We start from the raw sequence: 115,343 nt of genomic DNA, 5'->3' as shown, positions 1-115,343 counted from the left end.
GCCAAGAGATCACCCGCCTGTTCGGCAAGCATGCTGACCACCGAGCGCACAGGCCCCACCGTGTAGCCGAAAGTGATTCCACCGACAAACGCGGCGATGAACACGCTGCCGCCCAGTTGGAACGCGATGGCGTACGACAGCAACGCTGAAACCAACGCAAGAATCTGACGCCAATCGGCGGCGATCCAACCCTGACGATCGCCGAGGCGAAAGAGCAAGCCACCGAAGATGCCAGCGGCCAGCCCTGCCGCCACGCCCCAGCCGATCTGCAAGGCCATGTTCGTGAACACGGCAGTGGTGAAGCCGGTCTCGAGCTCTGCGTTGGCGATCGCAAGTGCCACCAGGAAGAACGGCACACCCAGCCCATCGTTGAGCCCGCTCTCGACATCGAGCGCCTGGCGCACGCGTGGCGGAACCGAGGTGTCTGAGATAACTTTCTGGCCAAGCGCGGCATCGGTCGGGGCAAGCATCGTCGCAAGCAGAAACGCCGAAGCAACGGCTATGCCCGGGAATACGACGAGTCCGACGCCGAATCCAACCAGAATCGACAGCGGCAGGCCGATCAACAGCAGTCGAGTCGGCCAGCTCAGTTGGCTACGCAGGGCACGCAGGTTCAATCGGGTGGCATCGCTGAACAACAACAGCGCAAGGCCCACCTCGGCGATGCGTTCGGCTGCGAGAGCTTCGAGCCGAATGTCGAGCACTTGCGGGAGCAGCAGGGCAACGAGGAGCCCAACCACCACAAAGAAGAGCGCCGAGGTGATCCCACGGCGATCCAGCGGGGATGACACCGCGCTCCACACAATGATGATGACCAGCACTGTTGTCACCGCGACCATACTGACTCCGCCCCTGGGCCTGTTCCCTGGGTTCAGTATTGCGTAGCGCGAGCACGAGATGCGCCGACCCGCTCCGCGACGCTACGATCGAACCAGAGAGAGGGTAGAGGTCGCAATGTTCGTTCTTTACATCGTTTTGTTCCTCGCGGGGTTCTATCTGTTCGGTGCCGCGTTTACCGCGGAGTATTGGCAGGGACCGATTTTCATCGCGGGAATCTTGTCGATCTCACTGGCGGTAGGAATCCTCTTCCATTGGCGCAAGTCCTAGCGAACCGCAAGCCCTCAGGTGTTCCAGCGGATCACCGCTGCTGATTCCTTCTCGTACCCCAAGATCGAGACGCTGGCGACCTCGAGGGGAAAGCTCTGCCCGAACACCAGTGGAAAGTCCAACCACGTGAGCGCCAGTACGCGAAGCGCATGGCCATGGGCGAAGCAGATTGCCTTGTCGACACCCGACTCGCGAACGCGAGTCATCACCCTCGTGAGCCGGGCTCGCACCTGGTCCTGAGATTCGCCGCCCTGGCAGCCGTTAAACCAAATTCGCCAGCCGTGATGGAGCTCGCGTATCTGATTGCTCGTCATGCCTTCGAAGTCGCCGTAGAACCACTCAGCCAGATCGTCATCGATCTGAGGATCGGCGAACCCCGCCAGTTCGGCGGTGCGACGCGCGCGCAAGCGTGGGCTGGACAACACCAGCCCAAACTCGTCGGGATTCAGGCGCGAACGCAATGAGCGCGCCTGCTCGACGCCTCGATCGGTGAGATCGAGATCGGTCACCGACGTGTGCCTGCCCGATTTGCTCCACTCCGTCTCTCCGTGGCGGACCAAATAGAGCTGTGTCATGCGGGTACTCCCTCGTTCGGCAAGATCGCGTGCAGCTACGCTAGCGCGTCCACGGCTGCCAGAATATCGGCCGGCGCTAGGCCGCACCCACGGAACTGCGCTTGGCGAGCCGGAGCCACGTTTCCACGACGGTGTCGGGGTTGAGCGACATCGATTCGATGCCCTGGTCTACCAGCCATTCGGCGAGGTCGGGGTGATCGCTCGGACCCTGTCCGCAGATGCCGACGTACTTCTCGGCCCGGCGGCATGCCTCGATAGCCATCGACAGCAGCTTGAGCACAGCAGGGTTGCGTTCATCGAACGTCTGAGCCACCAACGCGGAATCACGATCGAGGCCGAGCGTCAGCTGCGTCATGTCGTTGGAGCCAATAGAGAATCCGTCGAAGTGCTCAAGGAACTCATCGGCGAGCAGCGCGTTCGAGGGTAGCTCGCACATCATGATGACTCGCAGACCGTTGTCGCCGCGCCGCAGACCATTCTGGCCCAGCAGCTCAATAACCGACTGCGCTTCAGTCACGGTGCGCACAAACGGCACCATGATCTCGACGTTGGTCAGACCCATCTCGTCCCGCACGTACTTCAGAGCTTCGCACTCGAGGTCGAAGCACTCTCTGAAGTCTTCCGAGATGTAGCGCGAGGCTCCTCGATAACCGAGCATCGGGTTCTCTTCGTGCGGCTCATATAGTTCGCCGCCGATCAGGTTGGCGTATTCGTTCGATTTGAAGTCCGACAGACGCACGATCACCGGTTCGGGTGCGAACGCTGCCGCGAGCATCGATACCCCTTCGGCGACCCGCCTGACGAAATACTCGCGCGGTGACTCGTACGCGGCGATGCGTTCGGTGATCTCGGCCCGCAACTCAGGCTCGAGCGTGTCGTACTCCAGAAGCGCCCGTGGGTGAATGCCGATCTGTCGGTTGATCACAAACTCGAGGCGAGCAAGACCCACGCCCTTGTTCGGGAGCTTTGAGAATGCGAACGCCTGGTCGGGTGTGCCCACGTTGAGCATGATCTTGGTCGGGCTCACCGGCATGTCGTCAAGCTTGGTGATGATCTCTTCGAAGTTCAGAATGCCTTCATAGACGAAACCTGCATCGCCCTCCGCGCACGAGACCGTCACTTCGCGGCCATCCTGAAGCATGGTGGTGGCATCTCCCGTGCCCACCACCGCAGGAATGCCGAGTTCACGGGCGATGATCGCCGCGTGGCAGGTGCGCCCACCGCGGTTGGTCACGATCGCCGACGCGAGCTTCATGATCGGCTCCCAATCAGGATCGGTCATATCGGCGACAAGCACCTCGCCCTTTTTGAACGTGTCCATCTGGTCGAGTGAACTCATGACGCGCACGGCGCCAGCGCCAATCTTCTGGCCGATTGCGCGGCCGGTCGTCACAACCGGCCCGTGTTCGTGCAACGCGAAGCGTCTGGTGACGTTGCCGTCCGCCCGAGAGACGACGGTTTCAGGGCGCGCCTGCAGAACGTAGAGCTTGCCGTCAATGCCGTCTCTGCCCCATTCGATGTCCATCGGGCGCCCGTAGTGCTTTTCGATTACGAGCGCTTGGCGACCAAGCTCTTCCACTTCGGCGTCGCTAATGCTGAAGTGCGCGCGCTCCGCGACGGGCACGTCTGTGAAGACTGTGCTGCCGCCCGCGTGGCTACCATCGGCGTAGATCATCTTGATCGCCTTCTCTCCCACCGAGCGCTTCAGCACTGCGGGGCGACCTGCCTCGAGAGCTGGCTTGTAGAGGTAGAACTCATCTGGATTGACCGCGCCCTGAACGACCGCTTCGCCCAGTCCGAATGAGCTGGTGACAAAGACAGCACGGTCGAACCCTGATTCGGTATCGACGGTGAACAGCACTCCCGATGACCCGACATCTGAGCGCACCATCCGCTGCACACCTGCCGACAACGCGACGTCATGGTGGTCGAAACCGTGGTGCACGCGGTAGGCGATAGCCCGGTCGTTGTACAGCGAAGCGAACACCGAGCGAATAGCGGCCAAGACATTTTCGATACCGCTGATGTTGAGAAAAGTCTCTTGCTGACCTGCGAATGATGCGTCGGGAAGATCCTCCGCCGTCGCGCTCGAGCGCACCGCCCATGACACCGACTCAGGTTCGGGATCGTTGCTCACGAGTTGCTCGTACGCTGAGCGAATGTCTGCTTCGATCTGAGCAGGCAACGGCTGCTGTTCAATCCATTCGCGCACGGTCGCACCGACGCGAGCAAGATCGGCCACGTTGCTCACGTCCAGCGCTTCGACTGTGGTGCGAATGCGGTCGTACAAGCCATCCGCTGCGAGAAATTCGCGATAGGCGTCTGCGGTGGTGGCGAAGCCTCCAGGCACGCTGACCCCAGCATCCGAGAGATTTGAAACCATCTCGCCAAGAGACGCGTTCTTGCCTCCCACGCGGTTGACGTCTGCCATGCCGATTTCTTGGAACCAAAGGATGTTCGTCATATGAGTCTCCAAAGTGGTGTGCGTTGTGCGCGTTGGTTGAGAGAAAGGAAAGGTCAGCTACGTAGGCGCATCGACTGCATGATCACGGCCGACATCTCTTCGACTGACTTTGTGGAGGAGTTGAGGAACGGCACGCGGTTGCGTCGATACAGGTCTTCGGCTCGACGCAACTCCAAAGTGCACTGGGCAAGACTGGAGTACGTCGAATCAGGGCGACGCTCATGACGCACCTGGCTGAGTCTCAGGGGCGTCGTGGTCAGGCCGAAGCACTTTTCGACGTACCGAGCGACCGTGCTCGGCAACCCGTCAGACGGAAAGTCGTCGTCGGTCAGCGGGTAGTTGGCCACGAGTAGCCCGTATTGCAACGCGAGGTACATGGTCGTCGGGGTCTTTCCGCAACGCGAGGGAGCGATGATGATGATGTCAGCGATATCGAGCGCCCGCATGCTCTGGCCGTCGTCGTGTTCTATGGCGTATTCCACAGCTCGCATTCGCGCAAAGTAGCGTCCGATGTCTCCGACGCCGTGGTACTGCCCCAGTTGTTCAGAGGCTGTCGTGCCCAAAGATGCTTCAAGCTCGCGCAGGTGGCCGCCCAGCAGGTCGATAACTACGGCTCCCGAGCTATTGAGCTCTCGAAGAATCTCGGCCGACTTCACGGTCGCAAAGACGATGGGCTCGTTGCCCTCGCTCGCGGCTCGTTGAATCTCGCCGATCACGCGCTGTGCGCCAGCGGCCGTGTCTACGAAAGGGATGGTGTGACGCCGAAAGTTCACGCTGGGAAAATTGGCGAGCAGCGCGCTGCCGAGAGTCTCGGCGGTAATGCCAGTACTGTCAGAAACGAAGTACGCCGCGCGAGTACGCAGATCGGTTCGGCTGGTTGGTTCCGCAAGATTAGGGATATCCACTCATCCAGGCTACGAAGAATCAAACATTCATTCAGCACATCGAGCGGTTAAGAACTTGACAATTTAACAAGAGAGTAATCGGGAGCACCCGCTTGACGCCGGCCAGCTGATTGACGCGGCGCCCGGTCGTCCGATAGCTTCAGCCCCAGAAACGAGGGAGTCAACCCATGCTTGAGTCCGCACCGTGGCTGACGTTGCTTCCCCCCGTGGTCGCGATCGTCCTGGCCATCATCACGAAGAAAGTCCTGCTGAGTCTGGGCGCGGGAATCCTCGCCGCAGCACTGCTGATCGCGGAGTTCAATCTGCTTGAGACCGCGCAATTGATTTGGCAGTCTTTCGCAGTCTTGTTCTGGGATGACGGAGCACTGAACACCTGGTACATCTACATTCTGCTGTTCATCGTCTTGCTCGGCGTCATCGCCGCATTCATCATGATGTCTGGCGGCACAAAAGCGTTCGCCGACTGGGCGGTAGCGCGAATCAAAACTCGCCGCGGTGGGCAGTTTCTGCCGGCAGTCCTCGGCATCGTCATCTTCATCGACGACTACTTCAATGCCCTTGCTGTCGGCCAGATCAGTCGGCCGGTGACTGACCAGCACCACACCTCGCGCGCGAAGCTGGCCTATATCGTCGATTCCACCTCGGCTCCCGTCGCGGTGCTGGCGCCGTTTTCGAGCTGGGGCGCCTACATCATCGGCATCCTTGCGCCAATCGTGGCCGCGTCAACGCTCACAGTGAGCAGCATTGAAGCCTTCCTCGGCGCAGCCGCGTCGAACTACTACGCGATAGCCGCGGTGATGTTGGTGTGGCTCGTCATTCTCTTTCGCGCCGATCTCGGTGCGATGCGCCGCGAAGAGCGCCGCGCCATCGTCGAGGGACGCCCCTATGCCGACGGTGAGGTCGTTCCCGGTCAGCTGAGTGACGATCTGCCGGTGCACGAGCCCGGCGCCAAACGCGCGATCATCGTTCCATTCGTCGCACTGGTCATTGGCGTGTTGATCGGCATCATGTGGACTGGCTACCAGGCCACGGGCTCGTGGGATGCCGTCGAGATTCTCGCCGCCACCGACCCGAGCAGCGCCCTGATATTCGGCGGGCTGCTCGGTCTCATCTGCGCGATCTACTACTACGTTCGCTACACCAGCGAAAACCCCAAGTTCGGGTGGCACACCTTCGGCCAGGGTTGGATTGGCGGTGTAAAGGCCATGTCGCCGGCAATCGGCATCTTGGTCTTTGCTTGGATGCTCGGGGGCCTGATCGACAGCCTTGGCACCGGCGTCTTCCTGGGAGATTTGGTGGAGTCGTCGAGCCTGCCCGCGGCATGGCTCATTCCGATTGTCTTCGTGATCGCCGCTGCCATGGCATTCGCCACGGGCACTTCGTGGGGGTCGTTCGGACTGCTGCTGCCCATCGCGGGTGGCATCGTGAACTCCGTCGATGCGCCTGAACTGCTGCTGCCCATGCTTGGCGCCGTGCTCGCGGGTGCTGTTGCGGGTGATCACGCGTCACCGATCTCAGACACCACGATTCTCTCGGCGACAGGTGCGGGCTGCAACGTGATCACTCACGTGATCACCCAGCTGCCGTTCGTCGCCGTAGCCGGACTCTCGGCCGTCGCTGGCTACTCGATGCTGGCAGCCACGGGCGTCATCTGGCTCGGCTTGGTGACGACCCTCGTACTGGTGATCGCCACCGTGCTCGTCAGCAGGGTGTTTCTCAGACCGGTCGAGGTGGAATCCGCAGAGCCTGCCGTCGGCTAGGCCGCCTTCGCGGGACGGGCACCGCCCACGCTGGGTTCTGTCAGCGTCTTCGTCGACCCAGCCGAGTGCGTACCGCCAAACCTGCGCACGCGATGACCGTGATGCCGCCGAGCACGGTAGGCCAGCTGAGCTGTTCTTGAAGCAGCATCGCCGCCCACGCGATGCTCATCACCGGCTGCACGAGTTGCACCTGACTGACCTGCGCCATCGGACCAAGCGCCAGCCCTCGATACCAGGCGAAGAAGCCGAGAAACATGCTCACGACAGCAAGATAGGCAAATGCCAGCCACTGCACCGGCGTGGCGGAGAAAGCTTGTTGTGGCACCGAAGTCAGAGTCAAGACGATCATCAGCGGTGAGGCGAGCACGAGCGCCCACGACACCGTCTGCCAAGAGCCGAGCTCACGGGCCAGCAAGCCACCCTCGGCATAGCCCACCGCCGCTGCGATAACCGCGCCGAACAGCAGAAGGTCTGACCAGGTCAACCGCGGCACTCCCCCGCTCTGCAGCGCGGCGAACCCGACGGCAGCTAGGGCACCGAGGCCCGCGAACAACCAAAAGGAGCGCGTTGGGCGCTCCTTGGTGCGCAGTACAGCGGCGACGGCGGTGGCGGCCGGCAGCAGTGCGATGACGACCGCCGCGTGACTCGCCGAAGTAGTGGTGAGTGCAAACGACGTGAACATCGGAAAGCCAACCACGACGCCGGCAGCAACGACCGCCAGTCGAGCCCATTGGGCACGAGTGGGCGCCCGTTGGCGCGTGAGAAGCAGCGCGATCGTCGCCAGCAGGGCCGCAACGACCGCTCGGCCCGAGCCGATGAAGAGGGCTGGCAGGCTTTCGCCCGCGACCCTTGTGAATGGCAGGGTGAATGAGAACGCAGTGACGCCCAGCAGACCCCACCACAGCCCAGCCCGACCGGATAACAGTGGCGCGCTTTGGGCGGTAACGCTACTCTTGTCTGACATGTCTAACGATAGCACCGAGCGGATCCTCGCCGCACTGCGTGAGCGCATCGCGATAGCGTCGCCGGGTGCGCGTCTGCCGTCAAACCGTGAACTCACCGCGGAATACAGCGCGAGCCCAGTAACCGTGCAAAAAGCGATGCGCACACTGGCGACGCTCGGATTGATAGAGAGCAGACCCGGAGTCGGCACCTTCGTTCGCGCCGTGCGGAGCGCAAGCCCCGTCGACTACAGCTGGCAGACGGCAGCTCTCGGGGCGCCTCACGCTCGAATGCCAGCCCTATCGACCACCCAGCGCGGCACAGCACCCGACGCGATCGGATTGCACTCCGGCTACCCCGACAGGGATTTACTCCCCGAGCGACTCGTGCGAACCGCACTCGCACGAGCCGCACGCACCAGCGCGGCGATCACTCGTTCACCATCTGCCGGTGACGTCGATCTGCGGTCATGGTTTGCCGCGGAGCTCGCGCAGACCGCACCGGTTGAAATCACCGCCCCCTCAGCGCGCGACGTCATCATCGTTCCGGGCACGCAGAGCGGTTTGAGTTCGATCTTCCGCGCCGTAGTCGGCCCCGGCCAGCCCTTGCTGATCGAATCGCCTACGTATTGGGGTGCCATCATCGCTGCGACTCAGGCCGAAGTGGCGCTTGTGCCCGTTCCCTCCGGTCCGGACGGACCTGACCCAGAAGCGATCCAGCGGGCCTTCGAACAGAGCGGAGCGCGTGCGTTCTATGCGCAGCCGACCTACGCAAACCCGACGGGAGCGCAGTGGTCGCCTGATCAGCGCCGTGACATTCTCGAGATCACTCGCACTCAGGGGGCATTCCTGATCGAAGATGATTGGGCGCACGATTTCGCGATCGATACCAACCCCCACCCCGTGGCGGCGCACGATGACTCCGGGCATGTGATCTATTTGCGCTCGCTCACGAAGAGCACGTCACCCGCCCTGCGAGTGGGGGCGGTGATTGCCCGTGGACCCGTGCGCGAACGCATTCTCGCCGACCACGTCGCCGAGTCGATGTATGTGAGCGGGATGCTGCAGGCTGCCGCCGTCGACGTCATCACACAACCGTCGTGGAGCACGCATCTGAGGGGTCTTCGACAGCAACTCAAGGCTCGGCGTGACCTGCTCGCAGACAGCATCGAGACTCATGTGCCAGAAGCGCATATTTCCCGTCGCCCCGCGGGCGGCCTGAATCTCTGGCTCCGGCTGCCAGACGGCACCGATCTCGAGCGTCTCGTTCGCGAGTGCGAGTCGCGCGGCGTCATCATCGCCCCCGGCAGCGAGTGGTTTCCGGCCGAAGCGTCCGGTCCTCACATTCGGTTGAACTATTCAGGACCGAATCCCGAGCGCTTCCCCGAGGCGTCCGAGATCATCGGCTCTGTGTTGCGCAAGTACGGTGTGGTTTGACCAGTTCGCCGCATAACGACATCGGCTAGTCGCGCGATCTCATTCATGTGTGACGGCTCACACAGTTGCGAAACGAGGGCGTTCGAGTAGCACCGCGACGGCAACCTTTCTCGAAGAACTATGGCCGGGCCGCGTTTCGCGACCCGGCCATAGTTCACCTCAGGTGTTAGTAGCTGCCGAGGTCTTGCCAGACGCTCGCGCCGGGGGTCGCGTTGCGGGTCCACCACTTCGCTTTCCAGACGTGACCGTTGTGAGCAACAACCTCACCACCGGTGTACACCCACGACGCGGTCCACTCACGAACACCCGTGCCTGCTGCCGGCACCAGGTCACCCTGTTGCATCCACGAACCCGTCGTTGACGTACCCGGCTCACTGTTGCGCGTCCACCACTGCGCCACATACGTTGCCCCGTTATACGTGACTTCGTCACCGGTGTTGTAGACCACGCTCGCATCCCACACCGGCGCTGCCGGAGCAGGCTCCACCAGAGTGAACATCAACTCGGTGGTGTTGCCCGCCACATCGAACACGACCACAGTGTTCTCACCCAACACCGCACCAAACGTGCCCGGAACAATACCGTTCACATCCGACCACTTCGCGTTGGTGAGATCCTTCACCGTCCCATTGATCTCCACCCGATCAACCAGACCCGCATCAAACAACTTCAGGCTCAACTTCTCATACCCCGAAGCCGCATCACCGATCGTGAACTCATCACCAGACTTCACCGTCACCGTCGGCACCGTGGCATCAATCGTGAACGACACCACACCCGTCGACGAGATGTTCCCCGCCACATCCGACGCGTTGTACTTCATCGAATACGAACCATCCGGCAAAGACACCGTCGCCGAGTGCGAGAACTCCGTCGCCCCATCCGCCACAGACTGCGTGCTCTTCACCAACACACCATCCTTATAGATGTTCGCCACCACACGATGCAGCCCCGCGTTATCTGTCGCATCCACCTTCACCGACAACTCCTGGAACGGACCAGCCGTCGAAGGCGACACCAACACCACCACCGGACGCTCAGTATCAACAGGTGTCGTGTCGACGGTTGCGACCTCGACACTTACTGACGCCGAGATCCCAGCGACTGTGGCGGTCAGCATATGGGTACCGGCATCGGTGAACGAAACGGTCAGCCCATCGATGGCATCGGTCGCGACATCACTGCTCACCGTGACATCCTCGCCATCAACCAATACTGCATTGCCGTGTTCATCAGAGCCCGAAACGGTGAGGCTGACAGACTCGCCCTGATCGACACTCGCAGACGACGCCTCGACACTCAGCGACGCCAGGTCAGCTGCTACGACCTCCACGTCGACCGTTTCGCTCACGCCGTTCACTGTCGCGGTGAACGTGTGAGTTCCAGCCTCGGTGACCGTTGCGGTCGTTCCCGTTATCACGTCGCTGCCGACGTTGCTCGACACGACGACATCCTCGCCATCAACAGCCATCGCATTGCCGTAGTTGTCTTCGCCTGACACTGCGAACTCAACGGCATCACCCGCGACGACAGATGAGGGTGACGCGACGACCTCGAGTGACTGCAGCACTCCAGCCGGTACATCTGGAGTGATGCTGAAGTTGGTGAAGTCGGCACGGCCGTAGACGCTGACGTCGTGCGAGACGTGGACGAGCCCCGCGTCTTGCTTGGCATCAGCGGTCGTGAGGGTCTCCGACCCGATTGCGGTCCACGTCGCTCCGTCATCCTTCGAGTACTTTGCCTGTACGACATCTCCGTTGCGAACCAATTGAAGACTGACAGGCGCGGTCACGCCACCAACAGTGGTGTTGCGATCAAGCAACCCGTTGTTGTCACGGTCGACGCTGAAGATCACTCCCTTAGCCGGAGTGACCACCAGAATCGCGTAGCCACCAGCCGAACGAGCCTGAGAAACGTCGTTGCGAATGACGAGGCCGCTCTTCGTCCAATCATTGACACGGTCGTGGCTCGTGACCTTGGCAGTCATGGTCGTGCCGTCGCCGAAGGAGTCCTCGGCATAGATTGCCGCGAAGTCGTCGTCGCTCTGGTTGACGCCCCACATGTCTGCGCCAGCCTCCCAGAGAGCGAACTCGTCACCCTTCTGGCCCGCGAGATAGGCGCCGTTTCCGGTCGAGAGGAATGGCGCGCGAATGGTGCCACCAACGCTGACCGTCGCGATCTCAGATGCGGCGACCGAATCCGAGTTCACTTGCACTTCGATGTCAGCGGTATCGATCGCGTCAGTCAGCTCGGCTGGCGTCGCAATCGACCATCGCTGGACGGCCGCGGTTCCGACAGGCAGCGTGGCGGGCACATCGTCGAGCGACGTGGCCGACCAGCCGCTTGGCGCAGTCGCGGAGAGGGTAAGACCGGTGTGATCAGCCGCAAGGTCTTCGAATGACGCTGTGACAATTGTCTGGCCAGAGACGACCTCCGAAGAGGTGTCGAGGCAGGCACTGCCGGGACGTGATGCGTCACCCGAGGGGCGCAACTCTGCGGAGACACCAGCGTTGTAACGAATGTTCGTGATCTCACACGAGACCACGTCGGACGGAGTGAAGGTCGTCGCCTCGACCAACGTGTTGCGATTGGCGCGAACGATCGTGTTGCCCTCTGAGATCCAGTTGCCCGAGCCCGAGAGGTTTGCCGTATTCGGCGCACGGAAGTTCGCTCCCCACCAGTCACCGCTGATTGCCACGTTGTTGTTGAAGGTCAAGTCTCGCGAGCCCTCGTCGGGATAAAACGCTCGGTTGCGAGGCTCAACGATGTAGTTCTCCGACCACTCGCTGCCAGGGTTTGCCGACAGGTTGTAGAAACCGCCAAGGTCGGTGTGCTTCAGGCCGTAGCGCGCGGTGTAGTTCGCGGTGATCAAGTTATTCTTGGCCACGGTAGGCGTGGTGAAGATGGGCTGGTAGTCATACAACCCGCGTTCGGCGTAGTCCGAGCTGCCGCCGACGTCGTTCGCTCCCCAGCCATAGCCTGTATTGATCGCACCGTAGGGCATATCAGTGACATCGTTGTGTTCGATTATCGAGTCTGCGGTGTAGGTCATCAAGATGCCCGCCGCACTGGTGTAAGTGTCTGCACTGTCCCAGATGCGGTTCTGCGAGACGGTGATCTCTGACACGGTCATCCGCTCAACCGTTGCGTCGCTCACTGCGGGGTCGCGCGTTCCATCTTCGAGTGTGCCCGGGTGGTGCGCCTGCTGCTCAATGCCACCAATGGTGAGAGCGTTCGAGCCGATCTCGGTGAACGTCGAAGCTGTTACAGAGATGCGCTGAGTGGCGAGCCCGACTCCCGAATCGTTCGCGGTGGCGTCGTTGCCAATGCCCAGCCCGCTGGCCCCTAGTCCAACGAAATGAGAACCATCGATTGAGATATCAGTGGCGGCAGAGATCTGCACAGCTGAAGGGACTTGCTTCCAATCCGGACGAGTTGATTCAAAACCACCGGGATAGTCATCTTCGGGGTAGTCGTCACCGACAGAAAGGTAACCGCCCGTCTGCTGATCGACATACCCGCCGGTCTCGGTCGGTGTGTTCCAGGTGGCCCCGGAGAAGGTCACACCGGTGATGCTGATGTCATGAGCCTGGCTGTCGGCAGAACTGCCGCTGATCGAGACGAGTGTCTCGAGTCGGGGCAACTCAACGTCGGCAACTGACATGTCAACTGAGGCTGCAGGCTTGTAGTACAGAAGGTCAGCTTCGGTGTCGAGGAACCATTCGTCGCTGGCATCGAGGAACGCCAGTGCATTCTCGGCGTAGAAGCCACCTTCATGGAAGGGCGTCTTGAGGGTGTCCCAACCCCAGGTGTTGTTCTTCCATGCGGGATTCACCATGAGGAGCGTGGCTCCGTCATCGCTCAGCGAGTCGACCCTGCTATAGCGATCGGTGAACGAGTTGACTCCGCGAATCTCGACATGCGCGAGCTCTGCAGGAGTGAGGGCGGAGAGGAAGCCCATGTTGCTCGTCATCTGCAAGCCCTCGGCGACGAATGCGGATTGCGCGGGCCGAGTGAACTTTGTTTGCGCCCGCACCGCACTAGTGCCGTTGACATAGAGGTTCCTTGATTCTGCGTCCGCGGCAACGGGTGCCGAGTAGATGCCAGTCGCGGCGTCCAGCGTCCAGTCGGTGACCGCGTCAGAACCGGAGAGCACCGGTGAAGCGCCAGCGGCGGCGGTCCAGCTAACCTGAAATCCGTTGGTTCCCGAGTCTTCTTCGGTGAGCTCGAGCGTCTCCGCGAGGCGGTACGTGCCGTCAGCGAGAATGACCTGAATGTCGGCGGTCATGGTCTCATTGCTCGCACGCACGAGGTCTCGAGCGCGCGTGATGGATGCTGGGTCACTTGCGGTGCCAGCTGCGGAGTCACCGCCATTCGGCGCTGCATAGATCAGCAAATCCGCTTCTTCTGCGGATGCCGCAGAGAAGGGCACGGCCGCGGCGGCAAGAGTAAGGGCTGCGGTCGCGATGCAACTCACGACTGTGCGCCCTCTCATTTTTCGCTGGGACTGGTCGACGTCACGTAACACTGCATCTCCTTCGATCCGGTGGGCATGCCGGCAACAATGCCGGAACACACTGACGGTATCAGACGTATGATGACTGACGCCATACTTAATTGCCGATTGCGTTGTCTCAATATGATGAGAACGTGACATCTTCTTCGCCGGACGCTCCGCGCCAACGCGGCAACTATGCGAAGGGTGTTGCTCGACGGCAAGAGATTCTCGACCGAGCAATCGAAGTGTTTGCGCAACGCGGGGCACAACGAACGAGCCTGCGAGCGATCGCACAAGAGGTGGGTGTCACGCATGCCGCGCTCACCCACTATTTCGGGTCACTCGAGGAACTTCTGGTCGCTGTCTATACCGAATCGCAACGACGCAGCGACGATGAGAAGCAGGAGTCGCCCGACGCGACCCCCGCCGAAGCAATGCGCGTATCGGCGAAGCGCAACCGGGAGATTCCCGGCATGGTGCAGCTCTACTCAATGTTGGTAGCCACCGCACTCGAAGAGAATCATCCTGCCGCCCAAGAGTTCGCGACCGAGCGATTCGCGCGCCTGCGCGCTGACCTGACCGAGCGCGTGACGAACCTGCAGGCCGCGGGTCGGTTGCGCGCAGATGTTGACGCATCTCTGGTTGCGGCACTCGTGATTGCGGCATCCGATGGCCTGCAAACCCAGTGGCTACTCGAGCCTTCCCTCGATCACGAGGCAGCTCTGGCCATGCTCGACCTGCTGCTGACAGGCCCGGTGGCGTCCGATTCCTCGGACACCACCGACCACTGAATCAGACTGTCGTCGCGAAGGGATCGAACTCTTCTGGCAACAACGGCACGGGTGCCACGGTGCTTTCGACCGTGACGGTCTGGCCACTCGCCGCAGACTCTTCAGCCGACAGCAACACGTCGAGCACGTGGAAGCCGAGCTCGCCCGAGGCGACATGCGGCCGGTCTTCGGCGATTGCGCGAACCATATCGAGCACGCCCAATCCGCGCCCGACCGCGAGGTCTTGATGCTCGATGTCGATCCACGTCTGCTCACGCGAACCTCCGTCACGCAGCACCCCGAGCGGTTCGACATAGGCGATACGACCAACGAATTGGTTCGGGTCGGGCAGAATGATCGTGCCCTCGGTGCCGTGGATCTCTACGATCCCGTGCCGCTCAAGCGCGGAGTCAAAGCTGAGCAGAGACTGCGCCTGAGCGCCCGATTCGAACGCTGTGATGACCTGCATGGTGGAGGGCACTTCAACACTGAACGAAGAACCCTCGTTCGGTCCGGTGTGAATGAGTCGCTCTTCGCGCGATTTACTGCCGACCGCGGCCACCCGGTCTACGGCGCCAAACAGGGTGACGAGCGCAGTGAAGTAGTAGGGCCCCATGTCGAGCAGCGGCCCTGCCCCCTGCGCGAACAAGAATCCAGGGTTAGGGTGCCACAGGTCAGGGCCCTGTGTCTGGAAGACCGTCTGCGCGAAGAGCGGCCGCCCGATGCGGCCGTCTTCTATCGCGCGTCGCGCTGTCTGGAATCCCGGGCCGAGAAGGGTGTCGGGCGCCGAACCGATGCGCACACCGGCAGCACCCGCTTCCGACAGCAACTGAGCGACTCCGGCACGGTCGAGTCCGAGGGGCTTCTCAGACCACACGTGCTTGCCTGCGGCCACCGCTGCCCGTGAGACCTCGATATGCGCGGCAGGAATCGTCAGGTTTACGACGATGTCGACATCCGGGTGGGCGAGCACGTCGGCCATGGTGCCAAAAGCACCAACGCCGTACTGCTCAGCCTTTGCGCGGGCACGTTCAACATCGAGGTCGCCGAGAATGCGCACCTCGACATCAGGAAACGATGAGAGGTTCTGCAGGTAAGTGTCACTGATGACTCCTACGCCGACGATGCCGACACCGACCGCGCTCATCGAACGAACCCACCGTCACGCAGAAAGGCGAAGCTCGCGGCAATGTCGGTAAAGACCTCTCCGGGCGGATTGTCATACTCGATCACTGCGTATTCGACGGCGGATGCTGCCTTGAGCGATTCGACGAGGGGCACATCACCCTCGCCTGCATGACGCTGGTCGAGGCTCGTCGAGCTGAACTCCGGCGCACCCGGCGCGAACGGGTTCGAAGCGGGTGCGATTCCATCTTTGACGTGGATCGCGGCAAGCCTGTCGCCGAGGCGTTCAACCAAAGCGGCCACATCTTGCCCACCCGCGCGTGCCCAGAACAGATCGAGCTCGATCGCAACACGAGAGTCGGTCAGCGAGACGAAGCGTTCGAAAGCTGACTCGCCGTCAAAGCTCGCGACGAACTCCTGAGCGTGGTTGTGGTAGCCGACGCTCAGCCCAAACCCCGCAGCGGTGTCTACCAGTGCGTTCATTCGGTCTGCGATGTCGGTGACGCTGTCGAGGGTGCTCCAGCGCTCAGGTGTGACGAACGGGTCGATGACTGTCTTCATACCGATTTTGGCGGCCGCTTCGAACACCACCTCGGGGGCGGGGGTGGGAATGGAGCCGTCTGGGGTCCACAGCGTGTCAGTCAGCAGAGGTGCGTGACCAGTGGGCGAGGCCAGACCTGCAGCATCCAGCGCGGTGCGCATCTCGTCAGGACGACGCACGAAGTCGAATGCCTCAACATTGCGAAGGCCGATCGCCGCGAGCTTATCGAGTGAGCCCCCCATATCGGCAGAGAATTCGGCGGCGAGTGTATAGAGCTGGATGGAAGCTACTGGTAGGGCCACGGTGACCTTCCTTTCACGCAAGTAGGCGGACACCGCACGGTGCCCGCCTACAAGAATACCTCCACTTGGAGGTTTTGGGAAGTGTGTTAGTGGTGGAAGTGTGATCCGCTGCTTGCTTCGAGGGGCAGCGGGGCTTTCAGGGAGTCGAGGAACTCGACTTCACCGCGAATATCGGCCAGGAGCGCGGAAGCGAGGTCGTGGCTGAGGCCGACCTTCACCACGATGCGCTGCAACACCATGTCTGACATGTCATCAGCCATCGGGTATGCCGGCACCAACCAGCCCTTCATCCGCAACCGGTCGGCAAGGTCATACAGACTCCAGTTCTGCGTGTGTCCATCTTTCAGAACCCATGCGAATACCGGAATGGTGTCGCCCTTGCTGATCAACTCAAATGCACCGATCTTCGCGATCTCGGAAGACAGGTACTGCGCCACATCCAACGAGTTCTGCTGCACCGCACGGTAACCCTCACGACCCAAACGAAGGAACTGGTAGTACTGCAACAGCACCTGCGCGCCCGGACGAGAGAAGTTGATCGCCAAGGTAGGCATGTCACCACCGAGGTAGCTGACGTGGAAGATCATGCTCTCCGGCAACACTGCCGTGTTACGCCACACCACCCAACCCACACCCGGATACACCAAACCGTACTTATGACCCGAGGTGCTGATCGAGTTCACCCGATCAATCTGGAAGTCCCACACCAAATCCGGCTGGCAGAACGGCGCAACCATCGCACCCGACGCCCCATCCACATGGATCTTCACATCAAGACCCGTGTTCGCCTGAATCTCATCAAGCTTCTTCGCGATCGCATCCACCGGCTCGTACGCACCCGTGAACGTCTGACCCAAAATCGCGACAACACCAATGGTGTTCTCATCGACATACTTCTCCAGCTCAAACCCGTCCAACACCATGTGATCCGGGGTGACCGGAACGAAACGTGCTTCCACTTCCCAGTAGTTGCAGAACTTCTCCCACACCACCTGCACCGCCGCAGACATGATCAGGTTGGGCTTGTCAATCGACTTGCCCTCAGCCTTACGCTTCTCCTGCCACAGCCGCTTCAACGCCAAACCACCGAGCATGCACGCCTCAGACGAACCAATCGTCGACGTACCGATTGTGTCGTCGACATTCGGAACATTCCACAAATCAGCAAGCATCCGCCAACAACGCTCTTCGATCGCTGCCGTCGCCGGGTACTCGTCCTTATCGATCATGTTCTTATCGGCCGCTTCGGCATACAACTTCTTCGCCTCATCGTCCATCCACGTCGTAACAAACGTGGCCAAATTCAAACGACTGTTGCCATCCAAAATCGCCTCATCATGCACGATCTGGTACGCCGTCTCAGGCAAACTCGGCTGATCAGGCATCACGAACTTGTCAAACTCTGTCGCCTCACCCGGCCGAACAAAAACCGGATTAACGCTCAACGTGGAATCGATGTTGGTGCTCTGACGAGCCCTGCTGGTATTAGAAGTCATGCTTGCTCCTGCTGTCTCGTAGGTTTGCTCGCGCAGCGGCGGGTAGCGATTGCATGCAATGACGGTGTGGGTCGCCATCGCGGGGGTTGGCTACAAGTGAACCGTATCGGTCGAGCCACACTCGGCGCCTCACCCGATCACGATGATCCCGGGCGACGCGATAGGACTTCCTGCCCTAATGACGCTGAGCTGCATCAGGCAGACTGATACCAGGTGACCGGCAGCTCAGCCCACCGTGTAGTCAAGGAGGACGCAATGCAAGAGAAGGTAATCGTCGGCGTCACGAATGCTGATGGCGCCCACCGCGCGGTGGATTGGGCAATCGACCGGGCAGCGCGCCGAGGCGAACGACTTGAGCTTGTTGCTGTTGTCGGAGGGGCAGTTGGCGTCGTCGGGGAGGGGCAGGTCATTGACGACGCCCTTCGCGAGACGCAGCGCATGCTCGAAGCGCAAGCTGAGCGGGTTCGCGCACGCGGCGTCGCCGTGGAAACTCGGGTGGGGCGCGGCAAACCGGTCGATGAGCTCATCGAAGCGTCGAACGATGCGGCTCTGCTCGTCATTGGCAGCGACTATCGCGGGCCCGGGTCTGGTCCTGCGCGCGGCGCACACGGAATCCGCGTCACTGCCGGAGCGCATTGCCCTGTTGCCGTGGTGCCTGACCTCGACCTGACCGGCCGCTCCGGCGTGGTGGTGGGTGTCGACGGCTCCGAGATCTCCGAGGCCGCGATCGCCTTCGCTGCTGCTGAAGCTGACGCGCGCGGCGAGGTGCTTACCGCCGTCTGCACGTGGTCGCCGTTTGCAATTCCGCTCGAGGTGCGTTCCTTCCCCGATGACTATCTCGAGAACATGCAGAGCCTCACCGAAGAGACGCTTTCGATTTCGCTCGCGGGTCTCCGTGAGCAGTATCCCGACCTCGTCGTGCATCGCGTCGTCGAGAGCGGTATCGCGCAAACGGTGATCAACCGACTTGCTGCTGACGCGCGGCTCTCAGTCGTAGGCACCCATGGGCGAGGCGCGATTGCACGGTTCTTGCTCGGCTCGACCAGCCAAGAGGTACTTGCGCGCCTGGCGACGACGACGGTCGTCGTTCGCTGAGTTCCAGGAGCTCAGGGCCAAATGTATCTGCCTCGGTCGGCTAACCACCCAGACGGATACCTGCTGAGGCGAGCGCGCGCGTAGCCACCGAGAGCACGGCTTGACTGTGATCAAGCCGCACGTCGCGCTCTGCAAAGTCAAGAGTTTCGATCATTCGTTGGAACGCCATGAATTCTGGCACCATCCGATGCGCAGGAGCGCTCGGATCAATGTGGTCGGTGTCTCCGCCGCGAAGTTGCACGTCTACCGATTCCATGACATTGGGCGCACCGTCGATGACGAACGACCCGTGTGTTCCCTGCAGCTTTGTGCGGATCGGGCCGTCTGAATCCTTCGCACAGACACACACCGCTGTGCACGTCTCGTAGTCCAGCACGAGGACGCCTGACGTGTCGATTCCCCGCTCGATGTTCGCCGTATATGAGACGGATCGCGGCTCACCCAGCAAGCCCACGACGAAGTGAATGGTGTAGATGCCGATATCCATCAGCGCCCCGCCACCTTTTGTAGCGTCGAATGCTGGCAGCACGTTTCCCGCTTGAAACGCATCGAAGCGAGACGAGTACTGCGAGTAGTCGCATTGGATGAGACGCAGGTCGCCGAGGTCACCAATGTGTTCCCGGAGCCACCGGTAGTTTGCGAGATCGAGGGTTGAGATTGCTTCAACGAGAATCACGCTCTTGGCAGTCGCGATTCGACGCAACTCCGCCAAATCCGACTCACTCAGCACGAATGGCTTCTCACAGATGACGTGCTTTTCAGCCAAGAGCGCTCTGCGCGCAAACTCCATATGAAGAGAGTTCGGAACAGCGATCCACACCGTATCGACCCGCGCATCGGCGAGCATCTCGTCATAGTCGACGTAGACGCTTTCTATCCCGAACTGCGCCTGCAACTGCTCAAGGTGTTCACGCCTGGCCGGGCGACCGTAGATCGCAGCAAGTGACAGACCGTCGACCGCGTACGCGTGCGGAAGAAACTCCTCGACGATCTTGCCCGCGCCGACGACCGCCAGCTTCACCTTTCGCCCTCAATCATTGTCACGACGAACGGCCAGACCAGCTTCGATTGCGTTGCGCTCATGCAGACAGCGTATGTGGCACCGACCGCCGAGACTTCTAGACTGGTCCCGCCCTCAGCGCCGCTGCCGCACTCGTCTTCACGACGCCGGCTCAACACTTGGAGCATTTCATGGCCTCGCCCCGTATCGCCTTCCTCGACGTAGACGGCACAATCCTTGACCATGGCAAGACGATCGCTCGCTCAACGATCGACGCAGTGCGCAGTGCGCGTGCCGCGGGGCACTACGTCTACCTGAGCACCGGCCGCGCTGCAGGCGACATTCACCCAGATGTGCTCGACATCGGATTCGATGGGGCGATCTCGAACGGAGGTGCGTACGCGACAGTCGGCGATCTCAGCGTGGTCGCCAACCCGATGCCGCGAGCCGCGGTGGATGAGCTGATCACCTACATGGACGCCGCCGGCATCTTGTATCTGTTGCAGACGAATGCTGCGGTATACGCGTCGCCGCACGTGCAGAAGATGTTGGATGACCTGACGCGCAGCTGGATGGCCTCGCATGGCGATGAAGACACGCCCCAGACGGCTCCGCAAGAAGTGCCACGTTTCCGCGACGCCGCCGACATCGATCTGACGCAGGTGGCGAAAGCGGTGTTCTTGAGCGAAAGGACCGACGCCGTCGAACGCGCACAGGCCGACCTCAAAGATCAGTTTCATGTCGTCGCAGGAAGCATGCCTCTCCCCGGCGGCTCGAACGGCGAAATCGGCATGCGCGGCACTACGAAGGGTTCCGCAATTCTGTCGGTGCTGACGCATCTCGCCATCGACCCGTCAGCGGCGATCAGCATTGGCGACAGCTGGAACGACGTCGAGATGTTCGAGGTGTGCGGCGTCGGTATCGCGATGGGCAATGCCCCAGCTGCCTTGCAGAAACTCGCCGACGAAGTGACCACCAGCGTGCGCGATGACGGAATTTGGAATGCGTTCCGCAAACACGGCCTGATCTAACGCCGCCACGACGCGACTGATCGTTCGTGTGGATAGCAATAACCGCGATATAGCCGCGCTTGTTGACTCTGGGTCCTTGCAAGACTGAACACTTGTTCAGTACGGTGTTGGAGTGACCAGCCCTAACGCGACCTCACGAGAGCGAATACTCGCCAACGCACTCTCGTTGTTCGCCGCGCGCGGCGCAGATGCCGTCTCGGTGCGCGACATCGCCGCGGCCGCGGGAGTCTCCCCCGCGTTGATCCTTCATCACTTCGGATCGCGAGAGCGGCTGCGCCAAGAGGTCGATGAGTCGGTCATTGCGACCTTTGACTACCTACTCGACGCCGAAGCCACGACCGCGTCCGTGACAACCGCAAGCGTTGTCGAGCTGATGACCGCTGGGCTACCGCCAGGGTCGCCCCTTCCTGCATACGTGCGCCAACTGGTGATAACGAACTCCCCCGCAGGAAGCAAGCTCTTCAAGCGCTGGTATGAACTCACGGTGAACGTCACGGCGCAAATGGATGCTGCTGGGCAGACAAACCCCACCGACGACCCCGCGATGCGCGCAGCGTTCTTGCTCGCCAACGACCTCGCGCTCCTGCTGTTGCAGAGGCACATCGAAGACGCCACCGGCGTTGATCCTCTCTCGACTGCTGGCCTACAACGGTGGGCAACGATTGCTCTTGGCGCCTACACCGACGGTGTTTTTGTGCCACCTCACCCGGAATGACCTGCCGCCTCACCCCCACCTTTGCCTGCTGGAGAACACATGTCTGAGCCACACGTCATTGAGCTGAACGGCCTCATCAAACGTTTCGGTAAACTCACCGCGCTTGACGGGCTAGATCTGACACTCAGGAAGGGCGAGGTGCTCGGGTTTCTCGGGCCCAACGGAGCGGGGAAATCCACCACCATCCGTATTTTGCTTGGACTCGTTCGCCGCTCGGAGGGGCACGCAACGCTGTTCGGTCAAGACCCGTGGCGATACGCGGTAGCTCTGCACCGGCGGCTGGCCTACGTGCCCGGCGACGTTGCGCTCTGGCCGCAGCTTACCGGCGGTCAGTGCATCGATTTGCTCGGATCGTCCGGTGCCAAGCTCGACGAGCGCCGCCGAGCGGAGTTGATCGAGCGGTTTGAGATGGACCCGTCTAAACGCATTCGAGACCTCTCCAAGGGGAACAAGCAGAAAGTCGCGCTCGTTGCCGCGTTCGCTACCCGCGCAGACCTATTGATCCTTGACGAGCCCACTTCCGGCCTCGACCCGCTCATGGAAGAAGTGTTTCGACAGTGCGTGTCCGAGCGTGCGGCCGAGGGAACGTCGGTGCTGCTGTCGAGCCATATCCTCAGTGAGGTCGATGCTCTCTGCGAGAACGTGACAATCATCCGTCACGGACGAGTCGTACAGTCGGGCAGTGTTTCCGAGCTTCGCAGGCTTTCTCGAACTGCCGTGCATGTCATCACCCGTAGCGCCGTCGAGCAGATGCTCGACCCCGCCGTCGCGGACCTGCATATCTCTGCGGCACCCGGTGGCGGCACCGAACTGGAGTTCGCCGTGGATCCTGAAGCACTCGACCGCGTTCTTCTGCCATTGCTCGCGGCTGGAGTAACAGCATTGACCGTGCGCCCACCGAGCCTGGACGAACTCTTTCTTGACGCTTATGAGACGGACAGATGAGCACCTCCGCGCACAGCAACGGTTTCGTCGCAGTTCTTCGCGTGCAACTGCGCACCGGATGGCTGTCGGCCACCGTCTGGACGCTGGCCGTCGCCGGAGCGTACGTGGCTACTGCTTCCGCCGTGAATGGGCTGTTTGGCGAACCGGACGAGCTGGCCGCGTACGACGCGACGGTCTCGGAGAATCCAGCGATGGCCGCCATCAACGGCACCCCGTACGGTGCCGACACGCTGGGTGGTGTGGTGTCGAACGAGTTCGGTTTCATCTCTGCCATCGCGATCCCGTTGATGGGCCTGATGCTCATCACACGCCAGACGAGAGCGCAAGAAGAGAAGGGGATGCTGGAACTCCTCCGATCGCGCAGCGTCGGTGTACGGGTGCCTTGGCTCGCGGCGTTGCTAAGTACCACGGTCGCGCTGATTCTCGTTGGTACGACTATGGCAATCACGTTGGTTGCGTACGGCGAGGACGCCGTTGCTGCTCTCACCTACGGGGCGTCAATGGCAGCGCTGGGTCTGGTGTTCGCCGGGGTCGCCGTGCTCGCTGGCCAACTCTTCCGGCGGGCTGCCGGCGTGACGACAATTGGTCTGCTCATCCTCGGTTTTTCCTATCTGGCGCGTGCGTTCGGCGATGTCAGAGACAACGGGTGGAAGTGGCTATCGCCGCTCGCCTGGCAACAAGAGACCAGGCCGTTCACTGACGATTTGCGCCTGTGGCCGCTACTGCTTTCCCTCGGCGTCGCTGTCGCTCTCGTCAGCGCAGGAATCGTGCTCGTGAGCCACCGTGACCTCGGCTCCGCGCTCTTCGCTTCTCGCCCCGGGCCCTCACGGGCAAGCGGGCTTTTGCGCACCACCCTCGGCACCGCTGCGCGCGTGAGTGCGCCTTCTGCAACGGGCTGGGTCGCTGGCGTCTTCGTAGTTGCGTTCGTTTTCGCCTCTTTCACCGACGACGTTTCCGAGATCTTGTCGTCGAACCCTGAATTGGAAGTGATCGGGCTTGATCCCGCTAACGTCAACGACACCTTTATCGGGTTCACCTTGTTCATATTCACTCTGATGATTGCGGCGATGATCGGGCAAAGCCTGAGCCGTGTGCGGGCCGAGGAAGCCGATGGTTTTCTCGAACCGGTTCTCGCGCGTTCAATTTCGCGTGCGGGGTGGGCTGGTGCGAATTTCCTCGTCGCTGCGCTTGCAGCGATACTCGCCCTGACTGCCGGCGGCGTCGGACTTCAGCTTGCCGCGGGCCACATCGTGGATGGCATCCCCGAAGCGGTGGTTTCCTACGTTCCGGCGGTGCTTGCGATCGTAGGTGTGACCGTGGCGCTGTTCGGGGCAGTACCCCGAGGAACCTGGGTGATCTGGCTCGTTGTCGGCTACATGGCCGTCGTTGGATTTCTCGGTGAGACTCTCGAAATACCGGATTGGGCGATGCAACTTTCCCCACTCCATGCTGCCGAGGATGCCCTGACTGCTGGCGTGCCGGTCGAGACGCAATGGGCACTCATCGGCATCACGGCGGCACTGACCGCGCTCGGAATGGTTGCTCTACGCTGGCGGGACATTCCGCGCTGATCTCCAACTACCGGGAGGATGCTTCAGCTCAGCTCGCAAACACGTTCGTCTCGCGCAGGTGCCGGTATGCGCCTTTGAAGAAGAGCAGCGGCTCAGATCGATGCCACTCCGGCGGGCTGAGTTCGCGCACACGGCCGATGATCACTAGATGATCCCCCGCCTCGTGCTCTGCCCAGATCTCGCAGTCGAGCCACATGAGCGTGTCATGAATAACGGGGTTTCCCGCGGCCGAGTGATGCCAGTCGACGCCAGCCCATTTGTCTGTTCCCCTTTGCGCGAACTGACTTGAGAGGTCGTGCTGGTGGTGGGCGAGAACATTGACCGCGAAGCTGCCGGTTTCACGAATTCGGGGATACGTGGTTGATGACGTCATGACGCTGAATGACACCAACGGTGGGTCCATTGACACGCTGTAGAAGGACTGACAGGTGAATCCGATCGGCCCGTCGGCGTCGTGACCCGAGATCACCGTGACGCCTGAAGCGTAGTGTCCGAGGGTGTCGCGCAAGGCCCGGGCATCAATCGCGGGGTGCGGTTCTGAAGACATGGGGCTCTCCAATCGTGACGAGACGGCGATCATTGCGTGCTTCGCAAGAGGTCAGCTGCCTTCTCGGCGATCGCCACAGTCGGTGCGTGAGTGTTCGAGGTAGGGATGCTGGGCATGACCGATGCATCGGCGATCCATAGTCCTTCAAGTCCGCGTACTTTGAGCGCGGGATCGACGACCGCGTACTCATCGTTGCCGATGCGCGCGGTGCCCGAGCAGTGAAAGAACGATCCGATGTTCTGGCGCACGAAGCGCAGCTTCGCCTCGTGGTCAAGTCCGCGCGGCGGGGTTATGGGCCCCTCAGCCAGATCAGCGAACGCTGCCGAAGCAGCGAGATCATGCACCGCGTCAACCGCCTCAACCATCGCTGCCAGGTCGGTCTGGTCAGCGAGGTAGTTCGGTTGCAGTTCGGCGGCGGCTGCGGGGTCCGCGGAACGGACTCGCACCCACCCCACGCTGCGTGAGCGGTACAGCCCAGGCACGAACGCGAACACGCGATTTCCAGCGAGATCGTGATTGGCGTGCAAGACTTCATCGCCGCGGGAACCATGAGCGATCACCGCGTGCAGGTCGGGGCCCGCTTCAGCGTAAGAGCTACGCCAGTTGAGCATCGAGCCGCCGCCGTTGCCGACAACAGGGCCGAGGTCGTCGCGTGCACGAAAGTTCATGCCGAGAATCAGCGGATGATCTTGAAGGTTCTCCCCCACTCCCGCAAGCGAATGTACGGGAGCAATCCCCGCCTCGGCAAGACGCGCAGGGTCGCCGATTCCCGAGAGTTGCAGCAGGCGCGGGGTGTCGAGGGCGCCTGCGGCAAGCACGATGCGCGGTGCGGCCGTTTCGATCAACACGCCATCCACGACGTGGCGAACTGCGGTGACAGTTCCTCCCGCGAGGGTCAGTCTGTGCACCGCACTGCCCACGAGCACGTCGAGATTCCCGCGCTGCATGGCTGGCTCAAGGTATCCGCGCGCCGTGCTCCAGCGTTCGAAGTCGCCGGCTTCTGTCACAATCGCGTTGTAGTCGGCATAGACCGCACCCTCGTTCGACGCGGCGTTCGCGTCGTCGAGTACCGGAAGTCCGCGATCAGCCGCGGCGCCGATCAGAGCGTCGGCGATGGGGTGCACCTCGGCAAGAGGCGCCACTTTCATCGGGCCGTCGAGCCCGCGGTAGGCGGGGTCGCCGCCTGCTCGAGACTCTGACCGTTTGAAGTACGGCAACAGATCGTGGTAACCCCACCCTGTCGCCCCAGCTGCCGCCCACGCGTCGTAGTCCGCACGGTTGCCTCGATACCAGAGCATCGCGTTCGTGCTTGAGCTGCCCCCGAGCACACGCCCGCGAGGCATCGCAAGCGCTCGGCCCAGTACATGGTCGGTGGGGGTGGAGCGGTACCCATAGTCATAGGTTCCGCCGATCATCGCGTCCCAGCGGGCAGCATCCAGAATCTCAGAAACGCCACTGTGGTCGGGGCCGGCTTCGAGCAAAAGCACGCGTCGCTCAGGGTCTTCGCTAAGCCGCGCCGCCAGCACACAACCGGCTGCGCCACCGCCCACGACGATGAGGTCGTATCCGCTGGCGGGCTCGGTGACAAACGGCATCAGTTGTGCTCGCTCGGGCCCATGATGCTCACGTTCTCGGTCTGCTCGACGTGGCGCACGAAGATGTACTTGTCTTCGCGGCCGTCCGAGTGCTTGCGCTTGATGCCCGGCTCCAAAATCCCGTCGGTCTTCGCCACGACGATGTATGGCTCGGATGCTGACAGGCCCGCCGCGCAGTGCGCGTCGAACTCTTCGAGCGTCAGAGCTGTATGCGCTTGCTCAACACCGGCACCGCGGGCGATCGCAGCGAGGTCAACCCGGCCCTTTGCCGTGTGCGTCGCAGGGCCTCCGATGGACTGATACTGCTCGTTGTCCCACACCACGATGAAGAGGTTTTCTGGCTGCTCGTTGCCGAGGGTGGCCAGAATGCCCAGGTTGAACAGCAAGCCGCCATCGGTGTCGAGCGAGACAATGCGACGGTGGGGCAGCCCGACGGCGACACCGAACGCTTCGGGAGTGACGCAACCGAGCTGTTGCTGAAAGAGACTTGCTTCACGCATATGCGGCGCGGCGTTGTACCACTCGTCAACCGCGCCGCCGAGCGACAAGATGACAAGCTCATCGGCAAGGCGCGCACCGAGCAACTTCATTGCTTCGAATCGTGAGTAACTCATCGGACCAGTCCCCCTCCGAGAACAATCGCTGCGTGGTAGTACGAGGCGTAGGCGGTTTCATAGGCGTTCACGACGGCCTGTTCGATCTCATCGACCTCGTGCACGATCGCGTATGGCGTGCGAAGCGTCTTCAATAGGGGCTCCATCGTGATGCCGTGCGGCACGGCCCACCAGTTGTTCTCGCCCATCTCGCCGCGATAGCTCATGATCATGACAACCGGAATGCCCGCTCCCAGCCCCATACGGGCCAGATGCTCGGTTGCTGCGCGCAGCCCCGAGTTCTCCATCACAAGCACGGCGCGTTTGCCCGACAAGAAGACACCACCGGCAATGGCAGCACCCTCACCCTCGTTCGTCACAGGAATCGTGCGAATGTCAGGATCAGCATCCAAAGCCGGATACAGCTCTTTCAACAGGGAGTCCGGAAGGTACGTCGCGACGCTCACCCCAGCCCGCTTCAGACCGCGGATCACCGCTTCAACGGCATCAGCTCTCATCGGTTTCTGCTCCAATCGAATGGTGGTCATCGGCGGCACGCGCCGTTAGCGTGCGTGCACGATGCGACTGCCCAAGCCGCGGTGCGCCGGTGAATCGCTCACGCAGGGTGACCTCGCCCTGAAGATCTTCGGTACGCCCTCGCTCCGCGAGGATGGGCAGTACAAGTTCAATGAATGCGCGATACGCAGCGGTGCCGCCGAACGTGGGCTCGAGCATGATGCCGTCGATGCCTGAGCCGTCGACGATGCGCTCGATCTCGTCGGCAACTTCGACGGGCGAGCCGGTCACCTGAAAACCACGGATGGCCTTGGTGCGGAACTGATCGAGGATCTGTCCGACCCGCATGTCGGGATCTTGCTTGGCATACCGCTGCACCAAGGTTTGCCCCAGATCGGTCTTGAGGTCGACCACTCGCCACGCGGGGTCAATGCCCGTGAGATCGAGGCCGGTGATGCCGGCGAACATTACGGCAGCATCGTCGAGGCCGAGCAGGCGCTCGTACTCTTCGCGCAGCATCCATGCCTCGGCCGAGGTTTCCGCCACGGTGACCGTCATACCGGTGACGACGGAAACATCTTCTGCCGACCGACCGTTGCGCACCGCCTGCTCGCGAATATCGCCAACATGAACGGCGGCACTCTCGATGGTCTGCCCCTGAATAAAGACCGCCTCGGCATTGCGGGCGGCATAGGCGCGGCCGCGGTCTGAAGTGCCTGCCTGGAAGAGCACCGGTGTGCGCTGCGGCGTGGGCGGCACCGCAAAGATGCCGCGCGAACGTTGAAAACGGCCTGCTACCTCGACCGCATGCAGCTTTTCGGGATCGACATAGGTACCGCTCTCGCGGTCACGCACTTCGGCATCGTCTTGCCAGCTGTGCTCCCAGTAGCGCAAGCAGGTGTCAAGGAACTCGTCGGCAGCGTCATAGCGCTCATCGTGCGAGAGCACTTCGGTCACACCGAAGAGCTGGTCTGTCGTTGCCTGCGAGCTGCCAGTAACGATGTTCCACCCGATACGCCCTGCGGTAAACCGGTCGAGAGTCGCGAAGCGTCGAGCCATCGCGTAGGGGCGCTCGACCGTCGTAGGTGAGGTGACGACGAATCCCAGGTTCTCGGTTTCGCGGGCAAGCGTCGCGATAGCGAGCATCGGGTCAAGAGCAGGGAACTGAATTCCGTGTGCGGCCACCTCATTCGGCATGCTGCCTTCGAGCGTGGCGTAGCCGTAGGTGTCGGCGAAGAAGAGAAAGTCGAAACCGGCATCGTCAAGTTCACGCGCAAGCGTCACCCAGTACTCGAGGTTGTCCCATTCGTCGCCTCGACCGCGCGGGTCAGTCCAGGTGGGCATTCCGTTGTTCGGATTCATCATCTCGAACACTCCGAGCTTGATACGTTTCGTCATATCACCATCACCACCGTTTTCGTTTCCAGATAGTTCTCTAAGCCTTGGGCGCCGTTCTCGTAGCCCCAGCCCGATTCTTTGTGCCCACCCTTGGGCAGTTCTGGCCCGAGGAATGAGTGGCAGTTCACCCACACGGTGCCCGCCTGCAGTTGCGCGGCCACGCGATGGGCGTCGCTAAGACCTTCGGTCCATACGCTTGCGGCAAGGCCATAGGGCGAGTCGTTCGACCAGCCGATCACCTCATCGAGATCGTCAAAGGGCGTGACCACCGCCACCGGGCCGAAGATCTCTTCGCGCATGAGTCGCATATCGGCACGCACATCGGTGATCACGGTGGGTGCATAGAAGGTGCCCTGCGGTCCGCCGCGCTCGCCGCCTGTAACGACGGTTGCGCCCGCCGCGCGACCCTCATCGACCAGATCGGCAACCCGCCCCGCCTGGGCAACGCTCACAAGCGGTCCCAGGTCGGCGGCAGAGTCGAGGCCGTGGCCGAGTCGAAGCGCTTCTCCTGCCGCCGCCATGCCGTCTACAACGTCTTGGTACACGTCGCGGTGCGCATAAACGCGCGAACTCGCCACGCACACCTGCCCGCTGTTGTCGAAAATGCCACGCGAGATTCCGCTGATCGCATTCGCCAGGTCGGCGTCAGGCAGCACAAGCGCCGGCGACTTGCCCCCGAGTTCCAGGGTCAAGCGCGTGAGGTTGCCGGCCGCGTTGGCCACGAGGTGCTTACCCACCGCGGTTGAGCCAGTGAAGGCCACTTTCGCGACTCCCGGGTGCTCGGCCAGCGCTTGTCCGGCTTCGCCGCCAAACCCGGTCACGATGTTCACTACCCCGTCGGGAACTCCCGCGCGCTGCAATAGCCGACCGAGGTAGAGCGCCGTGAGCGGCGTGTTCTCTGCGGGTTTGAGCACGATCGTGCACCCTGCGGCGAGCGCCGGGGCGAGTTTCATCGCGGTCATGATCAGCGGCGAGTTCCACGGCACGATTGCGGCGACAACGCCCACCGGTTCACGGCGCGTGTAGGCGAAGACCTCTTTGCCGGGCGGCGTGCGACTCAGTGACGTCGGGATCGTCTCACCGAGAATCTTCGTCGGCCAGCCCCCGTAGTAGCGAAACTGGTTGATCGCAGCGGGCACTTCACCGAAACGAGAGGTGCGCACGCTCTTGCCCTGGTCAAGAGTTTCAAGTTCGGCCAGGTCGTCAAGGTCTGCCTGCATGAGGTCGGCGATGCGCCAGAGCAATGCACCGCGGTCAGCCGGGGTCATTTTCGCCCAGCGGGCAGATTTCAATGCTCGGGATGCTGCGCCCACCGCAGCATCGACGTCAGCCGCCCGGCCACGGGCAACGACGGCGAGCGTTTCACCAGTGGCTGGATCGAGCGTAGGAAATCTCTCACCAGAGGCCGCGTTCATCCAGCGACCATCGACAAGAAGTCGGCCCGGGTCGTCGGCGAGGAACGCTGCCACGGTGTCGCGCAACGGGCCGCGACTAGTCTCGATCGTCATGCTCCGATGCTACGGAGCAATCATTGATTGCAAATAGCTATCACGTTACGATCGCGTTTCCGCGATCTATGTGTTCGCTTCCACTAGCCCGTGACCGCGTAAACCAGCAGCACGGTGGCCGGTTCGGGGCCGAGCACAGCCCAGCGGTTTCGCAGCGCGCCGGGATGCGCCAGCGAATCGCCTGCGCGCAGCACCCATTCACCGCGACCATCGATTGACACCGTGACTTCACCTTCGGTGACGTAGACCACGATCTCGCCGTCCGACTCGAACCAGTCGCCGATGTAGGGCCCGCCCGCAATGCGATACTCCTGCACGGTGGCGGCGCGAGCCGTGCCCGACGACAGTACGCGCGAGGTTGCGCCGTCATCGCTCTCGGCGACGCGCACGTGCTTTCCATCCTCGCGACGGGTCAGCAGTATTGGTTCAGGTTCGGGCACAGCCGGGAAGAGCACCGACGGCGACAAGCCGAGCGCTTTCGCGATCCTGAAGAGGGTTACGACCGAGGGCATGGTGTTGCCGCTCTCGATCTGGCTCAAGAAGGGCTGGCTGATGTCGGCGGCGGACGCCAGCGCCCGCATCGAAAGCTTCTGCTCTGTGCGTGCCGCACGGATCGTGCGGCCGAGTGCGACCCCGATGAGTGCGTCATCAACCGCGCCAGAGCTGTTGGGCCCATCGAGCGCAGAAGTGTCAGACACGCGTCTACTCTACGAGCGCTCGCGGCGAGGCTGCGAAAACCGGCGTTCTTGGACCCGCAACGCACAACTGTTCGCTAGCGCGAATCAGAGCCGTCGAAGCTCCTCGAATGCCTCTTCCACAGCGATCGCGAGGTTCTCAATCCCTGGCACCGCTAGTGGATCGGTGCAGAACCCCACGCCAATCGTGCCGCCATGCGAGATCGCTGCGATACGTAGGGCGTGGTGCGCGCCTGGTTCCGACGCCGAATAGAGGGCGCTGACTCGGCGGCCCGAAACCGACGTGACCGAACGCGGCCCCGGAACGTTCGAGATGGCGAGGCTGAACTCACGCGAGCTTGCCGCGGCACGGTCGAGCAGCTTACCCAGAACCGGCACAGCGCCGAGCGCGTGAAATAGCTCGTACATGGTGGTCGCGTCACCTGTCTGCTTCGCTGTTCGCGTCTGCGCGCTGATGCGGTCAAGCCGCAAGAGCGGGTCTGGCTCGCTCAATTCGAGATCCACGTTCAGAAACGAATCGTGGTTGCCTATCGCAACGCCGCCGTCACGGTGGTGCAAGCTGACCGGCACCTGGGCTCGCAGATCCAACGGCGTGCCAGCAGACCGCAACCAGCCCCGCAGGCCACCGGCGACCGCGGCGAGCAACACGTCATTCACAGTTGCATGGATCGGGCGGCTCGCGCCGATCGCTTTGAGCTCACTCAGCGCGACCGTCGCGAACGCGAGGTCACGTTCGCCGGTCAGAGGAAGATCGAAAGGCGAACGCGACCCTCGATGCCCCCACTCTCTCGAAATCGTCGCGGGTACTCGACGCCATTCACCCGTCGTCTTCGCGGTGGGCGCGGCATCCGTTGTGGCTACCGGCTCGTCAGAAGCTGGTCGCGCGTCGACAACCGCGGCTTCGAGAAAATGCATGGCGGCGATGCCGTCGGCCATCGCGTGGTGAATCCGAGCGGCAATCACCTCGCGGCCATCAGCAAGCGGACCGATCAGATCCAGTGACCAGAGCGGCCGAGCATGGTCAAGATGCTCTGCCATGAGCACGCCAAGCTCGCGGCGCAGATCGTCGGTCGTTTCGCAATCGACGGAGCGGCGTCGAACATGGTTCGCAATGCGGAAGTCCTCGGCACAAATCCAGCGCGGTTGCGCACCGGCGACACCGACGCTGACCTGTTCCAGGGCGTGAGGCACCGTGTCGAGTCGAGCGTTCACGCGCTCGCGGAACGCATCGAGATTCAGCGGCGGGCCCGGCTCGAGCACCAGAAGTTTGAGGGTGTGGCCGGTGAGGACCACCGACTCGAGTGCCAGAATTCGCGCATCGTCTTCGGAAAGAACAGCGCCGTGATCCGTCATGCGCGCCAGCCTAGCAACGGGCATCTGTCGGGCATGAGCTGTCGCTCAGCGGCGTCTGAATCCCCCGCCATGCAGGTGCGTTCTCGATTCGCAGCGCCGTGGTGTTACCTCACATTGCAGAGCGGCCCTCGAAGCAGGGACCCGCTGTTAGCGTTTTGGGATGACAACCACCACCGCACTCTTCGCCCTCGGAGTTCTCATAGTGGGCAGCGTTGTCATCGGGCTCGTCATGAAGGCGCGAGAAGGTCACGCCCGCCAGGTGTCGTCGCACGCCGGCGAAGACCCCGACACAGTCGGCGCAACGCAGTGGGGTGAGCACGCAACGCTGTTGCAGTTCAGCACTGAGTTCTGCACCCGGTGCCCCGGTGTGAGTCGCACACTCGCCGCGATCGCTGATCGCGAGCCGGGAGTCGTGCACATCGATGTGGATCTGACCCACCGCGCCGATCTCGCCAAGCACTTCCAGATCCTGCAGACTCCAACCACCCTCATTCTCGACAGCGACGGTGTCGTTCGCACCCGACTCGGTGGCACAGTCGCTCGCGCGAGTGTTGAGCGCGAGCTTCAGCAAGTTGCAGGGGCACAGCATGTCTACATCTGAGAGCCGCCCAGCGGCGAGACCGCAAGGTATCGACCCTCGCGGCCCACGGTTTGCTGCCGCAATTACGAGCACACTTCTGCTGATCGCAACCTTTCTGTCAGCAATAGGAATCTCGACCGCTCAGGATGCTGCGGGCTGGGCCATCACCGACGCATCGCTCATCCAGCGTGCCGCAGACCCAGGCTTCATCCTTCTTTCGGTTATTGCCTTGCTGTTTGTATGGTCGCTTGCATCGCCGCGCACTCAGCCGTACGGGGTGTTCTTCCGCCGCTTCATTGCACCGCGGCTCGCTCCCCCCGTCGACCTGGAAGACCCGCGTCCGCCACAGTTCGCGCAGGCTGTCGGGCTCTTCGTGGTCGGCCTCGGGCTCGCGCTTCAACTTTTCGGTGTGCCCTGGGCGCTGCCAATAGCAAGCGCCGCGGCGTTCGTTGCAGCGTTTCTGAACGCCGCTTTCGGGCTCTGCCTCGGCTGCCAGCTCTATCTGCTGCTGGCCCGCGCTGGGCTGGTGGGACGACGCCCGGCAGCCGCCTGACTCTCGAATCGCCCCGCGAAACGAACAGCTACTGCGGAGCGGCGACGAGCGCAGGAATTGCCTGGCTCGCGTGCGGCGCATCGCCAAGACGCGCTTGTTCGTGCCACATCGCTGCCTCAAGCGTTGAACGAACTGTTGCGTATAGCGGATCGTTGGCGACATTGCGTAATTCATCTGGATCAGCCTCCAGGTCGTACATCTCCCACTCCGGCGGGTACACGAATGGACCGGTTCCCGGCAAGCCAAGCCCGTCGTTGTAGTAGTAGATCAGCTTGTAGCGGTCGGTGCGGTAGCCATAGTGCGCTGGCGCGTGATGGAAGGTGTCATCGTGTTCCCAGTATCGGTAGTACACTCCCGCATGCCCCTCCCGTTCTTCAGCCCCGGTGAGGTCAGCCCAGAAACTGCGACCCTGCATGCGTGGATGAGCGGGCACACCTGCTGCTTCGAGAATCGACTGCGCGAAATCAACGTTAGTGACGAGGCGGTCGTGCACTTCGCCTCCAGGGATGGCGTTCGGATAGCTCAGCACCAGCGGCATACGCAACGAGTCTTCATACATAAACCTCTTGTCGAACCAGCCGTGCTCGCCGAGAAAGAAGCCCTGGTCTGATGCATACATCATGAGGGTGTCATCGAAATCTCCGCGCGCACGTAGCCAATCGATGACGCGACCGACGTTCTCATCGACGCTGTGCACGCACGCGAGGTAGTCCTCCATGAAGCGCTGGTACTTCCACAATGCCATCTCTTCATAGCTGAGCCCCTCGGGCACCTCGATCTTGAGGTCTTCAACATTGAGGCTGTCCGCGACGCGCAGCAAAGAGCGCCGCACGGAACTCGACCGCGTCGCGTAATCGTCCCAGAATGTGTCGGGTACGGGAATACTGTCGCGGTAAAGGACCGAGTGCTCGGGCTTGGGCTCCCATGGGCGGTGCGGTGCCTTGTGATAAATCAGCACGCACCAGGGATCGTCACCCTCAAGCGAGTCCACCCAGTTCAAGGCAAGATCGGTCGTGACATCTGTGGCATAGCCTTCGACGTTGCGCACGCCGTTTTCCGAGAGGAACGTGGGGTTCCAGTACTCACCCTGACCATCAGCGCCGACGAGCACATCCCAATAGTCGAAGTTCTCGGGATTATGCCCCTCACCGTGACCCATATGCCACTTGCCGATCATCGCGGTGCGATAGCCCGCTTCTCGCAACTGCGAGACAAAAGTCGGTTGGCTCGCGTCAATCGGGGTCACGAGGGTAGTCACGCCATTGATGTGGCTGTGTGTGCCTGTGAGGATCGATGCGCGGCTCGGCGAACACAACGCGTTGGTCACCATACAGTTATCGAACCGCCACCCGAGGTCGGCAATCTCGTCAATGCGGGGTGTCGCGTTCACGGCAGACCCATATGCGCCGATCGTGCGGGATGCGTGATCATCGGTGAGGATCATCACGATGTTCGGGCGGCGGGCCGCACTCATGAGACCGTCACCTCTACTTCGATGGTCTCGACGGTGTCGCTCGCGCTCGTGGCCAACGCAAGTTCGTAGGTGCCGGCGGGAATCGACCATTCACCTCCCTGGTACACGGCGAGGTCTGCCCACGCTACCGAAAGGTCGACTTCACTCTGCTGCCCTGCGCTTACAGCTACCGATGCGAATGATTTCAGGTGTGCGATTGCAGCACCCGGTGCACGCACGTAGAGCTGTGGCACGACGAAGCCGTCACGCTCTCCCGAGTTTGTGACCGAGACAGAGACGGGGATGCTCCCGGTGCGGGTCGCGCGCAAAGCGGCCGCCGCTGGAACCTCCGTTGATGCCGGAGCGTTCAGCGCGCCAAACGCAAAGGTGGTGTACGAGAGCCCAAACCCGAATGGATATGCCGCGACTGGCGCGCCATTGTGCCCAAAGTAGCGGTAGCCGGTCTCGGCCTCATCGACCGTAACAACCTTGTCAACGCCTGGGAATCGCTCAGACGCGAAGGTGGGCAAGTCTTCGTCACGCTCGGGAAAGCTGACCGGAAGGCGCCCGGCCGGCTCCGCAAGACCGGCGAGAACGTCGACAATCGCAGCGTTGCCGCGGCTACCGCCGTACCAGCCCTGAACGAGAGCGCCGACGGAATCGCGCCAAGGGGTGAGCACAGCGCTGGCCGTCTCTAGCACGACAATCGTGCGCGGGTTCGCCGCAGACACCGCGCGGATGAGCGCCTCCTGCTGCCCCGGCAGTCGCAGCGTGGAGCGATCGGATCCTTCGCTGGCGAGGTCACGCACGACGACGATGGCAATGTCCGCTGCCGATGCCCGGTCAACTGCTGTTTGCAGCGATGGTGCGATCGCGCCCTTGGGAGCACGGAGCCCCACCTTGAGCGGTGACGAGGAGGCGTCGACGAACGCACGCTGGGTCTCATCCGGCGCGACGTACTCGGCGAGAATCCGGTGAGCGCCTGCCGTGACAGCGATCTGCGCAGTCGTGCGTGCCGTGCGCCTGGAGCCACCTCGGTGCGACAAGACTTCTTCGCCGTCGATCGATATCGTGACATCGCCACCCGTCACGACGTCCCACTCGTGGTCGCCCTCTGCTGCGAGCCAGGAACCTGTCCACGTCACGCGAGCCGTCCCCGCGGGGGGAGCGACATCGGGGTCGCCGCCGAAGGCCCAGTCGGTGGTCTGGATCGAGAGGTTGGTCGCATCGCGCGTGGCAAGTACCTCGCCGGCCTCGTCATAGAAAGTGGCGGTCAGGCCCACGCCCACGCCCACGCCGGCCGAAAGGGCGCTTTGTGACACCTGGTCGAAACCGGGGAGCATGTCGGTCAGGGCGATCGCATCGATGCCCGCTATGTAGTCGATCTGTGCAGCTGGCAGCTTCTCGCGCAACGCGTCGAGGAAGGTATCCCGATCTGCGATCGCGCGAGTCGGCCCACCGGCAATGGCTGCGTCAACTGCGGCAGGCCCGCAAACGGTGATCCGTGGGGAGGACACAGGAGAAAGCGGAAGAAGCTTGTCACGGTTCTCAAGTAGGACGACACCACGGGTAGCACTGTCGTGCGCAGCGCGCATCTCGCCTTCCAACGGTCCCTGCCACTGCACTGGTACCGGCGGGTTGTCGAATAGCCCCACATCGATCATCATCGACAAGATGCGCCCGACTGCGGCATCGAGCACGGATGGATCGATGCGGCCCTCTTCGATCGCTTCGAGCAAGACCGAACCGAAGAACTCTTCGTCGCGGAACTCTTGATCGAGACCGAGCTCGAGCGACTCAAGCGAGTGCGCTGCCATCGCGTCGTTGCGAGCGACACCGTTAAAGCCCCACTCTTCGCGGAGCAGGTCGAAGTACGCCGGCACGTCGTTGACGTGCGAACCATTGATCTTCGCGTACGCCGTCATGATCATCGCGATCGGCATGTTCTGGATCACGGATCTGAACGGTGCGAGATAGTGACCAATGACGCGATCGTCATTGACAACGTAGTTCGTCGACAGCCTGTCGGTCTCGACAGCGTTCATGCCTACATGCTTGAGGTCGGCGACTACTTTCTCGTCTTGGATGCCGCGGGCATAGGCCTCGCCGATGATCGAGACGAGGTGCACGTCCTCACCGAAGTTCTCGTGCACGCGCCCGTGACGGTAGTCACGAGCGACGTCGAGCGTGGGGGCGTGCCACACGCCATAGCCGAGACGATGAGTCTGTGCCGCGAGCGCGCGGGCTGCTGTGCGCGCGCTGTCGGGGGCGAAGCTCGCTCCGAGTGAGTGCTCGGAGGGGATCTGAGTGACATTCGGGGGGCCAACCAGTACCGCGGCGGGACTATCACCCTGCGTGACATCTGGAATGCCGACGCGATCGTTCCCCTTGATCCAGGCTTGCCAGAATGCCCCCTCCGGTGAAACCTTCAGCCCGCGCCCATAAAGAAGATCGGACTTCTCTTCGGCCGTCAGCTCTTGTAGCAGAGCGTCGACGCGTGCTTGGGTCGAACGGCTCGTGTCTGCCCAGGCGGCACCATCGGGCATGGCCGGCGGTTGCGCCGAACGCTTTTCGATCGTGTTGAACAGAGCCATCAGTGCATCAGTCATGGTGCATTCCTTCGAGATGAGGGGTGGAGAGAGTGCGGAGAATGTGCGAGGTGTCAGTCGCTAGCAGTGTCGTCGGAGTGCTCGGCAGCTCGGGTATGCAGGACTGCGACGTTGGATGCGACTCGGGTGCGATCCAGCGGGTACCAGAAGTGCATCACGACGGCGAACAGCCCGAAGAGGATCCCTGGCCCCAGGGTTGTGACGGTGTAGATGCCGTAGTTCGTCTCGGGAGCCTGAGTCGGCTCACCCGCCTGGAAGCCAACCAACGCCAGCGCGAGACCGCTTGCCCCGCCGACAATGGCAAGTCCGAGTTTGCGTGCCCACGTGTTGATCGAGTAGATCGTTCCATCTTCACGGCTCTTGGTTCGCACGTCGACGTCATCGATGACGTCGGTGATAAACGCCCACACGAGCATCATGAACAACACCAGACCCAACGTCGACACTAGCGCGAGCGCGAGATAGACCCATGGATTCTCGATGCGCAGCAGCCAGATGACGACTTGGAGAACCGCAGCGACGCTCGCAGCAACAACCGCAATCTCCTTCTTCCCGAAGCGACGCCCGAGACGCGAGGCGAATGGTGCAATCGCAAACATAGGCACGATCATTGCGAGGGCCCCGAGCGACGACAGTTGACCGTTGTTGAACCAGTTGAGCCATAGATAGGGCGACATTGTCTGAGTCAGGAACTGGCCGACCATCATGAGCAGGTTTGCGACGAGCAGCGCGAGCAGCGCGCGGTTCTGCCCGAGCGCCTTCAAGACAGTTCGGAACGGGACCGGAGCCGCCGTACGTGGCGCGACGACACGTTCTGTCGTGAGCAAATAGAACAGCGCGTAGCACCCGAGCGAGAGAACGGCGAACACAGCGGCGGTGACCAGCAGCGCGCTCGGCACAACCTGCGAAACACCATCTACGGTCGCGTAGATGAACAGCGGTGGCACGACACCGACGAAGAGCCCGGCGAGCGCCGCTCCGGTTGTACGGAACACCGAGAGGGAGGATCTGTCGCCGGGATCGGCACTCATGACCGAAGCCATCGAGCCGTACGAGATGTTTACCATCGTGTAGAACACGGATCCCCACAAGAGATACGACACTGCCGCATAGGTGAGCTTGGCTGCGTACGCCCAATCGCCGATCATGGGCACGTAGAGCAAGATACTCATCGCCGCCAGCGGGAGCGCCATCCGAGCCACCCACACCCGGAAGCGGCCGGCAGCAGACGGCTTGTGCACGTCCAGGAAGCGGCCCCACCCCACGTCGGTGAAGGCATCGAGAAGGCGTGCCCCGAGAAAGATCAGCCCTACGTGCGCGGGGTTGAGCCCAGCGACGTTGGTGTAGAAAACCATCAAGAACGACGAAGCGAAGATGAAAACGAAGTCGTTGCCAAAGTCGCCGAATAGATATCCGACCTTGTCACGCCACCCGAATGGCCTGAGTTGCGTCTTCTTTGTCGCGACTGCCTGTGACACTTGATCCCCTGACGTCTTCGTCGTTGCAGTGAAAGCTTGAGTGCAACGCCGAAATCACGCCGCATACGGAGAGTACGTGGGGCCGATTATTTTTGTCAACCTTTAGGAATAAATGGTCGGCACGACTAGGTCGCCTCCCGCTGCGGCCAATCCGAGGACTACACCGCCTTGTGCCGAGCCCCTCCTACCGAGAACGGCGGGGCGAACGTCAACATCAACGGCGACGTGGTCTGGCGACAGTATCCGAACCAATTCTTCGACTCGAGGTGCGATGCCATTTGCCCGCCCGAGCGTGCCGCCGAGCACCACTCGCCTCACGTCAAGTGTCGTCAGCAGGCCCGCCACCACGCGAGACAAAACGCCTAAGCGGCCATCGATATGCTCAACCAAGCCTGGGTGAGCAAGCATCTCACTTGCGGAAGATCCGATGTACGCCGCCAGTTCTGGCAGTGCGAGATAGCGCTCAAGGCAGCCAATACCGCCACACCAACACGGTGGCCCATCAACGTCGACGCTGATATGCCCAAGTTCCCCAGCTCGCCCATGCCGCCCGTCGACTATCCGTCGATCTAGCACGACTCCTCCGCCGACACCCTCATCAAGATGCAGATAGATAAGGTCATCCACGTCTGCGCCCGCCCCGAAGCGCATTTCAGCTAGCGCGACAAGTCGCGCGTTGTTTGCGAAGACGGGAGCGACCCCATAGCGCGCGAGCATACGAGCACCGACGTCTTCTCGCACCCGATCAGCCGCCTGTGCCCCTGTGCCAAAAGAGAGCGGAGTGCCCACGACTATCGCATCGAGACGAGCTGAGGTGAGTCCCGCGTCGCGGAGCGCTTCGTCAATCGCGTCGATTGCGGCTGCGCCGATTTCGCCAGCATTTCGACCTACGGGAGCAGACCGATCACTGCCAGCGACTATCTCGTGGCGCAGGTTAGCGACGGTTACCCCAATGTGACTTCGCCCCAGCTCAACGCCGATGACTTGCGCAGCGGCCGGATCGAGTGACAGAACTGATGCAGGACGACCTCGCCGCTGACTGGCCTGCACCCGCGACTCGACGATCACGCCGTCTGCGGTCAACGCGTTGACGATCGAGTAGAGCGTAGTCCGCGACAGACCTGTCACGTCCTGCAGCTCCTGCCGGGTCAGCGGCCCGCGCGAGCGCAGAGCGCGCTCAATGTCTTGCTCGTGCGCATGACGAAAACGGCGCAACGGACTGCTCGAAACATGCACTTCGTCAGTCATCCAAAGAATCACTCCGTATTGCCGAGGGCGTTTGGCAGCATGCGTGGAATAGACGCAAGAGCACCAGATCTGCTTATCCCTACCATTCAGTCGGTCTAGCAGATAGACTGGTAACAATGAGCTCTCATTCTAGAGAGTGCCCCATGGCCACGACAGAGGAGTCGCAATTCCATGAGCGTGCAGTCCCGAAGCGAAAACGCGATGCAATGAACGAGTCTGCCGTGGTGCAACGTCGACGCAGCCCCAAGGGCGAGCAGCGCAGGCGGGAGATTCTCGTTGCAGCTGGTGACGTCTTCGCTCAAGGCGGTTTTGACTCGGCGAGCCTCGCGGAGATCGCTCAGAAGGCAGGCATCACTCAGGCGGGGCTCCTTCACCATTATCCGTCGAAGAACGCGCTCCTGTTCGCAGTGCTCGACAACCGAGAAGTCGTCGAAGATGACTCGGCAGCAGGCGGTGACGCCGACACCAGTGCAACCGAGGAAGCCCACGGCGTGGGATTCCTCATTGCCTTCCTCACAGCGTTGCGTCGCCACGAAAAAGACCCGTCGGAGACCGCCTTTTTCTCGATTCTCTCAACCGAGAGCGTGACGCCGACTCATCCAGCACACGCGTACTTCTTGAACCGCTACAAGTCGGTACCGCGCGACATGAACCTTGAGCTGGAACGAGTTTTCGACGCTGCGAAGTTGCCCCCCAAAACCTCCATCTTCGATCTGTCTCGCACTTTGATTGCCATCGCAGACGGGATGCGCATCCAATGGCTGTTCGAACCAGATGCTGTTGTGCGCTCCGAGCTGGTCGCGCGACACCTGGAATTGCTCGAGCCATACATGCGCGACGGCGTGCGCGATGAGTTTCGCAGCGCTCTCGCGCGTTGGCGGATGCCTGCAGACGCGACCAACTGAATCTCCCACACGTCGACCCCTAGTAAGAAGGACTCTTTTATGAAGGCCATCATGGTCATGTTCGACAGCCTCAACCGCCGCTACCTGCCGCAGTACGGTGCGGATTGGGCAGAGTTGCCCAATTTCGCCCGACTGCAACAGCGCTCTGCGACGTTTGACACCTGTTATGCCGGCTCCATGCCGTGCATGCCCGCGCGCCGAGAACTGCACACGGGGCGCTACAACTTCTTGCACCGTTCGTGGGGCCCGTTGGAGCCATTTGACGACTCGATCCCAGAGATCCTCAAGAAGAACGGTGTTTACACACATCTGGTTACTGATCACGCGCATTACTGGGAAGACGGTGGTTCGACCTACCACAACCGCTACTCCACCTACGAGTTCTTCCGCGGGCAGGAGGGCGATCTGTGGAAGGGGCATGTCGCTGATCCCGAGATTCCAGAAACAATTACGTGGCGGTCGGGCGACGCGTGGCGACAAGACTGGATCAACCGCCAGTACATGCAGACGACTGAAGAACACTCGCAGTTCAAGACTGTCGAGGCTGGTGTCGGTTTTATCGAGACCAACAAGAGCGAAGACAACTGGTTCGTGCAGATCGAGTGCTTCGATCCACACGAACCCTTCTTTAGCTACGACGAGCACAAAGCGCGTCGTCCGCACGCCTACGACGGCCCACACTTCGACTGGCCTGACTACCGCCGTGTTGTCGAGGACGAGCAGACCGTGGATCACGTGCGCGAGGAGTACAACGCGCTCGTGACCTTCTGCGATGACTCTCTCGGTCGCGTGCTCGACAAGATGGACGAGCACAATATGTGGGAAGACACGATGTTGATCGTGTGCACAGACCACGGTCTGATGATCGGCGAGCGCGGCTGGTACGGAAAGAACATTCAGCCTTGGTACGACGAGTCCATCCACACTCCACTGTTCATCTACGACCCCCGCAGCGAGCAGGCTGGCGCGCGCCGCGAAAGCCTTGTGCAGACAGTTGACTTTGGTCCGACGCTGTTGGGCTTCTTCGGCGTCGCGCGCACTGAAGACATGCAGGGCAAAGACCTCGAACCCGTCATCGCTCGCGACGAGCCGGTGCGCGAGTCTGGCTTGTTCGGTGTCTTCGGCGGCCACGTGTGCGTCACGGACGGGCACGTGGTCTACATGCGGGCATCAGCGGATCCGCAGAATCAGCCACTCGTCAACTACACGTTGATGCCGATGCACATGAACCAAATGTTCTCGGTGGAAGAGCTCTCGAATGCAGAACTCGTCGAGCCGCTCTCATTCAGCAAGGACGTTCCTGTGCTCAAGTTGCCGGCCGGAGCGTGGGGCAGCCCCACCGCGTTCGGGACGCTCTTGTACAACCTCGATACCGATCCTGATGAGCTTGACCCACTGAAAGATCCTGGGCTGGAGCTCACAATGATCCGACTCATGGTGAAGGCCATGGGCGAAGCGGATGCCCCAGCGGAGCAATACGCACGCCTTGGGCTGCCGAGCCTGGTGGATGAAGTATCAGAGGAGCACCTTCTGATCGAAAAGCAGTGGGCCCAGGTTCAGCAGGGACTCTCATCGCCCGTCCCGGCCGAGGACTTCCCCAGCGACCGCATCGGCGTGCACACTCCGCTATCGGTGCTCATGGAAAACCCGATGGCAAAAGAGATGCTCACGAAGGTTCTCCCGTTCCCGCCAGCGGTGCTGTCGCGCCTGGGAGGCTCGACATCACTGTGGAAGCTCTCCGTTATGAACCCCGCGATGGGCGCTGATGCGCTCCGAGGGCTCGATGGCATGTTGGCCTCCGTGGCCGCTGCAACCCCGGCTCCCACGAACACGTAGCGTCGCCCCCACGCGCAGCGCAAAGCGGCGTTGCCCCACCATTTTGGGGCAACGCCGCTTTGCGCATTCATTGGTGCATACGCAACAGTTCGTCTAGTTGCGCGCACCAAAAGACGCCGTCACCGAGGTAGGTGAAACGGCGCCTTTTGACAACGAGCAAACACAACTAGGCGGCTGCACCGTGAGTTTCCGCGGCTTTCTGTTGCGCCATCAACTCAGCGCGCGCCTGACGACGCGTCGCTTGTTCAGCAGGATTCGGTACGGGTGCCGCCATGAGCAGGCGTTGCGTGTATGGATGCTCGGGGTTGCGCGTGACTGCATCCCCATCTCCTGTTTCAACGATCTTGCCGTGGTACATCACAGCGACACGATGACTGATGTGCCGAACGACGCTCAAATCGTGTGACACGAATAGATAGGCCACTCCTGTGCGCCGCTGGATTTCAATGAAGATGTCGAGCACGCGGGCCTGTGTTGAGAGGTCAAGCGCGCTCACGGGCTCGTCACACACGATGAGCTTCGGTTCCAAAGCCAGCGCCCGCGCAATAGCAATGCGTTGACGCTGCCCACCGGAGAACTCGTGCGGAAATCGATCAATGGCGTCCAACGGCAATCGCACCTGGTCCAGCAGTTCGCGAATGCGACCCTTGGCTTCCGCCTTCGATACACCCGCGATACGCAGCGGCTCGGCGAGGATGTCACCAACCAGCATCGTCGGGTTCATCGACGAGTACGGGTCTTGGAACACGACCTGCACGTGCGAGCTCATGGCGCGGCGCTCGCGAGTCTTCAGGTGAGAAATATCCCGCCCGTCGAACGTGATGGTCCCCTCCGTCACCGGAGCAAGCCCGAGAACGGCGCGGCCGAGGGTCGTTTTTCCCGATCCCGACTCCCCCACAAGACCGACAGTCTCGCCTGGGTTGACCGATAACGACACGTCATCGAGCGCGCGGAACGGCTTCTTGCGCCATCCCTTGATTGGGTACTCAACAACGAGGTTCTTCACGTCGAGAAGGGGAGCGCTCATGACTGCGACCTGCTTTCTTCCTGCTCGGCGCGGCTCGGGCCACCCTCGAGAGTCGATCCCAACAGCATCTGTGTGTAGGGGTTCTGTGGGTTGGTGAAGATTTCGGCGGCATCACCTTGCTCCACAATTCGCCCGTGTTGCATCACGGCAACGCGATCACAGATGTCGGCGACGACTCCGAAGTTGTGCGTCACCATGATGACGCCCATGTCATAGTCGGTCTGCAGAGAACGCAACAGGTCGAGCACTTCAGCCTGCACCGTGACGTCTAGCGCTGTGGTCGGCTCATCTGCGATCAACAGCGCCGGATTGCAACTGATAGCACCAGCAATCAAGATGCGCTGAGCCATCCCACCTGACACTTCATGCGGGTAGGCGTCAAACGTGCGCGGCGGGTCAACAATGCCCACGCGGTCCAGTAGTTCCAGCACCCGCGCCTTGGCCGCCTCTTTGCTGAGACCCATGTGCTTGCGAATCGGCTCGACGAGCTGATATCCGAGCGTGAAGCTCGGGTCAAGGTTCGACATCGGCTCCTGCGGAATGTAGCCGATACGTGCGCCACGCAGACTCGCGACCCGTGTGGGGTTCGCAGTCAGTGATTCACCATCGATAGCAATCGACCCGGATAGCACGCGCCCACCAGCAGGAAGCAATCCGAGGACGCTGAAAGCTGTCTGGCTCTTTCCGGACCCAGACTCGCCGACAAGCCCCAGCACCTCGCCCTTCTTGACGTGGAGGTTCACGCTGTCAACAACGACCTTCGTCGCGCCACCGGCCTGAGGGTAGCCGACACGCAGATTCTTCACTGAGAGCAACACGTCTGCTGGGGGAACGTCTTCTGAAGCGCTCGGCGAAAGTTCCACCTCGGGCGGAAGAATCTCTCTCTTCATCCGCTCTTCCTCTGCTTCCTGCTCTTTGCCGGTCTTCACACGAGCAGCCTTGGGGCCGTCACCGTGCGAGACAGTGTCGCGCAGAGCAGTGCCGAGGAATGCAAATGCGACAACCGTGAGGCCGATGGCAAGACCTGGCCAAAGCAACTGGATCGGCTGACTGTAGATCACGATGAATCCGTCGTTGAGCATCGCGCCCCAGTTGGGGACAGACGCATCGCCGATGCCGATGAAGGCCAGCCCGGCCTGCAGAACGATTCCGATACCGATCATCATCGATCCCATAATGATGAGCGGCGCGCGTACGTTGCTGAGCACGTGGCGGAAGATGATTCGCGCGTCGCTTAGGCCAGAGACTTTTGCCGCATCCACATAGAGCTCCTTGCGCGCGGAGAGCACGCCAGTGCGGGTCAAGCGGAAGACACCTGGAGAGATCAATATTCCGAACACACCCATGGTGACTTCGACGCTCTCGCCGAGGACCGCGGTCACGGCCAGAACGATGACGATGCCGGGCATCGACATGAACATGTTTGCGAACCACGTAGCTACCGTGTCGAACCAACCCTGGTAGTAACCCGCGATCAATCCTGAGGGAACGCCCACGAGGATAGCGACACCTACCGCGATCGCCGCACCCACAAGGCTTGTGCGAGCGCCGTAGAGCAGGCGGGAAAGGATATCGCGACCCGATTGATCTGCTCCAAGCAGGTGCTCAGGGCTGAACGGTGGAGCGAACGAGTCATTAACGTTGGCGAAGTTCGGGTCATAGGGCGCTAGCCAGGGAGCGAATACTGCAACGAAGACCGCAATCGCAACGATGAAGAGGCCTACAGCGGCGAGAGGGTTCTTAATGAGCCGCACGAAAGTGCTTTGCCGCTTCGGGATGACCGGCAACACTTGCGTGTACGGGCCAACGACGGAGCTTGTGGAGTCGGTCATGCGAGACGCGCCTTCGGGTTGAGCCATCCGGTGGCAAGGTCGATGAGTAGGTTGACCACAACAACGAGGGCCACCATCACCAACACAAATCCGAGGATGACGGGAATGTCTTGCTGCTGGGTTGAATCGACAGCGAGGCGGCCGATTCCTGGAAGAGCGAAGATTCGCTCGATGATTACGGCGCCGCCCAAGAGCCCGACGACCTGCAGTGCGAGAACAGTCAGCGCGGGTGGCGCAGCGTTGCGCAACACGTGCTTGAAGAGAACCGAACGCGACGACAGACCACGCGAACGAAGGGTGCGCACGTAGTCCTGGCGAAGAACGTCGATAACGGCACCGCGTACTTGTTGCGCAGTGCCCGGAATTGTTCCGAACAGCAAAGCGATGACCGGTAGCGTGATGCCGCGCGCCCACTGGGTGGGATCCTCCGAAATCGGGGTGAACCCTGTCGCGGGTAGCCACTGCAGCGTGACGGCGAAGATCCAGACGAGCAACACCGCCACAAAAAAGTTGGGCAGAGCGTGGCCGAACATCGCCCCCACGGTGAGTGACTTGTCGATCCATCCGCGGTTGACGGCGGCAACGATGCCGAGCACGGCGCTAATGACTGCCGTGCACAGCACTGCCACGATCACCACCGAGAAGGTTACGGGGAATCGCGAAGCAAGCATGTCTGTGACCTGCTGGCTACTGAACCACGACGTGCCTAGGTCGCCCTGAGCGACACCACCCAGCCAGTCCAGGTATCGAGTAAACACCGGTTGGTCGAGACCAAGTTCTTGCTCTTTGGCAAGTACCTGCGCTTCGGTCGCGTTCTGCCCCAGCAGATTTCGAGCGATGGTGTCAGACCCAATGCTCATCAGGAAGAACGTAACCGTGGCCACTACAAACATGAGCGCGATGCCCGAGAGTAGTCGCTTGAGTGAAAACGAAATCATAGAAAGGTCAGCCTTTCGTGTACCGGTGTTCGCGGCGGGGCTGAAGTCGTCAACAGCCCTACCGCGAACGGCTGGTCACTCGCTACGCAGCGGGGGCGTAGTCGTAGATAGACGGAACGGGCTGCTGGTAGGGAGCCGTCACGTCGACATCAGTCGATGCGCCGTAGAGGTTGTCCGAGAAGTACATAGGAGCAAACCAGGCGTTATCAACGAGCCACTCGTTGATCTCTCGATAGGTAGCGGTGCGCTCTTCGTCTGAGGTCGCGTACTGAGCTTTCTCAATCATTGCGTCGAGCTCAGGGTTCGACTGGTGGGAGGTGTTCCATGTCGCCTCCGGCGAGATGAAGAACTGAATGGCCTGCCACGGGTCCGTCGACTGCAGCTGGAACAGGAACATCGGGTACTTGCCCGAGAGAATCTGCGGGAAGACCTCCTGCGAAGCGAGGGTCTCCCAGTTGATCGTGATCCCGACATCCGCAAAAGCCTGCGTCAGGATGTCCGCCTCAGGGAAGGCAAGTAGCGGCATGTCGATGGAGAAACCATCCGGGTACCCTGCATCGACGATCATCTGCTTCGCAGTCACGGGGTCGTACCCGTAGGTGTCGTTGATTGATTCATCCCACACGTCGCCTTGCGCGTTGAACACCTGTTCGGTGGTCAACCCGTAGCCGCCGCGAAGGTTGGCAAGCATCGTGGCGCGGTCAAAAGCCATGTTGATCGCCTGACGCACTTCAACATCAGCCAGCGCCGGCACCATCGTGCCATCGTGATCGGTGATGAAGAATCCGAACACACCTGAGGCTGGGTACTGCACAACCTGCTTGCCAGACCCTTCGACCTGAGCAACTGTCGTCTGATCAATCGGTGCGCCATCGACCTCGCCTGCGAGCAAGGCGTTAACGCGCGCAGCTGCCTCAGTGAGAGGCGTCAGAGTGATGGTGTCGTACGGGAGGTCAAGCGTGTCTGCATCCCAGTAGTCGTCGCGCTTCGTGAACACGTATTCCGCGCCGATGTTGCTTGCGGCCTGGTCATACACATACGGACCCGTGCCGTCTGGAACGGTGACCATCTCATCGGTACCAATCTTCGTCGGGTTTCCGATCGATCCACCCGGCGAGCTGAGATTCCACAGAAGCGCGGGGTCGGGTGCAACCAGATTCAGCACAACGGTTGTCTCGTCGACTGCCTCAACTGACTCAACCGATGCGAGCTGTGCGCTCATGATGCCGGTGCCATCTCGAGACGCCTCGAGGTTCGCCTTCACCGCTTCAGCGTCGAGCGGAGTGCCGTCATCGAACTCGATACCTTCTTCAAGCGTCAGAGTGAGTGCGGTTTGGTCTTCGTCGTAGCTCCACTCCTGCGCGAGCATCGGCACATACTCACCGTCAGCAGTGTGCCGGATCAGCGTGTCGTAGGGAAGCTGGTAGTAGGGAATCGCATATCCGTCGGCAGCTTCTTGCGGTGAGAAAGATGTCACATCGAGCGTCATGCCGATATTGAGTTCCTGTGTCTCGGTGGAGCCTTCGGGGGCACCCTCGGACCCTCCGCCGGAGCATCCCGCTAGCGCCAAGACCGACACGAGCGCGACACCAGCAATAGTGCGTCTGTTCATTGGGACGTTCACTCTCCTTCGAGTTTTCATCTGAACGAACTCACCTGCGAGCCCGCAGATGCCACACTACTGACCACTTAGTTGGTTTAGCAATAGTCTTTTTCATCACGTTTTGATGACAGAAACGCCGTTTTTTCAAGGATTCGAGACTGCGCCAAGAAACTTGGCATTGCAAAACTAACTAAACACTCTTTAAGTTTGATCCCAGCGACGCACGCTCAATGTCGAGGAGGCGAGCCCTGTGCCCACCGAGCAGTTACGCAGTAATCCAGGGGTTTCACCACGCCCTCGCGGCGAAGAACGACGCCTTAGCATCCTGAGGATCGCAGTAGAGCTCTTCTCTGCCGGTGGGTACAACACCGTGAGCCTTGCCGACATTGCCCGCCACGTGGGCATCAGTCAGGCGGGAATCCTTCACTACTACCCTACGAAAGCAGCCCTGCTTCTTGCAGTGCTCCAGCAGCGCGACGACGAGAACGGCCTGCTGCTCGCCGCACAGGAGAAGGCGGGAATCGCTGGGCTTGAGGCGTATATCGGGATGCTGGCAGAGAACGACCTTCGACCTGAGCTGGTGCGACTTTTCGTCGTTCTTCGCGCCGAGAGCACTGCGGTAGAACATCCCGCGCACAGCTGGTTTATGCAGCGCAACGGTAAGACGATGCCGATAGTCACTCAAGACGTGCGTGACATCGTCGATGAATCGAAGCTCCCCCCAGGAGTGACCGCCGAAGTGATTTCTCGATGGCTTCTCGCGCTAGCTCACGGGCTCGGGGCGCAGTGGGTAACAGACCCATCATCCTTCGACCGGGCCGGCCACGTTCGGCTGTTCATCGACTTGCTTGGGCCCTACCTCAAAGAGCCGGCCTCCCAGAGCTCAACCACCACCCACACCACCCCTCGACGCTGAGAGCAGGACCCCGTGGCATCCCCAAACATCATCTTCATCATGTCCGACGACCACGCGGCGCACGCGATCTCGGCATATGGAAGCCGTGTGAACGCGACACCGAATCTTGACCGTATCGCTGAAGAAGGCGTCCGAATGGATGCCGTTTACTGCACGAACTCGATCTGCAGCCCTTCGCGCGCAAGCATCCTCACAGGCACATACAGCCATATAAACGGCGTGTCATCGATCTGGACCGAGATGGACTACCGGGTGCCGACATTCGTCGACGTTCTGCACGACAGCGGTTACAAGACGGGGATGTTTGGCAAGTGGCACCTTGGTGAGCAGGGCGCATCTCTCCCTCGCGGATTCGACGCCTGGAAGATCTTCCCCGGCCAGGGGGACTACATCAATCCAGAAATGATCGACGCGAGTGGCTCGGCCACGATGCCTGGGTATGCGACAGACATCGTTACCGATATGTCGATCGACTGGATTGACAGCCTCGACGCTGACCAGCCGTTCGCGATGATGGTGCACCACAAGGCCCCTCATCGGCCCTGGGTTCCGGATGAGAAGCACAAGCATCTATATGCAGACGGCACCATCCCCGAGCCTGAGACATTCTTTGACGACAGCGCGACACGCAGCAAAGCCGTCCAAGCCGTGCACATGACGATCGCTGATGACATGGGCGCCGACGATCTGAAGACCGAAGTACCAGAGCATCTCCGCGGTCCCGAAAACCGCAAAGCACGCATGAGCTGGAAGTACCAGATCTACATGCGCGACTATCTGCAGTGCGTTCAGTCGATCGATGACAACGTCGGACGACTGCTCGATCATCTCGAAGATCGCGGCCTTGCCGAAAACACCCTGATCGTCTACACATCCGACCAAGGCTTCTTTCTCGGCGACCACGGCTGGTTCGACAAGCGACTGATGTTCGACCAGTCGTTGCAGATGCCGATGCTGATCAAATGGCCTGCCCAAATCCCGGCGACGAGCCGATGCGACGCCATCATCACCAACGTCGATTTCGCAGCGACCTTTCTGGAAGCGTGTGGAATCGACGCCGACAGCGCTCTTCCGACCTCGCAGGGGCGTAGCTTCTTGCCGTTGTTGCGTGGCGAGCACATCGATGACTGGGCGGATGCTGCGTACTACCGCTACTGGGAGCACGACGACCCAATCCACGCGGCTCCCGCGCACTATGGCATCCGCACGGTCGACTATAAACTCATCTGCTACTACGGCGCTGGACTAGGCGTGCCTGGAGCATCCAGTCAGGTATACGACTCCGAGTGGGAAATGTACGACTTGAAGTCGGACCCGAGCGAACTGCGCAACGTCGCCGATGACCCCGCCTATGGCGACATCCGCGTCGAGCTTGAACAAAAGCTTGCGGACTACCAGCGCCGCTATAGCGACGAACCCTATGCCGGCCCCGACACACCCCACCCCCACGTGGGGGCCTCACAACGAGCAGCTACTCGCATACGTCGAGGCCTATGTGGCGCAGATCCGCGCCAGTAGCTGACCGGTCCGCTCGCGCCGCGCTTCCGGTCGCTCCGACTCCGGCGGCGCAAGTTCCAGCCGTGCACCGAAACAACCGGATCGAACTAGCTGTTGTTCGACGACTTGTCAGGCAGGTACGGCTCGATCGCGGCAGCGAGCTTGGCCGGAGTCATGGACTGCAGCCATACGTGACCAGGGCCGTTCAGTTGCGCCAGAAAGAGGGAATCACCGAAGAACTTGTTCTTCACGCCCTTGATCGTCGTGAACTCGAGGTTCATCTCCGCACGATAGAGCGCAAGGTGGCCGGGGTGAATCAGCAGAGACTCCCCCTCTTTGAGGTCGTACTCGACGATCTCGCCGGCGAGCTGCACCCATGCGCTTCCGTTGCCCGCCAGCTTCTGGAAGACGACACCAGCGCCACCGAATATTCCGACGCCAAGCTTCTTCTGCAACCCCACAGACACCTCGACATCCGAAGTGCTGGCCATGAACGACCCTGACTGCACCATGTAGTTGTCGGAAGGGTCGATCGTGAGCTCGCGGATGGTCCCGGGGAATCGTGCGCCGAAGGCGATGAAGCACCCAGGTTTCGAAGCGGTGTACTGCGACAAGAAGAGCTGGCCGCCACCGACCATGCGCTTCAGCCCGCTCATGAATCCACCTTTGCCACGGGAGCCGAACCCCGTTGAGGTCTCGATATCGAACCCCAACGTGAGCCATGACACATCGCCGCCTTCGGCGATGATCTGCTCACCCGTGTCGAGCGTGAGTTCAAGCACGGGCATGGTCGTTCCCTCAATGCGTGTCTTCATACCGCTCACCGTAGCGGGCGGTCGCCCTTCGCCGGTCTGAGAACCGTAGCGATGGCATAAGCTTTTCCATCTCGCACCAAGGTCAAAGCGCTATATATCTGCCCGGAGGACACCCATGCCCACACTCGCTATCGTCGGAGCCGGACCCGGCCTCGGTGCTGCTGTAGCTCGCCGATTCGGCCGTGAAGGTTTCGCTATCGCGCTCATCGCGCGAACCCAGGCGAAGCTCGACGACGTCGTGAACGAACTCGCCGCCGAAGGCTTGACTGCGCGGGCCTACACCGCCGACGTGTTGGTGCCAGCTGAACTGCAGCAGGCGTTGGCCCAGGCCGCGAACGAACTGGGCCCCATCGCCGCGCTGCAGTACAGCCCTCTCCCCTCCCGCGACTACCTCAAGCCGGTGCTGGATCTGACACCCGAACTGGCCTCTGAGGCAATGAGTTTCTCCGCACTGGGGCTGATCCACGCTGCACGCGCGGTCTTGCCGGCGATGCGCGAAGCCGGTGACGGCAGCATCATTTTGATCAACGGCGGAACCTCGGTGAAGTCACGCCCCGACTTCGCGGGAACGTCGATCGCTTTTCCGGCAGAGAGCGCCTACGGCGAAATGCTCCATGATGCTCTCAAGAGCGAGGGCATTCGCGTCGTGCAGCTCGTCATTCCCGGCGGCATCCCAAAACTGCAACTGCCAAACGGCATTGACGATGTCGCGGATCGCGTCTGGGATCTGCACCGCTCGGAGGGCCCTTTTCGCACCATGCTTATCCCTCTTGAAGACGGGCGGGAGTGAGCTGACATGCCCGCCGCCCACCGTCCTGGTCTCAGGGTAGACTCTCGGGTCACGATTCCTGAGTCTGAGCTGACCTGGCGGTTCTCGCGCTCCTCTGGCCCGGGAGGGCAAGGTGTGAACACCACTGATTCGCGCGTCGAGCTCGTGTGGGACGCAGCAAGTTCGGCTGCGCTCTCACCGCTATTGCGAGAGCGTCTCTTCGGTCGCCTCAGCGGTCGGCTCGTCGGCGGAGTGCTGACAATCGCTGCTTCCGAGCATCGCGCTCAGAAGCAGAATCGGGATGCTGCGCGTGCCCGCCTGGCAAAAGTCGTCGCTGAGGCGCTGGCCCCACCCTCCGCGCCTCGTCGGCCTACGAAACCGAGCCGGGGCTCAAAGGAACGTCGACTGACAGCCAAGAAACAACGCACCGACGTCAAACGATTGCGTCGGCGCCCTCTCGACTGACTCCGGCGGCTGCTAGCGAAGAGTCGGCCAGATCATCATCTCGCGATGGTGAACTCCGCCGAGAGAAGATCCGTGGGCCGGGAACTGCGGCCCACGAGGAGTTCGAAACGCCCCGGCTCGACGACTCGCTGCCCGTCGGAGGTGACGATAGAACACGATGCAGCTGGCACCTCGACCGTCACGGTCTCAGTCTGACCGGCCTCCACCTGCACCTGGCGCCACGCTTTGAGTTCCTTCTCAGCCCATGTAGCGGTGGTCACGAGATCGTTGACGTAAGCCTGCACAGTCTCGATCGCCGGGCGAGCCCCGGTGTTGGTGAGCGTCACCTGACAGCGAATCACACCGTCAGACGCCACCTCATCGATGGGAATATGAAGGTTCGAGTACTCCACACTCGTATACGACAGCCCCTCGCCAAAGACGAACTGCGGCTCTTGGGTCAAGTCGGCATATCGCTCACCGTGCTGGCCGCGCACCTGGTTGTAATAGACAGGCTGTTGCCCGACGTGCCGCGGCACCGAGATCGGCAGACGACCGCTAGGTTCGATCAAGCCCAGAATGAGTTCGGCGACAGCCTGCCCACCGCGCATGCCGGGATTGAACGCCTCGATGATGGCTGCGGTCTGCATTGCTGAGGCAGGCAGAGTTGCCGGTTTTCCATGCACGAGCACCAGGATGACCGGGGTGTCCGTCGCCACGAGAGCATCTAGAAGCCCTATTTGCGCGCCCTGCAACTCGAGCGTAGCCGTCGAGCGCGTCTCCCCGGTCAATGCGATCGTGTCGCCGAGCACCGCCACGACATAGTCAGCCGACTCCGCCGCAGCCACCGCATCGGCGAGCATTGCTGGATCAACCTTCGCTGGAGAAAAGACGGGCACCCGGGGGCCACCATCGTGCCACTTCTCACCCCCAGGATCAGGGATGAGAACCTCAATATCGGCGCCGCGAGTGTGAGTCACGCTCCAGTCCTCGGGAGCAACAGCGCGCATCCCGTCCAGCACGGTCTGCACCAACTCACGAGGGTGACCATCGGGCATCCAGGCGACCTGGCCCGATGAACCAGCCCAGTCCCCCAGCGTGACATGAGGGTCGTCGGCGTTGGGCCCCACCACCGCAATCGTCCGCGGGGATTGCTCGACGCTCGTCGCATCAATCAGTGGCAGGGTGCCGTCATTGCGCAACAACACCAGCGAGCGCCTGGCCATCTCAAGATTCAACTGCGAATGCTCTGCGCTGCCAACAACCTGAGCTTGCAGCGCCACATCGGGCGCACGAGGGTCCTCAAACAGACCCAGCTCGAACTTCAGTCGAAGTATTCTGCGGACGGCTTCGTCGAGATCGGCTTCTGCGAGTCTTCCACTGGCGACAGCAAGTTGAGCACCCTCAAAGAACTCCGGCGTCGTCATCACAAGGTCGTTGCCAGCCTCCACGGCGACGGCAGCAGCCTCGGTATCGTCGGGGCACACTCGCTGCTCGCGGACCATGCGCCCGACGTTGTCCCAGTCGGTGATGAGGGTTCCGGTGAAGCCCCACTCACCCTTTAGAACATCCGAAAGCAGCCACTTGTTCGCGGTGATCGGCACGCCGTCGATCGACTGGTAGCCCAGCATGAACGTGCGGCATCCCTCATCGACCGCCCGTTGGAACGGAGGGAGGAACCACGAGCGCAGCTTGCGTCGGCTGACATCGGCTTCACTGGCATCACGGCCACCCTGCGTCTCGGAGTACCCTGCGAAATGCTTGGCGCAGGCGAGAACCGCCGTGGGGTCATCCAGCCCCTCACCCTGATACCCACGAATCATGGCAGCGCCGAGTTCACCGATGAGAATCGGATCTTCACCAAAGGTCTCGTCCACTCGCCCCCAGCGCAGGTCGCGAGAGATGCAGAGGACGGGAGAAAACGTCCAGTGAATACCGGTCGCTGAGATCTCCACCGCAGCCGCACGTGCAACCCGTTCCAGGAGCTTTGGATCCCAGGAGCAAGCCATCGAGAGCTGTGTACCGAAAATCGTCGCGCCGGAAAAGAACGAGTGACCGTGAATACAGTCGTCAGCGGTCAGTAGCGGAATTCCAAGCCGCGTCCGCTCGGCGATCTCAATCGCTTCGCCCATCCGCTCCCCGATGTGCAGCAGCGAACCGACAAGGTTCGTCGAGATCAAGTCGTCCAGATCAGCCCGATTCGCATCTAGCTGCATCATCTGCCCGACCTTCTCGGCAACGCTCATACGACCCAAGAGGTCGTCGATGCGAGCGTCGATCGGCAAGGAGCTGTCCTTGTATTGGAGTTCATCCATGATTGGCATCGCTGTCTCCTTGACGCTTTGTCGGCCTCGGTGCACGACATAAATCCATGCCGTGGATTATTGCACGACGCCCTTTATCGGGCAAGGTTTTCTCACGCAGCTGAAGGCTGCGCCCAGCGCTGTGGCGACTTCAGAACCTAGATGGGATCAGACGTTGATGCGCGAGATCTAGGGCGCAGCGCACTGCGCCAACAGCCACGGCTTGGTCCCTAAGTTCTGAGCGAACCAAGCTTGGCGGCTCACCCTCGACAAGATCGGCTAGCTTCCGACGAACAGGCTCAAGGAGCTCTTCGGCGTCGCTGGGCACGTCACAGCCGAACACGAGAATGTCGGGGCCCAGCAGAGTCGCGACCACGGCTGAGACTCTCGCCAGCCGGTCGGCCACGGCATCAACGATGGTGAGGGCAACCCGATCGCCCTTCGACGCGGCCTCAAACACGGCCTCGACCTCCAAAGGACCCACGGACTGTTCAGAGCTGGATGCGCTCTGCTCAGCAGGAACCTGCGTGGTGACCCTGGTCCGATCCTCTTCGCTCAGCTGTTCGACAAACAGAGCTGTCAAAGGCACAATACCTTGCGTTCCATGCCCACCTTCAAGAAGCCTCACGAACTCCATCTGCCCCGCAAAGCCGCTGCCACCCCTGACGATGCGACCTGAATCGATAATGCCAGCGCCGAACCGCTCCTGCACCAGCATCAAGACAACGCCATCGAGCCCTTGAGCGGCCCCGCGCCAGCGTTCACCGATGACCGCCAGGTTGGCGTCATTATCGACGAGCACTTCCCAGGGGCGACCGGCGCTGAAAGCTTCGATCACGTTGATTCCAGGGAGCCCGGAAACTCGCGTCGAGCTCCCAACTCCTCCGTTATGGTCGACCGGCGCGGGAACGCCAACAGCCACTGTTGTCAGGAGTCCAGGATCGATAGCGGCCTCGACCACCAGATCATCAATGATGTTCTTCGCTTCGTCTATCAGTGCCGAGGCTGACTGAATTGGAGTCCTGCGCTCCACAACCGTCGCTGTGACGACATCACCGCGAAGGTTGCACAACTGCGCCACAATCCGCTCCGGGCCCAACTCGACGCCTGCGACAAAACCTGCGCGGTCATTGAACGCGAACGTTCGAGACCTCCGCCCGACACCTGTGGCCGAACGCGGGGCGGTCGGCGCCACTTCGATCACGAGTCCGAGGGAGATGAGCGCATCACACACTGCGAGCACGCCCTGCCGCGACAGATCCGTGCGAGGCATAAGACCTGAAGCTGTCAATGGGGTGCTCGCGTCCTGAAGCGCCTTGAGTACGAGCTCCATGCTGTGGCGCCGCTGTCGCAAGGGCAGCACATCGCTCTCTTCCGCGGTCCGCACCGACGTTGCCCCCTTCAAACTCCGACTGCAGCGAGCCTAGCGCTGGCCAGCTCATTGACCGATTTTGGATGGGCTCGTGCGGTCACCCTGCGGAAGGCATTTTTGGAAATAGTTGCGCAGACCTATTGACGATGCACACATCTTGACATAGATTCCGTTTATTGATTTAAGACCTTGATGAAAGGACAATGATGTTCAAGAACAATCGCTCACGCAGAGCAGTTGCCATCGTTGCGCTGTCGCTAGCTGCCGGGCTGGTACTGACCTCCTGCGGGCGGGCTGACTCCGCCGGAAGCGACGCTTCAGCCATTGACGCGCTGGACGATCAGCCGGCGACCGGAGAACTAAACATTTGGGCGCAAGCAGATGAGGCGGCCGCGCTGCCTGCCTTTGCCGAAGAATTTCTAGAACTCAATCCAGATCTCACAATCAACGTCACCGCGTTGCCTTGGGATGCCGCGCACAACAAGTACCAGACGGCCATCGCCGCCGGCACAACTCCAGACATGGCACAAATGGGCACCACCTGGATGGCCGACTTCAGCGGCGCTTTTACTCCCGTACCAGAAGGGATCGACACCTCAGGGTTCTTTGAGGGATCGTTAAGCACGAACATGGTGGGCGACCAACTCTTCGGAGTGCCGTGGTACGTCGACACACGCGTGTTTTACTTCCGCAAGGATCTCGCTGAAACGGCGGGATTCCCGGAAGGTGCGCAAACCTGGGATGAATTCAAGGAGTTCACCAAGGCTCTGCAAACCGAGGCGGGGGCAGAGTACGGCGTAGGACTCCCCTCCAGCGGCACCGACGCATTTCAGAGCATGCTGATGTTCCCCTGGTCCAACGGTGCCGAAATCACCAACGCCGACCAGACGGAGTGGACCCTGGACTCACCGGAATGGGTCGAGGCGATGGAGTACTACGAATCGTTCTTCAGCGAAGGCATCGCCAATCCCGACGCCGAGACTGGCGCGGGCAGTGGCGAGTCGGAGTTTGTCAGCGGAAAGACTCCCGTCTTGACCGGTGGCCCGAGCCTCATCGGATCGCTGACTGCCGCAGGCGGAGGCGAAGATTACAAAGACATGATCGGTGTCATGCGTGTACCCGAGGAGGTCTCTTCGACAAGCTTCACCGGTGGATCGAACTTGGTCGTCTTCGAAAAGAGCCAGAACCCTGAAGCAGCCTGGAAGTTTGCGCGTTGGCTGAGCGAGCCCGATGTGCAGGTGCGCTGGCAACAGGCTGTCGGAGACCTGCCCGCCGTGGAGAGCGCGTGGGACGACCCAGCTTTGGCTGACGACGCACTGTTGAGCGTCCTCGGCGAACAACTCACCGACACCAACTCGCCTCCTACCCTCACGACTTGGACGCAGGTCAGTGCCCAGGCCGACAAGGCGCTGGAACAGATCATCCGCGCGGGAGCAGATCCTGCCCAGACGATGGCAGATCTGCAGTCGGCTGCCGAATCAATCGGAACCGGACAGTAACATGTCCGTTGCTCACCAGAGCAGCGCGAAGGTGAATCGTCGGGCGTCGAAAGGCGCCCGACGACAGGCCCTCGTCGCTTGGGGATTCGCACTCCCCTTCATGATCTTCTTCGGCATTTTCATGCTGATACCGATCCTGTCGTCGTTTGCCATGTCGTTCACGGACTTCAGGGCCAGCGACGTGCAAGATCCGTTCGCCGTCACGTTCGTGGGCTTGGACCAATACATCCAGCTGTTCCGCGACCCACAGTTCATCAAGTCACTGGGCGTCACTTTCTACTTCGTGCTCGTCGGCATCCCACTCACGATGGCGGTGGCGCTGCTATTGGCCCTTGCCCTCAACACGGGAATTTCACGACTGAGGTCGGTATACCGTGTCGGGTTTTACCTGCCAGTGGTCGCATCTATCGTCGCGGTGGCTGTGGTGTGGCGTTTTCTTTTGCAGGACGACGGAATCATCAACGCGGCGCTCAGCTTCGTGGGAATCGATGGGCCGAACTGGCTCAATGACACCTTCTGGGCAATGCCAGCCCTCATTGTCATGGCCGTATGGCGCAACGTGGGAACACTGATGATCATTTTTCTCGCAGGACTGCAGACCATTGCCCCCGAGATGCGGGAAGCGTCCGCGCTCGACGGCGTCTCGATCTGGCAACGGTTCATCCACATCACCCTGCCGCTCATGCGCCCGACACTGTTGCTCGGGGCAATTCTCATCTCAGTCGGCTACCTGCAGTTCTTCGAGGAGCCGTTCATCATGACAAACGGAGGCCCACTCGATTCGACCTTGTCGGTGACCTATTTCGTCTACAACGAGTTTGGGTTCGGCAACTACGGCACGGCCTCTGCCGGGTCGTACGTGCTGTTCGTAGTCATCGCACTGTTGGCGTTCGCACAGTTCCGCGTGCTGCGCTCCAAGGATTGAGAGTAAGAGATGTCAGAAACACTTTTGGTCACCGTGCCAAAGAAGCGCCGGCGCTCGCGCTCCACCGCTATGGAGACGCCCGCCCCCTTGCAGGCGGTTGCGTATCTCCTGCTCACGCTCGGCGTCATCCTCTTTTTCACACCGTTCGTCGTCATGGTCATCAACTCGTTGAAAACCGAAGGCGAACTCCTACGAAACCCGACGGGGCTGATACCCCAAGAACTCACGTTCGACAACTACCTGCAGTGGTTTCAAGACCTGAACATCCAGCAGTTCTTCATGACGAGCCTCATCGTGGCCACCGTCACGGTGGCGGGCAATGTGGTGTTCTGTTCGATGGTCGGCTATGCGATGGCCAAGATGGAGTTCCCGGGCAAGAAGCTGTTGTTCGCGCTGGTAATGCTCACGCTCATGGTTCCGGGGACAGTGACCTTCGTGCCCTTGTTTGTTCTGGTAAGCAAGCTCGGGCTTGTCAACACGCTGCCCGGCCTATTCCTGCCTTTCCTTGTCACGCCGCTCGGTGTCTTCCTCATGCGCCAGTTCATGATGGGAATCCCAAATGAGCTGCTGGAAGCAGCTCGTCTCGATGGGGCGAAGGAAGTTCGATTGTTCTTCACAGTCGTCTTGCCGCTATGCGGTGCACCGATTGCGACGCTGTCGATCCTCACGTTCCTGATGTCGTGGAACAACTTCCTATGGCCGCTAGTCGCAGCGCAGAGCGAGGCTACGTACACACTGCCCATCGCGCTGACGCTGTTTTCGAAAGGGCAAGAAGCGACCAACTATGGCTTGTTGTTGGCGGGTGCGGTGCTGGTCATTACGCCAATCGTCATCCTGTTCCTCTTCCTTCAGCGCTACTTCGTTCAAAGCGTCGTCAGCGCCGGGGTGAAGTAAAGAGAATCGACAGCGGCGTTAGATCGAGGAGACTCACGCGCGACGCGGATCAGCGCCGGTAGGCCGCTCATGGCCTTGCGCTGCGGCCAAGCGCTGCGCGAGTCCGTCAAGAATGAGATTGAGCCCATCGAGGAACTCGTCCGAGAACGCATAGCTTTCCTGAGCAAAGAGCTCCTCAAGCGCACGCGCAAGGTGCGGGTATTCCGCTTCGGAAGGCGCCACCCTCGCCGCGAAGTCTGCCTCCGTCTCGCCTTCCGCAGCAAATGGCAAGCTCACCTCGGTCAGCACAAATCCGTAAATGTACGCATCGAGTGTGGAGAAGGCGTGCGTCGCGAGGAGTGCTGAGAAGCCTTGGCTCATGAGGCACCCAACCACACGATCGTGGTGTCGCATCAGAGCGGGGCCTGGCACGGGTCGCGATTCCAGCATCCCCAGCCCCCAAGGGTGCTGGCCGAGCACAGCACGTGCTGATGCTGCGCGCTTGCTCATCGCCTCGCGCCACGGGTCGCCAACGACGGGCAGCTCGATCTGCGCAAACACCCACTCCGCCAGCGCGTCGAGCAGTGCCTCTTTGTCGGAGACGTGGTGATAGATCGACATCGCCTTTACGCCGAGCTCGGCGCCCACCGTGCGCATGCTGACGGCGTTGATTCCGCTGCGATCCGCCACAGCTGCGGCGGCGGAAATGACGAGTTCGCGGTTCAGTGTTCCTCGCGCTGTCATTCCTCCATATTGCCTTACTTACGGGTGTAAGGCTATGCTGATATCACTACCCTTACACCCGTAAGCATGAAAGGCGCTTCCATGTCATCCACTCTTCAACCGCTGCCACCGATCGACGTTCGCTTGCGCTTGTCTGCGCTGTGGGCGACGACGATGATCATCGTCGCCTTCGTCGATATCTTCGGCCTCTACCGGGCTGACTTGCGTGAACAAATCGAGGCTGGACGTGTCTTCGTGTTTGAGGTCGGTCAGCCTTTCATGCTGGGTATCGTGCTCTACGTCACGGTTCCAACACTGATGATCGTGGCCAGCGTGTTTCTTCCTTGGCGTGCCAACCGGTTGCTCAACGTCATCGTGGCCGCCCTCTTCGCGATCACGATCGTCGGTGCAGCTATCGGCGAATGGGGGTACTACCTCGTTGCCAGTGGAGTCGAGGTGGGCCTACTCGCGACTATCGTTGTGCTCGCCACGCGCTGGCGGCTCACACTGCGATCTAGCAACCAGTCTCAGCGAACCCCTGCGACACGATAGATGTCGTCGATGGCTCGCATGGTCTGCACGGAGTCTTCGACTTCGGTGGCGAGCGACTCACCCGTGCGAAACGCATCGAGCACCGCCGCAAGTTGGTGATCGTATGTTTCCTCCCCTGCGATAGTCGACGTGTAGTCGAGACCGTCGCGGGTGACGACGATGGAGTGGCCGCCAGAGGGGAACACCAGATTGTCGACATGCAATGTCGCCTTCGAGCCCACAATATGCAGGAAAGCGCCGAACTCGACGCCGGGCGCCATGCTTGCGCCCAGATTCGCTTCGAGCTCATTGCCGAAGTCCAGCCGAGCAGCAATCGAAAGATCCGCACCCAGCGGGTTCAACTCTGCGCTCGCCTTCACCACGGTGGGTTCACCGAACAATGAGCGTAGCCAGTGAAGGGGGTAGCATCCGAGATCCATCAGCGCTCCACCGCCTAGTTCCGGCACGTGGCGGATTGAGGAGGCCTCAAACGGAATCTCTGCGTTGAACTCAGCGGTCGCGGCCTCAATCACGCCGAGCTCACCCGACGCAACGAACTCGCGCACCCATTGGAACAGCGGGTGGTAGTAGTCGTGAAATGCTTCGACGACGCGGCGCCCGGTGCGCTCCACCGCTTGAGCGACCTCATCTGCCTCGACGGCGTTCATCGCGAAGGGCTTTTCGCACAGCACGTCCTTGCCCGCTTCTAACGCAGCGATTGTCCACCGCGCATGTTCGGAGGGCGGCAGCGCGATGTAAACCAGATCGATTTCCGAGTCGTCGACCAGGGCCTGGTAGTCCGCGTGGACACGGCCAATGCCGTGGCGTTGCGCGTAATCTGCCGCGTCGCCGCGAGATGCCACCGCCACAATCGACACGTCGGCGCGCCGCTTCGCAGGGGCAATTATCGCGCGCGGCGCGATGCCAGACGCGCCCAACAACCCGACTCGCGTCACCGTAACCGCCTCATCGCCAGCCGTTGCACCGTTCACAGAGTGATTCCCTTCGGCGGCCCGAACTCTTGCCAGGCCGACTCCCATCCGACACCAATGGCGCTACTCGCACGCACAAATCCGTCCGAGCCTACAACGCTTTCTCGCGCTACTTCGCTATGCGGAACGAGCGACTCGTAGTAGGTCGTGTTGGGGATCGCCATGCACAAATGCGTGTTCACCAAGCCGCCGCCATGAACCTCCGCGCGGAGCAAGAACGAATCTGCGAGGTGCGCGATACGCATCGCCCCTGTGATTCCCCCTTTGAGCGCTGAGCTCGTACGAACAGCTGTTGCGCATCCCGACGCGATGAAGTCGGCCGTGTTCAGATGCGCGCCGGGGCTGGTTTCGGCGACGAGCAGGGGAATCTCCACGCGGCGCGCGAGAGCGGCATACGCCGAAACGCTGAACTCCCGCATCGGCTCCTCGTACCAAAGGTAACCTTCATCAGCTAGCGCCCGTCCGAGATAGACGGCGTCAGCCAGGTCGAATCCGGCGGAGCCGTCGTACATGAGGTCCATGTCGTCGCCCATGCGCGAGCGCAGCGCCCGCGCGAGCGCAGCATCCTTTCGAGCATCTCCCCAAGCATGGAGCTTGATCGCGGGGTAGCCGAGCTCACGGCACTGGTCTGCGACGTCCAGGTACTCAGCAATGTCACCAAACGTTGCTGTTGACGCATAGGCCGGTATGGCTTCTCGAAACGATCCCAGGAGTCTGTACAGCGGCACTCCAGCCGCTTTCGCGCCAATGTCCCACAGCGCGATGTCGACCGTTCCCATCAGGTGGAGCGGGATGTGTTCAATGCGGTCGATTTCCCACACCCGCCGCCATAGATACTCGCGCGCCAGCACATCGTGGCCGATCAGCTCGGCACGTAGACGCCGATCAACAATGTCCTTCAGGATCACCCCTCGCTGGGCGAAGGCATACCCGCGTAGTCCTGATTCAGTGGTGATCACAAGCCAGGCGCCAACTCCGGCGGGATCCGAACCGGGCAGTCCATCCCGCCAGAGGAATGACGGTGAAACGCCGGGAGTCTCGACCATCACCACTTCTACGGAGACGATTCGATCAGCGGACGAGCCTTCTTCTGTAACGTCAGCCACGTAGTCCGCCGCCCATCAGGTCTGCGCTGCGAAGCACAGTCCGCTGAGCCACGATCAAGACGATCATGACAGGAGCCATCGAAATGATCGTTGCGAGAATCAGTTCGGGCAACCCGACATCTGCAGCCTGGGCGGATAGCGGGTTGAGCTGCGGAACGTTGCTCGCGAGAGTCGCAAGTCCGACGGGCAGCGGCTGTTGTGGACCTCCCAGCATGACGAACGGAAGAAAATACTCGGTCCAGTTGCGCATGAAGGCGAAGAACGCGATGAGCACCACGATGGGTTTGGCGAGCGGCACCGCGACCCTCAGGAACACTTGGAACTCGCTGCACCCGTCAAGTCGCGCTGCGGAATAGATGTCTTTGTCCACCGTCGTGCTGAAGTAAATGAACGACATGTAGATACCGAAAGGGAAGACACCCAGAGGCAAGATGACCGATAGTGGGTGCCCGACAAGTCCGAGCGTCGTCATCTCAAGAAACAGTGGCAGCACGAGCGCCGACGCCGGCACCAGCATCAGCAGCAGACTGACCATCAGTATCGCCTTGCGGCCGGGGAACTCTCGCGTTCCGAGCGCATAGCCCGCCGGCACTGTCGTGACGACCGCCAGGAGAATACCGCCAGCGGTGAGCAGGACCGAGTTTCCGATCCAATCTACGACGACTCCGCCGTCGTAGCCTTGCAAATTCGTCCATGCAGTCGAGATGTTCCCGAAACTGCCGAACGAGAATGGGAAATCGTTCTGCAGCTGCGCGTTGGACTTGGTGACGGCGAGTAGCAACCAGATGATCGGAATCAGCGAGAAGGCCGCCCATGCGAGCAGCACGAACCATGCGGCGGTGCGAGCTGTCGCGGGTCCAAAAGGCGACTTTTTCCCCGTGTTCAACTCAGGGGGTGGCGTCCGGATGGACTCCGTTTTCATTGCATATGTCATGTCAGATCTCCACCCGGAACATATCCGTCTTTCGCAGCACGACCGCGGCGAGAATTCCGGCGATGGCGAGCAGTTGGACGGACAACGCCGCGGCTGCGGGGAAGTTTCCGTAGGTATAGGCGAACGTGTAGGTCAGTTGCAGCGGCGAGAAGTCATCACCGATGGCTCCGCCTGTCGCGCTCGAGAGGATCTGCGGCTCAACGAAGAGTTGCGTCGCCGCGGCAATATTGAGGATCAGTGTGTAGCCGATCCACTTTCTCAGCATCGGGAGCTTGATCTGCATGGCCGTGGTCCATGAACCGGCACCGTCGATTCGTGCAGCTTCGAGAATCTCCGCGGGGATGGATGTGAGCGCCGCATACATCAAAAGGATGGCGTTCGCCGAGGTCCATACTGCGATCATCGCCAGCACCGGGGGGACAGCGGCCGGAGTGAGCACCTGAAAGATGTTCTCGAGACCGAACGCGTTCATGAGTCCCCCCACGGGACTTGTCGCCGGGTTCAGCATGAAGATCCACACCACGACTCCGGCCGCGCCGACGAGGGCTTGCGGAAGGTAGTACGCGAACCGGAATCCGGAGCCCACGCGCGCCGATCGCCCCTGTAGGAGCAACGCGATGCCGATCGAGACGATCATCGAGGGTGCGATGAAGAAGAAAGCGTAGATGCCGATATTCACAAACGCATCGACGTAGCGGAAGTCCTGGAACGTCTGCACGTAGGCGTCGAATCCCGCGAATCCACCATTCGGTCCGCTGAACGAGATGACGACGGCATAGATCGCGGGCACGAGGCCGAATCCGATCACCAGTAGAAGATACGGCGAGAGAAACAGGTAGGACGAGAGGATCATGCCTCGCGACGCGCCGCCTGGCGCGCGCTCGCCGCGACCCGCGGAAGGTGCCCGTTCGTCGCCGCTAGCCTCCGGCCCCGCGCTTGCCGCTACGGCAAGCGCGGGGCTTTGCGGGGTCGACATTATTCGACTTCCCAACCAGCTGCCTCGAGGTTCTGAACCAGTCGCGTCTCCCACTCCGGAACAGTTTCGGTCATCGACTGTCCTGTCCCGAGCGCAGCCGGGACTACTGACCGGTAGGTCTCGGAGTTGGCCTGCTTGTAGGTCAGTCCCGTCCAAATACCATCGACGGCGGTGGCCAGCACTTCGTTGAGCGGAGTATCGACTTCGGTGAACGTGCCGTCTTCGATGTTGCGGTCAAGCCAAGCGCCTTGCATAGGCTCATACGAAGGCAACGTGGTGGAGGCCTCAGTGGCGAGGAACGGACCCGTCGTGACCCAGGTCACCAAGTCCGCGGCCGCCTGCTGGTACTCACTGTGGCTCGAAACGACATACGCGCGACCGCCAATGTCGCCGGTGTGGGCTTCGGCGTCCGCCTCCCACTTAGGCGGGGCTGCGAACGAGAGCGTGCCAGGAGCAGCGTCAAACGAGTTGGCGTAGACGTTCTGTCCGTACCAGATCGGTCCCATCATCATCAGGACCTTCTCAGGAGTGCCGTAGTCCTGCGCGAATTGGGGATCAACCACTGCCGTTCGGGCAAACGCATCGACCTCGAGCATGCTGTCGATCATTTCAGTGACTCGTGTGCAGTTCGGATCGCTCAAGTCGACCTTGACTGTATTCACACCGGTGAACTCCGGGCCGGGGCACTCCGCTGCCGCGTAGTATGTGAGGTCGTCCCACGGGTTGCTCGCGCTGCCGACGACGTAGCCGGGGTGCTCCTCAACCAGCTTCTCGCCAGTGGCCTGAAACTCTTCCCAGGTCGTCGGTATGGAGTATCCGAATTCGTCCATCAGGTTCGGGTTGTACCAGAGCACGCCGGGCGCGAAGTCACCTCGCAGACAGATGAGTTCGTCTCCCACCGTGCACGGGTCAAGCGTCCCCTGAGAAAAGTCCCCAACAATTTCTGGGTCGACGAGCGACGTGAGATCGAGCGCGAAATCGTACGGCTCACCGGCCAGCGAGCTCGCTGCAGATGCAGCAGTTGCGAGAACGTCGGGCCATCCCTGACCTGAAGTGTTGGCGAGAAGGATCTTCGATGCCAGTTCATCGGGCGAGCTATCGAGGGTCTCGATCTCCAGAGTCACCTCGGGGTGCGCCTCTTGATATGCCTCGAACAGCGGAAGCCGAATCGCATCGGTCCAGACAACGAGCGTGGCGTCTCCTTCAGCCTGGTCGACAGCTTCGGTCGTCGTTCCGCCGACTGCACAACCGCTCAGCAGCGCGCCGACCGCTGTCGCGCCCAGCGTGGCGATCGCGATCTTTCGCCAGGACTTATTGGATTGCAATTTCTTCATGGCAGTTCCTCTTCGTTGATACCTGCAGGGATGATCCCAACTCTGGGATCGGTGTGATTGAGTTCGATGGTCTGATGATGCGGAGAAGGAGAAGGAGAAATAGTGGGGCCCTCTGTTATGTCGTCATGAAAATCGCTTCAACCTCCGGCCGATTGACTTCGTTGAACCAGGCTTCGAGTTGCGCGCGCATTGCTTGCACTCGCTGTGGCTCTTGCTCAGCGAGATCGTTGAGCTCCAGCGGATCGACCGCGAGGTTGTAAAGCTCTGGCCGCACCTCACCAGGCAGTACGCGGGGCACTGGCGGCAAAGCGTCAGTAAGAATATGAGAGAACCGCTCGGGCTCGTATCTGAGAGCACGATCCATTTCAAGATCGTCCGGCGTGACATGCATGGCTGACGCAATTTCGGGTAGCACAAGCTTCCAGTGGCCGTCACGCATCGCTGCGTTGCACACTCCGAGGGGGCGATAGCGATTCCATTGCCAGAAACGTTGCTCAGGCACGGACCCGGCGTCACCGCGCAAGACGGGCAGCATGTTCTCGCCGTCGCGAAATAGACTCGCATTCACTGTCGAAGCTTCCGTAACCGCCAGGATCGTGGGATACCAGTCGGTGAAGTGCACCATTTCGTCGACGCGGCGCCCGCCTTCGAATCCGTTGGGCCAACGAATGATGCCCGGCACGCGAATCCCGCCCTCGTAGGTATGCCCCTTCGACCCTCGGAATCCGCAGTTGAAACGGTCGGTCGCCTGCGGTCCATGTCCCCGCATTTGCGGGCCATTGTCGCTAGTGAACATCACCAGCGTGTTGTCGCGAAGTCCGAGCCGATCCAGCTCCGCGAGAACGCGAGCGATTCCAGCATCCATCGCTTCGACCATGGCGTACAGCACGGCGACAGCAGGGTTGTTTCCGCGATCGAGGTGCTTTTGCTCGCTACCTTCTGGAGCCTGGAAAGGCGCGTGAGGGGCGTTATAGGCCAGGTGCAGATAGAACGGTTCATCGCTGTGCGCCTGAAGAAAGTCGACAGCTTCATCGGTCCACACATCGGTCAGATAACGCCCGTCGGCGCGTGCCGTGGTTCCATTCTTCTGGATGGTCCAGTCCCAGTAGTCCATCCAACCGCCCTGGAATCCAACGAATTCGCTAAACCCACGACTGGTGGGGTGGTACTCCTCAGCCAGTGCTCCACTGTGCCACTTTCCGATGAGGCCCGTGGCGTATCCCGAGGCAGCAAGACAGTCCGCGAGGGTGTCCTCTTCCGTTGCTATCCGGTCCAAGCCGCGACCATCAAGAGTGTCGATGGCGCCCGTGCGGTGCGAGTAACGCCCAGTGAGCAGTGCGGCCCGAGCGGGAGCGCACACCGGCGACGCCGAATAGTGCTGGCTCAGTTCGATGCCGTCTCGATACAGGCTGTCTAAGCCAGGAGTCTCGGTCATTCCGAAGTTGAAGCACCCAATGTCTCCGAAGCCGAGGTCATCGGCCACAATCTGCAGGATGTTTGGGCGACTCATAGCGGTGCTACCTCTCGGGCACCCGTGAGCTCGATCACTGACAGAACTGCATCGGCTTCGACACCGTTCAGGTCAACAACGGCGCCGCCCTGAGCGCCACGCACCTCTAGCGATGTGCCGCCTGCATCTGTCAGTAGCCGGGCAGATTCGACCGAGACATTCGCCGGCAACACCAACTCCCCGTGGGCGGGCCAATTCTCTACAAGCAGATAAACGTGATCGCTCGAAGCAGTGCTCCACCCCCACTCGAGCGCACGGAATGGACCGCGATGAGTGCCATAGATTGACGCGCCGCAACGCTGCAACCAATCTCCGATCGTCTCAAGTTCGACGACCTGCGCCGAAGGCACGGCACCGCGGCTATCGGGCCCCACGTTCAGAAGGACGTTTCCACCTCGAGAGACGGCCTTGGCGATCGTGACAGAGATCTCTCGCGCGCTCTTCCACTCGGTGTTGTCGGTGAACCCCCACGTCCCGTTGCCAGTGATCGGAGTTTCCCAGTCACCCGCCGGCTCATCGGGCATCTCGTTGTCTCGCGTCTGCCCGTAGTCACCCAGCCCATTGCCGACGCGTCCGTTGACGAGACAATATGGCTGGAGCATGTGCACGTGCTCGACGAGATCGCGACTCTGCTCTGCGGTGATCCCTTGGGGCGTGTCGAACCAAATAAGCGCGATCTCACCGTAGCCAGTGAGCAACTCCGTCAACTGCGGCTTCACGTAGCCCTGCAGATAGCTTTCGAAATCTTGTGTTTCAGGATCGAAGTCCCAGTCGTTGCCTGCGGCATCCGGATGCGTCCAGTCCTGCGTCTGTGAGTAATAGAGACCGAACTTAATACCGCGATCACGGCACGCCTGCGAGATCTCGCCGACTATGTCGCGCCCGAGAGGCGCATCCACCGCTGAGCTGAAAGTCGTCAGCTCGGTGTCCCACAGGCAGAAACCGTCATGATGTTTCGCGGTGAGAACCAGATACCGTTGCCCCGCTCGCACGGCCAGGTCGACGAGCGCCGCCGCATCGAAATCGTGCGGGTCGAAAGAAGCGGCAAGCTGCTTGTATTCCTCGGCGGGGATCTTCAAGTCGTGCATGATCCACTCCCCCATGTGGGGTGTCGGTTCTCCATTCCAGTAGCCGGCAGGTATCGCGTACACGCCCCAGTGCACAAACATCCCGAACCGAGCTTCGCGAAACCATCCCAGGGCGGGGTTCCCCTGCGATTGCGGGTCCTGAGCGAAGGTGATCTGTCCAGCATCCGGGATATCGGTCATAGCGGCGTCCTCACTTTGGGGGCGAATTGGCGGGGTCAAATGTTCAACGTTCGTAGGGCTCTTCATCACAGATTCACGCGCCGAAGGGCGCGAAGTCGAGGTCATTGGTTGGCGCCAGATCGTGCGTGTCAAAGTAGAGCGGGACTGGGCGGGCATCTTCTGTGGTGATCGACCAATCAAGCAACTGACGTCGCATGTCTGCGACGACATCTGAGAAGTCCGGATCGGCCGCGAGATTGCGCAGCTCAAACGAATCCGCTGCCAGGTCGTACAACTCGTCGATCGGTTCGAGCGGGTCGTAGATGTACTTCCACCGAGTCGTGCGCACCATCTTCGGGCGGCCCTCTGCCTCTGCCGCACGCAATAGCGGGCGAAGCGTGGCAGGGAGTGCGGCTGCCGCGTCAACGCCAGCACGGTAGCTCATCGGGCTGGCGCCGGCACCGTACTCGGCAAAGACCGCGCGACGCGGATGCGTTGCGAGATCAAGCCCTGGCAGGTTTCGCCCTCTGCTCTCCTTGATCGCGTCCATTCCTGCCAGGCGCGCCAGCGTCGGCATCACGTCGATCAGGCTGACGGGGTGATCCACGACAGTTCCGGCACCAGTAGAGCCTGGAACGCTGATAAGCAGAGGGACCCGCGTGAGCGCATCGACAAGCGAATTGCATTTGACCATCAGCCCTCGTTCACCGCCGAAGTCACCGTGGTCCGATACGAAGACGACGATCGTGTCGCGGTTCCGGCCGAAGTGCTCGAGGGTGTCAAGGACGCGCCCCACGCAGGAGTCCACGAAACTGACCATGGCGTAGTACATCGCGACTGCCTCGCGCAACAAGCGGTCGTCGATGTCGGCGAAACCGCACAACTCACGATAGAGCCGCCGACGCACCGGTTCGTCGGCTGCTTCTGTTGCGTTCCAGACTGGAAGCTGAATCGCTTCAGGGTCATACATCGAGGCGAATGGTTCCGGGGCGTGATACGGCTCATGAGGCTCGGGGAGCGACATCCAGAGCAAGAAGGGTTCCGTCGTGGACTCAATGAATCGGCATGACTCTTCGGTTACGCGTGCGGCTGGGCAGTCTTCTGCTGAGAGAGGAGTTGTCCGGGTTTCCCAAAGATGGGAATAGTCGGCGTCACTGATCCAACGGCGAAACCTCATATCGCGTTCGTCGCCGCCGTCAGTGCGCCCGGTATGGCTGAAGTCTTTGTAGACGTCGAACAGTCCAAGGTCGTCTGCGCCGAAGCAGTGATTCTTGCCGAGCAGTGCGAGGCTGTACCCAGCACGGTGGAACGCGCGCAGATAGTTGTCTCTGTCAGCCGGCGCCGTCAGCTCGTTCGTCCGCACACCGTGATTGTGCGGATATGTCCCGGTCCACAACGACACCCGAGAGGGAGTGCAGAGGGGGTGCGGCGTAAACGCCAGATCATACCGAACACCCTGATCAGCTAAACGATCGAGTGACGGCGTGAGCACATCAGCGTTGCCATACTGGGGCAACGCTGTCGCCTTGAGCTGGTCGGCCATGATCACAACCACATTCGGTCTCGACATGTTCAGCTCACCGCCGAAGCGCGCGAATCGTTGCCGGCGAATGCGGGCGTGATGTCGAGGTCGTCGTCGATGGTGCGCTGCCAGCGTTCAATCTCATGGCGCAGGTTGTCGATCAGTTCCGCTTGCTCAACATCGCCGCTGAGGTCGTCGGTTTCCCACGGATCAACGGTCAGGTCAAACAGCTGAATGCGCGACTGCTCCGGATAGGCAATGAGCTTGTGTGAGCGCGTGCGCACCATCCGCTGGAGGTGTCGGTACGCACCGAAGATGGTGGTGTAGACCGAGTCGGCCGCACCTGCTATGAGTGGGAGTAGCGACGGAAATTCAACTGACTGCGGCGAGGAAACCTGGAGCAAATCGCAGACTGTCGAAAAGATGCTGCTCTGATAGACGAGAGCGTCGTTGGTCTCACCCGATGGAACGCCCGGTCCCGCAAAAATGAGCGGCACTCGGACGGAATGGTCGTACTGATTCTGTTTTCCCATCAGCCCGTGCTCGCCCACCGCGAGTCCGTGGTCACTTGAGAACACGATGATGGTGTCGTCTGTGAGCCCCCGCGCGTCCAACTCTTCGAGGACACGACCGATCTGCTGGTCGGCGTGAGTGAGGATCGCGTAATACTCGCTGCGGTGCAGCCGGACTGCCTCTTCGGTGCGAGGGAACGGCGCGAGTTGCTCGTCTCGAATCAGCGCGTCGCCTTGATCGAATGGGTGTTGCGGCTGAAAGTTCGGCGGGACCTCGAGAGCATCGACAGGATAGAGATCGAGGAACTCTGGGTAGGTCTGCCGCGGATCGTGCGGTGCGTGGTATGCCAGGTGTAAGAAGAATGGCTGGTCTTCTGTCGCCGAGCGATCGATGAAGTCGACGGCAGCGTTGGTCCATAGTTCGCTGCTGTGTACTACCTCGCCGCCTACGTGCATCCAATGTCGCCCCTGGCTGGTGTCGTCGGGCCGCCACGAGTTGCCATCTGACGGCCTCCTGTACGCAGGGTTCTCTGGGCCGAACCCGTCGGCGTTGATGCCGCCGGCCCACGGCCCCACTTGTCCGTAGCTTCGATCAAGTGCGTTCTCGCCGTTGTGCCATTTGCCGGTGAAGAATGTCCGGTACCCGCATTGACCGAGATACTGACCGAATAGCGAAGACTCTTCAAGACGATCGTGAGCGTGAAAGAGACTCATTCCCGTGATCAGCATGGCCCGCGATGCCACGCAGACCGCGGGGACCCACGAGCCCTGATTGAACGCGTGCGTGAAGGTGGTTCCGCGAGCGACGAGGGCATCGAGATTCGGCGTGTGAATCTCTCGGTTGTTGAGTGATCCGATCGTTCGGAACGCTTGATCGTCCATGAAGATCAAGACGACGTTGGGCCTGCGCACGCTCTGCGGCTTCACACCGTTGGGCATCAGGATCAGTCCTCTCGCAGCGAGCGTCATCGCGCCTGCCAGGTTGATTGCGACAATCTTGTCTCCAGTAGGTTGCCCAATCTCAACCCATAGATCAATCCCACTAAACTTCTACTTCGATAACATGCATTTATGGATCTTCGACAGATGCGCGCCTTCGTGGCGCTCGCCGACAATCTGCATTTCGGTAGAGCCGCCGAGGCTCTGGGTGTCTCGCAACCCGCATTGAGCCAGTTGCTGTCCAAGCTTGAAGTCGAGCTGGGTGCCGAACTTGTGGTGCGTACGAGCCGCGAGGTGAGCCTCTCCCCCGTCGGTGAGTTGTTCTTAGAAGGCTGTCGCCGAACACTCTCAGAGGCTCTGCGCGCTGAAGAGATCGTTCGTGATGCACCCCTCGGAATCAACTCTCATCTGGTCATCGGCACTCTGGGTGCGGGCGCCAACGGGCCACTGCCCGAGATGATTTCACGCTTTCGCGCGGCAACTCGTGGACTGGTTGTAGAGCTGCACCACCACTCCAACAGCGCCACCCTGGAGCGTGAGATTCTCGCTGGCTCCCTAGACCTCGGGGTCGTTCGGTCAATAAGCAACGAGCAACTCGTGGCGTCTCGCAGGCTGTTGGACGAACAGTTCGTGGTTTACTTCCCTGCCTCCCACGCACTCGCCGATCGAGAGTTCGTCCGTCTTCATGAATTGGCGGCGGAGGACTTCATTCTGTGGCCGCGCTACCACGGCCCGTCTTATTACGACCTCATCATCTCGGGGTGCCAGCGGGCTGGGTTCACCCCACACATCACCGGCTACGGAACCTCGCTTGAGTCGCAGTTAGCGCTCGTCGCCGCCGGAATCGGCATCACGCTCCAGGCAAAGAGCAACAGTTCGATCATTCGTGCCGGCGTGCGCTGCATCCCGCTCGCGGCCGATCTCGGGGCGACCCTCTGGCTCGCGTATCGCCGCTGGCACCGGCCGCCGATCGTTGATCGGTTCCTTGCGGATTCACAGACGGTGGAGCACAATAAGCGCCGGTCGAATGAGCAGGGAACAACTCCGCATACCTAATCAAACCTCAAGCGATCGGTGTGGCATCTCACGAATTAGATGTCGTGAAACGTCGAATACCCGCGCCCCGATGCCCGACGCAGTTGTGAGAGCGAGCCCTGCCTGAGTCGCATCCATCTTCCATTCGGGCAACGCGACGGGAAACACCAAGCGAGCGCTACCCATGACACCAGGCAGCACAATGCGCGCCGGGTCTGCACTGCGATCCCACACGAATATCAGCTCGGTCTGCTCGCCCCGCAAACCCAGACACACAACCTCATCGCTCCAGCCCGGCAACCCGAGCGGCCAAAAGGGTGTCGCCGACGCGATGAACTCGCGTGTCTCTTTGTTCAGCTCGACTGCTTCGCGAATCAGACGTGACTGGTCGGCACGGAGGCGGTCGAGAAATCCTGACAGATAGAGCCTGCCGCTCAGCCCTGTCACCAGGGTGAAAGCAGTCTGTTCGTCGTTCATTTCGTGCGCGGGATAGGCCCAGTTGGCGCACTGTTCAGGAAGGATGGATGCTGGCGCCGAAGCTGCGATCGTCGGGTAGCGCTCATAGTCTTGCTGATCGCTTGTGGACTGCATGTGGGTCACTGCGAGCAATGCGTAGTCGGCGCGCATGGCTCCGGAACTACAGTTCTCAACCGCCACCGACGGGTGTCGAGTGTTCAGATCAGCCGCCCACTGTTGCAGCGCCCTGGTGTGCGCAAGTAGACCAGCTCCGGCGCCCGTGGCATTTCGCTCGGTCCCCACACCGGGATTGATGTTGTAGTCGAGCTTGAAATACGACACGCCATACTGCGAAATGAGCCGGTCAACAGTCTCATCCACATGGGCCCGCGCTGCCGGGTGACGAAGATCAAGGTGATAGCGGTCGTGCTCGCGCACCCGCTGTCCGAATCGAACGAAGAATGCTTCGTCTGGCAGCGACGATGCAACCGGGCTATGAACTCCGACAACCTCCGGCTCTAACCAGATTCCCGACCTCATACCCAGCCGATGAATCTCATCGATGACGGCTTTCAATCCGCCGGTATCGAACCGTGTCGGGGCCTCTCGCCACTCCCCGACGGTGGCCCACCAGTCGCCGATCGCTGGGTCGGCGAACCAGCCCGCATCGATGCAGAAGACTTCGACGCCAGCAGCAGCAGCTTGACGAACGAGTGGCAGCAGCGCTGCTGTGCTGGGCTGCCCCATCAGGGTGTTCATGAAGTCGTTGTAGACCACCGGCAGCCCTTGCCTCGAGATGTTGCGACGCAGCCAACGACGGTAGGCGGTCAGTTCGGCGAGCGCCCCATCACGACCACCTGCCGAAACAGCGATAGCGGCGGGCACCGCGTCAAACCGGTCGCCCGGTTGCAGGGTGTGCGCAAAGTGGTGCTCAAGATCAGCCGGGCCGAGAAGAGAAAGCACCCCGCCACGCGCTGTTTGGCAGAGGTCCATGTGCCATCCGGCACTCGTCTCAATCTGCCACGCAACCGAATGCCCACTCGCCAAGTCGCTGAGCACACCGACCGGCAATCGTTCGCCGGTCGACCACGAACCGTGACTGGTCCATCCCAGATGTCCGCGGCCGTCCTGTGCATGAATGGGCAGCGACAACCAAGGCGACCAGTCAGAGAACAACTGTTCGTTCCACCTGTTCTCTGCCAGCCATTCGCTCTCTGCGAGCGCCAGCCGCAGATTGGCGGCATGCGCCTCGGACTGGCCGAATCCGAGCGTGGCCGAAGACACAGCGGTGATGACCACCGGCGCATCGCCGCCATTGCTGACGGTGTTCACAACCCGCAGAACGTTCATGCCGTGCGGCGCCGTCAGCAACGTCTCTACTTCGATGCCGGTGGCCGCATCGCGCTGAACGAATGTCGCGCTGTCTTCAGCCGCCGAGCGCTGAAGCACGCCGCCGCTGCTGTAGCGCAGCCGCGCGCCAATGCTGCTGAGATAGTACGCCTGGCTCGTGCGCGCACGTTGCTCGTGCGCCGAGAAGACTTCTACAAGAGAGACCCCCGAGCGGCCTGCGACTGAAGTGTCTTTGGCGTCGAGATACAGCGGGGTCTCGCCATTCCAGTGCAGCTCGAAGCTGCCCAGACGAAGCGATCCTGCCTCAAGCACTGTGTCGTCGATGGTGAAATCTCCCTCGTCAACTCGCGGCAGATCGACTGTGAGTCTGCTCTCCGAGACTTTCAGACTTCACCTTACATCGAACGGGATAGCGCTTACCAAGCACGTTGCGAAACGCCCGCACAGTCGCGCCGCTCGAAGCATTTCGATCTTGCGGTCACTCCGCACGCGTGCTGTCGAGCAGGCGCTAGCTCAGGTCGTCGCTGGCCACGCCCAGTCCTGGATCTCGGCCGGGTCTTCGCCGAACTCTCGCGCATAGGAGCGCGCGCGCTGACGCCGATCTTCTAGATCTTGGCGCACGTGGCCGCCAGCGGCGCCAAGCCCAGGCACACGATCGATGACGTCGATCGCAAGCTGGAAGCGATCCAGATCGTTGAGCATCACCATGTCAAACGGCGTGGTGGTCGTTCCTCGCTCTTTGAATCCGCGCACGTGAAGGTTCGGGTGTCCGGAGCGCCGGTATGCCAGCCGGTGGATGAGCCACGGGTAGCCATGAAATGCGAACACGATGGGCCGATCGCGCGTGAAGAGCGCATCGAACTCATCATCGGGCAAGCCGTGCGGGTGTTGCCCTTCGCTCTGCAACCTCATGAGATCAACCACATTGACCACGCGGATGCGAAGCTCGGGCAGTTCCTCGTGAAGCACTGACACGGCAGCGAGCATCTCCATCGTAGGAACGTCGCCGGCTGCCGCCATCACAACATCGGGCTCTTCCCCCTCTGGCACGTTGCTCGCCCAAGACAACTCCCCTACGCCGCTTGCGCAATGCTCGATCGCCTCTTCCATCGAAAGCCATTGCGGAGCGTCTTGTTTACCCGCGACCACGACATTGACGTAGCCAGTTGAGCGAAGGCAGTGGTCGTAAGTCGACAGCAACGTGTTGGTGTCAAACGGCAGGTAGACGCGTACGATCTCTGAGCTCTTGTTGGCAACCACATCAAGAAACCCGGGATCCTGATGAGAAAACCCGTTGTGATCCTGTCGCCACACGTGGCTGGAAAGAAGATAGTTCAGGCTCGAAATCTCGCGTCGCCACGAGACTTCACTGGCCGCTTCAAGCCACTTCGCGTGCTGGTTGAACATCGAGTCGACGATGTGGATGAACGCTTCGTACGAGGTGAAGACACCGTGACGGCCGGTCAGCAGATAGCCCTCCAGCCACCCCTGACACTGATGCTCGCTGAGCACTTCCATCACCCGACCGGCCCTCGCCAGATGTTCGTCAAGCGGCGAGACCTCAGCATTCCACTGTTTGTCTGTCACCTCATATACGGCCGGAGCGAGTTTGTTGGATGCAGTTTCATCCGGGCCGAAGATCCTGAAGTTCTGCGGGTTGCGCCGAATAACCTCGGCGAGCATCTCTCCCAATACCGCTGTGGCCTGAGCGGTCTCGGCCCCGGGAGACGTGACTTGCTCAGCAAACTCGCGGAAGTCGGGGAGATCGAGCGGTGTGCGCAGAACTCCCCCGTTGGCGTGCGGCGATGCGCTCATGCGCTTCTCGCCCTTCGGGGCCAGCGCGATCGTCTCGGAACTCGGTGCACCCTCGCTTTCAAACAGTTCATCGGGGCGATAGCTGCGCAGCCAATCCTCTAGCTGTTCGAGCTGACGCACGTCGCCTCGAGGGTCGCTCAACGGCACCTGGTGCGAGCGCCACGTGCCCTCGACAGCGAGGCCGCCCGCTTGCTCTGGACCGGTCCAGCCCTTCGGCGAACGCAGAATGATCATCGGCCACCGCGGTCGTTGCGTACCGCCCTCTGCCGCTGCGCGCCGAATCTGTGCGATGCGATCGAACGCGGTATCCATGACGCTGGCCATGGTGCGGTGAACCTCATCTGCCGAGTCCGACGCTTCAAAAGAGACGAGCAGGGGGTCGTGGCCGTAACCGCGCATCAGTTCGAGAAGCTCATGCTCAGGAATTCGCGCAAGAACCGTCGGGTTCGCGATCTTCCACCCGTTGAGATGCAGAATCGGCAGCACCGTGCCGTCTGTCACGGGATCGAGAAACTTGTTCGAGTGCCATGCGGTAGCGAGTGGGCCCGTCTCAGCTTCACCGTCGCCGACGACACACGCGACGACCAGGTCGGGATTATCGAAGGCAGCCCCGTAGGCATGACTGAGCGAGTATCCGAGTTCGCCGCCTTCGTGGATAGAGCCGGGAGTCTCGGGGGCCGCGTGCGATGGGATGCCGCCGGGGAACGAGAACTGTCGGAACAGCCGCTGCATGCCGACCAGGTCGCTCGTGACCGTGGGGAAGAGCTCGGTATAGGTGCCATCAAGCCAGGCGTTGGCGACCATTCCGGGACCGCCGTGGCCCGGCCCGGCAATGTAGAGGCAATCGACGTCGCGCTCGCGGATGATCCGATTCAGGTGCGCGTAGGCGAGGTTGAGTCCGGGAACTGTGCCGAAGTGCCCAAGCAGACGCGGCTTGATGTGCTCACGCCGAAGCGGCTCGCGCAGCAACGGGTTGTCGAGCAGATAGATCTGCCCCACGCTGAGATAGTTCGCCGCACGCCACCACGCGTCGAGACGAGCCCAGGTGTGCGTGTCTTCGCCCACCGCGCTGTCTTCCTCCGCGCTCGCGTGCGTACTCTGGTCGCCCTCTCTCGATGATGTCGCCATGCAGCGAGGATACGAGTCATGGCGAAACGACGCCCTCGGGTTGACACAGCGGCTAGAACGCCTTACCACCGCGGCGAAAGAGCGAAGCATCCCCTTGACAACGACTGCGTTCAACACGAATCTTTCTGCAGAGTAAATGAGAACCCAAGGAGCTATCACGAACGCCGACACGACCGACGTCGAACTTCTCGCCGATGCCGCCCGCAAAGCGGGGCTGACGGTCGCCGCAGCTGAATCACTGACGAGCGGCCTGCTGGCCAGCAGAATAGGGGCGGGCAAGAGCGCCTCGGTGTGGTTTCGTGGCGCCGTCATTGCCTATCAGACGAGCGTGAAGCAGGCTCTGCTGGGCCTGCCTGCCGGTGTCGACCCCTGTAGCAGCGAGTGCGCGGTTACTCTGGCTCAGAATGTTCGGCGCATGCTCGCCGCTGACGTCGCTGTCTCTACGACAGGTATCGGCGGACCTGATCCTCAGGACGGACATGCTCCTGGCACGGTGTACCTCGGGTGGTCGACATCCACCTCTTCGGGCTACCGGCGGCTAAATCTGTCGGGCAATCCCGAAGAGGTCATAGAACAGGCCGCGCGCGTGGCGATTCAACTCCTCACCGAAATCACGACGACGCCTACCGGCCCGGCTCGCGACGAAGATGCGACCCCAGGACCAGTCGATTCTGCATAGCCTCATGCCGCGGGTGATGACCGAACGGTCACCAACAAACCCTGGCGAGTACTATGACAGCCATGGGAACCATCTACTATGGCGGTTCAGCGACGCCAATTCACATCGATGACCGCACGCTCGCCCATCTGAAAGTCGTCATCGCCACCAAGCTACGCCGCGACGAGAGCTTCACCGTTACTTGGCCCCACCCGGAGGATCAACCGCGGGGTCGCAGCACTATTTGGTTGCACTCTTCGATTCCGATGAGATTCGTGTTCGACAACCCCGAACCTGAAGACCTGAGTCGAGAGTGGATCGACAAGCTCTCGCTATCCGCGAACTCTTCCGGCGGGATCCTTCTCGTCGCAGAGAACGTCGAGGAGCCCCCTGACGATGTGTCGGACGACTCACCTCAGGTAGTGGACATCGCCACGCGATAGTCGTGCGCGCTCACGTCAGCGTGTCGGCCGATTCTCATCCGCAGGCATGGTCTGTTCGTTGAAAGCACGAACACCAGCTGCTCGCTACGACCACGGCAAGCGTGTCGACTCGACGATGTAAAGACCGATGGCGATCAGCAGCATCCCGGCCGCCATTGCACCCATCAGCCAAGCCAAGGACCGGTTGGTACGAGGGTTTTCACCGCCGCGCCTGGCCACTGCGAACATCACGATCCACATCGTTGCCGCGAAGACGATGCCGACGATCGGCAAGACAACCTGTATCTGGAAGGCAAAGCAGTAGAGCACGATCCCGACTATTGCCAACGCTGCTGCCGGGACTAGCCAGCGCGAGGTGGCTCCAGTTCGCAAGGCCGTCTGATTGCCCCAGTCAGTCGCATTCGCGATCGGCTGTTCGTCGGGCAACTGCGTCGGACCGTGCGGGTCATTCCTCGAATCGGTCATGAAGTCTCCTTTCACAGTTGGCGTGCATCCGCTCACAGTTGGCGTGCATCCGCAAAATCTATGCCTGCGCCGAGCGCACTCCCAGGGGGTTGATGACAAAAAGCGCCTGTGCTAACTGGGCACTGCTGCGAGCATCCGCTGCGCTTCGACGGTGCCAAGAGACACGAGCAGTACCGAACCCACGCGGGAGCGTCAAGCCTTTGCGCCAATCCGCAATTCGACGGCAGGATCGAACGCACGACCAAGGGAGCAAAATGTCACGCAACGTGCGCCGTTTCGCCTGCACACCCGATGATGTCTTTGCGGCGCTGGCTGACGGCTGGCTGTACCCCACGTGGGTAGTCGGCGCTTCCAGAATGCGCGAAGTCGACGAACATTGGCCACAACCAGGCGGTCGTCTTCACCACTCTTTTGGGGTCTGGCCAGCGCTGATCAACGACACCACACTGAGCCTCGAATGGAATCCCCCGCATCAAATGGTGATGCGCGCTCGAGGCTGGCCGCTCGGTGAAGCGCAGGTGACGATCGACGTGCGAGCAATCGGTGATGAGCACTGCATGGTTCGCATCCAAGAACAGGCCGTGCGCGGCCCGACCCGCCTGTTGCCCCGGTTCGTGCGCGATCTGCTGTTGCACGCGCGCAACGCCGAGACCATCACCCGCTTGGCTTTCGTTGCCGAAGGACGTCGAGCGAATGGCGAGGCGTCATGAACACCTCGAAGTACGCAGATGTCGACGCGGTCGTGGTGGGCGCTGGCCCCAACGGCCTTGCCGCCGCCGTCACCCTCGCCCGGTCGGGGCTGAAGGTGGTGGTGTTCGAACGCGCGACAACGCCCGGTGGCGGCGTCTCAAGCGCTGAACTCACCCGACCTGGGTTCACCCACGATGTCTGCTCTGCGGTGCATCCACTCGCTTTCGAATCGCGATTCTTCCGCGAATTCGGGTTGCGGCATCGGGTGGAGTTTGCGGTGCCCGAGGTGTCATTCGCGCACCCGTTGGATGGCGGGCAAGCTGGCATTGCGTTTCGCGATCTCGAGCGCACCCGGGAAACACTCGGACGGGATGGTGCGGCGTATGCGTCTCTCATCGGTCCCCTCGCCGCTCGGGCCAGTGAAGTGGCCGAGCTCACAGGGTCAACGTTGATTCGAGTTCCGCCATATCTCGGCGCGGCTGCCTATTTCGGTGCGGCTGCGCTCGAGCAGGGAACACCGCTGTGGAACGCCCGTTTTCATGAAGAAAGCGCACCAGCCTTGCTGACGGGCGTCGCCGCGCACACCGTGCTTCCGTTGCCGAGTCTGGCCGCGGCGAGTGCGGGTCTCGCGTTGACTGCCTACGCGCACGCGCGAGGTTGGCCGATCCCGATCGGGGGAAGCCAGCGGATCGCCGACGCGATGGTTGCCGACATCGAGGCTCATGGCGGTGTGGTCGTCACCGACCACGAAGTGACTTCGCTCGATGAGCTGCCGCGCGCACGCGCGACATTGCTTGATGTGACCCCGCGCGCACTGCTGAGACTTGCGCGAGATCGCATGCCGTCACGGTACCGCCGCCGCCTGGAACGCTTCCGCTACGGAAACGCTGTCGCGAAAGTCGATTTCGCGCTCTCTGAGCCAGTGCCCTGGACGAACACGACCGTGCGAGGTGCCGGGACAGTTCACGTCGGGGGCACGCGCGCAGAAATCCAAGCATCCGAAAACGGTGTGGTTCGCGGGCATCTGAGTGAGAACCCCTATGTGCTCGTGTCGCAGCCCACGGTGTTCGACGCCACGAGGACGCCAGAAGGAATGCACACCCTCTGGGCGTACACGCATGTGCCTGCGGGATCCGACGTAGATCGCACCGAGGTGGTGATCAAACAGATCGAGCGGTTCGCCCCCGGGTTCCGCGACACGATCGTTGCTACGGCTTCGCGCACTGCGACAGAGGTCGCCTCGCACAATCCGAACTACGTGGGCGGAGATATCTCCTCGGGCGAACCCAGCGTTCGGCAGCTGCTCCAGAGACCGGTCCTGTCAAGCGATCCGTGGCGCACGCCGATGCCGGGCGTCTACCTTGCAGGAGCGTCATCCAGCCCTGGACCGGGCATGCATGGCCTTGCGGGGTGGCACGCAGCGCTGAGCGCTTTGAAGCACGAGTTTGGCGCTACCGCCCTTCCCAACTTGATGCCCCGCTGAGTCAGGGTTTGAGAACAACCTTGATGCAGCCGTCCTCCTTCTTCTGAAAGGTCTCGTACATCGCGGGCGCATCGACGAGCGGCACTTCATGCGTGACGAGGTCCATCACGCCGAACGGGTCGGAAGAGTCTTCGACGAGAGGAAGAAGGTCATCGATCCATCGCTTGACGTTGCATTGGCCCATGCGCACGCTGATCTGCTTGTCGAAAAGCGTCTTCATCGGCAAGATGTCGGCTTCGCCCGCATACACTCCGCTGAGTGACACCGTCCCCCCGCGTCGTACCACGTCAATCGACGAATACACGGCCGCCAGTCGATCAACGCCGCTGTGCTCCATCATCGGTCGCGCGGCTGCGCTCGGTAGCGCGCCCATGACGGCGTGAGTCGCTTTGACGACCGGACTGCCGTGCGCTTCCATGCCTACTGCGTCCACCACACCATCTGCGCCTCGCCCCTCGGTGAGGTCACGCAGTTGCGCAACTACGTCATCAGTGAGGTCGAACGCTTCCACTCCATGGCGACTCGCCATCTCGCGGCGTTCGAGCACCGGATCGACGGCAAGCACGCGATAGCCGAGGTGCACACCAACGCGAGCCGCGAACTGGCCGACCGGACCGAGGCCCATCACTGCGAGGGTGCCGCCGTCAGGCACGCGCGCGTACTGCACGCCCTGCCACGCTGTGGGAAGAATATCGCTGAGAAACAGAAACCGCTGATCAGGTAGATCTTCACCCACCTTGATGTGGTTGTAGTCGGCCAGGGGAACGCGCAGGTACTCGGCCTGTCCTCCCGGCACCTGGCCGTACAGCTTGGTGTATCCAAACAGTGAGCCGCCGCTGCCATACTCTGTGACCTGCGTGGTTTCGCACTGCGACTGGAGCCCTCTCTCGCACATGAAACAGTGCCCGCACGAGATGTTGAACGGGACAACGACGCGGTCACCGGGCTTCAGAGCCGTGACGGCATTGCCGACCTCGACCACCACCCCCATCGCTTCGTGCCCAAGCACGTCTCCGGCGTCAATGAAGGGCCCGAAGAGCTCGTACAGGTGCAGATCCGATCCGCAGATCGCGGTAGATGTGATCTTCACGATCGCATCGGTGTGCTCCAAAATTGTGGGGTCAGGAACCTCTTCAACAGAGACCTTTCTTTTCCCCTGCCAGGTGAGTGCTTTCATGAGTCCTCCTTGTCAGATTCGCTCCGCCTGGTTGGGCAGCAAGTCACGAGAACTCGCTGCCCAACCGCGACGTTGCCTAGGCTTGTTCGTCCTCTTCCGGTTCGAACGTGGATGCTTCGCCGTTGTGGCCCGCGGCGACTCCGTCAGGTTCGGCCGGAATGGTTCCGTCTGCTCCGAGCCCGCCGGCTTTTTCGGTGTCATCGGTGTCTTGACTCGGCGAGTTTTCTGCGTGGTTTCGATCCATGCTGATCCTTCTTCCTTTGTTGTATGACGGGCGATCAGGCAAGGCGCTCCCATACGCGGTGAGCGGGCAGCAGTTCGAGAATGCCGTCGACGACGGCACTCGACTCTCCCGTGATCACACCCACGCCGCCTTCGTCGAAGCCGGCCTCGTTCAGCAGTCCGAGCCCGTCTTCTGTCGCACCGATCGCTTTACCATGGCGAAGCGCTTCATCAAACAGTCGGAGAGTTCGGGCGTCTTCTGACGGCGCGAGCGCGATCAGCGCATCGAACTCGATGCTCGCGGCGGTCTGCGCGGTGCGCTGGATCGGGATGCCGGAAAGAGTGCCGCCGTGGGGAGCGATGACGAACGGGAGCACACCCGCCTCATTCAACGCTGCGCGCACAGAAGTCAGCACATCGACGCTGGTGTCATCATTCGCGACGATACCGACGATCCGTCCGTCGGTCGGCCAGGTGTCGCCAACCATGCGAAGCGCGGGGCTGAGCGCGACGTCAGCAATCTCGATCGTGGCCGAGGGAGGTGTGGCGCCGAGCGCTCGGGCTACGTCCGAGCAGAGTTGCTCATCGATATTTGCAAGCGCCGCGAGTTGTCGGTCTTTGATCGCCTGCTCGTAGCACTTCGAGAGCTCGAACGAGTACGCCTCGGCGACGTGCTGCTGCTCTATCTCGGTCAAGGACCGATAGAAGAGGCGTGCTTGCGAGAAGTGATCGTCGAAACTGCGAGGTTGCGCGCGTTCCTTCACCGACTCCGAGACGGTGACAGGCGCATCGATGAATGCTCCCTCGTCTGCACCCGCGTGGAACGGGCAACCCCCATCGAGCGAGTTCGGTTTGTACGGCGCGACGCCCGCATGAACCGCACTCTGATGCATCCCATCGCGGAGCATGTCGTTGACGTCAGCATGGGGTCGGTTGATCGGCAACTGCGCGAAGTTCGGGCCGCCCAAGCGCGTGATCTGAGTGTCAATATACGAGAACAGTCGGCCTTGCAGCAGTGGGTCGTTGGTGACATCGATGCCGGGCACGAGGTGTCCGGGGTGAAAGGCGACCTGTTCTGTCTCAGCGAAGTAGTTCGTCGGGTTCGCGGTGAGCGTCATGGTGCCGACCACCTGCAAGGGAGCGATCTCTTCCGGCACGAACTTGGTCGGATCGAGCAGATCAATGCCCTCGAACGTCTCGTCGGGTGTGTCGGGCATCACCTGCAGCGCAAGATCCCACTGGGGGTGCGCACCTGCTTCGATAGCGTCGGCGAGATCACGCCGATGAAAGTCCGGGTCTTTGCCGGCCGCGATCTGCGCCTCTTCCCACGTCAGCGAGTGCGTGCCGAGCTTCGGCCGCCAGTGGAACTTGACCAGCGTGGTCTCGCCGTCGGCGTTCATCATTCGGAATGTGTGAACCCCGAAACCCTGCATCATTCGATAAGAGCGAGGGATGCCACGATCTGACATGTTCCAGATGGTGTGCGCTTGCGCCTCGGTGTGAAGCGACACGAAATCCCAGAACGTGTCGTGCGCGGACTGCGCCTGCGGGATTTCGCGGTCAGGATGAGGCTTGGCCGCATGAATGATGTCGGGGAACTTGATGGCATCTTGGATGAAGAAGACCGGGATGTTGTTTCCGACGAGGTCGTAGACGCCTTCATCGGTGTAGAACTTGGTCGCGAAACCGCGGGTGTCGCGAACTGTGTCTGCCGAGCCGCGCGAACCCAGCACGGTCGAGAATCTAACGAAAACTGGAGTCTTGGCGCCGGCGCGCAAGAACCCTGCTTTCGTCACCGACTCTGCCGCGCCGTTGGCGATGAACTCACCGTGTGCGGCCGCACCGCGTGCGTGCACCACGCGTTCCGGAATGCGCTCATGATCGAAGTGGGTGATCTTCTCACGCAGATGGTGGTCCTGCAGCAGCACCGGTCCGCGCGGACCGGCCTTGAGCGAGTGGTCGGTGTCGGTCAGCCGTGCACCCTGGGCAGTGGTCAGGTACGCACCCTGCTGTCCTAGCGCGGTTGCGCTCGCATCGAGTGGAGCGCCGGTTGGAGTGCGCGGCTCTGGCGAGGATTGATCTGGTTTCGGTGGCAACGGCTCTCGCGGGCTGGTGGGCTCTTCTACTGCCGCGGGCTTTGATGCGGGTGCACCGGGGATTGTGATGTCGTCGTGGTCTTCAGCCATTTTGCGACTCCTCTTCCGCTCAAATCAGGGGGCTCGTCACTGATGCTAGGCACGATGAACGGATCACTTCAGAGGGTTGACCTCGGGAGCAAAAGGTCTTATTGCGGTGATAAAAGTCCCATGTCAGCCGGCGTTTGGGATCCAAGCGCGCAGAGCTCCGCGCCAGCGCGAGTGTGCAACTGAGCCAACAATGGTCGTCTTCCCAAGAATCGGATGACTTCGTGCTGTGCCACGATGAGGTGTGATGGCAAGCGCTTTTGAGTCGGGCGGGTGGTGATCGCATGGCGGAGCCGCAAGAGTCGAGCAACGCGGGAGCGAGCGATGCCCGCAGCGAAGCGATGCCAGCAGTGCGACGCGTTGCCCATTTCCTCGGCATGATCGTCGTCGGCGCGGTGATCCCCGCCGCGGTGGCGGCCGGCCTGGTCGGCGCACTCGGCGTCTCGGCGCTCTTCACGGGAGTGCTGTGGGGCGCGTTAGGCGCCAAACTCGGCGGCACCCGAAGGATGGCCTACGTCGCTCCCGTCGTCGGCATCGTCGCGGGATTGGGCGCCTACACCGCGTACGGGTGGTGGTGGGCAGTGCTGTTGGCTGCAGTCGGCCTGCTCTCGGGTGTGGGGTTCCGATTCGGCTGGTTCCCCGTGATGTTGATGGCACCTTTCGCTGCGACACTCGTCACGCCCACTTCGTCCGCGAGCGACGCCGTCATCTTCGGAACTGTTGTGGCCGTCGGAACCGGATACGGCATCATCATCGTTCGCCGGTTTGGCGCGCCACCCGTAGTCGACGGTGACCACCACTCATGGCCGGTGACGGCGGTCATCGCACTCATGTTCGGGGGCGTGATGGGCGCTGCCGCGAGCCTGGGCGTCGCCTTGGCATGGAGTGAACCGTACTGGGTGCCCGAACCGGTGCTCATACTTGTCATGTATCTGCTGCTGGGTCGTCGAGAACGCATCCGAGAGAAGGCGGTGGGCACCGCGTGCGGGGCGGCAGCTGCGGCGCTCGTCGCCAGCGTCGCCCTTCCCGCGTGGGCCTTGACGGCGCTTGCTCTGCTCGCATTCCTCGGGGCCCTGATGCAACGAAAGACGTACTGGCGGATGTACGGTCTGTATACCTTCGCCCTCGTGCTCTACTCTGCGGCGCCCGACGACGTCGCCTTCGTCGCCGAACAACGCGGATTCCAGTTTCTCGCGGGTATCGGGCTGCTCGCACTCGGTCTGCTCGCCGTTCACGCTATCGCCGACCAGCTAGCACGCCGCTACCCTCAGCCCGAACTTGCGCCCGTGGCAGCCACCTAGCGAGGTGCGTATGACTTGCCTTGCGACCGGCCACACCCGACGGGAGGCGCGAAACACTGTCAGGGAGAACCCGATTCGGCTAGCGTCGAGTAATGACGACGGCTGACTCCGCTGCTGAGACCATCTGGCATTCTGAAGACCCCGACATGGTTATCGCAGCGGTTGGCGGTGACAGGGAACGCGGGTTGACCACCGCAGAGGCGTCTCGACGCCTGAGCGAACACGGCCCCAACGCAATCGCCGCCGAACCGGCGCCGTCGGTGTGGCAGGTGGCTTTCCGACAACTCGTCGACCCGATGAACATCATGCTGGTTGTCGTCGCGGTGGTGAGCTTCTTGATCGATCAGATCAGCGTGGGTGTTCTCGTCGGGGCGCTCGTCGCGCTGAACGTCGTTCTGGGCACTCGTCAGGAGATGAAGGCGAAAGCATCGGTTGACGCACTCTCGCGTATGCAGATTCCGCAGGCGCGGGTCATTCGCGATGGCAGCCTCATGCAGGTGGACGCAACCGCGCTCGTGCCCGGCGACCTGCTCGCGCTCGAGGCAGGCGACGTTGTGCCCGCTGACGGGCGCATCCTGAAGTCGGCGACGCTCGAGGCACAGGAGGCCGCGCTGACCGGCGAGAGTGCGCCGATTCCCAAAGACGCCGCGACGCTCGACAGTGCAGACACCCCGCTGGGCGACCGGGTGAACATGGTCTTCCAGAACACACAGATCACGCGCGGCACGGCGAGCGTAGTCGTCACCGACACGGGGATGGCCACGCAGATGGGTCGCATCGCCTCGATGCTGTCCGCGGTCAAACCTGCGAAGTCACCGTTGCAGCGCGAACTCGATGCGCTGACAGGAGTCCTAGGGTGGGTCGCCTGGGGCGCGGTCGCTGTCATCATCATCACTGGGTTGATGCGTGGCCAAGAGGTGGCATCCGTCGTTCTGCTCGGCATCTCGATGGCGATCTCGGCGATCCCCACCGGCATGCCCACGTTCGTACAGGCGATGCTTTCTTACGGAGCCCGGCAACTCGCCGAGCATCAGGCAGTGGTGAAGAACCTCACGGATGTCGAAACGCTCGGAGCCACGAGTGCCATCAACTCCGACAAGACCGGCACTCTCACGATGAACGAGATGACGGTGGAATCGCTGTACTTCCGTGGTCAGTGGTTCACAGTTTCAGGGAACGGCTACGAGAAGTCTGGTCAGATCCGCAGTGCGACGGGCGACCACACCCAGGACTTTTCGGTGCTGTCATCAGGCTTGGCGCTGTGCAGCGACGCGACGGTGTCAGATGACGGCGTCGTTGTCGGCGATCCCACCGAAGCGGCATTGGTCGTGCTTGCCGCGAAGTTGGGGGCGGATGCCGAGCTGTCGCGGGCAGCGTACCCACGGTTGGCCGAGGTGCCATTTGATTCGGCGTACAAGTTCATGGCGACATTCCACAGCGTGCCGGGTGAGACCGCTGGCGGCAGCGTGGCATTCGTCAAAGGCGGCCCCGATGTGGTGCTCGACCGCTGCGGCTCAGTTGCGACAGCATCTGGCATTGTACCGATCGATGAAGGGCGCGCGGCCGTCGTCGAAGCGAACGAAGCGCTGTCGACGCAAGGACTGCGTGTGCTCGCTTTCGCCTATCGACGTTTTGCTGAAGGCGCCGAAATACCCGACGATCCGATGGCATCAATCAACGACCTGACCTTCGTCGGCCTCGTCGGGATCATCGACCCACTGCGGCCCTCATCGAAAGAGGCAGTGCGGATCGCGCGTGAGGCAGGCATCGAAGTGCGCATGATCACTGGAGATCACGCGATCACAGCCTCTGCAATCGGTGGCAAGCTGGGGCTCGGCGAAGGTGCCCTCAGCGGCGCAGACCTGCAGGCAATGACCGACGACGAGGTGAAATTGGCGCTGCCGCGCCTGCACGTCTTCGGCCGAGTCACCCCCGAAGACAAGCTGCGGTTGGCCAGACTCATGCAAGAGGAAGGCGCTGTCGTCGCGATGACCGGCGACGCGGTCAACGACGCCGCAGCCCTCAAGCAGGCCGACATCGGTGTGGCCATGGGGTCGGGCAGCGAAGTGACGAAACAGGCGGGAAAGATGATCCTCGTCGACGACAACTTCGGCACGCTCGTCACCGCCGTGCGGCTCGGCCGGGCGATCTACGACAAGATCGTCAGCTACGTGCGGTTCCAGATGTCGCAGCTGTTCTCGCTGGTGCTGCTCTTCCTCGTCGCCAGTATCTTCAACATCAACAACGGCGTGCCGCTCACGCCCGTCATGGTGCTGTTCCTGAACTTCTTCGTCACGATCTTCCCGGTGATCACCATCTTGCTCGATCCCACTCCCGACGGGATCATGCAGAAGCCACCGCGCGATCCGAAGAAGACGATCGCCAATCGTGCGGCTGTGACCCTTTGGCTCGTGTACGGCACGGTCTTGTTCGCCGTTACTCTCGTTCCGTTGCTGATCTACCCTGAGCAACTGAGTTCGACCGAGCCGAGCACCCCGGTCACCATGGCGTTCGTCGTGGCCGCCTTCGGAGCGATCCTCAGCGGCCTGGTCATGCGTCGCGACCCCGAATCGGGTCTGGTCGCGCCGATCCTCACCGCCGTGAAGTGGCTCTCGATTCCCGTCGTTCTCACCGTGGCAGCGGTCGAGATCGAGTTCATGCAGCGCTTCGTCGGAACAACGGCGCTCGATGGCGGGGAGTGGCTCGTCTGCCTCGGCTTGGCTTTGATCGTCCCGATATTCGTCGAGATCGAAAAGGCGATCCGCCGCAACCGCCGCGCAAAGGTGGCGTCATCGGATATCTCCTCCAACAGCCCGCGGTAGCCGGCAGCAAGGCCCGCGGTCGCCGCGCCTCCGACTACGGGTGCAAGACGATCTTGCCGAGGTGATTTCTGCGCGCCAATTGCGACTGGGCCTCTGCCGCACGGCTCAACGGGTAGGTGGCGGCTCTGGCCCTCCGTGAGCAGTGATCCGCACGGCTTCCATGGTTTCGCGCCTATTCATCGATCCAGCCTATTCGCAGGCGGATGCGCCAACCGTTGAGCTGCGCGCGGTTGCACCCTCATTATTACGTGCCGACGGCTACGCGCAGCGGAAGCCAGGGGCGACCAAGTAAACGCTCGGGCAGGTCGAGTCGGCGCGCATTCGCCGTGGGGTGATTGCCACGAACCTCTGCTTGAACGGTACTCTAGGACGCGAAACCGGTTTTTTAAGCGTATCGCCGTCACACAGAGGTGCAGAATGTCATTCGCCACAGCCCCGCAACCGCTGCTTAGCTCGACTCTTCCGTCGTCGGGCTTCGTGAGTAAACCCCGCGCACGCGTCGCGAGTAGCGCAGACTTCAGAGATCTGAATGGGCAGTGGTGGTTCCGTCTCTCGCCACGTGCCGACGCACCGCTCGACTTCGTCGACCTCGACGCACCTGCCCCCACTGCCGGCGAGATCGCGGTGCCCTCGCACTGGGTCCTGCCCTCAGGGGGATCCTATGGCGCACCGATCTACACGAACATTCAGCTACCGATCCCGCTGGACCCGCCGCATGTTCCGGATGAGAATCCCACGGGTGACTACCGGCGCGAGTTCGATCTCGACGGATGGAACGCACCGCGCACGCTGTTGCGCTTCGATGGCGTTGAATCAGCCTTCCGGGTGTGGGTCAACGGCACCGAGGTCGGAACCAGCATGGGAAGCCGGCTGGTGCAGGAGTTCGATGTCGGCTCCCTGCTACGCCCGGGACGCAACGTGCTGGCCGTCCGCGTGCACCAGTGGTCGCCGGGAACCTATCTCGAAGACCAAGACCAGTGGTGGCTGCCGGGCATCTTCCGCGACGTCACCCTTTTGGCGCGGCCGACGGGGAGCATGGAAGACGTCTGGGTTCAGGCTGACTTCGACGCCACCACTGGTCGCGGTGCGCTCACGGCGCGCATCGATGCGCCGGAGTCCGCGTTCCCCGTCTCGGTGAGTGTTCCCGAATTGGGCGCCGAGATCACCTTCGTCGACCGCGCCGCGCTCGATGGAGCACCGATCGACCTCGGGGAGGTGCAGCCATGGTCGGCCGAGGTTCCGCGACTTTACGACACGATCGTGACAAGCGTCGGCGAAACGGTGCGGCTTCGCGTCGGATTTCGTACCGTGCAAATCGAGGGAGATCGGCTACTCATCAACGGCGAGCCGGTCACGTTCCGCGGAGTCAACCGCCACGAGTTTCACCACCAACTGGGCCGGGTGTTCGACGAAGACTCCGTCCGCGCCGACCTCGTGATGATGAAGCGCCACAACATCAACGCCGTACGCACCAGCCACTATCCCCCGCACCCGCGCGTTCTCGACATGTGCGACGAACTCGGTCTGTGGGTCATCTTGGAGTGCGATCTCGAGACCCACGCGTTCTATTTCGTGGACTGGGCTGGCAATCCCTCAGACGATCCTCAGTGGCGCGAGGCCTACCTCGACCGCATGGAGCGTACGGTCGAGCGCGACAAGAATCATGCGTCGATCGTGCTGTGGTCGCTCGGCAATGAGTCTGGCACCGGGCGAAATCTTGCCGCTATGTCGTCATGGACAGCACGTCGTGACCCGAGCCGTCCGGTGCACTACGAAGGCGACTACACGGGTGCCTACACAGACGTGTACTCGCGGATGTACCCCACGCCGACCGAGCTCGCGACGATCGCCCGCGACGAGGGCGACATCTTCGCATGCGCCCCGGCCGAAGCTGCACGAGTGCGCTCGCGACCCATGCTGATGTGTGAATACGGTGCCGCGCTCGGCACGGGCCCGGGCGGTCTCGACTGGTATGACGAAGTCGTCGATGCTCATGGTCGACTGCACGGCGGATTCATCTGGGAGTGGCGAGACCACGGACTCGAAGTGGAAGATCCCGAGAAGGGCACGTACTTCGCGCACGGCGGCGACTTCGGCGAAGAAGTGCATGACGGCAACTTCGTCATCGACGGACTCGTGCTCTCGGACGGCACCGCGACCGCAGGTCTCGTCGAGTACGCGGCCGTATCGTCACCGATCATCTTCGAATTCTCGGATGCTGGTCTGAGCATCCGCAACAGAGCGCACACCCTGGGCACCGACGGGTACGACTTCGTCGTCACCGTCGACTCCCCCAGTGGCGGCGCCGACCGTTGGGCGCTCGACGTGCCCGACGTCGCGCCGGGCGCCTCGCGCACCGTCGAACTACCCGAAGCGGCGGTCGCGGCCCGGCGGTCGGACCCGTCGCGCTGGCTCACCGTCACCGCATCGCTACGCAAGGGCACCGAATGGGCTGCGGCTGGACACGTCGTCGCTCGCGCTCAGACCACGGCTTCGGCGCCCATGCGCCTGCCCGGTACCATTCATGTCTCGGCTGTCGTGTCACCGAACGACGACCTCACGTTCCCCGCCGGCGAGTTCGATGCTCGTTCGGGGGCGCTGACATCACTGCTCGGTTGGCCGGTCGATGGTCCGCGGCTCGAATTGTGGCGAGCGCCGACCGACAACGATCGCGGGCTCGGAGCGGGCTCGTTCGAACTCGGTGCGCCCGAATCTACCGATCGCGGACTGGGACTCATTCCCGGAGAGTCGTCCGAGAAACGATGGCGGGACCGCGGCCTTCATCGCCTGCGGCATCGGGTGATCGGTATCTGGCGCGGTGAGCGCACGCTGCGAACCGACGTCGCGATCAGCGCCGCCGACAAGGCGCCTCAGCTTCGGGTGAGCTATGAGTGGCACGACCTCGACGGCGCAAGCCCGCTACTGGTGGTCGATGTTGTTCCCAGCACCGGATGGGACTCGAGCTGGCCGCGCGTCGGGGTGCACCTGACGTTGCCCTCCGCCCTTGAAGACGTGTCGTGGGTCGGCAGCGGCCCAGGCGAGTGGTACCCCGATATGGCCGAGGGCGCATGGGCGGGTCATCATCGGTCGCACCTCGATGCGCTCAACACGATGCACGCACGCCCGCAAGACTCCGGTCATCGCGGCAATGTGCGACACCTCGAAGTCCGAGACGCACAGGGGCACGGACTGCGTGTGCTCTCGGGGCCGCGTCGGGCACCCGGATACCCGGGGTTCACGTACGCCAGGTGGTCTGCCCACGAGCTCGACGCCGCGACGCACCCCTACGAGCTGCCAACGTCTTCGCGCAACCACCTCTATCTCGACGACGCCGTGCACGGACTCGGGTCGCGTGCATGCGGGCCGGATGTCGAGCCGACGCACGCGCTGTGGCCGGGCGCGCGCACGTTCTCGTTCCGTTTCGAGCGGATCGACTGAGCCGCGCGTCTGCACCGTCCGGCAAGGGCGGGCGGTCGGTCTCTTCGACTATCGGTCGCCCCGCGCGCCTCAGCGCGCTTCAGGCCGATCGTCGTCCAGGTTCGAGGGCGCGGGTCCTAGTGCGGCGAGGTCGTCCCACAGCTCGGCGGGGATCGAGGCCGATACCAGTGCGGCGAGCTGCGTAAGTCGCTCCGGCGACGAGGCACTCACCACAGTCGAATGCACCAGCGGCGAGTTCAGCGAGAACTGCAGCGCGGCGGCTTTGAGATCCACACCCCGAGCGCTGCATGCCTGCTCGGCCGAGGCCACCCAGTCGCGGAGTTCCGGGGTGGTCTCGTGATACCCGTATCGTGCTCCCGACGCTGAGCCTTTCGCCAGCAACCCCGCCCCGAAGGGGGCAGCGTTGAAGACCGTCATCCCCCGTTCTCGGGCCGCCGCGAACAGATCCGCAGCCGACTGATCGACGAGTGTCAGCCGGTTGTGCACGAGGATCGCGTCGAAGAGGCCGGTCTCAACGTAGGGTCGCACCATCGGCAGGGGGCCGGCGGCGACACCGATTGAATCGACCGCGCCGCTGTCCCGCAGCTCTATGAGACCTTCGATCGCTCCACCGGGGGCCGCGGCCTCCTCGAAGCTGATAGTGAAGGGATCGTGAAGGTGAACCAGCGATACTCGGTCGACGCCGAGACGCGCGAGGCTCTCGTCGTAGGAACGCAGCACGCGGTCACGGTCGAAGACACCGCTGCCGAGATCGCGGTCGACCTTCGTGACGACCGGCGCTGGCCCGGCGATCCCCACCTCCCGCATCGCGAGTCCGATCACTTCCTCGGAACGACCGCCGTCATACTCGTTGGCTGTGTCGAGGAGAGTGTGCGGGCTGCGTAGCATGGCCACCGCGAGTTCGACCGCGCGTCGATGACCTTCCGTGCCCGCGTGCGCGTCGCGTCCAAGGCCAGACGTACCCAAGGTGATGGACGACGGCGCAGGAATGATCGCGTTGGTCACTGGGATCCGCCGTTCGATGACACGCGCTCTCGCACGAGCTCCTCGAACTCCTCGATAAGGGCTTCGAGAAGCTCAGGTTGAGCAGAGGCGAGGTCGTGATCTTGGTGCGGATCCTCGCGCAGGTTGTAGAGGCGGTACCGATCAGCTTGACCTGTCTCGATCCGTTTAGCAGGCATCCAAGCCGGTCCGGCATACGGCGGGATCATCGCCCAATCACCACGCCGGAACGCCGTCCGGTGAATCGCCTCGACCACGAGCGAGTCGCGACCGTCATCGCTGTCACCGAGGAGGGCATCCAGCTGGTTCTCGGAGTCGCGGGTCGGCACCTCGGCACCGATGAGGGCGGCGATCGAAGCGAGAAGGTCCATCTGGCAGACCAAGGCGCTGCTCGTCCCCGGCTTCACACGCGCTGGCCAGTGCACGATGAACGGGACGCGCGTGCCCGCGTCGAAGAGACTGTACTTTCCGCCGCGAAGAGGGCCCGTGGGGCGGTGATCGCCGATGAGCTCCTCCGCGCCGTCCTGATACCCATCGTCGAGCACCGGACCGTTGTCGCTCGAAAAGACGATCAGGGTGTCGTCGAGCACTCCAGCGTCGGTGAGTTCATCCAAGATCTGCCCGATACACCAGTCCGCCTCGGCGATGGCATCGCCGCGCGGCCCCATGTCGGTCGCGCCGACGAAACGGGCACCGGGGGTCCGGGGAACATGGGGCTGGTGCAGAGCGAAGTAGAGGAAGAACGGGTCGTCGTCCTCTCCGGAACCGTGTGACCTGCGGATGTAGTCCCGCGCCCGCTCGACGAGGTGTTCGGCCATGTCCTCGTCACGCCACCGGGCCGATTGGCCGCCCCGCATGAAGCCGATGCGTCCGATCCCGTTCACGATCGCGTTGTCATGCCCGTGCGACGAAGCGATGCGCAGGAGCTCCGGATGCGTCGCTCCGGTCGGCTCGCCCGGGAACGGCTGATCGTATGAGACCTCTATCGGATCCTCCGGATCGAGACCGACGACCGAACGGTCCTTGATGTACACGGTCGGGACCCGATCCTGGGTAGCCGCGATGATGTAACTCTCGTCGAAACCGACATCGTTGGGGCTGGGCTGGATGGGACGATTCCAGTCGATTTCACCGTTGCCGAGACCAAGGTGCCACTTTCCAACGATCCCCGTGCGGTAGCCCTGCGCCGCGAGCATTCCCGGCAGAGTCATCTGATCTTCTTCGATGAGCATCGCGGCGTCGCCGGCCAGGATCTCCGCCCCGGACTTGCGCCACGGGTACTCGCCGGTGAGGAGTGCGTACCGACTCGGCGTGCACGTCGCAGACGTCGCGTACCCATCGGTGAAGCGCAGCCCGTTGCGGGCAAGGCGGTCCATGTTCGCCGTCTCAACGGACGTGGCCCCATAGGCGCCGACGTCGCCGTAGCCGAGGTCGTCCATGTAGATGATGACGATGTTGGGTCGAGTCATCAGCAGCCCTTCGTACACGTTGGTGGGAAAATTCATCTAACCTATTTATAGCAGGCGGGTGGTCGACCCACGCGTCGCCGAACAAGCCCCCTGCGCGCTGCCTTCGAGGCAACGCTGTCAACCTACTATGAGCAACCGGTTTTCTAAAGCGAATCGGTCGAGAGGTTATGAGGACGAATGCGATCTGCTGCGTATGTCGGCGAGGGAAAAATAGTGCCCACCTCGATCGAGGTGAAGCCTCCCGGCCCCGGAGAAGTGCAGATCGCCGTCTCGCATGTGGGTCTGTGCGGCACCGATCTGCACATTCTGCATGGGGCGATGGACACACGTGTCACGTTCCCCGCGATCATCGGCCATGAGATGAGCGGCCGAGTCGCCGCGCTCGGCGACGGCGTGACCGGGTGGGGCGTCGGCGACCCTGTCACCGTCATGCCACTCGATTGGTGCTCGGCTTGTCCGGCATGTGAGGCAGGCAACCAGCACATCTGCCAGAACCTCGACTTCATCGGCATCGACTCCACCGGCGCGCTGCAGGAACGGTGGAACGTTCCCTCACGCACACTCGTGCCCCTTCCCGAGGGCCTACGCCTGCGTGACGCAGCTCTCGTCGAACCGGTGGCCGTGGCGGTGCACGACGTCCGGCGATCCGAACTCACGGCTGGGGAACACGCTGTGGTGATCGGCGGCGGCCCGATCGGCGTGCTCATCGCCACGGTCGCTCGGGATGTCGGCGCAGAGGTGCTTCTCATCGAGGTCGACGCTTCGCGCCGTTCCGCTGCGAAAGCGCTCGGCTTCCGCACCCTCGATCCGCTCGCGAGCGACCAGGTCGCCGCGGTCGAAGAGTGGACGTCGGGCGCCGGTGCGGATGTCGTGTTCGAGGTCTCAGGCGCCGCCGCGGCTGTACTGGGCACGACGTCGCTCGCGAAAGTGCGGGGAACGATCGTGGTCGTCGCGATTCATCCGGAACCTCGCCCCATCGACCTCAAGCAGGTGTTCTGGCGGGAGCTGCGCCTGCTCGGGGCTCGGGTGTATCAGCGCGCGGACTTCGAGCACGCCGTCGAACTGCTCGATCGTGGAGTCATCCCCGCCGACGCACTCATCACCGACATCGCCGCGCTCGAAGATATCCAAGACGCGTTCGCGAAGCTGAGCTCAGGTGCGATGAAGGTCCTTGTCGATGTGACGCTCGAAGGAGCGCCATCATGACCGGGCTCTTCGATCTCACGGGGCGCACTGCTGTCGTCACCGGCGCCAAGCGCGGCATCGGCCTCGCGATGGCCGAGGCCCTCGCCGCCGCTGGCGCCGACGTCGTCGGAGTGTCCGCCACGCTGTCCGCGGAGGAGAGCGAGGTACGGACTCGGGTGGAGGCCCACGGTCGTCGTTTCCACGGCTGTGCCGTCGACTTCGCCGATCGCGGCGCGGTCGCCTCGTTCGCCGACGCCGTCGCCGCCGAACACGGTCCAATCGACATCTTGGTGAACAACGCTGGCACGATCCGGCGCGCGCCCGCCGCGACGCATGCGCTCGACGACTGGGATCACGTGCTCGAGGTGAACCTTTCGAGCCAGTTCGTCCTCGCTCAGGCGCTCGGCCGGGGGATGCTCGAGCGGGGCTACGGCAAGGTCATTTTCACCGCGTCGCTGCTCAGCTTCCAGGGCGGCATCAACGTTCCGGGATACGCGGCGTCAAAGTCGGGGGTCACGGGACTGACGAAGGCACTCGCGAACGAATGGACTGCTCACGGGGTGACGGTCAACGCGATCGCCCCTGGCTACATAGCGACAGACAACACACAGGCGCTGCAGGACGACCCTGACCGATCGCGGAGCATCTTGGAACGCATTCCCGCCGCACGCTGGGGACAGGCAGGCGACCTCGCGGGGGCCACGGTGTTCCTCGCGTCGCGAGCATCGGACTATGTCTCGGGAATCACTCTGCCAGTCGACGGCGGGTGGCTCGGCCGCTGACCGCGTGCCTACAAGCCGACTCCGCCGTCCGTATCGGCCGCCACGCTTTCGCCGGTTCCACGACCTGTCTCACGTCGCACTGCTCGCGGAGAAGCACCGAGGTAGCGTCGGCATGCCTTGTTGAACGCTTGGACGTCGGAGAAGCCCACGGACGCGGCAATCGAAGCCACGGGTTGCGTCGTGCGCTCGAGGAGGTGGCTCGCCGTCGCCATCCGACGATCGCGCACGACTCATGCGATTCGCTCGGCCACTTCGGCGACCTCTACTCGGCCGAGTGCCCGTGCAGGGACATCCTTGACCTCGTGGCATCGAAGTGGTCCGCGCTCATCATCGGAAAGCTCGAGCAGCAGCCGCACCGCTTCGGTGAGCTGCGCCGTGCCATCCCTGGGATCACCCAGAAGATGCTGACGCAGACGCTACGCCGGCTGGAACAGGATGGTCTCGTCCTGCGGACGGTGTTGACTCAGATGCGTCCGCCGCAGGTCGAGTATTCACTCACCGAACTCGGGTTCACGGTGACAGGCCCGCTCGCCGCGATGCGGGAGTGGACGGAGCGACACCTGCCGGATGTGCGCGCGGCCCGTCGCCAGTTCGACGCGATTGCCCCCGCGTAACGTCCGAGAAGGGCTGCACTTCGAAGCTACGGCGCGAAGAGCAGGACCAGATTCGGCGCCTGCGTCATGTCACAGCGCGCGTGTGATCCGACGCGACGGCGGGGTCGTGCAGGGCGATCTGCGCCCGGCGGAGCTGCCCCCTCATCGATTCGACCAGGTCCGCATTCGCGGAATCGGCGATGAGGTTGTGTCGTTCCCACGGATCGGCGACGGTGTCGAACAGCTGATCGTGCACGACATCCGCGTAGGAGATCAGCTTGAACCGCCCACGACGCACGGCTCGCTGGTCCATGCCGTACGCGGTGAAGACCTCCACGTCACCGGAGGCATCGCGTCCGTCGATCATCGGAACGAGAGAGGGGAACTGCAGGTGTTCGGGGGCTGTGACGCCGACGAGATCGCAGATGGTGGCGTAGATGCTCCCCGAATAGACAGGTGTGGTCCGCTCCTGCGCGGAAGGCACGCCAGGGCCGACGATGACAAGCGGCACACGGGTGCTGTGGTCGTACAGACTCTGCTTTCCCAACAACCCGTGCTCCCCCAAGGCGAGACCATGATCTCCCGAGAACACGATCACCGTTTCACGATCCGAGCGTGCCTCCGCCTCGTCGATTGCTCCCAGCAGCCGGCCGATCTCCCGGTCGACGTGGGTGATCATGGCGAAGTACTCCCGGCGGTGCAGCTGTACGGCCGCCTCCGTGCGGGGGAACGGCGCGAGCTTCTCATCACGCAGACGCAGGGAGCCGTTGTCGAACGGATGCTCCGGCAGGTAGTTCAGGGGGATGCGGATCTGATCCGCAGGGTACTGGTCAAGGAATTCGCGAGGAGCCTGCCGCGGGTCGTGTGGCGCGTGGTACGCGATGTGGAGGAAGAACGGCGCCGATCCGTGGTCGCGAGCGACGAAGCCCACGGCGGCGTCGGTCCATCGCTCCGAGGAGTGCTGAATCTGCCCGTCGTCTCGCGTCATCCAGTGCCCGCCTCGGCCCACGTCCGCGGGGTCCCACGAGTCAGAGTCACCGGGTCGGTGGTAGGCCTCGTCCGAAGTGTCCGTCGTTCCGAGCATTCCACCACCCCACGGGCCGACTTCGGCGTAGTCTTCGCCGAGAGCCGACTCGGGATTGTGCCACTTCCCGGTGAAGTACGAGGCGTACCCGGCGCCGGTAAGTGCACGCCCGAGTCGTGTGACGTCGTCGAAAGCCGGCTCGGAATCGAAAACCGTCATCCCGGTCAGCAGCATGCGGCGTGCTGGCGTGCACACCGCGGGTATGGTCGATCCCTGGTTTTCCGCGTGTGTGAACGTGATGCCCCGCGCACGCAAGGCGTCGAGGTTCGGGGTCGACACCTGACCGCTGCGAAGCGACCAATGCGTCATGTCGTCCATGAAGATCAGGACGACGTTGGGGGCCTCGGCCACGCTCACATCCGTTCCATTGTGGCTCGCCACGCGACTCCGCCGAAGCGGTCTTCCGCCCCATCGCCGGCGCTGTGCAAGGTGAGCGACGCCGTCTCAAGGTTCCACCCCGAGGCCGTCAGGGTGATCTCCCCCTCGTCGTCGGTGGTACGCACCAGCACCTCCGCCAAACCGTGGAACGCGCGGCGTTTCGGCGCACGATCCGACTCGTGCGAATTCGGGTCCCCGTTGCCCGTGCCCAGAACGGCCCCCGGGCCCGAGACCTCAAAGAAGAGGGTTTCGTCAGACAGTGGATGCAGCCGCCCCTGCGCGTCGACGACGCGTGCGACAACGACGGCGAGGTCATCCCCGCCGGCACGAAGGCGATCACGATCGACCGCGAGTTCGATGCGGGCGGGCGCAGAGACGGTCGAGCGGGTGTCCCGCGAGACCTCCGCTCCGTCGAGATCGAACCCGACCGCCGTCAGCTCTCCGGGTGCGTATGTCACACGAGCGTCTACGCGGCCGTTCACCGGCATCACGTCGTCGGCAACCACCTCACCGTTCAGCCGGATCTGCACGCGTGCGGCGTTGCTGTAGCACTGCACATCGATGGCCTGCCCCTCCCGGCCGTACCACGTCCAGTGCGGCATGAGGAAGGTATACGGGTCTTCAGGCCGCCACCACGCACGAAGGTAGTGGGCGATCTCCTTTGGAAACCCGCAGTAGTCAAGGATGCCAAAGCGCGAGATCACCGAGGGCCAATCGTAGGGGAAGGTCTCGCCCCGATAGTCGAATCCGGTCCAGATGAAGGTTCCGGAGAGGAACGGGCGGGATGCGCAGTCGCGCCATGTCTCTTCGATGGTGTAGCCCCACGGGGTGTGCGTCGTCCCGTAGGCGCTGGCGATGCGCGGAAAGCGCTCGTCTGGGAAGTTCTCCGGGTCTTCCCACCGGTCGCCGACGCTCATCGGCAAGCTCGCCCCGCGGTCCGGCGTGTACAGACCGCGCGTCGCGGCACCCCCGAACGTTTCGGTCGCGATCTTGGGCCAGTCGGGATACTTCGCGTGGACATCGTCGTAGTTCTCGCTGCGCTGACCCGACCGGTAGTTCGAGCCGAACACATCGACGAACGGCCCGTCCTCGGCATGGAAGTCCACCAGTTCCGCCCAGGTCTGGTTCATCGCGTAGGTCGTCGGCCGGTCGTCCAGACGACTGACCGCGTGGCGCATGCGTTTGAGGATGGCCTTTCCCACACGCCGACCGTGCAGCTGCATCTCTTCGTTGCCGATGCTCCACATGATCACCGATGGATGGTTGCGGTCCCGGCGGACGAGGTCCTCGGCTTGCCCGAGCAGCTCGTCACCGATACCGGGGATGCGCACCTCGTCCATCACCATCATGCCGACGCGATCGCAGGCGTCCAAAAGCGCAGGGTCGGGCGGGTTGTGGCTGACGCGGATCGCGTTGCACCCCATCTCCTTCAGTTGTCGCATCCGCCATTCCTGAAGCGCGGGCGGCACGGCGACCCCGACACCCGCATGGTCTTGATGTATGCACACACCCTTGAGCTTCGTGCTCCTGCCGTTGAGGAAAAAGCCCTCCGCCGGGTCGAATCGGATGTCGCGGAATCCTGTGACGGTGGTGACACTGTCGACCACCTCGTCGCCCACGAGGACTTCGCTGCGCACGACATACAGCGCGGCATCCTCGGGCTCCCACAGACGCGGATCGACAACGGTCATTGACACCGTCGTCGACGAGGTGGCGACATCACCCACCCGCACGGACGTGGGCACGGACTCCACGACAATGGCGCCTGTTCCATCGGACACCGCGCACCGGACGACGGCGTCCACCGGGTGGAAGCTCATGTTCACCACGGGCAGATCAACGGCGACGGACCCATCCACCTCTGCACGTACATGGAGGGTTCGGGCATCGATGTACACGTCGGCGGTGCGTACGAGCCGAACCTCTCGGTACACGCCGGCTCCCTCATAGCTCCAGAGCTCGTTGTCGGTCGGGTCGACGTGTACTACGACGGTGTTCGCACCTGTCTCGCACAACTCGGTGATGTCGTAGGCGAAGGACGTGTATCCGCTCAGGTGGCGCCCGACGAAGTGGCCGTTGACAAAGACGCGCGAGTCGCGGAACACTCCATCGAACTCGATGTGCACGCGCTCATGCTCGCCCACCGGGTCGAGGTCGAAGCTGCGTGCGTACACGGCCGGTTCACGTCGCAGGCCGCCGACCTTCGCGTCAACCTCGACGGTGAAGTCGCCGTCCAGCGCATAGTCGTGGGGCACGCGCACCTCTCGCCACTCCTCAAGCGCGGGGTTGCCGGTACGCGAGAGGCCGTGGTTGCCGGCCTTCTGCCACAGGCTGGTCTCATTGGCGATGATCTGCACGTTTCCGTGGATGCGCGCCTCCGCCGAGATGTCGGCGTCGAGGGCAAAGCGCCAGTCTCCATTGAGTGAGGTCGTGCGGCGGGTCATGTGGGTCCTTTCGAGGAATGATGGTGGACGGTTGGACGCCGGCTCAGTCAGGGGGCGTCGTCGCGTGATGAGTCGAAGACGGGATAGGGCGACGCCGATCGACCCCGTCGCGGCCACCCGGGGCCAGGCCTCACGACTTCACACTTCCTGCGGTCAGGCCGGCGCGCCAGAAGCGCTGCAGTGCAAGGAACGCGATCACCAGGGGGATGACCGAGAGGAATGCGCCGGTGATCACGAGGCTGTACACCGGCTCGTTCTGGCGTGAGAACCATTGGTAAAGACCCAAGGTAACGGGGAACAGATCGGTGCTGGACAGCATCACGAGCGGGAGGAAGAAATTGTTCCACACCGCGACGAAGGTGAACAGGAAGACCGTGACCAGCGCCGGCGACATGATCCGCAGCGAGATCGAGAAGAAGATTCGCAACTCGCTCGCGCCGTCGATGCGCGCTGCTTCGATGAGCTCATCCGACACGCTCGCCGCCGCATACACGCGGCAGAGGTAGACGGCGAACGGGCTGACGAAGGCCGGGAGCAGGACCGCCAAGTAGGTGTTGACGATACCCATCCACGAGAACATCAGGTACAAGGGAATGGTCAGCAGGGCGGAAGGAAGAAGCACACCGGCGATGACGAACGCGAACAGCACTCCTCGCCCCCAGAAGTCGTACTTTGCCAACGCGTACCCGCACGCCGCGCCGAGGAGGGTCGCAACCGCGCCGCCCACACCTGCGTAGACAACTGAGTTGACCATCCACAGGGGGAAGGCGCCGGTCTCGTACGTGAGGACGTCGACGATGTTCTGGAAGAGATTGAACTCTCCGAACCACAGCCCGTTCGTCGCGAACAGGTCGCCATTGTCTTTGGTGGCCGAGACGATGAGCCACCACACCGGAACGAGAAAGTAGAACGCGCTGAGGAGAAGTATCCCGAACGTCACCACCGTCGATGCCTTGGAGACCTGAAGGGTTTCGGGCGCCGATGCCGGCGCCGCCGTCTTTCGTCGGTTGGGTGTAACGAGAGTCGCGGTAGCCATCACGATGCCTTCCGCGTCGTGAGTCGGTAGTACACCATGGAGAGCACTCCTGCGATGATTGCAACAACGACCGAGGCCGCCGCGGCATAGTTGAAGTCGTCAGACTGGAACGCTGCCTGCATGACGAACATGGTGGGGACGAACGTGGAGTTCACGTTGTCGGAGATCGTCTCGAGCACCTTTGCCTCGTTGAAGATCTGGATCGCGCCGATGATCGCCAGCGTCCCCGTCAGCACGAGCGCTGATCCCACCTGCGGGAGCTTGATCTGCAGAGCGAGTTGCCACTCCGAGGCACCGTCGAGACGTGCCGCCTCGTACATCTCCCGAGGAATCGACTGCAACGCAGACAGGATGATGAGCATGTTGTAGCCCATCCATCCCCACGTGATCATGTTGCCGATCGACAAGAGCACCGTCCCCTGAGCAAGGAAGTCCAGATCGATCCCGACGTTGGCTGCGGCGTCGACGATCGGGCTGAGCGTGGGCGAGTACAGGTACGACCACAGGATCGCGCCGATCAGTCCCGGGATCGCGTAGGGCAGGAAGTAAATCAAGCGGAACGCCCGCACCCCTCTCGCCGCAGCAGAGTCGAGCAGAAGCGCCAGCACCAGCGCACCCCCCAACATCACCGGCACCTGGACGATAGCAATGCCGAACATGTGACCGAACGAACCCCAGAAGTCAGGGTCGGTCACGACCCGCGCGTAGTTGTCGAACCCGACGAAAATCGTCTCGGGCGCCGTCAACCCCAACCCGCTCGACTTGCGCGCGAAGAAGCTCTGCCCGATCGCGAAGATGAGCGGCGCCACGTTCGTCAATACGAATAGAGCCAGGAAAGGAATGGTGAAGAGAGCGATTGCGCGGCGGCGGTGTCCTGCCGTGGTGAGGGCGCGGCGCGTGGAATTCACGCCGCGCCCTGCACGAGAGACACCGCTAGCCGACCGCTCGGTGGCAAGCGTCATGTCTTATCTTTCTGTGGTGTCGGGGACTAGTCGGTGACGACCGAGAGCCCGCGCTCTTCCATAGCGTCGACGGTGTCCGCTTGCGCTTCTTCGACGACCTGAGGAAGCGTGGAGCGGCCCTGGGAGACATCGGCCAGTCCGTCACGGAAGGCCGTCAGCGTCTCATTCGCACTGGGACCCCATGCCCAGTAGCCCTCGACACTGCTCGCCGCCTCGGCGAAGGCGTCACCGAGGACCTGACCACCGAAGAACTCGTTGGGCTCGTCGAAGACCGGGTACTCGAGAGCGTCGATGGCCGCCGGGTAGAGGCTGCCACCCTCATCAGGGTTCGCCATGAAGTTCCAGGACTCCTCAGACGTGTTCAGCCAGGTGGCGAACTCGACTGCCTCTTCGATGTGGTCGCAACCGTCCAAGACGCCGACAGCGCTGCCACCGTTGTTCGTAGTCACCCCGTCACCCCACGTGGGCATCTGGGCAACAGCCCAGTTGCCGGCCTGGTCGGCGACGTTCGACGAGATCAGTCCGGCGTTCCATGCCGCACCAACATAGTTGACGAGCGTGGAGTCGGTCAGCAGCTTGAAGAAGCTGGGATCGTAGCGGGGCCCAGCCGTGGCGACACCGTCATCCAGGAGACCCTGCCAGTACTCCGCGACCTCCGCCGTTTCGGGCGAGTCGACGGCGACCCGCCAGGACTCACCATCGACAGAGGTCCACTCCGCGCCGTTCTGTGCCGCGAAACTCGCGAACGAACTGGGATCGTTGGTTCCGATGAACGCGCCGTACATCTCGGGATCCGCCTCGTGGATGACGGCGGCCTGTTCGGCGTACTCGTCCCACGTGGCAGGCGGGGTGAGACCAAGACTCTCGTAGACATCGGTGCGGTAGTACATCACCATGGGCCCGGTGTCTTGAGGGATGCCGTAGGACGCATCCCCGAAGGAGTAGGCGGCCCATGTCCACGGCAGGAACTGGCTTTCGATGTCTGCGGTGTACTCGCTGAGGTCCTCCAGGTAGCCGTTAGCGACATATCCGGCTGTGAGGGTGTTCGCGAGCTGCGCCAAGCACGGCGCGTTCCCAGCGGCCACAGCGGAGCTGATCTTCACGCTGGTCTCTTCGCCATTCGGCATGCGCGTGAAGTTGATCTGGATGTCGGGGTTTTGCTCGTTCCAGACTTCGATCGGCTTCTCGATGCCCGGCACCCAAGCCATGAACTCCAGTTCCACGGGTTCGCCGTCGTCTCCGGCGCTTCCTCCGGTGTCCGACGAGCAACCCGCGACCGCGAGGGTCAAGGCTGCGCTGGCCGCGATCGCGGCACCTACACGTCTTTGTTTCGTCATTGCTGCTACTCCTTCGTATGCATGATCCAGCAGGCAGATACATCATATCATTTTGGCGACCTTGCGCAAGATACTCACGCAATTTTCCACTATCGCTCGAATTGCTCGGATCATCGTATGATGATTACGCCGAATCTAGATGAGGAGTAAAGATGACCTCGCGTCAACCGAACATCGTGCTGATCCTGACCGACGACCACGCGGCGCACGCCGTGAGTGCGTACGGCTCGGCCGTTAACCGCACGCCGCATATCGACGCTATTGCCGAGCGAGGGTGGCGATTCGACTCGTGCTTCGCCACGAACGCTCTGTGCTCCCCGTCGCGGGCATCTATCCTCACCGGGACGCACTCGCACGTGAACGGCGTGCGCACCCTCTACACGCCAATCGACGCGTCGCAGCCGACATTCATCTCGCAACTGCGGGCGGCCGGCTACCGCACGGCCATGGTCGGGAAGTGGCACATGGGAGACGGCGACGGCCACGACCCCGAAGGATTCGACTACTGGGACGTTCTCATCGGGCAGGGCGAGTACCACAACCCTCGCTTCCTCTCACCGACAGGCGTGCGAACCGTCGAGGGATATGCCACCGACATCATCACGGATCTGGCGATCGAGTGGGCTGACGCGCAAGACGACGACGCGCCCTGGTGCATGCTCGTGTGGCACAAAGCGCCTCACCGCTCGTGGGAACCCGACGAGGCCCACGCGACGATGTACTCCGATCCGATTCCGGTGCCGAACACGTACCACGACGACTACGACACGCGCACCAGTTCGGTTCGCCGCACCGCCATGCGCGTCGCCGACCACCTCGACCGCAATGACCTGAAGGTCGACCCTCCCGAAGGCCTGACCTATGAGGAGGAATCGCTGTGGAAATACCAGCGCTATATGGAGGACTACCTTCGATGCGTCGCATCGGTCGACGACAACGTCGGTCGGCTCACCTCGTGGCTCCGTGACCGCGGTGACCTCGACAACACGCTCATGATGTACTCGTCGGACCAGGGATTCTTTCTCGGGGACCACGGCTGGTTCGACAAGCGCCTCATGTTCGATCCCTCGATCCGGATGCCCCTCCTTGTCAGCTATCCTCACGAGCTCCCGGCCGGGCGCGTCCACGACGGCATCGTCTCGAACGTGGACTTCGCGCGCAGCATCCTCGAGGCAGCCGACGTCGCGCCCCACGAGCGTATGCAAGGGCGGAGCTTCTGGCCCGACCTCGAGCCTCGCTCCCACACTCGTGAGCCGGACGCACCCGCGGACGGACTGTACTACCGCTATTGGGAACACGGCGACGTGAGCCACAACACCCCCGGTCACTACGGCTGGCGCGATGCGCAGTACAAGCTCATCTATTACTACAACGACGGATACGACTTGCCCGGCACCACCGGCTTCGTGTACAGCGGGGAGTGGGAGCTGTACGACCTCGAACAAGACCCCGACGAACTGCGGAACGTTTACCACGATCCCGCGTATCGGGAGACACGGGATCGCCTCACTCGCGACCTGTGGCACGCACAGGCCCGCGTGGGTGATCAGCCCGACTCCCGTCAGCCGATCCCGGCCGGCCTGTCGTGACGTCGCCGCGCCTGGGCGACTTCGACACCCGCGCTCACCACGACTACCTCGAGACCATCGCCCAGGTCATCGAGTCCGGCCCGTACGACGACACCTGGGAGAGCCTGCGGGATGTCCCCGTACCCCGTTGGTATCGCGAGGGCAAGTTCGGGATCTTCATCCACTGGGGTGTCTACGCGGTACCCGCTCACTGCGACGCCAGCTTCGGAGAGATGGGCGGCGGCGACTGGTACGGCCGAAAGATGTACCTGTCATGGACCGAGACGCACCGACACCATGTAGAGCGCTATGGGCCCGTCGACGAGTACGGGTACGAGAAGTTCATCCCGGATCTGACGGGAGAGGCATTCGACCCCGACGAGTGGATGCGCTTGTTCCGCCGAGCGGGCGCGCGATTCGTCGTACCCGTCGCCGAGCACCACGACGGTTTTGCGATGTACGACTGCTCCTTCTCTCCGTGGCGCGCCTCAACGATGGGTCCGAAGCGAGATGTGCTAGGCGAGCTCGCGATAGCCGCCGCACGACAATCGATGAGTTTTGGCGCCTCGTCTCACCGAGCCGAGAACTGGTGGTTCTTCCACGGCGGCGCGGGGATCGACAGCGACGTCCTGGCCCCCGGGCCGACGCGGTCGCTCTACGGTCCGGCAGCCTCGGACGCTCTGCAGCCTGACGAGGCGTTCCTCGAGGACTGGCTTGTGCGCACGGCCGAGATCATCGATCGATACCGTCCGCTGTTGCTCTGGTTCGACTGGTGGATCGAGCAGCCCGCCTTCGCGCCATACCTGCGCCGACTCGCCGCCTTTTACTACAACCGCGCTAGAGAGTGGGGTCGGGAGGTGGCGATCAACTACAAGTTCGACGCATTCGCACCCGGAACCGCCGTTCTCGACGTCGAGCGCGGTCAGACAGAGGGTATCTCGGAGCGCTTCTGGCAGAACGACACCGCCGTGTCGAAAAACTCGTGGGGTTTCGTCGACGGCCACGACTACAAGCAGTCGCGCGACCTGGTCGGCGATCTGGCAGATGTGGTGAGCAAGAATGGCGCACTGCTCCTCAACGTCGGGCCCGATGCCTCGGGCCGGATCCCGGACGACGAGCAGCGCATCCTCACGGAAGTGGGTGATTGGCTGCACGCAAACGGTGAAGCCATCTACGGCACCACGCCGTGGCATGTCGCTGGGGAGGGCCCGACGAAAATTATTCCGGGTACCTTCAACGATGTCTCCCGCGCCCCGTATGTCGCGCAGGACATCCGTTTCACCACAGCGCGAGAAGACCTCTACGCGATTTTTCTCGGAGCGGAACCCGGCGAGGCCGTCACGATCTCCGCACTCGCGCTCGATGCGCCGCATGGGCAGCCGGTCGAGCGCGTGCAGGCCGTGGCGACGACACGGGACGTGGAGTGGCGTCAGGACCATTCCGGGCTTCATCTCTCGCTCCCCCGCGACGCTGGCATGGTGCCCGCGATCCGTATCCGGCTACCGCGCGACCTCACCGCCCCCCGCATCCCGCCCGTTATTGAAGGGCAATAAAGATCCGATCTATGTATCATAGGTCAGAGGAATTGCACGTTTAGGCGCGATATAGCGCGCTATGGTGCCAAAAACAGGAGTAGACATATGACGACCATCACGGGAGTTCGCGTCAGCGACGTCCGATTTCCCACCTCCGACGAGCTTCACGGCTCCGACGCCATGAACAAGGATGGCGACTACTCGGCGGCGTACGTGGAGCTGATCACCGACGATCCGCATCTGTCGGGATACGGCTTCACCTTTACAATCGGTCGCGGCAACGATGTGTGCGTTCTCGCTGCCGAGCTACGAGCGGCGATCCTGATCGGGCGTCCGGTCGCCGACGTCGTCGGTGACCTCGGTGGCATCTACCGCGAGCTCAAGTCCGACTCCCAGCTCCGGTGGCTCGGTCCCGAAAAGGGAGTGATCCACCTGGCGACCGCCGCGGTCATGAACGCCGTATGGGATCTGGCGGCCCGCGCCGCCGGCAAACCGCTCTGGCGTCTGCTCGCGGAGATGACGCCCGCCGAGCTCGTATCGGTTGCCGACTTCCAGTACATCACCGATGCCCTCACGCAGGACGAAGCCCGCGAGATGCTCGAAGAGATGGCACCGACTCGGGGACAGCGCATCGCGGAGCTGGAGGCGTCAGGGTATCCCTGCTATACGACGAGTGCAGGGTGGTTGGGGTACTCCGATGAGAAGCTGCGTCGACTGTGTCAAGAGGCCGTCGATGCCGGGTACCGGCACATCAAGCTGAAGGTCGGCGCCAATCTCGAGGACGACATCAGACGGTGTGCGATCGCGCGGGAAGTCATCGGGTGGGATGCGGCATTGATGATCGACGCAAACCAGATGTGGGACGTACCAGAGGCGATCGAGTGGGTGCAGGCGCTCGCCGAGTTCAAGCCGCTCTGGATCGAAGAGCCAACGAGTCCCGACGACGTGCTGGGCCATGCCGCCGTGCGCAAAGCGGTGCACCCGATCGGAGTCGCGACCGGCGAACACGGTATGAACCGAGTGCTGTTCAAGCAGATGTTTCAAGCCGAGGCGATCGACTTCTGCCAACTCGACTCGGCCCGCCTGGCGAGCATCAACGAGATCCTCTCGGTGTACCTCATGGCGAAGAAGTTCGGTGTGCCGGTATGTCCTCATGCCGGCGGTGTGGGCCTATGCGAGCTCGTGCAGCACTTGTCGGTGTTCGACTACGTCGCAGTCTCAGGAACCCTCGAGAACCGGGTCACCGAATTCGTTGACCACCTGCACGAGCACTTCGTCGACCCGTGCATCGTCGAGAACGGCGCATACCGACTGCCGTCGCAGCCCGGCTACAGCGCCCAGATGCACGCCGCGTCGGTCGCGGAATACACCTACCCCGACGGATCTCAGTGGGCGGCGCGCTCCGCAGCAAGCGCAGAGATGGCCGCACTATCGTCATGATCAATCAGAAAGTCCTCGACCCCGAGCAGGTGCGCTGACATCCTGATCCGGGCCGCATCCGGGTCACGGCGCCGGATCGCCGCAAGGATGGCCAGGTGGTCCGCATGGGTACGCGCTTCGGCCCCCTCCTCGCTGATCGCGCGCCACAGGCGAGCGCGGATCGTGCGCCCGGCAAGTGCATCAATCATCCCCTCGAGGGCCGGGTTGCCAGAAGCTCGGGCGATGATCCGGTGGAATGCGATGTCCGCTTCCATAAATGCCTCATGGTCTGCTGTGCGTTCTGCCAGCAGCGCGGAGGCTCCATCGAGAAGGCGCACGGCCTCGTCGATCCCCTTCTCGTCGATGCGGAGCGTCGCCTGCACGACCGCCTCCGCCTCAAGCACCCGCCGAACCGCTTGCAGGTGTCGCACGCCGTCCGGACTCTGCAAGTCGACGAGAAAGCTCATAGGACCAAGGAGTAGACCGGGATCGAGCGATGTCACGTAGGTGCCGTCCCCTTGGCGGGTCGCGAGCACACCCATGATGCACAGCGCGCGCACCCCCTCGCGAAGCGGTCCACGAGAGACGTCCAAACGCTCGGCGAGATCGCGCTCGATGGGGAGCCGGTCGCCCGGGCGGAGTTCACCCTCGAGAATCATATTCTTGATGCCGTCAACGACGACATCCGTCTGCGATGGCGAGCTCTGCCGTTCCGCTTCTTCATTCATCTGACCATTGTAGGACCGATGGGTCGAGGCCGCGAGGTGAGTGAGTGACCGTACATCACACGATGGAATACGCCCCCTCACGCGCCTCAAGCTCAGACCGTTCACCGCTGTCAGTCGCGGACGCACCCGGGTCGCCCCATGGAAACTTGTATGATACGTTATGAAAAACCGGTTTCACGTTCTAGAGTTTGGACCGTCAATGACGACAGCTGTGGTGCCCCGCGCACGCTCCCGTAATCGAATTCGCAGTTCTCAGGCGCGGGCAGGACTCGCGTTCCTCGCCCCCTTTCTGATCGTGTTTGCGCTGGTATTCATTGCACCGCTGATCTACTCCGTCTACCTCAGCTTCTTCAAGACGCAGCTCATCGGTGGCACGGCCTTCGTCGGTGTCGATAACTATGTGCGCGCTTTCGGTGACGAGAAGTTCTGGAGCGGGGCAGCTCGCGTCATGCTGATGCTGCTCGTCCAGGTACCGATCATGCTCACAGTCGCAGTGCTGGTCGCCCTCGCGATCGACAGCGGACGACTGGCCGGCGCCAAGTTCCACCGCATCGCGGTCTTTCTGCCGTACGCCGTGCCCGGGGTTGTCGCCGTGCTCATGTGGGGATTCATCTACAGCGAGCGCTATGGCCTGACCGGCAACATCAACAGTGCCCTCGGCGCGGAGGTGCTGAATCCGCTCTCCCAACAGTGGATCCTCGTCGCCATCGGCAACATCCTCACGTGGGAGTTCGTCGGCTACAACATGCTGATCTTCTACTCAGCGTTGCGCACGATTCCGAGCGACCTCTACGAGGCCGCCGCGCTCGACGGAGCCGGTCCGATTCGCATTGCCTGGAGCATCAAGCTTCCCGCTCTGCGCGGCGCGCTCGTCATCGCGACGATCTTCTCGATCATCGGCAGCTTCCAACTGTTCAACGAGCCCAACGTTCTTCAGACGCTTGTGCCGACGCTGATCTCGTCGTTCTTCACTCCGAACATGTATGCCTACAACCTCAGTTTCGTCGGTCAACAGTTCAACTACGCCGCCACGATCGCGATCATCATGGGCGTCATTACCGCGGGGATCGCCTACGCGGTACAGCTTCGCGGCGCGAAGGAGGCACTGCGCTCGTGACCGCCACCACCAATACCCAGTCCACGCGCGCAATCGTCACCCGCGGAGCAAGCAGGCCTTCCACACGGCGCGGCGTGACCCGCACGCGCTCATCGACTTTGCTGACGGTGCTCATGGGCGTCATGGTCATCTACTCGCTCATGCCACTAGTCTGGCTGCTCATCAGCTCGACCAAAACACAAGACGAGCTGCTCACATCTTTCGGACTGTGGTTCTCAGGTCCGTTCGCACTCTTCGACAATATCGGCGCCACCCTCAGCTATAGCGACGGGATTTTTCTGCGCTGGTTCGGCAACACCGTCCTGTATGTCGTCGTCGGCGCAGGAGGAGCCACGCTCCTGGCCACGCTGGGAGGATACGGGCTCGCGAAGTTCCGCTTCCCCGGCAAACGAACGATGTTCGCCGTAATCCTCGGTGCGATCGCCGTGCCCGGCACTGCACTGGCCGTCCCCACCTTCCTCATGTTCAGTGAACTGGGCCTGACGAATACGATCTGGGCCGTCATCATCCCCTCGCTCATCTCGCCGTTCGGCCTCTACCTGATCTGGGTATATGCGGCCGACGCGATTCCCGATGAGATGCTCGAGGCGGCTCGGGTGGACGGGGCGGGCGAGCTGCGGACCTTTCTCACTATCTCGATCCGCATGCTGCTCCCCGGCATCGTCACCGTAGCGCTGTTCTCAGTCGTGGCGACCTGGAACAACTACTTCCTGCCGCTCATCATGCTCAGTGATCCAGCGTTGTTCCCGCTCACCATCGGGCTCCAGCAATGGAACGCGCAGGGAGTTGGCGCGGGCGCCGATCCCATCTTCAACCTGGTGATCACCGGATCGCTCCTGACCATCGCCCCGATCATCGCGGCGTTCCTCTTTCTCCAGCGCTACTGGCAGTCCGACTTGGGCGCCGGAGGAGTGAAGCAGTGACGAGGGAGCACTGCCATCACCGCACCCCCGCTCTCCCTCACCATCGAAAGGAAACAGCAATGCAAGGACGCATGCACCACGCATCGCGCGCACTGGGAACCGCCGCTGCCGTGGCTTTGACCATCGGAACGCTCGCCGCCTGCAGCGCAGATTCGACCGGCGACACCGGCAGCGCCGATAGCTCGACGGGCGACATCGCAGAGCTCGACGCGGCGCTCGAAGAAGGTGGCACGATCAGCTATTGGGGTTGGGCATCCTGGACTCAGGCCCAGATCGACGCGTTCGAGTTGGAGTACCCAAATGTCACGGTTGACTTCGTCAGCACCACGTCCGCCGACGACCACAACGTAAAGCTGCAGAACGCGATCACTGCGGGTAACGGCGCACCAGACGCGGTGCAGCTGGAGTATCAGTCATTCCCCCAGTTCGTGCTGCCTGGCGCACTTGCTGATCTTTCGGCCCTTGGCATGGATGAGCTTGAAGACCAGTTCACCGCCTCGACCTGGAGCCAAGTATCCTCGGACGGCAAGCTCGTCGGTCTGCCACAGGACTCGGGTCCGATGGCGATGTTCTACAACGCGCGTGTATTCGAGGAGCAAGGGCTAGACGTGCCGACTACGTGGGACGACTACACCGCGGCCGCCGAAGCGCTGCGCCCCGCCGATGTCTACATCACGAACGACGATGGCGGCTACTCCGGCCTCGGCCTGGGCCTCATCTGGCAGGCGGGCGGTCAGCCGTTCCAAGCCGACGGCGAGAACGTCACCATCGACCTGCAGGACGAGGGTTCGGTGCGGTGGGCTGACACGTGGACCGGATTGCTGCAGTCGGACACTCTCGCCATGATCCCCGGCGGGACTGAGGAGTGGGGCAAGGCGCTCGGTGACGGGACGATCGCTACGGTCGTCGCAGGCGGCTGGTTCGCTGGCCTGCTCGCCGGAGCAGCACCTGACGGCGCCGGAGACTGGCGCGTCGCGCCGATGCCGACCTATGACGGCGGTGCCGCAGTGAGCGCCGAGCAGGGCGGTAGCGGTCAGGCGGTCCTCGAATCGAGTGAGAACAAGGCTCTCGCCGCGGCGTTTCTGCGCTGGCTGAACACGAGTGAGACTTCTGTGGGCATTGTCATGGATGCTGGCGGATTCCCGACCACGCGCGCGCAGCTGGAGGATCCCGGCTTCCTCGATATCGAGTCTGAGTATTTCGGCGGCCAGAAGATCAATCAGGTGCTCGCCGATGCCGCAGAGAGTGTGCCGTCCGGTTGGCAATATCTGCCCTGGCAGGCATACGCGAACTCGATCTATGCCGACACCGTCGGGCAGGTCTACCTGTCGGGCGGCGACATCAACGACGGCCTCATTCAGTGGCAGGACGAGAACGTCGCATACGGAAACGACCAGGGGTTCAGTATCGACGACTGAGCCGCTAGGTCCACGCAAGGATCCGGGAGACCCGCACGAGCGGACCTCCCGGATTTTTGCGTCTGCGAGCCGCTCGAAGACTCGTAGCGCCTCAAGAAAACCGGTTGCACGCGGGCGGGATCTGATCTATTCTCGAACCACATCGTTCGTCCGTCACATTGTGGTGATGGACGACAGCAAAGGAGACCTACGATGTTCACAAACCTCAGCGGATGGCATCTGATCATCCTCCTCATCGTGATCCTGCTTCTGTTTGGCGCAACGAAGCTGCCCGCGCTCGCGAAGAGTCTCGGCCAATCGGCGCGCATCCTCAAGGGCGAGATCCGGGAGTCGCGCGCGGAGGATGGCGCGACAGTGCAACCCGCGGCGGCCGATGCGGACGCCGTCCGCGAGACGTCTGCGTCGCCCACGCTGCGCGCGCAGTCATCGGCCATCCCGTCCCCCGAAGCCCCCTGACACCATGCCTCGTCGCGTCCGCAATGCCGCCGCGGCGGGCGACGAAGAGCGCGGCCGGACGGCGACGATGGGCCTGATGGCCCACCTCGCCGAACTGAAGAAGCGGCTCGCCACCTCGTTCGTCGCGCTGATCCTCGCGGCCATCGCCGCGTTTGCACTGACAGATCCGATCATCGAGTTCCTTTCCTCGCCTATCCGTGAGATCGCCGCCGAGCGCGACGATCTCACGGCACTGAGCTTCACGACGGTGACTGCGGCATTCGACTTGAGGATTCGAATCGCCATTGCGGTCGGCTTCATCATTGCTGGTCCGATTTGGTTGATGCAGCTCTGGTTGTTCCTTGTGCCGGGGCTCACCCGCCGCGAGGTGCGATGGACTCTAGGCTTCGCCCTATCAGCCATCCCGCTATTCGCGATCGGCTGCATCACCGGCATGATGATCTCGCCCCACGCCATCGCCCTGATGGCTTCATTCGCACCGGACGGCAGCGCGCAGCTTTATCAGTCGTCGGGCTACTACGATTTCATCCTCAAGCTCGTGCTTGCCGTCGGCATCGCTTTCGTTACACCGGTGTTCCTGGTGTTGCTCCATGTCGCGGGTCTCTTCAATTCCCACCAACTACTGCGGGGGTGGCGCGTGGCGGTGATCGTAGCGACGGCGTTCGCTGCGCTAGCCACGCCAGCCGCAGACGTCATCTCGATGCTGCTACTGGCGACCGCCATGATCGGTTTGTATCTCGGTGCATGGGCGGTGACTCTGATCTTCGAACGCATCAGGCGTCGACGCTTCCAATCCGCTGACCCGCGCATCGCGGTCGATTCTGTCATCTAGGAGACGGCATGTACCTCGGAATCTCGACGGAGAAGATTCTCCTCATCCTGCTCATCGCTACTTTGGTGGTCGGCCCCGAGCGACTGCCCGGCTACGCGGAGACGCTGAAGGTATGGGTACGCAAG

The 115,343-nt window shown here is 62.1% G+C and carries 95 protein-coding genes and 1 pseudogene (2 of these 96 running past the window's edge); 42 read left to right on the top strand and 54 right to left on the bottom strand.

Translation table 11 applies throughout. The features are described 5' to 3' along the window. Positions 1–830: the 5' portion of a cation:proton antiporter gene (locus tag SJY18_RS11620; protein WP_396667699.1), read on the bottom strand. It extends 448 nt beyond the left edge of the window; only the first 830 of its 1,278 coding nucleotides appear in the window; its start codon is at positions 828–830; its stop codon lies beyond the left edge, outside the window. A gap of 124 nt (positions 831–954) precedes the next feature. Here SJY18_RS11620 and SJY18_RS11615 point away from each other — a divergent pair, with 124 nt between their 5' ends. Further along, positions 955–1,107, top strand: coding sequence for a hypothetical protein (locus SJY18_RS11615; protein ID WP_363582586.1), 153 nt, complete (start codon positions 955–957; stop codon positions 1,105–1,107). A 14-nt stretch (positions 1,108–1,121) separates the two neighbouring features. Here SJY18_RS11615 and SJY18_RS11610 read toward each other — a convergent pair whose 3' ends face one another. From SJY18_RS11610 to SJY18_RS11600, 3 genes are all read right to left on the bottom strand, one after another. Beyond that, entirely contained in the window at positions 1,122–1,682 is a 561-nt protein-coding gene (locus SJY18_RS11610; protein WP_396667698.1) for a histidine phosphatase family protein, read from the bottom strand. Between the two features lie 76 nt (positions 1,683–1,758). Next, entirely contained in the window at positions 1,759–4,146 is a 2,388-nt protein-coding gene (gene ppsA, locus SJY18_RS11605; protein ID WP_396667697.1) for a phosphoenolpyruvate synthase, read from the bottom strand. 53 nt (positions 4,147–4,199) lie between these two features. Beyond that, a complete protein-coding gene (locus SJY18_RS11600; RefSeq protein WP_396667696.1) occupies positions 4,200–5,051 on the bottom strand; it encodes a pyruvate, water dikinase regulatory protein in 852 nt (283 codons plus the stop codon). Positions 5,052–5,218: 167 nt separating this feature from the next. Here SJY18_RS11600 and SJY18_RS11595 point away from each other — a divergent pair, with 167 nt between their 5' ends. Then, positions 5,219–6,811 (top strand): Na+/H+ antiporter NhaC family protein, encoded by a 1,593-nt coding sequence (locus tag SJY18_RS11595; protein WP_396667695.1) that lies wholly within the window; start codon positions 5,219–5,221, stop codon positions 6,809–6,811. 40 nt (positions 6,812–6,851) lie between these two features. Here SJY18_RS11595 and SJY18_RS11590 read toward each other — a convergent pair whose 3' ends face one another. Further along, positions 6,852–7,775 (bottom strand): DMT family transporter, encoded by a 924-nt coding sequence (locus SJY18_RS11590; RefSeq protein ID WP_396667694.1) that lies wholly within the window; start codon positions 7,773–7,775, stop codon positions 6,852–6,854. On the opposite strand from SJY18_RS11590, the gene SJY18_RS11585 reads away from it, so the two are divergent. Further along, positions 7,774–9,189, top strand: a complete 1,416-nt coding sequence (locus SJY18_RS11585; protein ID WP_396667693.1) for a PLP-dependent aminotransferase family protein — start codon at positions 7,774–7,776, stop codon at positions 9,187–9,189. The two genes, SJY18_RS11590 and SJY18_RS11585, sit on opposite strands and share 2 nt — an antisense overlap. A 166-nt stretch (positions 9,190–9,355) precedes the next feature. Here SJY18_RS11585 and SJY18_RS11580 read toward each other — a convergent pair whose 3' ends face one another. Continuing rightward, positions 9,356–13,666 carry a carbohydrate-binding protein gene (locus tag SJY18_RS11580; protein ID WP_396667692.1) on the bottom strand — a complete coding sequence of 1,437 codons (4,311 nt, stop codon included), beginning with the start codon at positions 13,664–13,666 and terminating at the stop codon, positions 9,356–9,358. 173 nt (positions 13,667–13,839) lie between these two features. Between SJY18_RS11580 and SJY18_RS11575 the strand changes: the two genes are divergently transcribed. Then, complete coding sequence (locus SJY18_RS11575) at positions 13,840–14,478, top strand: TetR/AcrR family transcriptional regulator (RefSeq protein WP_396667691.1); 639 nt, start codon at positions 13,840–13,842, stop codon at positions 14,476–14,478. A 1-nt stretch (position 14,479) separates the two neighbouring features. Here the strand turns inward: SJY18_RS11575 and SJY18_RS11570 are convergent, their stop codons facing one another. The 3 genes from SJY18_RS11570 to SJY18_RS11560 form a co-directional block, all read right to left on the bottom strand. Then, positions 14,480–15,604 (bottom strand): Gfo/Idh/MocA family protein, encoded by a 1,125-nt coding sequence (locus tag SJY18_RS11570; protein ID WP_396667690.1) that lies wholly within the window; start codon positions 15,602–15,604, stop codon positions 14,480–14,482. After that, positions 15,601–16,425 carry a sugar phosphate isomerase/epimerase family protein gene (locus SJY18_RS11565; protein WP_396667689.1) on the bottom strand — a complete coding sequence of 275 codons (825 nt, stop codon included), beginning with the start codon at positions 16,423–16,425 and terminating at the stop codon, positions 15,601–15,603. Before SJY18_RS11565 ends, SJY18_RS11570 begins: the two co-directional genes overlap by 4 nt. 86 nt (positions 16,426–16,511) lie before the next feature. Next, a complete protein-coding gene (locus SJY18_RS11560) occupies positions 16,512–17,921 on the bottom strand; it encodes a glutamate decarboxylase (protein ID WP_396667688.1) in 1,410 nt (469 codons plus the stop codon). Positions 17,922–18,176: 255 nt separating this feature from the next. On the opposite strand from SJY18_RS11560, the gene SJY18_RS11555 reads away from it, so the two are divergent. Next, positions 18,177–19,016, top strand: a complete 840-nt coding sequence (locus tag SJY18_RS11555) for a universal stress protein (RefSeq protein ID WP_396667687.1) — start codon at positions 18,177–18,179, stop codon at positions 19,014–19,016. 40 nt (positions 19,017–19,056) lie between these two features. On the opposite strand, the gene SJY18_RS11550 is transcribed toward SJY18_RS11555, so the two are convergent. Next, a complete protein-coding gene (locus tag SJY18_RS11550; RefSeq protein WP_396667686.1) occupies positions 19,057–20,037 on the bottom strand; it encodes a Gfo/Idh/MocA family protein in 981 nt (326 codons plus the stop codon). Positions 20,038–20,207: 170 nt separating this feature from the next. On the opposite strand from SJY18_RS11550, the gene SJY18_RS11545 reads away from it, so the two are divergent. The 4 genes from SJY18_RS11545 (at position 20,208) to SJY18_RS11530 (ending at position 24,278) form a co-directional block, all read left to right on the top strand. Further along, a complete protein-coding gene (locus SJY18_RS11545; protein WP_396667685.1) occupies positions 20,208–21,047 on the top strand; it encodes a Cof-type HAD-IIB family hydrolase in 840 nt (279 codons plus the stop codon). Positions 21,048–21,159: 112 nt separating this feature from the next. Further along, on the top strand, positions 21,160–21,762 hold the full coding sequence (locus SJY18_RS11540; protein ID WP_396667684.1) for a TetR/AcrR family transcriptional regulator: 603 nt from the start codon (positions 21,160–21,162) through the stop codon (positions 21,760–21,762). A gap of 39 nt (positions 21,763–21,801) precedes the next feature. Beyond that, positions 21,802–22,707, top strand: coding sequence for an ABC transporter ATP-binding protein (locus SJY18_RS11535; RefSeq protein ID WP_363584955.1), 906 nt, complete (start codon positions 21,802–21,804; stop codon positions 22,705–22,707). Beyond that, positions 22,704–24,278: an ABC transporter permease gene (locus SJY18_RS11530; RefSeq protein ID WP_396667683.1), complete on the top strand. Its 1,575-nt coding sequence runs from the start codon at positions 22,704–22,706 to the stop codon at positions 24,276–24,278. Before SJY18_RS11535 ends, SJY18_RS11530 begins: the two co-directional genes overlap by 4 nt. Before the next feature lie 28 nt (positions 24,279–24,306). Here the strand turns inward: SJY18_RS11530 and SJY18_RS11525 are convergent, their stop codons facing one another. The 8 genes from SJY18_RS11525 to SJY18_RS11490 all read right to left on the bottom strand — a co-directional run bounded on the left by SJY18_RS11525 (position 24,307) and on the right by SJY18_RS11490 (position 32,483). Beyond that, positions 24,307–24,825, bottom strand: a complete 519-nt coding sequence (locus SJY18_RS11525; protein WP_396667682.1) for a flavin reductase family protein — start codon at positions 24,823–24,825, stop codon at positions 24,307–24,309. Positions 24,826–24,854: 29 nt separating this feature from the next. Then, positions 24,855–26,420 (bottom strand): GMC family oxidoreductase, encoded by a 1,566-nt coding sequence (locus tag SJY18_RS11520; protein WP_396667681.1) that lies wholly within the window; start codon positions 26,418–26,420, stop codon positions 24,855–24,857. Then, complete coding sequence (locus SJY18_RS11515) at positions 26,420–27,034, bottom strand: thiamine pyrophosphate-dependent enzyme (RefSeq protein WP_396667680.1); 615 nt, start codon at positions 27,032–27,034, stop codon at positions 26,420–26,422. The genes SJY18_RS11520 and SJY18_RS11515 overlap by 1 nt, the downstream gene beginning before the upstream one ends. After that, entirely contained in the window at positions 27,031–27,531 is a 501-nt protein-coding gene (locus SJY18_RS11510; RefSeq protein WP_396667679.1) for a thiamine pyrophosphate-binding protein, read from the bottom strand. Before SJY18_RS11510 ends, SJY18_RS11515 begins: the two co-directional genes overlap by 4 nt. Further along, entirely contained in the window at positions 27,521–28,927 is a 1,407-nt protein-coding gene (locus SJY18_RS11505; RefSeq protein ID WP_396667678.1) for an NtaA/DmoA family FMN-dependent monooxygenase, read from the bottom strand. The genes SJY18_RS11510 and SJY18_RS11505 overlap by 11 nt, the downstream gene beginning before the upstream one ends. Beyond that, positions 28,924–30,435: an aldehyde dehydrogenase family protein gene (locus SJY18_RS11500; RefSeq protein WP_396667677.1), complete on the bottom strand. Its 1,512-nt coding sequence runs from the start codon at positions 30,433–30,435 to the stop codon at positions 28,924–28,926. The genes SJY18_RS11505 and SJY18_RS11500 overlap by 4 nt, the downstream gene beginning before the upstream one ends. An 83-nt stretch (positions 30,436–30,518) precedes the next feature. Further along, positions 30,519–31,133 carry a helix-turn-helix domain-containing protein gene (locus SJY18_RS11495; RefSeq protein WP_396667676.1) on the bottom strand — a complete coding sequence of 205 codons (615 nt, stop codon included), beginning with the start codon at positions 31,131–31,133 and terminating at the stop codon, positions 30,519–30,521. Positions 31,134–31,217: 84 nt separating this feature from the next. Further along, positions 31,218–32,483, bottom strand: coding sequence for a wax ester/triacylglycerol synthase domain-containing protein (locus SJY18_RS11490; RefSeq protein WP_396667675.1), 1,266 nt, complete (start codon positions 32,481–32,483; stop codon positions 31,218–31,220). Positions 32,484–32,643: 160 nt separating this feature from the next. Here SJY18_RS11490 and SJY18_RS11485 point away from each other — a divergent pair, with 160 nt between their 5' ends. Beyond that, entirely contained in the window at positions 32,644–33,084 is a 441-nt protein-coding gene (locus tag SJY18_RS11485) for a TlpA family protein disulfide reductase (RefSeq protein ID WP_396667674.1), read from the top strand. Next, positions 33,071–33,616 carry a DUF4395 domain-containing protein gene (locus tag SJY18_RS11480; RefSeq protein ID WP_396667673.1) on the top strand — a complete coding sequence of 182 codons (546 nt, stop codon included), beginning with the start codon at positions 33,071–33,073 and terminating at the stop codon, positions 33,614–33,616. Before SJY18_RS11485 ends, SJY18_RS11480 begins: the two co-directional genes overlap by 14 nt. Before the next feature lie 28 nt (positions 33,617–33,644). Here SJY18_RS11480 and SJY18_RS11475 read toward each other — a convergent pair whose 3' ends face one another. The 4 genes from SJY18_RS11475 to SJY18_RS11460 all read right to left on the bottom strand — a co-directional run bounded on the left by SJY18_RS11475 (position 33,645) and on the right by SJY18_RS11460 (position 40,404). Beyond that, positions 33,645–35,090, bottom strand: coding sequence for a sulfatase (locus SJY18_RS11475; RefSeq protein WP_337337179.1), 1,446 nt, complete (start codon positions 35,088–35,090; stop codon positions 33,645–33,647). Continuing rightward, positions 35,087–37,678: a glycoside hydrolase family 3 C-terminal domain-containing protein gene (locus SJY18_RS11470; RefSeq protein WP_396667672.1), complete on the bottom strand. Its 2,592-nt coding sequence runs from the start codon at positions 37,676–37,678 to the stop codon at positions 35,087–35,089. The genes SJY18_RS11475 and SJY18_RS11470 overlap by 4 nt, the downstream gene beginning before the upstream one ends. A gap of 53 nt (positions 37,679–37,731) precedes the next feature. Continuing rightward, positions 37,732–39,156, bottom strand: a complete 1,425-nt coding sequence (locus SJY18_RS11465) for an MFS transporter (protein WP_396667671.1) — start codon at positions 39,154–39,156, stop codon at positions 37,732–37,734. Positions 39,157–39,258: 102 nt separating this feature from the next. Further along, positions 39,259–40,404, bottom strand: a complete 1,146-nt coding sequence (locus SJY18_RS11460) for an ROK family protein (protein WP_396667670.1) — start codon at positions 40,402–40,404, stop codon at positions 39,259–39,261. Between the two features lie 206 nt (positions 40,405–40,610). On the opposite strand from SJY18_RS11460, the gene SJY18_RS11455 reads away from it, so the two are divergent. Continuing rightward, entirely contained in the window at positions 40,611–41,309 is a 699-nt protein-coding gene (locus SJY18_RS11455; protein WP_396667669.1) for a TetR/AcrR family transcriptional regulator, read from the top strand. A gap of 39 nt (positions 41,310–41,348) precedes the next feature. Further along, positions 41,349–43,145 carry a sulfatase gene (locus SJY18_RS11450; protein ID WP_396667668.1) on the top strand — a complete coding sequence of 599 codons (1,797 nt, stop codon included), beginning with the start codon at positions 41,349–41,351 and terminating at the stop codon, positions 43,143–43,145. A gap of 166 nt (positions 43,146–43,311) precedes the next feature. On the opposite strand, the gene SJY18_RS11445 is transcribed toward SJY18_RS11450, so the two are convergent. The 4 genes from SJY18_RS11445 to SJY18_RS11430 form a co-directional block, all read right to left on the bottom strand. Then, a complete protein-coding gene (locus SJY18_RS11445; RefSeq protein ID WP_337337173.1) occupies positions 43,312–44,172 on the bottom strand; it encodes an ATP-binding cassette domain-containing protein in 861 nt (286 codons plus the stop codon). After that, positions 44,169–46,004 carry a dipeptide/oligopeptide/nickel ABC transporter permease/ATP-binding protein gene (locus SJY18_RS11440; RefSeq protein WP_396667667.1) on the bottom strand — a complete coding sequence of 612 codons (1,836 nt, stop codon included), beginning with the start codon at positions 46,002–46,004 and terminating at the stop codon, positions 44,169–44,171. The genes SJY18_RS11445 and SJY18_RS11440 overlap by 4 nt, the downstream gene beginning before the upstream one ends. Further along, positions 46,001–46,942: an ABC transporter permease gene (locus SJY18_RS11435; protein WP_337337171.1), complete on the bottom strand. Its 942-nt coding sequence runs from the start codon at positions 46,940–46,942 to the stop codon at positions 46,001–46,003. Before SJY18_RS11435 ends, SJY18_RS11440 begins: the two co-directional genes overlap by 4 nt. Before the next feature lie 82 nt (positions 46,943–47,024). Further along, positions 47,025–48,554 (bottom strand): ABC transporter substrate-binding protein, encoded by a 1,530-nt coding sequence (locus tag SJY18_RS11430; RefSeq protein ID WP_396667666.1) that lies wholly within the window; start codon positions 48,552–48,554, stop codon positions 47,025–47,027. A 241-nt stretch (positions 48,555–48,795) separates the two neighbouring features. Between SJY18_RS11430 and SJY18_RS11425 the strand changes: the two genes are divergently transcribed. Next, positions 48,796–49,461, top strand: coding sequence for a TetR/AcrR family transcriptional regulator (locus SJY18_RS11425; protein ID WP_396667665.1), 666 nt, complete (start codon positions 48,796–48,798; stop codon positions 49,459–49,461). A gap of 12 nt (positions 49,462–49,473) precedes the next feature. Continuing rightward, the gene (locus SJY18_RS11420; RefSeq protein ID WP_396667664.1) at positions 49,474–50,979 is read left to right on the top strand and encodes a sulfatase; all 1,506 of its coding nucleotides are present in this window, start codon (positions 49,474–49,476) and stop codon (positions 50,977–50,979) included. Between the two features lie 86 nt (positions 50,980–51,065). Here the strand turns inward: SJY18_RS11420 and SJY18_RS11415 are convergent, their stop codons facing one another. Continuing rightward, a complete protein-coding gene (locus SJY18_RS11415; protein WP_396667663.1) occupies positions 51,066–51,773 on the bottom strand; it encodes an AIM24 family protein in 708 nt (235 codons plus the stop codon). 115 nt (positions 51,774–51,888) lie between these two features. On the opposite strand from SJY18_RS11415, the gene SJY18_RS11410 reads away from it, so the two are divergent. Continuing rightward, positions 51,889–52,563 carry an SDR family NAD(P)-dependent oxidoreductase gene (locus SJY18_RS11410; protein WP_396667662.1) on the top strand — a complete coding sequence of 225 codons (675 nt, stop codon included), beginning with the start codon at positions 51,889–51,891 and terminating at the stop codon, positions 52,561–52,563. A 6-nt stretch (positions 52,564–52,569) separates the two neighbouring features. Beyond that, complete coding sequence (gene arfB, locus SJY18_RS11405) at positions 52,570–53,007, top strand: alternative ribosome rescue aminoacyl-tRNA hydrolase ArfB (protein ID WP_337337165.1); 438 nt, start codon at positions 52,570–52,572, stop codon at positions 53,005–53,007. Between the two features lie 35 nt (positions 53,008–53,042). Here arfB and SJY18_RS11400 read toward each other — a convergent pair whose 3' ends face one another. Both SJY18_RS11400 and SJY18_RS11395 read right to left on the bottom strand, forming a co-directional pair. Beyond that, on the bottom strand, positions 53,043–55,301 hold the full coding sequence (locus SJY18_RS11400; protein ID WP_396668914.1) for a glycoside hydrolase family 3 N-terminal domain-containing protein: 2,259 nt from the start codon (positions 55,299–55,301) through the stop codon (positions 53,043–53,045). A gap of 139 nt (positions 55,302–55,440) precedes the next feature. Beyond that, positions 55,441–56,622: an ROK family protein gene (locus SJY18_RS11395; protein ID WP_337337164.1), complete on the bottom strand. Its 1,182-nt coding sequence runs from the start codon at positions 56,620–56,622 to the stop codon at positions 55,441–55,443. A 245-nt stretch (positions 56,623–56,867) separates the two neighbouring features. On the opposite strand from SJY18_RS11395, the gene SJY18_RS11390 reads away from it, so the two are divergent. From SJY18_RS11390 to SJY18_RS11380, 3 genes are read left to right on the top strand one after another with little or no spacing between them, the layout of a single operon-like run. Further along, a complete protein-coding gene (locus SJY18_RS11390) occupies positions 56,868–58,160 on the top strand; it encodes an extracellular solute-binding protein (protein ID WP_396667661.1) in 1,293 nt (430 codons plus the stop codon). Position 58,161: 1 nt separating this feature from the next. Further along, positions 58,162–59,085: a carbohydrate ABC transporter permease gene (locus SJY18_RS11385; RefSeq protein WP_396667660.1), complete on the top strand. Its 924-nt coding sequence runs from the start codon at positions 58,162–58,164 to the stop codon at positions 59,083–59,085. 9 nt (positions 59,086–59,094) lie between these two features. Further along, the gene (locus SJY18_RS11380; RefSeq protein ID WP_396667659.1) at positions 59,095–59,979 is read left to right on the top strand and encodes a carbohydrate ABC transporter permease; all 885 of its coding nucleotides are present in this window, start codon (positions 59,095–59,097) and stop codon (positions 59,977–59,979) included. Positions 59,980–60,012: 33 nt separating this feature from the next. Here the strand turns inward: SJY18_RS11380 and SJY18_RS11375 are convergent, their stop codons facing one another. Next, positions 60,013–60,702 carry a TetR/AcrR family transcriptional regulator gene (locus tag SJY18_RS11375; protein WP_337337161.1) on the bottom strand — a complete coding sequence of 230 codons (690 nt, stop codon included), beginning with the start codon at positions 60,700–60,702 and terminating at the stop codon, positions 60,013–60,015. An 81-nt stretch (positions 60,703–60,783) separates the two neighbouring features. Here SJY18_RS11375 and SJY18_RS11370 point away from each other — a divergent pair, with 81 nt between their 5' ends. Then, on the top strand, positions 60,784–61,233 hold the full coding sequence (locus tag SJY18_RS11370; protein WP_396667658.1) for a DUF6326 family protein: 450 nt from the start codon (positions 60,784–60,786) through the stop codon (positions 61,231–61,233). Here the strand turns inward: SJY18_RS11370 and SJY18_RS11365 are convergent. From SJY18_RS11365 to SJY18_RS11325, 9 genes are all read right to left on the bottom strand, one after another. Beyond that, the gene (locus tag SJY18_RS11365; protein ID WP_396667657.1) at positions 61,209–62,204 is read right to left on the bottom strand and encodes a Gfo/Idh/MocA family protein; all 996 of its coding nucleotides are present in this window, start codon (positions 62,202–62,204) and stop codon (positions 61,209–61,211) included. The genes SJY18_RS11370 and SJY18_RS11365 overlap by 25 nt on opposite strands. Continuing rightward, positions 62,201–63,310, bottom strand: a complete 1,110-nt coding sequence (locus tag SJY18_RS11360) for an enolase C-terminal domain-like protein (RefSeq protein WP_396667656.1) — start codon at positions 63,308–63,310, stop codon at positions 62,201–62,203. The genes SJY18_RS11365 and SJY18_RS11360 overlap by 4 nt, the downstream gene beginning before the upstream one ends. Beyond that, entirely contained in the window at positions 63,303–64,244 is a 942-nt protein-coding gene (locus SJY18_RS11355; RefSeq protein ID WP_396667655.1) for a carbohydrate ABC transporter permease, read from the bottom strand. The genes SJY18_RS11360 and SJY18_RS11355 overlap by 8 nt, the downstream gene beginning before the upstream one ends. A 1-nt stretch (position 64,245) precedes the next feature. After that, complete coding sequence (locus SJY18_RS11350; protein ID WP_396667654.1) at positions 64,246–65,220, bottom strand: carbohydrate ABC transporter permease; 975 nt, start codon at positions 65,218–65,220, stop codon at positions 64,246–64,248. After that, on the bottom strand, positions 65,220–66,554 hold the full coding sequence (locus SJY18_RS11345; protein ID WP_396667653.1) for an ABC transporter substrate-binding protein: 1,335 nt from the start codon (positions 66,552–66,554) through the stop codon (positions 65,220–65,222). The genes SJY18_RS11350 and SJY18_RS11345 overlap by 1 nt, the downstream gene beginning before the upstream one ends. Before the next feature lie 115 nt (positions 66,555–66,669). Beyond that, positions 66,670–68,064, bottom strand: coding sequence for a sulfatase-like hydrolase/transferase (locus tag SJY18_RS11340; RefSeq protein WP_396667652.1), 1,395 nt, complete (start codon positions 68,062–68,064; stop codon positions 66,670–66,672). Continuing rightward, positions 68,061–69,332: an alpha-L-fucosidase gene (locus SJY18_RS11335; protein ID WP_396667651.1), complete on the bottom strand. Its 1,272-nt coding sequence runs from the start codon at positions 69,330–69,332 to the stop codon at positions 68,061–68,063. Before SJY18_RS11335 ends, SJY18_RS11340 begins: the two co-directional genes overlap by 4 nt. 73 nt (positions 69,333–69,405) lie before the next feature. Then, positions 69,406–70,881 (bottom strand): sulfatase-like hydrolase/transferase, encoded by a 1,476-nt coding sequence (locus SJY18_RS11330; protein WP_396667650.1) that lies wholly within the window; start codon positions 70,879–70,881, stop codon positions 69,406–69,408. Positions 70,882–70,883: 2 nt separating this feature from the next. Next, complete coding sequence (locus SJY18_RS11325; protein ID WP_396667649.1) at positions 70,884–72,314, bottom strand: sulfatase-like hydrolase/transferase; 1,431 nt, start codon at positions 72,312–72,314, stop codon at positions 70,884–70,886. Positions 72,315–72,416: 102 nt separating this feature from the next. Between SJY18_RS11325 and SJY18_RS11320 the strand changes: the two genes are divergently transcribed. Further along, the gene (locus tag SJY18_RS11320; RefSeq protein WP_396667648.1) at positions 72,417–73,340 is read left to right on the top strand and encodes a LysR substrate-binding domain-containing protein; all 924 of its coding nucleotides are present in this window, start codon (positions 72,417–72,419) and stop codon (positions 73,338–73,340) included. On the opposite strand, the gene SJY18_RS11315 is transcribed toward SJY18_RS11320, so the two are convergent. Further along, positions 73,341–75,437 (bottom strand): glycoside hydrolase family 36 protein, encoded by a 2,097-nt coding sequence (locus tag SJY18_RS11315; protein ID WP_396667647.1) that lies wholly within the window; start codon positions 75,435–75,437, stop codon positions 73,341–73,343. It lies immediately after the preceding gene. Between the two features lie 201 nt (positions 75,438–75,638). Further along, the gene (locus SJY18_RS11310; protein WP_396667646.1) at positions 75,639–78,068 is read right to left on the bottom strand and encodes a phosphoketolase; all 2,430 of its coding nucleotides are present in this window, start codon (positions 78,066–78,068) and stop codon (positions 75,639–75,641) included. 136 nt (positions 78,069–78,204) lie between these two features. On the opposite strand from SJY18_RS11310, the gene SJY18_RS11305 reads away from it, so the two are divergent. Both SJY18_RS11305 and SJY18_RS11300 read left to right on the top strand, forming a co-directional pair. Then, positions 78,205–78,747, top strand: a complete 543-nt coding sequence (locus SJY18_RS11305) for a CinA family protein (protein ID WP_396667645.1) — start codon at positions 78,205–78,207, stop codon at positions 78,745–78,747. A gap of 62 nt (positions 78,748–78,809) precedes the next feature. Further along, positions 78,810–79,169 carry a hypothetical protein gene (locus SJY18_RS11300; RefSeq protein WP_396667644.1) on the top strand — a complete coding sequence of 120 codons (360 nt, stop codon included), beginning with the start codon at positions 78,810–78,812 and terminating at the stop codon, positions 79,167–79,169. Between the two features lie 84 nt (positions 79,170–79,253). On the opposite strand, the gene SJY18_RS11295 is transcribed toward SJY18_RS11300, so the two are convergent. Next, complete coding sequence (locus SJY18_RS11295; protein WP_337337145.1) at positions 79,254–79,634, bottom strand: hypothetical protein; 381 nt, start codon at positions 79,632–79,634, stop codon at positions 79,254–79,256. Between the two features lie 254 nt (positions 79,635–79,888). On the opposite strand from SJY18_RS11295, the gene SJY18_RS11290 reads away from it, so the two are divergent. Both SJY18_RS11290 and SJY18_RS11285 read left to right on the top strand, forming a co-directional pair. Next, the gene (locus SJY18_RS11290; protein WP_396667643.1) at positions 79,889–80,344 is read left to right on the top strand and encodes an SRPBCC family protein; all 456 of its coding nucleotides are present in this window, start codon (positions 79,889–79,891) and stop codon (positions 80,342–80,344) included. Next, the gene (locus SJY18_RS11285; protein WP_396667642.1) at positions 80,341–81,807 is read left to right on the top strand and encodes a phytoene desaturase family protein; all 1,467 of its coding nucleotides are present in this window, start codon (positions 80,341–80,343) and stop codon (positions 81,805–81,807) included. Before SJY18_RS11290 ends, SJY18_RS11285 begins: the two co-directional genes overlap by 4 nt. A gap of 1 nt (position 81,808) precedes the next feature. Here the strand turns inward: SJY18_RS11285 and SJY18_RS11280 are convergent, their stop codons facing one another. The 3 genes from SJY18_RS11280 to SJY18_RS11270 all read right to left on the bottom strand — a co-directional run bounded on the left by SJY18_RS11280 (position 81,809) and on the right by SJY18_RS11270 (position 85,392). After that, a complete protein-coding gene (locus tag SJY18_RS11280; protein ID WP_396667641.1) occupies positions 81,809–82,984 on the bottom strand; it encodes a zinc-dependent alcohol dehydrogenase in 1,176 nt (391 codons plus the stop codon). A 76-nt stretch (positions 82,985–83,060) separates the two neighbouring features. Further along, on the bottom strand, positions 83,061–83,228 hold the full coding sequence (locus SJY18_RS11275) for a hypothetical protein (RefSeq protein ID WP_396667640.1): 168 nt from the start codon (positions 83,226–83,228) through the stop codon (positions 83,061–83,063). 34 nt (positions 83,229–83,262) lie between these two features. Beyond that, complete coding sequence (locus SJY18_RS11270) at positions 83,263–85,392, bottom strand: catalase (RefSeq protein ID WP_396667639.1); 2,130 nt, start codon at positions 85,390–85,392, stop codon at positions 83,263–83,265. Between the two features lie 281 nt (positions 85,393–85,673). Here SJY18_RS11270 and SJY18_RS11265 point away from each other — a divergent pair, with 281 nt between their 5' ends. The 4 genes and pseudogenes from SJY18_RS11265 to SJY18_RS11250 all read left to right on the top strand — a co-directional run bounded on the left by SJY18_RS11265 (position 85,674) and on the right by SJY18_RS11250 (position 92,950). Next, positions 85,674–86,690, top strand: a complete 1,017-nt coding sequence (locus tag SJY18_RS11265) for an FUSC family protein (RefSeq protein WP_396667638.1) — start codon at positions 85,674–85,676, stop codon at positions 86,688–86,690. 92 nt (positions 86,691–86,782) lie between these two features. Continuing rightward, entirely contained in the window at positions 86,783–89,512 is a 2,730-nt protein-coding gene (locus SJY18_RS11260) for a cation-translocating P-type ATPase (RefSeq protein WP_396667637.1), read from the top strand. Positions 89,513–90,088: 576 nt separating this feature from the next. Continuing rightward, positions 90,089–90,478: pseudogene (locus SJY18_RS11255) on the top strand (sugar-binding domain-containing protein); the annotation flags it as partial. Positions 90,479–90,547: 69 nt separating this feature from the next. Beyond that, on the top strand, positions 90,548–92,950 hold the full coding sequence (locus SJY18_RS11250) for a glycoside hydrolase family 2 TIM barrel-domain containing protein (protein ID WP_396668913.1): 2,403 nt from the start codon (positions 90,548–90,550) through the stop codon (positions 92,948–92,950). 69 nt (positions 92,951–93,019) lie between these two features. Here SJY18_RS11250 and SJY18_RS11245 read toward each other — a convergent pair whose 3' ends face one another. After that, positions 93,020–93,955: an aldo/keto reductase gene (locus tag SJY18_RS11245; RefSeq protein WP_396667636.1), complete on the bottom strand. Its 936-nt coding sequence runs from the start codon at positions 93,953–93,955 to the stop codon at positions 93,020–93,022. Continuing rightward, the gene (locus SJY18_RS11240; RefSeq protein ID WP_396667635.1) at positions 93,952–95,457 is read right to left on the bottom strand and encodes an arylsulfatase; all 1,506 of its coding nucleotides are present in this window, start codon (positions 95,455–95,457) and stop codon (positions 93,952–93,954) included. The genes SJY18_RS11245 and SJY18_RS11240 overlap by 4 nt, the downstream gene beginning before the upstream one ends. A 141-nt stretch (positions 95,458–95,598) precedes the next feature. Between SJY18_RS11240 and SJY18_RS11235 the strand changes: the two genes are divergently transcribed. Both SJY18_RS11235 and SJY18_RS11230 read left to right on the top strand, forming a co-directional pair. After that, positions 95,599–96,627 carry a zinc-binding dehydrogenase gene (locus SJY18_RS11235; RefSeq protein WP_396667634.1) on the top strand — a complete coding sequence of 343 codons (1,029 nt, stop codon included), beginning with the start codon at positions 95,599–95,601 and terminating at the stop codon, positions 96,625–96,627. Continuing rightward, positions 96,624–97,388, top strand: a complete 765-nt coding sequence (locus SJY18_RS11230) for an SDR family oxidoreductase (RefSeq protein ID WP_396667633.1) — start codon at positions 96,624–96,626, stop codon at positions 97,386–97,388. The genes SJY18_RS11235 and SJY18_RS11230 overlap by 4 nt, the downstream gene beginning before the upstream one ends. 8 nt (positions 97,389–97,396) lie before the next feature. Here SJY18_RS11230 and SJY18_RS11225 read toward each other — a convergent pair whose 3' ends face one another. Further along, on the bottom strand, positions 97,397–97,615 hold the full coding sequence (locus SJY18_RS11225; protein ID WP_396667632.1) for a helix-turn-helix domain-containing protein: 219 nt from the start codon (positions 97,613–97,615) through the stop codon (positions 97,397–97,399). Positions 97,616–97,690: 75 nt separating this feature from the next. On the opposite strand from SJY18_RS11225, the gene SJY18_RS11220 reads away from it, so the two are divergent. Beyond that, positions 97,691–98,002, top strand: coding sequence for a winged helix-turn-helix transcriptional regulator (locus SJY18_RS11220; RefSeq protein WP_396667631.1), 312 nt, complete (start codon positions 97,691–97,693; stop codon positions 98,000–98,002). A 64-nt stretch (positions 98,003–98,066) separates the two neighbouring features. Here the strand turns inward: SJY18_RS11220 and SJY18_RS11215 are convergent, their stop codons facing one another. From SJY18_RS11215 to SJY18_RS11195, 5 genes are all read right to left on the bottom strand, one after another. Beyond that, a complete protein-coding gene (locus tag SJY18_RS11215; RefSeq protein ID WP_396667630.1) occupies positions 98,067–99,416 on the bottom strand; it encodes a sulfatase-like hydrolase/transferase in 1,350 nt (449 codons plus the stop codon). A 2-nt stretch (positions 99,417–99,418) separates the two neighbouring features. Further along, the gene (locus tag SJY18_RS11210; RefSeq protein WP_396667629.1) at positions 99,419–101,887 is read right to left on the bottom strand and encodes a glycoside hydrolase family 2 TIM barrel-domain containing protein; all 2,469 of its coding nucleotides are present in this window, start codon (positions 101,885–101,887) and stop codon (positions 99,419–99,421) included. Positions 101,888–102,017: 130 nt separating this feature from the next. Next, positions 102,018–102,923, bottom strand: a complete 906-nt coding sequence (locus tag SJY18_RS11205) for a carbohydrate ABC transporter permease (protein WP_396667628.1) — start codon at positions 102,921–102,923, stop codon at positions 102,018–102,020. Beyond that, positions 102,923–103,885: a carbohydrate ABC transporter permease gene (locus tag SJY18_RS11200; protein ID WP_396667627.1), complete on the bottom strand. Its 963-nt coding sequence runs from the start codon at positions 103,883–103,885 to the stop codon at positions 102,923–102,925. Before SJY18_RS11200 ends, SJY18_RS11205 begins: the two co-directional genes overlap by 1 nt. Before the next feature lie 26 nt (positions 103,886–103,911). Further along, positions 103,912–105,222, bottom strand: a complete 1,311-nt coding sequence (locus SJY18_RS11195) for an ABC transporter substrate-binding protein (RefSeq protein WP_396667626.1) — start codon at positions 105,220–105,222, stop codon at positions 103,912–103,914. A gap of 152 nt (positions 105,223–105,374) precedes the next feature. Here SJY18_RS11195 and SJY18_RS11190 point away from each other — a divergent pair, with 152 nt between their 5' ends. The 3 genes from SJY18_RS11190 to SJY18_RS11180 all read left to right on the top strand — a co-directional run bounded on the left by SJY18_RS11190 (position 105,375) and on the right by SJY18_RS11180 (position 109,765). Continuing rightward, on the top strand, positions 105,375–106,811 hold the full coding sequence (locus SJY18_RS11190) for a sulfatase (RefSeq protein ID WP_396667625.1): 1,437 nt from the start codon (positions 105,375–105,377) through the stop codon (positions 106,809–106,811). Beyond that, on the top strand, positions 106,808–108,343 hold the full coding sequence (locus SJY18_RS11185) for an alpha-L-fucosidase (RefSeq protein WP_396667624.1): 1,536 nt from the start codon (positions 106,808–106,810) through the stop codon (positions 108,341–108,343). Before SJY18_RS11190 ends, SJY18_RS11185 begins: the two co-directional genes overlap by 4 nt. Positions 108,344–108,430: 87 nt before the next feature. Continuing rightward, positions 108,431–109,765 carry an L-fuconate dehydratase gene (locus SJY18_RS11180; protein ID WP_396667623.1) on the top strand — a complete coding sequence of 445 codons (1,335 nt, stop codon included), beginning with the start codon at positions 108,431–108,433 and terminating at the stop codon, positions 109,763–109,765. On the opposite strand, the gene SJY18_RS11175 is transcribed toward SJY18_RS11180, so the two are convergent. Continuing rightward, positions 109,711–110,472, bottom strand: coding sequence for a FadR/GntR family transcriptional regulator (locus SJY18_RS11175; RefSeq protein WP_396667622.1), 762 nt, complete (start codon positions 110,470–110,472; stop codon positions 109,711–109,713). The two genes, SJY18_RS11180 and SJY18_RS11175, sit on opposite strands and share 55 nt — an antisense overlap. 199 nt (positions 110,473–110,671) lie before the next feature. On the opposite strand from SJY18_RS11175, the gene SJY18_RS11170 reads away from it, so the two are divergent. The 6 genes from SJY18_RS11170 to SJY18_RS11145 form a co-directional block, all read left to right on the top strand. Then, positions 110,672–111,589, top strand: a complete 918-nt coding sequence (locus tag SJY18_RS11170; protein ID WP_396667621.1) for a carbohydrate ABC transporter permease — start codon at positions 110,672–110,674, stop codon at positions 111,587–111,589. Beyond that, a complete protein-coding gene (locus tag SJY18_RS11165; protein ID WP_396667620.1) occupies positions 111,586–112,512 on the top strand; it encodes a carbohydrate ABC transporter permease in 927 nt (308 codons plus the stop codon). Before SJY18_RS11170 ends, SJY18_RS11165 begins: the two co-directional genes overlap by 4 nt. Before the next feature lie 59 nt (positions 112,513–112,571). Beyond that, on the top strand, positions 112,572–113,930 hold the full coding sequence (locus SJY18_RS11160; RefSeq protein WP_396667619.1) for an ABC transporter substrate-binding protein: 1,359 nt from the start codon (positions 112,572–112,574) through the stop codon (positions 113,928–113,930). A 192-nt stretch (positions 113,931–114,122) separates the two neighbouring features. Further along, the gene (tatA, locus tag SJY18_RS11155) at positions 114,123–114,386 is read left to right on the top strand and encodes a Sec-independent protein translocase subunit TatA (protein ID WP_396667618.1); all 264 of its coding nucleotides are present in this window, start codon (positions 114,123–114,125) and stop codon (positions 114,384–114,386) included. 4 nt (positions 114,387–114,390) lie between these two features. Next, complete coding sequence (tatC, locus tag SJY18_RS11150; protein WP_396667617.1) at positions 114,391–115,218, top strand: twin-arginine translocase subunit TatC; 828 nt, start codon at positions 114,391–114,393, stop codon at positions 115,216–115,218. A gap of 8 nt (positions 115,219–115,226) precedes the next feature. Next, on the top strand, positions 115,227–115,343 hold the 5' end (the start) of the coding sequence (locus SJY18_RS11145) for a Sec-independent protein translocase TatB (RefSeq protein ID WP_396667616.1). Its footprint extends 288 nt past the window's final position; the window shows 117 of its 405 coding nt (coding positions 1–117); its start codon is at positions 115,227–115,229; its stop codon lies off the right edge, out of view.

The sequence above is a fragment of the Microbacterium sp. R86528 genome (genome assembly GCF_044596335.1).
GTDB classification, from domain to species: Bacteria; Actinomycetota; Actinomycetes; order Actinomycetales; family Microbacteriaceae; genus Microbacterium; species Microbacterium marmarense.
The sequence above is the reverse complement of the archived record's forward strand: the minus strand, read 5'-3'. Positions and strand labels throughout refer to the sequence as shown.

Bases quoted from the DNA above. Each gene is read 5' to 3' on its own strand.
- SJY18_RS11615 (WP_363582586.1), top strand. From the start codon at position 955: ATGTTCGTTCTTTACATCGTTTTGTTCCTCGCGGGGTTCTATCTGTTC.
- SJY18_RS11610 (WP_396667698.1), bottom strand. From the start codon at position 1,682: ATGACACAGCTCTATTTGGTCCGCCACGGAGAGACGGAGTGGAGCAAA.
- ppsA (WP_396667697.1), bottom strand. From the start codon at position 4,146: ATGACGAACATCCTTTGGTTCCAAGAAATCGGCATGGCAGACGTCAAC.
- SJY18_RS11595 (WP_396667695.1), top strand. From the start codon at position 5,219: ATGCTTGAGTCCGCACCGTGGCTGACGTTGCTTCCCCCCGTGGTCGCG.
- SJY18_RS11585 (WP_396667693.1), top strand. From the start codon at position 7,774: ATGTCTAACGATAGCACCGAGCGGATCCTCGCCGCACTGCGTGAGCGC.
- SJY18_RS11590 (WP_396667694.1), bottom strand. From the start codon at position 7,775: ATGTCAGACAAGAGTAGCGTTACCGCCCAAAGCGCGCCACTGTTATCC.
- SJY18_RS11570 (WP_396667690.1), bottom strand. From the start codon at position 15,604: ATGAGCGCGGTCGGTGTCGGCATCGTCGGCGTAGGAGTCATCAGTGAC.
- SJY18_RS11560 (WP_396667688.1), bottom strand. From the start codon at position 17,921: ATGACTTCTAATACCAGCAGGGCTCGTCAGAGCACCAACATCGATTCC.
- SJY18_RS11555 (WP_396667687.1), top strand. From the start codon at position 18,177: ATGCAAGAGAAGGTAATCGTCGGCGTCACGAATGCTGATGGCGCCCAC.
- SJY18_RS11545 (WP_396667685.1), top strand. From the start codon at position 20,208: ATGGCCTCGCCCCGTATCGCCTTCCTCGACGTAGACGGCACAATCCTT.
- SJY18_RS11535 (WP_363584955.1), top strand. From the start codon at position 21,802: ATGTCTGAGCCACACGTCATTGAGCTGAACGGCCTCATCAAACGTTTC.
- SJY18_RS11530 (WP_396667683.1), top strand. From the start codon at position 22,704: ATGAGCACCTCCGCGCACAGCAACGGTTTCGTCGCAGTTCTTCGCGTG.
- SJY18_RS11525 (WP_396667682.1), bottom strand. From the start codon at position 24,825: ATGTCTTCAGAACCGCACCCCGCGATTGATGCCCGGGCCTTGCGCGAC.
- SJY18_RS11520 (WP_396667681.1), bottom strand. From the start codon at position 26,420: ATGCCGTTTGTCACCGAGCCCGCCAGCGGATACGACCTCATCGTCGTG.
- SJY18_RS11515 (WP_396667680.1), bottom strand. From the start codon at position 27,034: ATGAGTTACTCACGATTCGAAGCAATGAAGTTGCTCGGTGCGCGCCTT.
- SJY18_RS11510 (WP_396667679.1), bottom strand. From the start codon at position 27,531: ATGAGAGCTGATGCCGTTGAAGCGGTGATCCGCGGTCTGAAGCGGGCT.
- SJY18_RS11505 (WP_396667678.1), bottom strand. From the start codon at position 28,927: ATGACGAAACGTATCAAGCTCGGAGTGTTCGAGATGATGAATCCGAAC.
- SJY18_RS11500 (WP_396667677.1), bottom strand. From the start codon at position 30,435: ATGACGATCGAGACTAGTCGCGGCCCGTTGCGCGACACCGTGGCAGCG.
- SJY18_RS11490 (WP_396667675.1), bottom strand. From the start codon at position 32,483: ATGACGGATCACGGCGCTGTTCTTTCCGAAGACGATGCGCGAATTCTG.
- SJY18_RS11485 (WP_396667674.1), top strand. From the start codon at position 32,644: ATGACAACCACCACCGCACTCTTCGCCCTCGGAGTTCTCATAGTGGGC.
- SJY18_RS11480 (WP_396667673.1), top strand. From the start codon at position 33,071: ATGTCTACATCTGAGAGCCGCCCAGCGGCGAGACCGCAAGGTATCGAC.
- SJY18_RS11475 (WP_337337179.1), bottom strand. From the start codon at position 35,090: ATGAGTGCGGCCCGCCGCCCGAACATCGTGATGATCCTCACCGATGAT.
- SJY18_RS11470 (WP_396667672.1), bottom strand. From the start codon at position 37,678: ATGACTGATGCACTGATGGCTCTGTTCAACACGATCGAAAAGCGTTCG.
- SJY18_RS11460 (WP_396667670.1), bottom strand. From the start codon at position 40,404: ATGACTGACGAAGTGCATGTTTCGAGCAGTCCGTTGCGCCGTTTTCGT.
- SJY18_RS11455 (WP_396667669.1), top strand. From the start codon at position 40,611: ATGAACGAGTCTGCCGTGGTGCAACGTCGACGCAGCCCCAAGGGCGAG.
- SJY18_RS11450 (WP_396667668.1), top strand. From the start codon at position 41,349: ATGAAGGCCATCATGGTCATGTTCGACAGCCTCAACCGCCGCTACCTG.
- SJY18_RS11445 (WP_337337173.1), bottom strand. From the start codon at position 44,172: ATGAGCGCTCCCCTTCTCGACGTGAAGAACCTCGTTGTTGAGTACCCA.
- SJY18_RS11440 (WP_396667667.1), bottom strand. From the start codon at position 46,004: ATGACCGACTCCACAAGCTCCGTCGTTGGCCCGTACACGCAAGTGTTG.
- SJY18_RS11435 (WP_337337171.1), bottom strand. From the start codon at position 46,942: ATGATTTCGTTTTCACTCAAGCGACTACTCTCGGGCATCGCGCTCATG.
- SJY18_RS11430 (WP_396667666.1), bottom strand. From the start codon at position 48,554: ATGAACAGACGCACTATTGCTGGTGTCGCGCTCGTGTCGGTCTTGGCG.
- SJY18_RS11415 (WP_396667663.1), bottom strand. From the start codon at position 51,773: ATGAAGACACGCATTGAGGGAACGACCATGCCCGTGCTTGAACTCACG.
- SJY18_RS11410 (WP_396667662.1), top strand. From the start codon at position 51,889: ATGCCCACACTCGCTATCGTCGGAGCCGGACCCGGCCTCGGTGCTGCT.
- arfB (WP_337337165.1), top strand. From the start codon at position 52,570: ATGCCCGCCGCCCACCGTCCTGGTCTCAGGGTAGACTCTCGGGTCACG.
- SJY18_RS11400 (WP_396668914.1), bottom strand. From the start codon at position 55,301: ATGGATGAACTCCAATACAAGGACAGCTCCTTGCCGATCGACGCTCGC.
- SJY18_RS11395 (WP_337337164.1), bottom strand. From the start codon at position 56,622: ATGGAGCTCGTACTCAAGGCGCTTCAGGACGCGAGCACCCCATTGACA.
- SJY18_RS11390 (WP_396667661.1), top strand. From the start codon at position 56,868: ATGTTCAAGAACAATCGCTCACGCAGAGCAGTTGCCATCGTTGCGCTG.
- SJY18_RS11385 (WP_396667660.1), top strand. From the start codon at position 58,162: ATGTCCGTTGCTCACCAGAGCAGCGCGAAGGTGAATCGTCGGGCGTCG.
- SJY18_RS11380 (WP_396667659.1), top strand. From the start codon at position 59,095: ATGTCAGAAACACTTTTGGTCACCGTGCCAAAGAAGCGCCGGCGCTCG.
- SJY18_RS11375 (WP_337337161.1), bottom strand. From the start codon at position 60,702: ATGACAGCGCGAGGAACACTGAACCGCGAACTCGTCATTTCCGCCGCC.
- SJY18_RS11370 (WP_396667658.1), top strand. From the start codon at position 60,784: ATGTCATCCACTCTTCAACCGCTGCCACCGATCGACGTTCGCTTGCGC.
- SJY18_RS11355 (WP_396667655.1), bottom strand. From the start codon at position 64,244: ATGACATATGCAATGAAAACGGAGTCCATCCGGACGCCACCCCCTGAG.
- SJY18_RS11350 (WP_396667654.1), bottom strand. From the start codon at position 65,220: ATGTCGACCCCGCAAAGCCCCGCGCTTGCCGTAGCGGCAAGCGCGGGG.
- SJY18_RS11345 (WP_396667653.1), bottom strand. From the start codon at position 66,554: ATGAAGAAATTGCAATCCAATAAGTCCTGGCGAAAGATCGCGATCGCC.
- SJY18_RS11340 (WP_396667652.1), bottom strand. From the start codon at position 68,064: ATGAGTCGCCCAAACATCCTGCAGATTGTGGCCGATGACCTCGGCTTC.
- SJY18_RS11335 (WP_396667651.1), bottom strand. From the start codon at position 69,332: ATGACCGATATCCCGGATGCTGGACAGATCACCTTCGCTCAGGACCCG.
- SJY18_RS11330 (WP_396667650.1), bottom strand. From the start codon at position 70,881: ATGTCGAGACCGAATGTGGTTGTGATCATGGCCGACCAGCTCAAGGCG.
- SJY18_RS11325 (WP_396667649.1), bottom strand. From the start codon at position 72,314: ATGACGCTCGCTGCGAGAGGACTGATCCTGATGCCCAACGGTGTGAAG.
- SJY18_RS11320 (WP_396667648.1), top strand. From the start codon at position 72,417: ATGGATCTTCGACAGATGCGCGCCTTCGTGGCGCTCGCCGACAATCTG.
- SJY18_RS11310 (WP_396667646.1), bottom strand. From the start codon at position 78,068: ATGGCGACATCATCGAGAGAGGGCGACCAGAGTACGCACGCGAGCGCG.
- SJY18_RS11305 (WP_396667645.1), top strand. From the start codon at position 78,205: ATGAGAACCCAAGGAGCTATCACGAACGCCGACACGACCGACGTCGAA.
- SJY18_RS11300 (WP_396667644.1), top strand. From the start codon at position 78,810: ATGGGAACCATCTACTATGGCGGTTCAGCGACGCCAATTCACATCGAT.
- SJY18_RS11295 (WP_337337145.1), bottom strand. From the start codon at position 79,634: ATGACCGATTCGAGGAATGACCCGCACGGTCCGACGCAGTTGCCCGAC.
- SJY18_RS11290 (WP_396667643.1), top strand. From the start codon at position 79,889: ATGTCACGCAACGTGCGCCGTTTCGCCTGCACACCCGATGATGTCTTT.
- SJY18_RS11285 (WP_396667642.1), top strand. From the start codon at position 80,341: ATGAACACCTCGAAGTACGCAGATGTCGACGCGGTCGTGGTGGGCGCT.
- SJY18_RS11280 (WP_396667641.1), bottom strand. From the start codon at position 82,984: ATGAAAGCACTCACCTGGCAGGGGAAAAGAAAGGTCTCTGTTGAAGAG.
- SJY18_RS11275 (WP_396667640.1), bottom strand. From the start codon at position 83,228: ATGGATCGAAACCACGCAGAAAACTCGCCGAGTCAAGACACCGATGAC.
- SJY18_RS11270 (WP_396667639.1), bottom strand. From the start codon at position 85,392: ATGGCTGAAGACCACGACGACATCACAATCCCCGGTGCACCCGCATCA.
- SJY18_RS11265 (WP_396667638.1), top strand. From the start codon at position 85,674: ATGGCGGAGCCGCAAGAGTCGAGCAACGCGGGAGCGAGCGATGCCCGC.
- SJY18_RS11260 (WP_396667637.1), top strand. From the start codon at position 86,783: ATGACGACGGCTGACTCCGCTGCTGAGACCATCTGGCATTCTGAAGAC.
- SJY18_RS11250 (WP_396668913.1), top strand. From the start codon at position 90,548: ATGGAAGACGTCTGGGTTCAGGCTGACTTCGACGCCACCACTGGTCGC.
- SJY18_RS11240 (WP_396667635.1), bottom strand. From the start codon at position 95,457: ATGAATTTTCCCACCAACGTGTACGAAGGGCTGCTGATGACTCGACCC.
- SJY18_RS11235 (WP_396667634.1), top strand. From the start codon at position 95,599: ATGCGATCTGCTGCGTATGTCGGCGAGGGAAAAATAGTGCCCACCTCG.
- SJY18_RS11230 (WP_396667633.1), top strand. From the start codon at position 96,624: ATGACCGGGCTCTTCGATCTCACGGGGCGCACTGCTGTCGTCACCGGC.
- SJY18_RS11210 (WP_396667629.1), bottom strand. From the start codon at position 101,887: ATGACCCGCCGCACGACCTCACTCAATGGAGACTGGCGCTTTGCCCTC.
- SJY18_RS11205 (WP_396667628.1), bottom strand. From the start codon at position 102,923: ATGGCTACCGCGACTCTCGTTACACCCAACCGACGAAAGACGGCGGCG.
- SJY18_RS11200 (WP_396667627.1), bottom strand. From the start codon at position 103,885: ATGACGCTTGCCACCGAGCGGTCGGCTAGCGGTGTCTCTCGTGCAGGG.
- SJY18_RS11195 (WP_396667626.1), bottom strand. From the start codon at position 105,222: ATGACGAAACAAAGACGTGTAGGTGCCGCGATCGCGGCCAGCGCAGCC.
- SJY18_RS11190 (WP_396667625.1), top strand. From the start codon at position 105,375: ATGACCTCGCGTCAACCGAACATCGTGCTGATCCTGACCGACGACCAC.
- SJY18_RS11180 (WP_396667623.1), top strand. From the start codon at position 108,431: ATGACGACCATCACGGGAGTTCGCGTCAGCGACGTCCGATTTCCCACC.
- SJY18_RS11175 (WP_396667622.1), bottom strand. From the start codon at position 110,472: ATGAATGAAGAAGCGGAACGGCAGAGCTCGCCATCGCAGACGGATGTC.
- SJY18_RS11170 (WP_396667621.1), top strand. From the start codon at position 110,672: ATGACGACAGCTGTGGTGCCCCGCGCACGCTCCCGTAATCGAATTCGC.
- SJY18_RS11160 (WP_396667619.1), top strand. From the start codon at position 112,572: ATGCAAGGACGCATGCACCACGCATCGCGCGCACTGGGAACCGCCGCT.
- tatA (WP_396667618.1), top strand. From the start codon at position 114,123: ATGTTCACAAACCTCAGCGGATGGCATCTGATCATCCTCCTCATCGTG.
- tatC (WP_396667617.1), top strand. From the start codon at position 114,391: ATGCCTCGTCGCGTCCGCAATGCCGCCGCGGCGGGCGACGAAGAGCGC.